The organism is Rhizobium sp. YTUHZ044, assembly GCF_051123975.1.
In the GTDB taxonomy this organism is placed as follows: Bacteria; Pseudomonadota; Alphaproteobacteria; order Rhizobiales; family Rhizobiaceae; genus Rhizobium.
Map to the genome: position 1 here is coordinate 2,539,759 of NZ_CP101426.1, position 113,893 is coordinate 2,653,651.

General features: G+C 61.8%; 106 protein-coding genes, 1 other RNA gene and 2 pseudogenes (2 of these 109 running past the window's edge). 49 read left to right on the top strand and 60 right to left on the bottom strand.

Going from position 1 to position 113,893, the window contains the following annotated elements; all coding sequences use genetic code 11:
* The 4 genes from NL154_RS12735 to NL154_RS12750 form a co-directional block, all read right to left on the bottom strand.
* Positions 1-926: the 5' portion of an ABC transporter ATP-binding protein gene (locus NL154_RS12735; RefSeq protein ID WP_210630774.1), read on the bottom strand. The gene continues 94 nt to the left of window position 1, outside the view; only the first 926 of its 1,020 coding nucleotides appear in the window; the start codon lies at positions 924-926; its stop codon lies off the left edge, out of view.
* Positions 914-2,608: an ABC transporter permease gene (locus NL154_RS12740; protein WP_434732766.1), complete on the bottom strand. Its 1,695-nt coding sequence runs from the start codon at positions 2,606-2,608 to the stop codon at positions 914-916. The genes NL154_RS12735 and NL154_RS12740 overlap by 13 nt, the downstream gene beginning before the upstream one ends.
* Positions 2,609-2,615: 7 nt before the next feature.
* A complete protein-coding gene (locus NL154_RS12745; protein ID WP_434732767.1) occupies positions 2,616-3,593 on the bottom strand; it encodes an ABC transporter substrate-binding protein in 978 nt (325 codons plus the stop codon).
* 123 nt (positions 3,594-3,716) lie between these two features.
* Positions 3,717-4,484: an alpha/beta fold hydrolase gene (locus NL154_RS12750; RefSeq protein WP_210630768.1), complete on the bottom strand. Its 768-nt coding sequence runs from the start codon at positions 4,482-4,484 to the stop codon at positions 3,717-3,719.
* Between the two features lie 193 nt (positions 4,485-4,677).
* On the opposite strand from NL154_RS12750, the gene NL154_RS12755 reads away from it, so the two are divergent.
* The 3 genes and pseudogenes from NL154_RS12755 (at position 4,678) to NL154_RS12765 (ending at position 7,673) form a co-directional block, all read left to right on the top strand.
* A complete protein-coding gene (locus NL154_RS12755; RefSeq protein ID WP_434732768.1) occupies positions 4,678-5,148 on the top strand; it encodes a MarR family winged helix-turn-helix transcriptional regulator in 471 nt (156 codons plus the stop codon).
* Between the two features lie 222 nt (positions 5,149-5,370).
* Complete coding sequence (locus NL154_RS12760; protein WP_221145449.1) at positions 5,371-6,429, top strand: aldo/keto reductase; 1,059 nt, start codon at positions 5,371-5,373, stop codon at positions 6,427-6,429.
* Positions 6,430-6,633: 204 nt separating this feature from the next.
* A pseudogene (locus NL154_RS12765) lies at positions 6,634-7,673 on the top strand (DUF2278 family protein).
* 278 nt (positions 7,674-7,951) lie between these two features.
* Here NL154_RS12765 and NL154_RS12770 read toward each other — a convergent pair.
* The gene (locus NL154_RS12770) at positions 7,952-9,172 is read right to left on the bottom strand and encodes a PLP-dependent aminotransferase family protein (protein WP_434732769.1); all 1,221 of its coding nucleotides are present in this window, start codon (positions 9,170-9,172) and stop codon (positions 7,952-7,954) included.
* A gap of 388 nt (positions 9,173-9,560) precedes the next feature.
* On the opposite strand from NL154_RS12770, the gene NL154_RS12775 reads away from it, so the two are divergent.
* The 9 genes from NL154_RS12775 to NL154_RS12815 all read left to right on the top strand — a co-directional run bounded on the left by NL154_RS12775 (position 9,561) and on the right by NL154_RS12815 (position 15,998).
* The gene (locus NL154_RS12775) at positions 9,561-10,661 is read left to right on the top strand and encodes a branched-chain amino acid aminotransferase (RefSeq protein ID WP_434732770.1); all 1,101 of its coding nucleotides are present in this window, start codon (positions 9,561-9,563) and stop codon (positions 10,659-10,661) included.
* A gap of 310 nt (positions 10,662-10,971) precedes the next feature.
* Positions 10,972-11,223 (top strand): ribbon-helix-helix domain-containing protein, encoded by a 252-nt coding sequence (locus NL154_RS12780; RefSeq protein WP_210630758.1) that lies wholly within the window; start codon positions 10,972-10,974, stop codon positions 11,221-11,223.
* Positions 11,207-11,542 carry a type II toxin-antitoxin system RelE/ParE family toxin gene (locus tag NL154_RS12785; RefSeq protein ID WP_210630756.1) on the top strand — a complete coding sequence of 112 codons (336 nt, stop codon included), beginning with the start codon at positions 11,207-11,209 and terminating at the stop codon, positions 11,540-11,542. Before NL154_RS12780 ends, NL154_RS12785 begins: the two co-directional genes overlap by 17 nt.
* Positions 11,532-12,119, top strand: a complete 588-nt coding sequence (locus NL154_RS12790; RefSeq protein WP_434732771.1) for a class I SAM-dependent DNA methyltransferase — start codon at positions 11,532-11,534, stop codon at positions 12,117-12,119. Before NL154_RS12785 ends, NL154_RS12790 begins: the two co-directional genes overlap by 11 nt.
* A 278-nt stretch (positions 12,120-12,397) precedes the next feature.
* Complete coding sequence (locus NL154_RS12795; protein ID WP_434732772.1) at positions 12,398-12,826, top strand: DUF2231 domain-containing protein; 429 nt, start codon at positions 12,398-12,400, stop codon at positions 12,824-12,826.
* 8 nt (positions 12,827-12,834) lie between these two features.
* Entirely contained in the window at positions 12,835-14,415 is a 1,581-nt protein-coding gene (locus NL154_RS12800; protein ID WP_434732773.1) for a PQQ-dependent sugar dehydrogenase, read from the top strand.
* A 33-nt stretch (positions 14,416-14,448) separates the two neighbouring features.
* Complete coding sequence (locus NL154_RS12805) at positions 14,449-14,772, top strand: hypothetical protein (protein WP_210630749.1); 324 nt, start codon at positions 14,449-14,451, stop codon at positions 14,770-14,772.
* Between the two features lie 274 nt (positions 14,773-15,046).
* Positions 15,047-15,172, top strand: coding sequence for a hypothetical protein (locus NL154_RS12810; RefSeq protein ID WP_434734093.1), 126 nt, complete (start codon positions 15,047-15,049; stop codon positions 15,170-15,172).
* A 25-nt stretch (positions 15,173-15,197) separates the two neighbouring features.
* Positions 15,198-15,998, top strand: coding sequence for a TIGR04290 family methyltransferase (locus NL154_RS12815; protein WP_434732774.1), 801 nt, complete (start codon positions 15,198-15,200; stop codon positions 15,996-15,998).
* Here NL154_RS12815 and NL154_RS12820 read toward each other — a convergent pair.
* Complete coding sequence (locus NL154_RS12820) at positions 15,962-17,713, bottom strand: hypothetical protein (RefSeq protein ID WP_434732775.1); 1,752 nt, start codon at positions 17,711-17,713, stop codon at positions 15,962-15,964. The two genes, NL154_RS12815 and NL154_RS12820, sit on opposite strands and share 37 nt — an antisense overlap.
* 142 nt (positions 17,714-17,855) lie before the next feature.
* Between NL154_RS12820 and NL154_RS12825 the strand changes: the two genes are divergently transcribed.
* From NL154_RS12825 to NL154_RS12835, 3 genes are read left to right on the top strand one after another with little or no spacing between them, the layout of a single operon-like run.
* Entirely contained in the window at positions 17,856-18,959 is a 1,104-nt protein-coding gene (locus NL154_RS12825; protein WP_210630743.1) for an inositol-3-phosphate synthase, read from the top strand.
* On the top strand, positions 18,956-19,555 hold the full coding sequence (locus NL154_RS12830; protein ID WP_210630742.1) for a histidine phosphatase family protein: 600 nt from the start codon (positions 18,956-18,958) through the stop codon (positions 19,553-19,555). The genes NL154_RS12825 and NL154_RS12830 overlap by 4 nt, the downstream gene beginning before the upstream one ends.
* A 32-nt stretch (positions 19,556-19,587) precedes the next feature.
* Entirely contained in the window at positions 19,588-20,562 is a 975-nt protein-coding gene (locus NL154_RS12835) for a beta-xylosidase (RefSeq protein ID WP_210630740.1), read from the top strand.
* On the opposite strand, the gene NL154_RS12840 is transcribed toward NL154_RS12835, so the two are convergent.
* The 4 genes from NL154_RS12840 to NL154_RS12855 all read right to left on the bottom strand — a co-directional run bounded on the left by NL154_RS12840 (position 20,536) and on the right by NL154_RS12855 (position 24,930).
* Positions 20,536-21,837: a Coenzyme F420 hydrogenase/dehydrogenase, beta subunit C-terminal domain gene (locus NL154_RS12840; RefSeq protein ID WP_434732776.1), complete on the bottom strand. Its 1,302-nt coding sequence runs from the start codon at positions 21,835-21,837 to the stop codon at positions 20,536-20,538. The genes NL154_RS12835 and NL154_RS12840 overlap by 27 nt on opposite strands.
* A 115-nt stretch (positions 21,838-21,952) precedes the next feature.
* Positions 21,953-23,014, bottom strand: a complete 1,062-nt coding sequence (locus NL154_RS12845) for a polysaccharide pyruvyl transferase family protein (RefSeq protein ID WP_210630737.1) — start codon at positions 23,012-23,014, stop codon at positions 21,953-21,955.
* 195 nt (positions 23,015-23,209) lie between these two features.
* Positions 23,210-24,229: a ketol-acid reductoisomerase gene (gene ilvC, locus NL154_RS12850; RefSeq protein WP_210630735.1), complete on the bottom strand. Its 1,020-nt coding sequence runs from the start codon at positions 24,227-24,229 to the stop codon at positions 23,210-23,212.
* 50 nt (positions 24,230-24,279) lie between these two features.
* A complete protein-coding gene (locus NL154_RS12855; RefSeq protein ID WP_210630733.1) occupies positions 24,280-24,930 on the bottom strand; it encodes a TetR/AcrR family transcriptional regulator in 651 nt (216 codons plus the stop codon).
* Between the two features lie 188 nt (positions 24,931-25,118).
* On the opposite strand from NL154_RS12855, the gene NL154_RS12860 reads away from it, so the two are divergent.
* Positions 25,119-25,577 (top strand): hypothetical protein, encoded by a 459-nt coding sequence (locus NL154_RS12860; protein ID WP_405047648.1) that lies wholly within the window; start codon positions 25,119-25,121, stop codon positions 25,575-25,577.
* 26 nt (positions 25,578-25,603) lie between these two features.
* On the opposite strand, the gene NL154_RS12865 is transcribed toward NL154_RS12860, so the two are convergent.
* The 6 genes from NL154_RS12865 to NL154_RS12890 all read right to left on the bottom strand — a co-directional run bounded on the left by NL154_RS12865 (position 25,604) and on the right by NL154_RS12890 (position 32,138).
* On the bottom strand, positions 25,604-27,235 hold the full coding sequence (locus NL154_RS12865; RefSeq protein WP_221145469.1) for an FGGY-family carbohydrate kinase: 1,632 nt from the start codon (positions 27,233-27,235) through the stop codon (positions 25,604-25,606).
* 166 nt (positions 27,236-27,401) lie between these two features.
* Positions 27,402-28,118 (bottom strand): HAD family hydrolase, encoded by a 717-nt coding sequence (locus NL154_RS12870; protein WP_434732777.1) that lies wholly within the window; start codon positions 28,116-28,118, stop codon positions 27,402-27,404.
* A 3-nt stretch (positions 28,119-28,121) separates the two neighbouring features.
* Entirely contained in the window at positions 28,122-28,850 is a 729-nt protein-coding gene (locus tag NL154_RS12875; protein ID WP_434732778.1) for a glycerophosphodiester phosphodiesterase family protein, read from the bottom strand.
* A gap of 27 nt (positions 28,851-28,877) precedes the next feature.
* Positions 28,878-29,798: an ABC transporter permease subunit gene (locus NL154_RS12880; protein WP_210630724.1), complete on the bottom strand. Its 921-nt coding sequence runs from the start codon at positions 29,796-29,798 to the stop codon at positions 28,878-28,880.
* A 2-nt stretch (positions 29,799-29,800) separates the two neighbouring features.
* Positions 29,801-30,766, bottom strand: coding sequence for an ABC transporter permease subunit (locus NL154_RS12885; protein WP_434734094.1), 966 nt, complete (start codon positions 30,764-30,766; stop codon positions 29,801-29,803).
* A 13-nt stretch (positions 30,767-30,779) separates the two neighbouring features.
* Positions 30,780-32,138, bottom strand: a complete 1,359-nt coding sequence (locus NL154_RS12890) for an extracellular solute-binding protein (protein WP_210630722.1) — start codon at positions 32,136-32,138, stop codon at positions 30,780-30,782.
* A 150-nt stretch (positions 32,139-32,288) separates the two neighbouring features.
* On the opposite strand from NL154_RS12890, the gene ugpC reads away from it, so the two are divergent.
* Complete coding sequence (gene ugpC, locus NL154_RS12895) at positions 32,289-33,323, top strand: sn-glycerol-3-phosphate ABC transporter ATP-binding protein UgpC (protein WP_221145472.1); 1,035 nt, start codon at positions 32,289-32,291, stop codon at positions 33,321-33,323.
* A gap of 91 nt (positions 33,324-33,414) precedes the next feature.
* On the top strand, positions 33,415-34,419 hold the full coding sequence (locus NL154_RS12900; RefSeq protein WP_210630719.1) for a sugar-binding transcriptional regulator: 1,005 nt from the start codon (positions 33,415-33,417) through the stop codon (positions 34,417-34,419).
* Between the two features lie 31 nt (positions 34,420-34,450).
* On the opposite strand, the gene NL154_RS12905 is transcribed toward NL154_RS12900, so the two are convergent.
* From NL154_RS12905 to NL154_RS12915, 3 genes are all read right to left on the bottom strand, one after another.
* Entirely contained in the window at positions 34,451-36,133 is a 1,683-nt protein-coding gene (locus tag NL154_RS12905; protein ID WP_210630717.1) for a hypothetical protein, read from the bottom strand.
* Positions 36,133-37,191, bottom strand: coding sequence for a glycosyltransferase family 2 protein (locus tag NL154_RS12910; protein WP_434732779.1), 1,059 nt, complete (start codon positions 37,189-37,191; stop codon positions 36,133-36,135). Before NL154_RS12910 ends, NL154_RS12905 begins: the two co-directional genes overlap by 1 nt.
* 100 nt (positions 37,192-37,291) lie before the next feature.
* The gene (locus NL154_RS12915) at positions 37,292-38,200 is read right to left on the bottom strand and encodes an AraC family transcriptional regulator (protein WP_210630714.1); all 909 of its coding nucleotides are present in this window, start codon (positions 38,198-38,200) and stop codon (positions 37,292-37,294) included.
* 202 nt (positions 38,201-38,402) lie between these two features.
* Between NL154_RS12915 and NL154_RS12920 the strand changes: the two genes are divergently transcribed.
* On the top strand, positions 38,403-39,449 hold the full coding sequence (locus tag NL154_RS12920; protein WP_221145476.1) for an NAD(P)-dependent alcohol dehydrogenase: 1,047 nt from the start codon (positions 38,403-38,405) through the stop codon (positions 39,447-39,449).
* A gap of 112 nt (positions 39,450-39,561) precedes the next feature.
* On the opposite strand, the gene NL154_RS12925 is transcribed toward NL154_RS12920, so the two are convergent.
* The 5 genes from NL154_RS12925 to NL154_RS12945 form a co-directional block, all read right to left on the bottom strand.
* Entirely contained in the window at positions 39,562-39,855 is a 294-nt protein-coding gene (locus tag NL154_RS12925; protein WP_282615061.1) for a LysE family translocator, read from the bottom strand.
* Complete coding sequence (locus NL154_RS12930; RefSeq protein WP_311044170.1) at positions 39,738-40,169, bottom strand: LysE family translocator; 432 nt, start codon at positions 40,167-40,169, stop codon at positions 39,738-39,740. The genes NL154_RS12925 and NL154_RS12930 overlap by 118 nt, the downstream gene beginning before the upstream one ends.
* Positions 40,097-41,362: an NAD(P)/FAD-dependent oxidoreductase gene (locus tag NL154_RS12935; RefSeq protein WP_210631593.1), complete on the bottom strand. Its 1,266-nt coding sequence runs from the start codon at positions 41,360-41,362 to the stop codon at positions 40,097-40,099. The genes NL154_RS12930 and NL154_RS12935 overlap by 73 nt, the downstream gene beginning before the upstream one ends.
* Before the next feature lie 178 nt (positions 41,363-41,540).
* The gene (locus tag NL154_RS12940) at positions 41,541-42,080 is read right to left on the bottom strand and encodes a BA14K family protein (protein WP_210630710.1); all 540 of its coding nucleotides are present in this window, start codon (positions 42,078-42,080) and stop codon (positions 41,541-41,543) included.
* A gap of 173 nt (positions 42,081-42,253) precedes the next feature.
* The gene (locus NL154_RS12945; protein ID WP_210630708.1) at positions 42,254-42,718 is read right to left on the bottom strand and encodes an Lrp/AsnC family transcriptional regulator; all 465 of its coding nucleotides are present in this window, start codon (positions 42,716-42,718) and stop codon (positions 42,254-42,256) included.
* A 155-nt stretch (positions 42,719-42,873) separates the two neighbouring features.
* On the opposite strand from NL154_RS12945, the gene NL154_RS12950 reads away from it, so the two are divergent.
* The 4 genes from NL154_RS12950 (at position 42,874) to NL154_RS12965 (ending at position 46,757) form a co-directional block, all read left to right on the top strand.
* On the top strand, positions 42,874-43,593 hold the full coding sequence (locus NL154_RS12950; protein ID WP_221163990.1) for an aspartate/glutamate racemase family protein: 720 nt from the start codon (positions 42,874-42,876) through the stop codon (positions 43,591-43,593).
* Between the two features lie 238 nt (positions 43,594-43,831).
* Positions 43,832-44,749, top strand: coding sequence for a bifunctional helix-turn-helix transcriptional regulator/GNAT family N-acetyltransferase (locus NL154_RS12955; RefSeq protein WP_210630705.1), 918 nt, complete (start codon positions 43,832-43,834; stop codon positions 44,747-44,749).
* A 61-nt stretch (positions 44,750-44,810) separates the two neighbouring features.
* Positions 44,811-45,434 (top strand): TetR/AcrR family transcriptional regulator, encoded by a 624-nt coding sequence (locus NL154_RS12960; RefSeq protein WP_221163991.1) that lies wholly within the window; start codon positions 44,811-44,813, stop codon positions 45,432-45,434.
* A gap of 108 nt (positions 45,435-45,542) precedes the next feature.
* Entirely contained in the window at positions 45,543-46,757 is a 1,215-nt protein-coding gene (locus NL154_RS12965) for an MFS transporter (RefSeq protein ID WP_221145480.1), read from the top strand.
* 99 nt (positions 46,758-46,856) lie between these two features.
* Here the strand turns inward: NL154_RS12965 and NL154_RS12970 are convergent, their stop codons facing one another.
* Positions 46,857-47,273, bottom strand: a complete 417-nt coding sequence (locus tag NL154_RS12970) for a winged helix-turn-helix transcriptional regulator (RefSeq protein ID WP_210630699.1) — start codon at positions 47,271-47,273, stop codon at positions 46,857-46,859.
* 122 nt (positions 47,274-47,395) lie between these two features.
* Here NL154_RS12970 and NL154_RS12975 point away from each other — a divergent pair, with 122 nt between their 5' ends.
* Positions 47,396-48,301 (top strand): SDR family oxidoreductase, encoded by a 906-nt coding sequence (locus NL154_RS12975; RefSeq protein ID WP_221145481.1) that lies wholly within the window; start codon positions 47,396-47,398, stop codon positions 48,299-48,301.
* A gap of 350 nt (positions 48,302-48,651) precedes the next feature.
* On the opposite strand, the gene NL154_RS12980 is transcribed toward NL154_RS12975, so the two are convergent.
* Positions 48,652-49,404 carry a pyridoxine 5'-phosphate synthase gene (locus tag NL154_RS12980; RefSeq protein WP_434732780.1) on the bottom strand — a complete coding sequence of 251 codons (753 nt, stop codon included), beginning with the start codon at positions 49,402-49,404 and terminating at the stop codon, positions 48,652-48,654.
* Between the two features lie 431 nt (positions 49,405-49,835).
* On the opposite strand from NL154_RS12980, the gene NL154_RS12985 reads away from it, so the two are divergent.
* On the top strand, positions 49,836-50,528 hold the full coding sequence (locus NL154_RS12985) for a MerR family transcriptional regulator (RefSeq protein ID WP_221145482.1): 693 nt from the start codon (positions 49,836-49,838) through the stop codon (positions 50,526-50,528).
* Positions 50,529-50,581: 53 nt separating this feature from the next.
* On the opposite strand, the gene NL154_RS12990 is transcribed toward NL154_RS12985, so the two are convergent.
* A complete protein-coding gene (locus NL154_RS12990) occupies positions 50,582-51,709 on the bottom strand; it encodes an ATP-dependent DNA helicase (protein WP_210630692.1) in 1,128 nt (375 codons plus the stop codon).
* 84 nt (positions 51,710-51,793) lie between these two features.
* Positions 51,794-52,720 carry a LysR family transcriptional regulator gene (locus NL154_RS12995; RefSeq protein WP_221145483.1) on the bottom strand — a complete coding sequence of 309 codons (927 nt, stop codon included), beginning with the start codon at positions 52,718-52,720 and terminating at the stop codon, positions 51,794-51,796.
* Positions 52,721-52,851: 131 nt separating this feature from the next.
* On the opposite strand from NL154_RS12995, the gene NL154_RS13000 reads away from it, so the two are divergent.
* The 4 genes from NL154_RS13000 (at position 52,852) to NL154_RS13015 (ending at position 56,213) form a co-directional block, all read left to right on the top strand.
* The gene (locus NL154_RS13000; protein ID WP_085778718.1) at positions 52,852-53,331 is read left to right on the top strand and encodes a carboxymuconolactone decarboxylase family protein; all 480 of its coding nucleotides are present in this window, start codon (positions 52,852-52,854) and stop codon (positions 53,329-53,331) included.
* A 66-nt stretch (positions 53,332-53,397) separates the two neighbouring features.
* Positions 53,398-54,153 (top strand): SDR family oxidoreductase, encoded by a 756-nt coding sequence (locus tag NL154_RS13005; RefSeq protein ID WP_210630687.1) that lies wholly within the window; start codon positions 53,398-53,400, stop codon positions 54,151-54,153.
* Between the two features lie 66 nt (positions 54,154-54,219).
* Positions 54,220-54,636 carry a cupin domain-containing protein gene (locus NL154_RS13010; RefSeq protein ID WP_210630685.1) on the top strand — a complete coding sequence of 139 codons (417 nt, stop codon included), beginning with the start codon at positions 54,220-54,222 and terminating at the stop codon, positions 54,634-54,636.
* A 95-nt stretch (positions 54,637-54,731) separates the two neighbouring features.
* Positions 54,732-56,213, top strand: coding sequence for a cyclic nucleotide-binding domain-containing protein (locus NL154_RS13015; RefSeq protein WP_434732781.1), 1,482 nt, complete (start codon positions 54,732-54,734; stop codon positions 56,211-56,213).
* Here the strand turns inward: NL154_RS13015 and NL154_RS13020 are convergent, their stop codons facing one another.
* Positions 56,214-56,702 carry an RrF2 family transcriptional regulator gene (locus NL154_RS13020; RefSeq protein WP_210630681.1) on the bottom strand — a complete coding sequence of 163 codons (489 nt, stop codon included), beginning with the start codon at positions 56,700-56,702 and terminating at the stop codon, positions 56,214-56,216.
* Between the two features lie 236 nt (positions 56,703-56,938).
* Here NL154_RS13020 and NL154_RS13025 point away from each other — a divergent pair, with 236 nt between their 5' ends.
* From NL154_RS13025 to NL154_RS13035, 3 genes are read left to right on the top strand one after another with little or no spacing between them, the layout of a single operon-like run.
* Positions 56,939-57,319, top strand: coding sequence for a COG4315 family predicted lipoprotein (locus NL154_RS13025; RefSeq protein ID WP_221145485.1), 381 nt, complete (start codon positions 56,939-56,941; stop codon positions 57,317-57,319).
* 31 nt (positions 57,320-57,350) lie between these two features.
* Positions 57,351-57,866, top strand: coding sequence for an RNA polymerase sigma factor (locus NL154_RS13030; RefSeq protein ID WP_434732782.1), 516 nt, complete (start codon positions 57,351-57,353; stop codon positions 57,864-57,866).
* The gene (locus NL154_RS13035) at positions 57,863-58,645 is read left to right on the top strand and encodes an anti-sigma factor family protein (protein ID WP_434732783.1); all 783 of its coding nucleotides are present in this window, start codon (positions 57,863-57,865) and stop codon (positions 58,643-58,645) included. Before NL154_RS13030 ends, NL154_RS13035 begins: the two co-directional genes overlap by 4 nt.
* Before the next feature lie 3 nt (positions 58,646-58,648).
* Here NL154_RS13035 and NL154_RS13040 read toward each other — a convergent pair whose 3' ends face one another.
* Genes NL154_RS13040 through nthA form a run of 3 tightly spaced genes read right to left on the bottom strand, consistent with a single transcriptional unit; the run spans position 58,649 to position 60,310 of the window.
* The gene (locus tag NL154_RS13040; RefSeq protein ID WP_210630674.1) at positions 58,649-59,020 is read right to left on the bottom strand and encodes a nitrile hydratase accessory protein; all 372 of its coding nucleotides are present in this window, start codon (positions 59,018-59,020) and stop codon (positions 58,649-58,651) included.
* Positions 59,007-59,666, bottom strand: a complete 660-nt coding sequence (gene nthB, locus NL154_RS13045) for a nitrile hydratase subunit beta (protein ID WP_210630673.1) — start codon at positions 59,664-59,666, stop codon at positions 59,007-59,009. Before nthB ends, NL154_RS13040 begins: the two co-directional genes overlap by 14 nt.
* Positions 59,663-60,310, bottom strand: coding sequence for a nitrile hydratase subunit alpha (gene nthA, locus NL154_RS13050; protein ID WP_210630672.1), 648 nt, complete (start codon positions 60,308-60,310; stop codon positions 59,663-59,665). Before nthA ends, nthB begins: the two co-directional genes overlap by 4 nt.
* Before the next feature lie 208 nt (positions 60,311-60,518).
* Between nthA and NL154_RS13055 the strand changes: the two genes are divergently transcribed.
* A complete protein-coding gene (locus NL154_RS13055; protein WP_434732784.1) occupies positions 60,519-61,790 on the top strand; it encodes an SDR family oxidoreductase in 1,272 nt (423 codons plus the stop codon).
* Positions 61,790-62,266 (top strand): DUF2269 family protein, encoded by a 477-nt coding sequence (locus NL154_RS13060; protein WP_434732785.1) that lies wholly within the window; start codon positions 61,790-61,792, stop codon positions 62,264-62,266. The genes NL154_RS13055 and NL154_RS13060 overlap by 1 nt, the downstream gene beginning before the upstream one ends.
* Here the strand turns inward: NL154_RS13060 and NL154_RS13065 are convergent.
* A pseudogene (locus NL154_RS13065) lies at positions 62,258-62,840 on the bottom strand (LysE family translocator). The gene NL154_RS13060 and the pseudogene NL154_RS13065 sit on opposite strands and share 9 nt — an antisense overlap.
* A 79-nt stretch (positions 62,841-62,919) precedes the next feature.
* On the opposite strand from NL154_RS13065, the gene NL154_RS13070 reads away from it, so the two are divergent.
* Positions 62,920-63,768, top strand: a complete 849-nt coding sequence (locus tag NL154_RS13070; RefSeq protein WP_210630669.1) for an aldo/keto reductase — start codon at positions 62,920-62,922, stop codon at positions 63,766-63,768.
* A 195-nt stretch (positions 63,769-63,963) separates the two neighbouring features.
* Here NL154_RS13070 and ilvN read toward each other — a convergent pair whose 3' ends face one another.
* Positions 63,964-64,536 carry an acetolactate synthase small subunit gene (ilvN, locus tag NL154_RS13075; protein WP_210630667.1) on the bottom strand — a complete coding sequence of 191 codons (573 nt, stop codon included), beginning with the start codon at positions 64,534-64,536 and terminating at the stop codon, positions 63,964-63,966.
* A gap of 80 nt (positions 64,537-64,616) precedes the next feature.
* The gene (locus NL154_RS13080; RefSeq protein ID WP_434732786.1) at positions 64,617-66,407 is read right to left on the bottom strand and encodes an acetolactate synthase 3 large subunit; all 1,791 of its coding nucleotides are present in this window, start codon (positions 66,405-66,407) and stop codon (positions 64,617-64,619) included.
* 323 nt (positions 66,408-66,730) lie between these two features.
* Here NL154_RS13080 and NL154_RS13085 point away from each other — a divergent pair, with 323 nt between their 5' ends.
* Positions 66,731-68,755, top strand: coding sequence for an ATP-binding protein (locus NL154_RS13085; protein WP_221153432.1), 2,025 nt, complete (start codon positions 66,731-66,733; stop codon positions 68,753-68,755).
* On the opposite strand, the gene NL154_RS13090 is transcribed toward NL154_RS13085, so the two are convergent.
* On the bottom strand, positions 68,740-69,654 hold the full coding sequence (locus NL154_RS13090) for a dihydrodipicolinate synthase family protein (protein WP_221153552.1): 915 nt from the start codon (positions 69,652-69,654) through the stop codon (positions 68,740-68,742). The two genes, NL154_RS13085 and NL154_RS13090, sit on opposite strands and share 16 nt — an antisense overlap.
* A gap of 18 nt (positions 69,655-69,672) precedes the next feature.
* Positions 69,673-70,287, bottom strand: a complete 615-nt coding sequence (locus tag NL154_RS13095; RefSeq protein WP_210630663.1) for a LysE family translocator — start codon at positions 70,285-70,287, stop codon at positions 69,673-69,675.
* 95 nt (positions 70,288-70,382) lie between these two features.
* On the opposite strand from NL154_RS13095, the gene NL154_RS13100 reads away from it, so the two are divergent.
* Positions 70,383-71,861, top strand: coding sequence for a PLP-dependent aminotransferase family protein (locus tag NL154_RS13100; protein WP_210630662.1), 1,479 nt, complete (start codon positions 70,383-70,385; stop codon positions 71,859-71,861).
* 33 nt (positions 71,862-71,894) lie between these two features.
* On the opposite strand, the gene miaA is transcribed toward NL154_RS13100, so the two are convergent.
* A complete protein-coding gene (gene miaA / locus NL154_RS13105; RefSeq protein ID WP_221145504.1) occupies positions 71,895-72,791 on the bottom strand; it encodes a tRNA (adenosine(37)-N6)-dimethylallyltransferase MiaA in 897 nt (298 codons plus the stop codon).
* Here miaA and serB point away from each other — a divergent pair.
* Positions 72,790-73,680 (top strand): phosphoserine phosphatase SerB, encoded by an 891-nt coding sequence (gene serB / locus NL154_RS13110; RefSeq protein ID WP_210630661.1) that lies wholly within the window; start codon positions 72,790-72,792, stop codon positions 73,678-73,680. The genes miaA and serB overlap by 2 nt on opposite strands.
* Before the next feature lie 44 nt (positions 73,681-73,724).
* Here serB and NL154_RS13115 read toward each other — a convergent pair whose 3' ends face one another.
* From NL154_RS13115 to NL154_RS13135, 5 genes are all read right to left on the bottom strand, one after another.
* A complete protein-coding gene (locus NL154_RS13115; protein WP_210630659.1) occupies positions 73,725-75,443 on the bottom strand; it encodes a DegQ family serine endoprotease in 1,719 nt (572 codons plus the stop codon).
* A 200-nt stretch (positions 75,444-75,643) separates the two neighbouring features.
* Positions 75,644-76,603 carry a protease modulator HflC gene (gene hflC, locus NL154_RS13120; protein WP_221145509.1) on the bottom strand — a complete coding sequence of 320 codons (960 nt, stop codon included), beginning with the start codon at positions 76,601-76,603 and terminating at the stop codon, positions 75,644-75,646.
* A 5-nt stretch (positions 76,604-76,608) separates the two neighbouring features.
* Positions 76,609-77,697, bottom strand: coding sequence for an FtsH protease activity modulator HflK (hflK, locus tag NL154_RS13125; protein WP_210630657.1), 1,089 nt, complete (start codon positions 77,695-77,697; stop codon positions 76,609-76,611).
* Positions 77,698-77,846: 149 nt separating this feature from the next.
* Positions 77,847-78,365 carry a dihydrofolate reductase gene (locus tag NL154_RS13130; protein WP_210630655.1) on the bottom strand — a complete coding sequence of 173 codons (519 nt, stop codon included), beginning with the start codon at positions 78,363-78,365 and terminating at the stop codon, positions 77,847-77,849.
* 13 nt (positions 78,366-78,378) lie between these two features.
* Positions 78,379-79,173, bottom strand: a complete 795-nt coding sequence (locus NL154_RS13135) for a thymidylate synthase (RefSeq protein WP_210630654.1) — start codon at positions 79,171-79,173, stop codon at positions 78,379-78,381.
* 111 nt (positions 79,174-79,284) lie between these two features.
* On the opposite strand from NL154_RS13135, the gene ssrA reads away from it, so the two are divergent.
* From ssrA to NL154_RS13155, 4 genes are all read left to right on the top strand, one after another.
* Positions 79,285-79,647: a transfer-messenger RNA gene (gene ssrA, locus NL154_RS13140) on the top strand.
* 127 nt (positions 79,648-79,774) lie between these two features.
* Positions 79,775-80,290: an SspB family protein gene (locus tag NL154_RS13145; protein WP_064803733.1), complete on the top strand. Its 516-nt coding sequence runs from the start codon at positions 79,775-79,777 to the stop codon at positions 80,288-80,290.
* A gap of 50 nt (positions 80,291-80,340) precedes the next feature.
* Positions 80,341-80,535 (top strand): DUF4169 family protein, encoded by a 195-nt coding sequence (locus NL154_RS13150; protein WP_011426047.1) that lies wholly within the window; start codon positions 80,341-80,343, stop codon positions 80,533-80,535.
* 103 nt (positions 80,536-80,638) lie between these two features.
* A complete protein-coding gene (locus tag NL154_RS13155) occupies positions 80,639-80,863 on the top strand; it encodes a ribbon-helix-helix domain-containing protein (RefSeq protein WP_064706123.1) in 225 nt (74 codons plus the stop codon).
* Between the two features lie 56 nt (positions 80,864-80,919).
* On the opposite strand, the gene NL154_RS13160 is transcribed toward NL154_RS13155, so the two are convergent.
* The 3 genes from NL154_RS13160 to NL154_RS13170 all read right to left on the bottom strand — a co-directional run bounded on the left by NL154_RS13160 (position 80,920) and on the right by NL154_RS13170 (position 87,449).
* Entirely contained in the window at positions 80,920-84,630 is a 3,711-nt protein-coding gene (locus NL154_RS13160; protein ID WP_221122670.1) for an AsmA family protein, read from the bottom strand.
* A 113-nt stretch (positions 84,631-84,743) separates the two neighbouring features.
* A complete protein-coding gene (locus NL154_RS13165; RefSeq protein ID WP_434732787.1) occupies positions 84,744-86,156 on the bottom strand; it encodes an FAD-binding oxidoreductase in 1,413 nt (470 codons plus the stop codon).
* Positions 86,157-86,414: 258 nt separating this feature from the next.
* On the bottom strand, positions 86,415-87,449 hold the full coding sequence (locus tag NL154_RS13170; RefSeq protein WP_434732788.1) for an aldo/keto reductase: 1,035 nt from the start codon (positions 87,447-87,449) through the stop codon (positions 86,415-86,417).
* Between the two features lie 92 nt (positions 87,450-87,541).
* Between NL154_RS13170 and NL154_RS13175 the strand changes: the two genes are divergently transcribed.
* Complete coding sequence (locus NL154_RS13175; RefSeq protein ID WP_434732789.1) at positions 87,542-88,444, top strand: LysR family transcriptional regulator; 903 nt, start codon at positions 87,542-87,544, stop codon at positions 88,442-88,444.
* Between the two features lie 213 nt (positions 88,445-88,657).
* The gene (locus NL154_RS13180; RefSeq protein ID WP_434732790.1) at positions 88,658-89,752 is read left to right on the top strand and encodes an AbrB family transcriptional regulator; all 1,095 of its coding nucleotides are present in this window, start codon (positions 88,658-88,660) and stop codon (positions 89,750-89,752) included.
* Here the strand turns inward: NL154_RS13180 and NL154_RS13185 are convergent.
* Positions 89,712-90,626 carry an AraC family transcriptional regulator gene (locus tag NL154_RS13185; protein WP_210630648.1) on the bottom strand — a complete coding sequence of 305 codons (915 nt, stop codon included), beginning with the start codon at positions 90,624-90,626 and terminating at the stop codon, positions 89,712-89,714. The two genes, NL154_RS13180 and NL154_RS13185, sit on opposite strands and share 41 nt — an antisense overlap.
* A 32-nt stretch (positions 90,627-90,658) precedes the next feature.
* Between NL154_RS13185 and NL154_RS13190 the strand changes: the two genes are divergently transcribed.
* Positions 90,659-91,066: a DUF2000 family protein gene (locus NL154_RS13190; RefSeq protein WP_210630647.1), complete on the top strand. Its 408-nt coding sequence runs from the start codon at positions 90,659-90,661 to the stop codon at positions 91,064-91,066.
* Positions 91,067-91,132: 66 nt separating this feature from the next.
* Here NL154_RS13190 and NL154_RS13195 read toward each other — a convergent pair whose 3' ends face one another.
* The 9 genes from NL154_RS13195 to NL154_RS13235 all read right to left on the bottom strand — a co-directional run bounded on the left by NL154_RS13195 (position 91,133) and on the right by NL154_RS13235 (position 104,847).
* On the bottom strand, positions 91,133-91,798 hold the full coding sequence (locus NL154_RS13195) for an OmpA family protein (protein WP_064694663.1): 666 nt from the start codon (positions 91,796-91,798) through the stop codon (positions 91,133-91,135).
* 358 nt (positions 91,799-92,156) lie between these two features.
* A complete protein-coding gene (locus NL154_RS13200) occupies positions 92,157-93,155 on the bottom strand; it encodes a flagellin (protein ID WP_210630646.1) in 999 nt (332 codons plus the stop codon).
* 265 nt (positions 93,156-93,420) lie between these two features.
* Positions 93,421-96,576 carry an efflux RND transporter permease subunit gene (locus NL154_RS13205; protein WP_434732791.1) on the bottom strand — a complete coding sequence of 1,052 codons (3,156 nt, stop codon included), beginning with the start codon at positions 96,574-96,576 and terminating at the stop codon, positions 93,421-93,423.
* Positions 96,573-97,781, bottom strand: a complete 1,209-nt coding sequence (locus tag NL154_RS13210; RefSeq protein ID WP_434732792.1) for an efflux RND transporter periplasmic adaptor subunit — start codon at positions 97,779-97,781, stop codon at positions 96,573-96,575. The genes NL154_RS13205 and NL154_RS13210 overlap by 4 nt, the downstream gene beginning before the upstream one ends.
* 289 nt (positions 97,782-98,070) lie before the next feature.
* The gene (locus NL154_RS13215; protein WP_434732793.1) at positions 98,071-98,982 is read right to left on the bottom strand and encodes an adenylate/guanylate cyclase domain-containing protein; all 912 of its coding nucleotides are present in this window, start codon (positions 98,980-98,982) and stop codon (positions 98,071-98,073) included.
* 208 nt (positions 98,983-99,190) lie between these two features.
* Positions 99,191-100,741, bottom strand: coding sequence for a SpoVR family protein (locus NL154_RS13220; protein WP_210630642.1), 1,551 nt, complete (start codon positions 100,739-100,741; stop codon positions 99,191-99,193).
* Entirely contained in the window at positions 100,738-102,012 is a 1,275-nt protein-coding gene (locus NL154_RS13225) for a YeaH/YhbH family protein (protein ID WP_210630641.1), read from the bottom strand. The genes NL154_RS13220 and NL154_RS13225 overlap by 4 nt, the downstream gene beginning before the upstream one ends.
* A gap of 12 nt (positions 102,013-102,024) precedes the next feature.
* On the bottom strand, positions 102,025-103,968 hold the full coding sequence (locus NL154_RS13230) for a PrkA family serine protein kinase (protein WP_434732794.1): 1,944 nt from the start codon (positions 103,966-103,968) through the stop codon (positions 102,025-102,027).
* A gap of 402 nt (positions 103,969-104,370) precedes the next feature.
* Positions 104,371-104,847 (bottom strand): VOC family protein, encoded by a 477-nt coding sequence (locus NL154_RS13235; protein WP_434732795.1) that lies wholly within the window; start codon positions 104,845-104,847, stop codon positions 104,371-104,373.
* Between the two features lie 190 nt (positions 104,848-105,037).
* On the opposite strand from NL154_RS13235, the gene NL154_RS13240 reads away from it, so the two are divergent.
* Positions 105,038-107,515 (top strand): ATP-dependent helicase, encoded by a 2,478-nt coding sequence (locus NL154_RS13240; RefSeq protein ID WP_434732796.1) that lies wholly within the window; start codon positions 105,038-105,040, stop codon positions 107,513-107,515.
* 27 nt (positions 107,516-107,542) lie between these two features.
* Here NL154_RS13240 and NL154_RS13245 read toward each other — a convergent pair whose 3' ends face one another.
* Positions 107,543-107,890 (bottom strand): hypothetical protein, encoded by a 348-nt coding sequence (locus NL154_RS13245; protein ID WP_097598119.1) that lies wholly within the window; start codon positions 107,888-107,890, stop codon positions 107,543-107,545.
* Positions 107,891-108,270: 380 nt separating this feature from the next.
* On the opposite strand from NL154_RS13245, the gene pncA reads away from it, so the two are divergent.
* Positions 108,271-108,897: a bifunctional nicotinamidase/pyrazinamidase gene (gene pncA / locus NL154_RS13250; RefSeq protein ID WP_210630638.1), complete on the top strand. Its 627-nt coding sequence runs from the start codon at positions 108,271-108,273 to the stop codon at positions 108,895-108,897.
* A gap of 15 nt (positions 108,898-108,912) precedes the next feature.
* Here pncA and NL154_RS13255 read toward each other — a convergent pair whose 3' ends face one another.
* Positions 108,913-110,505, bottom strand: a complete 1,593-nt coding sequence (locus NL154_RS13255) for a hypothetical protein (RefSeq protein WP_434732797.1) — start codon at positions 110,503-110,505, stop codon at positions 108,913-108,915.
* Between the two features lie 82 nt (positions 110,506-110,587).
* On the bottom strand, positions 110,588-110,839 hold the full coding sequence (locus tag NL154_RS13260; RefSeq protein ID WP_210630636.1) for a DUF2164 domain-containing protein: 252 nt from the start codon (positions 110,837-110,839) through the stop codon (positions 110,588-110,590).
* A 131-nt stretch (positions 110,840-110,970) separates the two neighbouring features.
* Between NL154_RS13260 and NL154_RS13265 the strand changes: the two genes are divergently transcribed.
* The gene (locus tag NL154_RS13265) at positions 110,971-111,702 is read left to right on the top strand and encodes an AzlC family ABC transporter permease (RefSeq protein WP_434732798.1); all 732 of its coding nucleotides are present in this window, start codon (positions 110,971-110,973) and stop codon (positions 111,700-111,702) included.
* Positions 111,703-111,705: 3 nt separating this feature from the next.
* Positions 111,706-112,014, top strand: coding sequence for an AzlD family protein (locus tag NL154_RS13270; protein ID WP_210630634.1), 309 nt, complete (start codon positions 111,706-111,708; stop codon positions 112,012-112,014).
* A gap of 66 nt (positions 112,015-112,080) precedes the next feature.
* Here NL154_RS13270 and NL154_RS13275 read toward each other — a convergent pair whose 3' ends face one another.
* Positions 112,081-113,893, bottom strand: partial view of an aminopeptidase P family protein gene (locus tag NL154_RS13275; RefSeq protein ID WP_434732799.1) — the 3' portion only. The gene runs 23 nt beyond the window's last position; 1,813 of the gene's 1,836 nt are visible here — the last part of the coding sequence; the start codon falls outside the window, past its right edge — the gene reads right to left on this strand; the stop codon is at positions 112,081-112,083.

Consider the following 113,893-nt stretch of genomic DNA (forward strand, 5'->3'; position numbering starts at 1 on the left):
AGCGTCAGTTTGACGGCGTAGCGCTCGCCCTCGAAAAGCACGGATTCGACGGTCGCGGGAGCGCCCTCGCCGCCGATGATCACATCCTCCGGCCGCACCAGAATATCGGCGCCATCGATATTGGCCGCCTGCAGCGCATCCTGCAACTCATCCCACTCCAGATGGCGTTCGCCGCCCATCACAGGCAGCGTCAGGATCGCGCCGCGCCCGATCAGCCCGCCGACAATGCGGCCGTCCGGCCGGGCATAGATTTCGGCCGGCGATGCCACCTGCAGCAGCCGGCCCTCCGACATGACGGCGACGTCGGTCGCGAGCGCCATCGCCTCGCTCTGATCGTGGGTGACGTAAATCATCGTCGCGCCCGAGCGCTGGTGGAACTCGCGGAAGGTCTCCTCCATCTCCTGCTTCAGGTGCCGGTCGAGATTGGCGAGCGGCTCATCGAGCAGCACGACGTCAGGCGACGTCACCAGGCAGCGGGCGAGCGCCACGCGCTGGCGCTGGCCGCCGGAGAGATCGGCCGGCCGCCGCCCGGCGTAATCGGCGAGCCGGACGGTGGAGAGCGCGTCCTGTACTTTCGCCCGGTAGGCCTCACCCGAGATGCCGTGCACCTTGAGGGGATAGCCGACATTGTCGGCCACGCTCATATGCGGCCAGAGCGCATAGGATTGGAAGACCATCGCCATATTGCGCTTTTCCGGCGGCAGCGATTGCGCCGCATCGGCAAGCAGCCGCTCCCCGAGGTGGATCGAGCCGTCGGAAGGCGCCTCGAAACCGGCGATCATCCGCAGCACCGTCGTCTTGCCGCAGCCGGAAGGCCCGAGCAGCGCCAGGAAACCGCCCTCGCGCACATCGAGCGAAAAACCGCTGACGGCCGCCCTTCCGGTGCCGAAATCCTTGGCCACCTGATTGAGGGTCAGTTGCGCCATGGGACCACCCCTTTCGGAAGGCGTTTGGTCAGAAGCTCGAGCAGCAGCATCATGACGACGACCATGAGCACGACGAGCACTGAGAGCGCCGAAGCAAGGTCGGAACTGCCGCTGTCATCGAGATTGTAGATCGCGACGCCGAGCGTCTGGGTGCCGGCCGACCAGAGCAGCGCCGAGATCGTCAGCTCGTTGCAGGCGATCAGGAAGACGAGGATGACCGAGGCGCCGACGGCGGGCGCAATCAGCGGCACGATGATATCGAAGAGTCGGCGGACGAAGCCGGCGCCGGAAAGCCGTGCGGCCTCTTCCAGCGCTGGATCGAGCTGGTGGAAGGCGGTGATCAGCGGCTTTAGGCTGACGGCGAAAAAGGAGGAGAAATAGGCGATCAGGATGATCCAGATCGTGCCGTAAAGCGAGATGTTGAGGACCGGGACGGGTGCGGCGAAGACCAGGATGAAGGCGACCGCCAAGACGATGCCGGGCAGCGAATAAGGTATCTCGATCAGGCTGGCGACGATACGCGACGCCAGGTCTCTACGCCGCGTCAGCACATAAGCCGCAAGCACCGTCACGACGAGCAGACCAAGCGCGGTGGCGCCGGCAAGCCACAGCGAATTGACAAAGGCCGTGCGCGTGACCGCCTGCCGGAACAGGATCTCCTGAAAGGCATGCAGCGACATGGTCTTGTGGGTGAGCGGCACGCCATAGGCCGGCACCAGCGCGCCGGCGACGAGCGCGAAGAAGGGTGCGGCCAGGATGAAGAACAGGATCGCCCAGAGAAGCGGCATGGCAAGGAAGCGCCAGGGACCGAGCTGGAAAGCGGCACTTGCCCCCGACAGGCCGATGACACGATAGTCCCAGCCTCTGAGCGCCCGGTCCTGGACCATCAGCCCTGCGACCGAGATCATCGCGATGATGCCCGAGAGCACGGCGACATCGCCGAAGGTGCGGCTGGTGAAGGCTGAGAATTTGGTGAAGATGAGCGTCGGCAGCGTATAGATCGAGGCCGGGATGCCGAGAATGGCGGGAATGCCGAAATTGCCGGTGCAGGAGACGAAGGAGATTGCCGCCCCGGCGATGACGCCGGGCAGCGACAGCGGCAGGATGATGTCGCGGAACACCCTGAGGCTCGAGGCGCCGGAAAGCCGCGCGGCCTCGACACCGTCGCGCGGCAGCGTCATCAGCCCGGCCCTGAGCGCCAGATAGACCAGCGGCGCATGCTGCACGCCATAGAGCAGCGCGATGCCGCCCACCGAATAGAGCGGCTGCGGCGACCCCAGCGGCGGCGCAAGCGAGAGCGCCTTCAACAACGGGCTCGACGGCCCCGACATCTGCACCCAGGCAAGCGCCGTCACCTGCGGCGGGATCATCATCGGCAGCACGAAGAAGAAGCTGAGCGGCCCTTTGCCGGGAAGATCGGTCAGCGTCAGCAGGAAGGCGAAGAGGCAGCCGATGAGAAGCGAGACGATCGTGCCCAAGACCGCGGTGACGATGGTGTAATAGGTGGCCTGCCAGAGCGACGGTTCGCTCAGCACATCGATGACGCCGCCGTTGGCGAAGGCCGCAATGCCGACCATGGCGAGGCGGGCGAGCGGCAGCACGCTGAGGATCAGGACGACAACGACGATAAAGGGAAACAGCCAGGCGGGCTGGCTGTTTCCCGATCTCACATAACCATGCATGGAAGGATCAGTTCGAACCGTAAATGCCCGAGAAGGTCTTCAGATCCTGATCGGTATTTTTCAGAGCTTCCGCCGCCTTGATCGGCAGCACCTTGATGGCGTCGCGCGCCGGGAAACCCTCCGGCAGCTTCATGTCGTTGCGGGCCGGGATATAGCCGAGCTTGAGGAAGCCTTCCTGGCCCTTTTCCGAGAGCACGTAATCGACGAATTTCTTCGCCGCCTCCGCATTCTTGGTGCTGGCGAGAATGCCGACCGGCTCGGTGACGGCGGAAACGCCTTCGCTCGGGAAGACGAACTCGACGGGCGCGCCCTTGGCCTTCTCGCGGATCGGCAGGTAATCGACGACCATGCCGTAAGCCTTTTCGCCCGAGGCGACCGACTTCAGCACGGCGCCGTTGCCGCCGGCGGCAATCGCGCCGTTTGCCTGAAGCGCCTTGTAAAAGTCCCAGCCGAGGCCGGGAACGGCAGCCAGTGTCTGGGCGTGGATGAGCGCCGCACCCGAGGCGAGCGGGCTCGGCATGGTGACGAGGCCCTTGGCCTCCGGCTTGGTCAGGTCCTTCCAGCCCGCGGGCTTCATGCCGGCCGAGGTGTTGTACATGATGCCTGTCGTGATCAGCTTGGTCGAGTAATAGTAGCCGTCGGCGTCGTAGAGACTGGCGTCGTATTGCGCGGCTTCCGGCGACTTGTAGGCGAGCAGCTTGCCGTCTTGCTTCAAGCGCTCCAGCGTCACCATGTCGGCGATGAGCAGAAGGTCGGCGACCGGGTTGCCGGCCTGGATCTCGGCCTGGAGCTTGGCGATGATCTTCGGCGTGCCGTCGCGCACCCAGTCGACCTTGATATCGGGATTGGCGACCATGAAGCCATCGACCGTCGCCTGCGCATCCTCGTTCGGCTGGCTGGTGTAGAGAACGAGGTTTGCGGCCGAGGTCGGAATGGCAAAAAGGCTCGCGGCGAGAAGAGCAGCGGCGGAAACGATCGTCTTCATGGGAGGGGTCCTCGGGATTGCGTCACCCCTCCCTTATTAGGGGTCGTTGACAGGTATGTGACAGGACGCAGCGGCTGCGCTGCGCCCTGTGCTGCTGAATTGCCGTCACCCTTCAGAGAGACGTTACTTCGCGGCCTCTTCGATGAGCTCCGCCACCTTCTGCGGCTGCGAAACCATCACGACGTGGGATGCGCCATCGACCACGACGGTCAGCTTGGACCCTGCCCGCTCGGCCATGAAGCCAAGAGCTGCGGCCGGGATGTTCTTGTCGCTGGTGCCGTAGACAAACCATGACGGCAGTTTCTTCCAGGCAGGCTCGCCGGATTTTTCGGTCAGGGCCGCTTCGGTGATCGGCCGCTGGGCCGCCGCCATCAGGGCAGCCTGTTCAGCCGGCACGTCGCTGGCGAACTGGTCATGGAACTTGGTCTGATCGATGGAAAGATCGACGCCGCCTGCACTGAGCTTCACCGGAACCGCCAGCGCTCCGCTCAGCGTACCGCCGGGAAACTTGCCGGCGAGATCCGCAACCGATTCCCCTGCCTCCGGCGCGAAGGCCGCGACATAGACCAGGGACTTGACGTTGTCATGGCCGTTCGCGGCGGTCGAGATCACCTGCCCTCCATAGGAATGGCCGACCAAGACGACGGGGCCGGCAATGCTGCCGACGACATCGGAAACATAGGCGGCGTCGCCGGAAACGCTACGCAGCGGATTGGCGGCAGCAACGACCGGGAAACCGTCCTTGCGCAGGATCTCGACCACGCCGTTCCAGCTGGATGAATCGGCAAAGGCGCCGTGAACGAGGACGACGGTAGGTTTGGCCGACTGAGCGACGGCAGCACCGGAAAGAAGAGCGCCCGCCAGGGCGACGACTGCAGCAAACTTGAACATGGGTCATTTCCTTTCGTCGGTTGAAGTTCAAAGGAGCCGAACTGGTACGTTCGCGTGCCTTCAAGTTTCCAAATCGGAATATAATTTGTGGACGATTTATTTGTGCGCAATATAAATAACCCTCATCGTTCGCGTCGTCAATAGCTTGCAAACAGATCGTGCGCAAATTATATTGAGCGTAGAGGAGAACGTGATGAAAGACACGCCATCGAATGGTCTTGCCGACGTGCCGAAGATCGATGAATTGCTTTGCTTTTCAATCTATTCGGCAGGCCACGCCTTCAATCAGCTTTACCGCCCCCTGCTCGACGAGTTGGATCTGACCTATCCGCAATTCCTCGTCATGACCGCCTTGTGGGCGCGCGACGACCGCACGGTGAAGGATCTCGGCGAGACGCTTTTCCTCGATTCCAGCACTCTCACCCCGCTCTTGAAGCGACTGGAAAATGTCGATCTCGTCACTCGCAACCGGAATCCCGCCGACGAGCGCCAGGTGCTTGTGCGCCTGACGCAGAAGGGACAATCCCTCAAGAGCCGCGCGACCCACGTGTTCGACTGCATCGGCAAAGCCGTCGGTCTCGACGCCGAGACCGTGAGCAAGATTCGCGATACGATCGCTTCGCTCCGCGACAACATTCACAAGAAGAACAAGGACGAGACCTGACCCGCGGCAGCCCCCCGCTGCGTCGTCTCCACGCCAGAACGATTTCCGTCGACAAGCCGATCACATATTGTACGATCTGCCCGCGCCCCAGCGCCGCGCAATTGATCTTAGCCTCGGGCGCCCGCAATCTCGCCGACCCCTCACGCAGGCGTGAACATGCCGCCATTGTCATGCTATTGCGTTGAGGTACGTCAATCGCGTTTCGATGAAGGAGGAGTTTCAATGGAATATCGTCTGCTCGGCCGTTCCGGCTTGAAGATTTCGACTTTGACCATGGGCACGATGACCTTCGGCGGCGTCGGTTGGGCGAAGATGGTCGGCGATCTCGGCGTCTCCGAGGCGAAGAAGATGATCGACATCTGCATCGATGCCGGCATCAACCTGATCGACACCGCCAACGTCTATTCGTCAGGCGAATGCGAAAATATCATCGGCGAGGCGCTCGCCGGCAAGCGGCCGCAGGGCGTGCTGCTCGCCACCAAAGCCCGCTTCGGCATGGGCGACGGCCCGAACGACCGCGGCCTGTCGCGCTACCACCTGATTCGCGAATGCGAGGCCAGCCTGAAGCGCCTGAAGACCGATGTCATCGACCTCTATCAGGTGCATGAATGGGACGGCCAGACGCCGCTCGAAGAGACGATGGAAGCGCTCGACACGCTGATCCGGCAGGGCAAGGTGCGTTATGTCGGCTGCTCGAACTATTCCGGCTGGCACATCATGAAGGCGCTCGGCATTGCCAACGAACACCGCTACCAACGCTTCGTGAGTCAGCAGATCCATTATACGCTCGAAGCCCGCGACGCCGAATACGAGCTGCTGCCGATTTCGATTGACCAGGGCCTCGGCGTGCTGGTCTGGAGCCCGCTTGCCGGCGGTCTGCTCTCCGGCAAACACCGCCGCAACCAGGCCGCTCCCGAAGGCACGCGCCAGTTCGCCGGCTGGACCGAACCGCCGATCCGCGACGAAAACCGCCTCTGGAACATCGTCGAGACGCTGGTGGCGATCGGCGAGGAACGCGGCGTTTCGGCCGCTCAAGTGGCGCTCGCCTGGCTGGTCGGCCGCAAGGCCGTCACCTCGGTCATCATCGGCGGGCGCACCGAAGCCCAGTTCCGCGACAACATCGCCGCCGCAGAGCTGAAGCTCACCGGAGAGGAGCGCAAGCGTCTCGACGCCGTCAGCCTGCCGCCGGTGATCTATCCCTACTGGCACCAGCTGAACACGGCGAGCGACAGGCTCGGCGAAGCCGACCTCGAGCTTTTTGGCCCACATCTGCAGCAATAGCACCAAGCTGCAAGTCAGCCATTGCACGGCGAAAGACAAGCATGTCGCGCAAAAGTGTGCAGCGGTTTCGCGGGGACGACATGCGTGAAATTAAAAAGCTAAATCGTGGCACCGAATCTGAGGGATCGCGCTGCGATTTAGCCATCACAAAAGATGCGCCTTCGCCGTGTTATCGTGAGGTCCCGCCATTCCCGCGAGGTTCTCATGCTGAAGAATTACAAGGTCTTGAAAGGCACCGCGAGCGCGCTCGCCCTTGATGACGACAACGATCCCCATCTCGAAATCCGCATCGAGGCGAACGGCGTCAGCTACCGCATCGCGCTGAATGTCCGCTCCAAGGAATCGCCGCACGACCTGCTCTATGCCAGCGTCGTCGATTTCAAGCACGGGACGCTGACGGAGGCGCTCGAAGCCCTGCCGATGGGCTTGACCGACATCCGCAGGGATCGTCCGGAGCTTGCGATCGATTATGTCCGTGGCGGCCTGATCGAGCGCGAGGACATGAACGTCGCGCCCTTCCAGCTCTCCGGCCCGAAGAACGATCTTCGCGAGTTCATCGAGCCGATCGTCGACGAAGGCATTGCCGATCCCGACATCCATTTCTATGCCTTCGGCGAAGCCTGGGGGCCCGAGCACAACAAACCCGACCAATATTTCGAATTCGAGCCGGGCAACGGCATCCACGATATCCATATGAACCAGGGAGACAGTGGCGGTTTCAAGGCCACCAACGGGCCGAACCAGGACGGAGCGCTGCTCGTCCATTTCACCGATACCGACGAATGGGCGGCAATCTTCCTCTGCTTCCAGTCGCAGAACTGGAACACCGATGCGGCGACCGGCCATGCGGTTTCGGAAAATCGCGGCGGGGCCGCGGCGAAGGCACCCGCCGGCCGCAGCCGGTCGTCGCCTCATCCCTGCGCATCATCGCCGCGCTGATCAACCCGGTGAACGGCGCAGGCGGCATCGAGAATGAGACGGTGACGATTATCAACCGTTCCGACATATCGGTATCGCTCGATGGCTGGAAGCTGGAGGACGAAAACGGCCGGACGCAGACGCTGTCGGGAGCGCTTGCCGCAGGCGAGATCCGCACCATCGCGCTCGACGCAGCCGCCGGCGGCCCGCAGTTCGCCAACCGGGGCGGCGACATCATCCTGCGCAACACCGACGGAGCGGTCGCCGACCGCGTCGGCTACGGCAAGAGCGAAACGGCGAACGAGGGCTGGACGACGATTTTTTGATTGTTGTTCCGCCTGGCTGGCTTGCCGAAAGCATGGCAATGGAAGGATAAACCGCTTACCCGTTTCCTCTGAGAGAAGAAGGCGGAAGTAGTTCCCTCCCCTCCCTCGTTGCTGTGCTCGTCACAGGAATCCAGCGTGCCCAAGGACTTGGGCACGAGAGAGTCTTTCACGAATAAGAGTCCATCACGGCGCGGACGCGCCGTGGCTGGATTCCTGTGACGAGCACAGGAATGAGGGACGGCGGTGAGTGCCGCGGCGTCTTCTCATCTCTCAAGCAATCACCCACCAAGCTCCTCAGCGATCATCCTACCCAACCGACCAATCCCATCCTCGATCATCTGCTCATTCGCGCAGGAGAAGCTGACGCGGAAGGTGTTGGCGCCGGAGCCGTCGGCGAAGAACGCCTTGCCGGGCACGAAGGCGACCTTGACCGTTTCGAGCGATTTCGCCAGCAGCTTGGCGCCGTCCATGCCTTCCGGCAGCGTGATCCAGATGAACATGCCGCCTTCCGGCTTCGTCCAGCCCGTGCCCTCGGGCATGTACTTCTGGAGCGCTGCCAGCATGCAGTCGCGGCGATGGCTGTAGACCGCTTTGATCTTGGCGACCTGCTTGTTGAAGCCGCGCACGGCGACATCCGATATAGCCATCTGGTTGATCGTCGAGGAATGCAGGTCGGCCGCCTGCTTCATCAGCACCAGCTTGCGGATGACGGGCGCATTGGCGACGATGAAGCCGACGCGAAGGCCGGGCGCGAGGGTCTTGGAGAAGCTGCCGCAATAGATCGTGCGCGTATCGTTGATATGGCCCTTTTCGGCTATTTCGAGCGCCAGGATCGGCGGGATCGGATCGCCATCGTAACGCAGCGACTGATAGGCAGCATCTTCGATGACGGCGACGTCGAGTTCTTCGGCAAGCGCCAACACCTTCTTGCGGCCATCGAGATCGACCGTTTCGCCGGTCGGATTGGAAAAATCCGCCGAGAGATAGGCGAACTTCACCTTGCCGCCGGCAGCGGCCGCGGCAACGCGATAGGATTCGGGTGTCCGGTTGCCGTTCAGCGTCAGTTGGTCGTAGGCCGGTTCATAGGCGTTGAAGGCCTGCAGGGCGCCAAGATAGGTCGGCCAGGTCACGAGCGCGGTATCATTGGGCGACAGGAAGAGCTTGCCGAGATAATCGAGCCCCTGCTGCGAGCCGGAAACGATGAAGACGTTGTCGAGTTCGCAGGGAATGCCGAGCGCCGCCATCTGCCCGGCCAGCCATTCGCGCAGCGGCTTGTATCCTTCGCTGACCGAATATTGCAGCGCCGAGTTGACCGCAGCACCCGAGAAAATATCCGCATAGGCCCGCTGGAATTCGTCGGCTGGAAACAGCGCCGGATCCGGAATGCCGCCAGCAAAGGAAATGATGTCAGGCTGGTCGAGAAGCTTCAGGAGCTCGCGGATTTCGGATGCGCGCATGCGCGACGATCGCGACGCAAACATGGTGTCCCAGTTCAGCATGGAGGTTTCCTCGTATTTTCTATGTCGCCGACAAATCATGCGGCGGAAATTATGTCAATAATGCTGACCTATTTTCTTGTCATGGTGACAAGTCGGAGATCTCATATTCCAAGGCCTTGGTGCAAAATTCGCGAACGTCATTCCCGATAGGAGTGAAATTCCCGAACCGACCGAAGCCTTTCGGGTAATGCTGATGTCGCGGTTTCACTTGATGGTGACGCATCCCTGATCGAAGGCGCTCGGTTCCAAATTTGTTGCTCGACGTCAGCCACCTCAAGCGATTATTCCTCTGATCAAAGCCGAAACCGGCTGCTTCAGACCTTTCCAAAACCGGCTCGGCGGCGGTAGTGTCGCCGCCACCATTTTATTTGCTATCAAGGTGCCAGCAATGACCGTGACGTCGGCCTCTCCTGAAATCAAAATCGAACTCCACAAGTCTCCCGTCTCGGATGCCGACCGGATCCAGGCACTGGAGACGCCCGGCTTCGGGAAGCTCTTCACGGATCACATGGTCCTGGCCCGATGGACGGCCGACAAGGGCTGGCACGACGCGAAGGTTACGCCCAGGCGGCCCTTGGAGCTCGATCCCGCGAGCGCCGTGCTGCACTACGCGCAGGAAATCTTCGAGGGCATGAAAGCCTACAAAGCAGACGATGGCCGGATTCTGCTCTTTCGGCCTGAAGAGAACGCACGCCGCTTCGCGCAGTCGGCGACCCGCATGGCGATGCCTCCTGTGCCCGAAGAACTCTTTTTGAAGGCGGTCGAAGCACTGGTCCGCGTCGACAAGGCCTGGATTCCGTCCGGCGACGCCAGCCTTTACCTCCGCCCCTTCATGTTCGCCAACGAGGCGTTTCTCGGCGTTCGTCCGGCTCAGGAATATGTCTTCTGCATCATCGCCTCTCCGGTCGGCGCCTACTTCAAGGGCGGCGCGAAGGCCGTCTCCCTGTGGGTCGAGACCGAATACACCCGTGCAGCCAACGGCGGCACCGGCGCCGCAAAATGCGGCGGAAATTACGCTGCCAGCCTGGTGGCGCAAGCGGAAGCCGCGAAGAGGGGTTGCGATCAGGTCGTCTTCCTCGATGCCGCGGAGCATCGCTGGGTCGAAGAACTCGGCGGCATGAACGTCTTCTTCGTGATGAATGATGGATCGATGGTGACCCCGCCCCTTGGCGGCACGATCCTGCCGGGCATCACCCGGGCTTCCGTCATCGTACTCGCCGAAGAAAGGGGCTTGCACGTGGAGCAGCGTCCCTACTCCTTCGCGGAATGGCAAGAGGATGCCGCCAGTGGCAGGCTCGTCGAAGCCTTCGCTTGCGGCACTGCCGCAGTCCTGGCGGGCATCGGCCTGGTTCGACATGCCGGCGGCGAGTTTCTGGTCGGAGACGGACAGACCGGCAAGCTGACCAGCGAACTGCGCCAGCAGCTCGTCAGTCTGCAGAAGGGCATAACGAACGATGAGCACGGCTGGACGCGCCTCATCCCGGTCTGAACGTCAGGCTTTCCACGCGAACGGCGGCGCCAACACTGGCATGATAGGCGCCGCTCTCGGCCTCGCCTTCAAAGCAGTCGGGCTGACGCCAATACGATCGTTTACGCGACCACGAGCGCCACGATGCCGACATCCTGACTTGCGACGCCCGTGTCAAGGATCTCGAACGCGCCGTCTACAGCGCTAAGAAGACTGACCATCATGTGACCCAAGCGCTCGACTGCGGGTGCCAACGCTTCTATCAACGGTCGGGAATGGTAACGGGCATCAGGGACGGCTGAACCGGCACGCACGGACGGCAGCGAATTCAATGGCGAAAATGACGATCTCGCTTCCGAATAATCTGGCGGATTACATCTCGCGCTGTGTCGCAAGCGGCAGATACGACAGCGCCGACGCATTCGTGGCGGAGCTGATAGTGAAGGACCAAGACCACCGTAAGCTCGACGACGACGAACTGCGCGAGATCCTGAGGCAGGCCGAGGAGAGCGGTATCAGCGACCGGCGCATTCACGATATCCTGTTGGAAACGAAGGTGAAGCTGCGTGACATCAACCTATAGGCTGACCCGAACGGCCGACGCCGTACTGTCAGGCATTGACGAGTATGCCAATCTGCATTTCGGCGAGGCGCAGGCGGATGCCTACCTTCTCGACTGGGACCGGATTTTCATACTTCTTTCGCGCGTGCCCTCCATGGGCGACGAGTGTGACGCGCTCGGCGCCGGCCTTCGCCGCCTCCTCCACATGCGCCACGTCGCCTTCTACCGGGAAATACCCGACGGCATACTCGTCATCGACATCATCGGCGCCGACCGACTTGCAGAAAGACATCTCCAATCCAACCGACGACCCCGACCGGCCACCCCCCATGCCCCATAACAGCACCTCCGCCTTCTACGACAACAACGCAGAGATATACGCCAACCGCGCGCGCAGCCTACCGAAACAGAAGCTCGACGCCTTTCTTGCCCGACTTGCGCCGGGAGCCGCGATCCTCGAACTTGGCTGCGGCGGCGGCCAGGACAGCGCCTACATGCTCTCTCAAGGCTTTGACGTGACGCCAACCGACGGCTCACCCGAACTCGCAGCACAGGCCGAGGCGCGAATCGGCAGGAAGGTCAAGGTCATGCTGTTTGAGGATCTCAACGCCGAGGTCGCGTTCGACGGCGTCTGGGCCGAAGCGAGTCTCCTTCATGTCCCGAGATCGGCCCTGCCCGACATCTTCGCCCGTATTCACCGCGCGCTCAGAACCGGCGGCATCCTCCACGCAAGCTTCAAGTCGGGAGAAGCCGAAGGGCATGATGGCTTCGGGCGCTATTACAACTATCCATCCGCCGATTGGCTGTCGGCGCTTCTGAGGGCAGGCGGCTGGCGCAACCTCGCCGTCGAGGAAAGCGACGGCGGCGGATATGACGGCAAGCCGACCCGCTGGCTCATCGTGAGTGCGCAACGATAAAGGTCGGCGCTTCGTCCCCGTGTTCGGCGGCAGTCTTGGCACCGTCGCCCTTTCAGGCGAAAACGCTGCCCCTCCTTCATTCCTCCGCCTGTCGCAGGCATGACCGACAGAGGGGCCTCCAAACATTGTCATTCCGGTAGTGCAACGCGAAAGGCGGCCGCCGCAATTCCGCGATTTCGCCGAGGAGGCGATCGACAAACCGGTGCCGCCGCAACGGAACTATCCGCTGCCTCCACGGTTGGATCGCATATCTGCGCTCTTGCCGCTCGGAGCATGCCATGGCTATACTTTCCCCCAACGATCGGGACGCGACCGCCTATCCGATACAGTCGCTCTTCGTCCCGTTCCCTTTCGTCTGCCTCACGCTTGCGCTCGCGACCGATATCGCCTTCTGGCAGAGCAACAACCTCATGTGGCAGAACTTCTCCGCCTGGCTGTTGTGCGCCGGCCTGGTGTTCGGCGCGATTGCGATCCTGGCTGGCTTGATTGACCTTGCGCGGCCCCGCACCCGTCCGCTGCGGTCGGCTTTCCCGTCTGTGCTTCTCTACCTGATCATCCTCGTCCTCGCCTTCCTGAACAGCCTTGTCCATGCCGGCGACGGATGGACTGCCGTGGTTCCCTATGGGCTGACGCTCTCGGCCGTTACATCAGCGCTTTGCCTGGTGGCAGTCGCTGTTTCTGCCCGCAAATATGCCAGATTGGCCTAGAGGATATGATGATGAGGTCCCTCATTCTCGGCCCGTCGGTTCTGTTGCTTTTCTTCGGATTCGGCACGTCGGCGCAGGAGGCCGAATTCGATCTGTCGCAGCAGATCGGCCCGAACCCGGTTCTGCCTGAGCCGTCTTCCTCCCTGATATCTGATCTGAAGGTCGCGGAAGTGGTCGACTGGAAGGAAGGAGAGACGCCTGCCGTTCCCGATGGCTTGAAGGTCACTGCCTATGCGAAGGGCCTTGCCAATCCGCGCACGGTCCATACCCTGCCCAACGGCGACGTGCTCGTCGTCCAGTCCCGCGGCCCGACCGGCGAACCGACCTCGCGGCCGAAGGATCTCATCCGCGGCTGGATCATGTCTATCGCCCACGGCGGCAGCGGTGAACAGAAAGAGAGCAATATCATTACGCTGCTGCGTGACACCAATCGCGACGGCACCGTCGATGAACGCCATGACCTGCTGAAGAAGCTCGATTCTCCCTTCGGCCTTGCCTGGATAAACAATACGCTTTACGTCGCCACGACGAGCGCCATCCTTGCCTACCCTTACGAACTCGGCCGGAACGACATCACCGCGCAGCCGAAAATCCTGACGCCGCTTCCCGGCGGCCCGATCAATCATCATTGGACAAAGGATCTGGCCCTCAGCCCCGACGGCCTGACGCTCTATGTCTCGGTCGGTTCGAATTCCAACATCGTCGAGAACGGGCTGGAGGCAGAGAAAGGCCGTGCAGCGGTCTGGCAGGTCGACCGGCAGACCGGCGCCGCCCGCGTTTTCGCCTCCGGTCTGCGCAATCCGAACGGTCTCACCTTCAATCCCGAAACGGGGGCGCTCTGGGTTGTCGTCAATGAGCGTGACGAACTCGGCCCAAACCTCGTTCCCGACTATATGACCTCTGTGGAGGACGGCGCCTTCTACGGTTGGCCGTGGAGCTACTACGGCAATCACGTCGACGCTCGCGTTCATCCGCCCCGAACCGGTATGATCGAAAAGGCAATCCGACCGGACTACGCCCTGTCCAGCCATGTTGCCGCGCTCGGATTGACCTTCTCGATGAATTCCGCGCTGCCAGCCGCATACGCCAACGGCGCCTTCATCGGCGAGCACGGCAGCTGGAACCGGAATAGCTTTAATGGCTACAAAGTAGTCTTCGTACCGTTTCAGAATGGCAAGCCATCTGGCAAGGCCCAGGACGTCGTCACTGGCTTTATCCAGGGCGATCAGGCAAAGGGGCGGCCGGTCGGAGTGGGGATCGATGGGACGGGAGCGCTGCTTGTTGCAGATGATGCCGGCAACACCGTTTGGCGCGTCGCTTCATCCGACGGCAAAGTCACGCCGCAGCCAATTGGCACCGATCAGCTATCGGGGAATCCACAAGGCTCGACGAATTCGAAAACAGCGCCGACCTTCGCTTCGAACCCCGGCATCGGAACGGAACCGACGAATTCCACCGCCCAAACCCAGGGACACCAGGCCTCGGTCGACGAGCGCTTGACCGGCCAAAAACCACTTTCCGGACTGCCGGACTGCGGCCGGCCCCTAAGGACTTGGTGGAGGCCTAATTCGAAAGAAGGACTGAGATGACATCTGGATAAACTACAAACGGAGGTTTCAGGCATGCCGACCACATCCCGGGAGTTCAAACGACTCCTAAGCGCGCTGTCGCTCGCCGTGGCGATCCTTCCCCTACCGCTCCAGGCGAACGCGCAGGCGCCGCCTGACAAATGCGTCGCCCCGTCACAGCCAAACCAGAGCCGCGGTTCAGCGGATGACCACCAAGATCTCTCCAAGAAACTGGACGAATGCAACGGCGAACTCAGGCCCCCTCCCGTCGGCGACGCCGAGATGGTGGAGCCGGCGCCCGACACCGGTTATTCGCGCATCATCCGTCCGGGAGATATGCCGCCCAACACCAATCCGTCGAACAATTCTGATGATTAGTTTCACCGTCCAGAAATCTTTGTGTGAGCCGACAAGGACAATGTCGCACAGAATTGACGGGTTTTTCTTCTTCAGCGGGAACCGAAAACCATCAAGAGGGTTCGACCACATCTGAAGAAGCCGGCTAAAGCTGAACATGCCGCAGGTATCTCAAAAGCGGACGAAGATTGGAGGGGGAGATACCGAAGATCCCTTATTGACCACCTGTCTCGCTGGATGGATCGCCCGTTCGCTCGGCAGAAGCGGAATTCACCGAATGAGCCAATTGGCAGATATGAAGAACGCTGAACTCCTCCAACTCCCGGGGATCGGCCCCCGGTCCGTCGAGCAGATACGGTCGGCGATCAGAAAATTCAAACGTAACCGAACACACATCTCGGCGGCACAGTCGAAGCAATGATCGACGCTGCGGATCGGAGCACGGAATGAACGAGAAGGCTCGACTGGAAAGCGACATCGCAGCCCTGAGGCCATGGTTTCACAACCTGCGAATTAACGGCGTTCAGACAGCACCTGATCATTTCCTTGGTGACTACCCCTCCTTCAAATGGGCCCACTTTCAGCAGGTTGTGCCTGAAGATCTCAGGGGGTGCAGCGTTCTCGACATCGGCTGCAACGCCGGGTTCTATTCACTTGAAATGAAAAGAAGAAATGCCGGACGGGTCGTCGGAATCGATTCCGACCCGCATTACCTCAGGCAAGCCGAGTTCGCAGCCAGACAGACAGGTGAGGATATCGAGTTCAAGCTGATGTCGGTGTACGAGGTGGAAAAACTGAAGGAGAGATTTGACCTGGTCCTTTTCATGGGTGTCCTTTATCACCTGCGGCATCCGCTGCTGGCGCTCGACCTTCTGCATGAGCATGTTGTCGGCGGCCAGATGCTGTTTCAATGCATGCAGCGCGGTGAAGAGGAAGTCGCGGCACTCAGCGAAAACTACGACTTCTTCAACACGACAATATTTGAGCAGCGCGGCTTTCCCAAAGTGTATTTCGTGGAACAACGTTACGCTGGCGACCCGACCAATTGGTTCATTCCGAACAAGGCGGCGGTCGAAGCGATGCTGAGAAGCGCCGGGTTTGTCATTCGTGCCAATCCGGAACGTGAAGTTTATCTGGTGGAACATGGAACTCGCCACCCGATGGCGGAACCGCCTCCGTCATTTGCTGATAAACTGCCAGATCGCCGCAGTCATGGTCCAATCATTGGCGGCAGGCGGTCCAGGTAACGTTTGATGGTATTTTCAATGCGCTCTGCCTCCGCGCCATCGACGCTGGCCCTGGCCTGCGACCACAGGCCTATCTGAAAACCGAGATAGCAGGGCTCAAAAAACCTGAGCACGTCGTCGCTGAGATCGCAGTCCGCTTCCCGACCGACGAGATCGACAAGACGATCACGCTCCTTGCTCGAGAGTTCGAATTCCACGCAGGCACCCACGACGTCCCAGGCAATGTCCTGGCACCCGATCAGATCGTGGGCCGCATTGTGATCGAGCGCATCCGTCTTCACGATGCGCCGCCCGGCGGTGGTCGTCAGCCATTCCCAGGGGTGAAGCCGGTTGTCCGTGTCGACCGGCCGCAATCGTCCGGCTAGCCGCCCGGGCGTGCCTGTCAGGCACCTCAAATTTTCTGCCGTGTCCGATCCTGCCGCTTCCGCAATATTGTGAGTGGCCATCTCATACAGTTTCTGGATCGAGGCGCCGCCGCTTCGTGCCGGGAGGTGACGGGCACGAAAACCGAGATAACGTCCGAGGTGATCCACGATGTCGCGCCTGCTGACGCCGCTATGGTCGAGGGGCGTTCCATCCAGCCACTCGTCGATGAGAAATCCGTAACAGGTGCCGGCAATCTTCGGGATAAAGCCGGCTTCGCTCAGCAAAGAGCCTCTTCTGGCCTTGTCGACGTCGCTCCCGCAGAGTCCGGCAAACTTGACATGCCAGGCCCGTCCTTCGGCCTCCATCAGGAATTTGCGTTTTTCCATCTGCATGTAGCTCGGCGGCCAATGTGAAGGATCGCGATACCGAACCCCGCGCCAAGCGCCACCGGACAGGTCCCGCCACGATGAACGCGCAACTCCGACAACATCGGCCGCCCATGTCTGCAGACGGTGTTTCGGATCTTGGGGCTTGAGGACAAGATCGTCGAAGCTGACGACATGGCGTGGCCGATCTCGCCAACGGGTCCGATGGGGCTCGCTTGCATGCGGGCCCGGTTCACCCGTGTGGCTCGGGAAAAAATGAAGCCGGCCAGACGCCACGCCGTTCTCCTGCAACCAGTCCGCAACGCAACCGAACGAGCTCCCCGATAGCCCCGGCCCCTCATCGACGATGGCAAAATCGGTTTCAGGGTCGGCAAGAATGCGCTTCGATAGAGCCGGTGCGACACGTACACGCCGCTCGAAGGGGTGGCCAGTCGGGCGCAACGAATAAGCCGGCTCGGCACCCAAGGCTGCAGAAACCAGGGCCGCGAGTCCGGTTCCTATGCTTCGTATCCCGATGACGACTGTCTTAGGCGTCAAATTGGAGATCGAAGCCGACTCGATATAGCTCTCGGGATACACAGCATAAAAAGCGTAGCCCTCTGCGCGTTTCGTCCGCACCGGATCGGCACTGGCAAGACAATCGAGTTTGGCTCGCCAATCCTCTGGAAAGGACAGACTGCCGGCAAAACCGTTTCGCCACGATCGCATGATCGCCCGTGCCTGCATGCGCAGAAGTTTCGCGCCTGCGTCCTGAGACACGGACATATCGTCCGCGCCCTTTCTCCCGAATTCCTGATCGGCCAGTCCCTGAACCAGTTCCCCAGTCAGGATGAATGCACGAACCAGGGCTTCGTGGCGCTGCCGGCTCGGCTGCATGTCGATGCACGCCATCATCATTTTGGAAATCGATGCGCGTACTGCAGCTGCGTTCTCGATGTGCTCGACATCGCCATAGACCAGCATCCGGTCCTCCTCTTTGCGGCAATGCCTGCCCGAACTCGACGACCGCCAGACGTGATTGAAATAATCGGGAGGGCCGGGAACCGTGGCGGCTCCCGCTTGTTAGCTTTGTAGATGCCTCGGCAAGCAGCCCCTGGAGGGAACCATGCGTTCGAAATCCATTCGCGTTGGATTGGTGGGAGTTGGCAATTGCGCCTCGTCATTGGTTCAAGGACTTACCTACTATGATAACGCCCGGGAAAACGAGCCGGTTCCAGGCCTCATGCACATTGATCTCGGTGGATATCACGTGCACGATATTGAGATATCCGCAGCCTTCGATGTCGCGGCTTCAAAGGTAGGGCGCGATGTCGCGGAAGCGATCTACGCCGAGCCAAACAACACGCAACGTTTCGCAGATGTCGCTCCGCTCGGGGTCGAGGTGAATCGCGGCAGAACGATGGATGGGATAGGGAGATATCTTAAGGATCGGATCGAGGAATCGACGGAGCCTTCAGCGGACGTGGCGGAAATCCTCAGGCAAACCCGCACGGACGTGCTGGTTTCGTATCTTCCCGTTGGCTCGGAAGAAGCAACGAAGTGGTACGCCGAACAGGCGCTCGCGGCAGGTTGCGCCTTTATCAATTGCATTCCGGTCTTCATAGCCTCCAAACCGGAATGGCAGCAGAAGTTCGCCGCCCGAAAGCTGCCGATCATCGGCGACGACATCAAAAGCCAGGTGGGGGCGACCATCGTCCACAGAATGCTCGTCAATCTCTTCCGCGAACGGGGCGTCCGTGTAGATCGGACCTACCAGCTCAATTTCGGCGGAAACACCGATTTTCTCAATATGCTCGAGCGCGAGCGGCTGGAATCAAAGAAAATCTCCAAGACCCAGTCGGTCACCAGCCAATTGGACATTCCGCTTCCTGCAGACGATGTACATGTCGGGCCGAGTGACCATGTTCCGTGGCTCACCGATAGGAAATGGGCCTATATTCGGCTCGAGGGTACCACTTTCGGGGGCGTGCCGCTCAATGCAGAGCTCAAGCTTGAGGTGTGGGACTCGCCCAATTCCGCCGGCGTGGTCATCGATGCAATACGCTGCGCCAAACTGGCCCTCGACCGAGGCCTAGGCGGAGCTCTGACAGGGCCGTCGAGCTATTTCATGAAATCGCCGCCGCAGCAGTTCACCGATTACGAGGCCCGCCGCCGAACGCAGAATTTCATCGATGACCAGGAGGATGTTCTGCGCGGAGCCGCGGAATGACGGCAACGTTCTTCCTGGTGCGTCACGCCGCGCACGACAATGTCGGGAATTTCCTGGCGGGCCGTACAGCCGGTATTTCGCTTGGCGAAGCCGGCCGCTCGCAAGTTCAGCGTCTCGGGCAGAGGCTGCGGCGCGAGGACATCAATGAGATCTACACCAGCCCGCGCGAACGAACACGGGAGACGGCAGAAGGTATCGCATCGGCCTGTGGCCTGTCTCTACCGCAAACGGACGATGCTTTGGACGAGGTGAATTTCGGCAATTGGTCCGGAAAGACGTTCGACGTTCTCAACGACGATCCCCTGTGGCGCCGCTGGAATACCACACGCAGCCTCACCCGCACGCCCGGAGGCGAGACCATGCTGGACATCCAGGCTCGGATTTTCAGCCTCATGGAGAGCCTTACCAGCTGCGGGAATGGGAAGCGAATAGCTCTGGTGTCTCATGCCGATGTGATCAAGGCGGCGGTCTGTCATGTTCTGGGACTGCCGCTCGATGCTTGGCCGAGATTTGATATCGCGCCCGCCTCCGTCACGACGGTTGTGATCGGCGACTGGGGTGCAAAAGTGATGACGCTCAACGAAGTGACCTTATAACCCGTTCGTTAAATCCTGCCCGGGGAAGTCAAATGATCGAAGCTGCAATGATCTGGAACGAGCCGAACAACAAATCGCACTGGGATCCTGAGATCGATCCCGAATGGAGCCTGTTTGCGCAAATGGCAATCCTGGCGGCCGATGCTATCGCAGCCAAGAATCCGGAACTGACGAAGGTGCTCGGCGGAATATCTCCGATAGACCCCTTCTTCATCAGCCGCATGAAGAATTACGGTGTGCTCGATCACCTTGATGCCGTCGCGCTGCATGGTTTCCCGCTCGACTGGAACCTCTGGCAGATTCATGACTGGCCGGAGAAAATCAACGAAATACGCGCCGTCACCGATCTGCCGATCTGGGTCAGCGAAGTGGGCGTCTCGACCTTCGGCGCGGAGGAAGTGCAGTTGTGGGGTCTCCAACGAACTGCCGAGTTGCTCAAGGGCAAAGTCGAGCGCTGCCAATGGTACAGCCTCTACGACCTCCCACGATCATGGGAGGCAACAACGCGTCATCGCGAAGCCGAAGGCTCCTCCTACTATCGACACTACTATATGGGCATTTTGCGCGAAGACGGAACGCCGAAACCGGCGCTTGAGGAGTTTGCCAAACACACGCCGGATTTCGGACTGGTGCAATGGTTCCATTTCGAAGATCCGCGGCTGGATGAGGCCGCTGCCTGGATGAGGCGGCTGGGCGTGAAATCTGTGCGTACCGGGCTTTCCTGGGCAGACCGATTCCGGCCCAATGCCCTCGATTGGTTCGACCGACAGATGCGGGCCCTCGAAGATTTTGACGTAACGGTGACATTCTGCTTCACTCCGGAGCATCGAGGTATCGCGCCGCACCATACCAGTGCACCCCTGGTGCCCGAAGAATTCGCCGGCTTCTGCGAAGAAATGGTCGACCGTTACGCGCCGCACAGGGATAGCGGATATGTGTCGCGCGTTGCCAAGTCGGCAGCCCGACTGCTGGGGCTTGAATCACGTGCGTCCCTCGGAGCCGGCTAAACCCAGGCTCTGGGCTATCCTGCCGATCGGTCCCCGGGAATAAGCGACGCCCTGATAGCATGCCAGGGCAGCACGAGCCCACAGAATGTAAAGTCCGGGGCTATGCAGGAAAACGGCGATCGAAAAGACGCGATGACTCCAGAAACTGATCCCATAGCGCATGATGTAGACCGCCATGCGCTGCCGAGACAGGTTCGGGCTGCCGGCACGGACGCGTTTACGCGGGCGCATACCCATGCGAGGCCAGGTCAAGCGGAATGCGAGGCCCTCGCGACGCTGGCGGAATCCGGCGGCCTGGGTGGCGATAACGAAGTCGGAATCCACTGAAGACAGTACGATCCTCTTGTCAGCGATCCCCGCATCTATCGCATCCAGAAGTGCTGTTGAGCGGACGATCATCACGTTCGTTCCTCTTCCATCAGAGGAATAGGGCTCCTTCCAGGCATCCCCGAAAGCGATATCGGCCGTTTCCGCAACGACGTCGTCGCAGAAATTGCAGGCGGAATTCTGAAAAAAGCCCGCGCCCCAGTCCCCATCGGCCAGATGCCACCAGTCTTGGGCGCACGTCTCTCCGTTTTCGAGGGTCAACTCAGCCCGATACCAATTCGCAGGCCGATCCTGGGCCTTCTTCCTGTAGTCGAGCCGTTTAACCCTGCTGATGTCCTGCCCCATCTGCCATGCGAAGCTCTCGGCCATGCGCGCGCTTTTCATATGGCCGCAAAACAGCCCAAGCGTGAAGGCAATTCGCTCCTTCAATATCGGGTCATTGGCACAGGCCAGTCGCACCGCCTTGATGAAACAGGGAATGCCAACCACGGCGTACCGGCCGGGCGCCTCGCGAATGGACTGAAGCACGCCGGAAAGCTCGACGGGATAATATCGGGATTTAGCGCCGGCCTGAAGTTCCTGCAGATTACGTGACAGCGAATAATGAAACAGGCGCCCTTCCGATTGCGGATCATCGCTCGCCTTGACGTGAGCAACACCGTCGACAAGCCCCAGGCGCAGCAATTCCGCCGCCACCCAGGTGACCATGCCGCCGGAACTGCCACTCGAACGATATTCCCCTTCCTCGACATGGCCGACAAAGGCAGCCTCGAAACGGCCCAGCAGAGGGTCTCGGTTTCTCGCACCGGCAAAATATTCGGCTACCAATTCGTCCTCGTCCCGGGCCACCGGCGAAAACGGGCAAATTCGCGCAAATTCTTCATCACGGCCCCGCAACCAAGTCGTCGGGCCTGTCGGCTTCATCTGCCCGTACCGGTCGAGTTCCATGCGCACATCAGGTCGCGCTGACCTTGCGGCACAGGAGCCGCAGCCGATGCAGAAGCCGGCGCCTGCAATATCCTTGGGAGCGATGCCCGGCGTGAGCCGATTCTGTCGAGCGGAGCTATTGCAAGGCATGGCTGAGATAGACGTTGGATGTATCGCGCAGCGAAGATATGCGCTGCGAAATGCCCATAGGAAGTGGGTTACCGAGGATAACATCCAGATGCGAGGGCGTCGTATCTTCGGTCAGCACATGATGTTCGGCTCGGACGAGCCGCGTTAGATCGCGAAGCTTGTTGGAGCGGTAATCGGAGAGCACACATGCAAATGGCTTGTCGTTGACGAGCGAGAACACGCATCCATGAAAGAAGTTCGTTACGACAGCCTTTGCTTTGGAAATGAAGCTGGCGAAGTCCTCCGGGCCGGCATCAATCCATTGTTCGTCGGCCCAATCGTTCCGATAGCCGATGCTGACAAGCGGATGACCCCGGTCTCGTGCCCATCGGCGCACTGCATCCTGAAACCACACGGGAAAACTGTGCCCGTAGACGGCTATATACGCTGCCGCCTCCCCGTCATCCCCGCTCGCCTTCATCGTCTGCGGAAATTGCAGGCACGGGTCGAGAACGAGTTCGGGCTCCAGTCCCAATGTCTCGCGGATGATCCGGTCCGAATGGAGGTCCCGAACCGAAATATGAGAGAACTTACGCAGCTTTTCCGCCCAACCCTCCAGCCGCTCCGACGACGCCAGACTTCCAAACGTCGCGGCATAGGAGACAAGACGCCCGCATCGCAGGCCCTCTCCATAAAACAGCGGATACCCGCCATACCAGGGATGGCGAAGGTTCCACACCTCGTCGCTGCCGACGACGATGAGCGAATAGTCGTCCATCGCCGCTGGGTTCTCCAAGGGAAAAGGCGATGAAAGAGGTAGGCTGGCAAACGAGTGAAAGAATTTCCGGATCTTCGCTTTGTAGAGCGGGTAGTCTTCCTTTGGCGTTGCGGCAGGAAGCAGCGGTTGCAGCGCGCATCGCCATTCCGCGCGGTTCACGCGATCGGACACATGTTCCAGAAGAACGGCTTCCACTCCCATGGACGCAAGGCCTTCGGCCAGACAGCGTGCCTGCCAATAGGAGCCGTAATTTATGCAGCGATGAAAGGTAAGAATTCCGGCCTTAGGCATCTGGTCCCTGAAGCAGATCGAATAGATTCCACTAACCGACCAACTCCAGTTCCGTTCCCAACAAACCGCAGCTCGCTCCTGGTTCGGGAGCAGCTTTCTTCAGCATGTCGCAATGAATCAGATAACCCCCAGCTCAGCCGGGGGTTATCAGCAGTTTGCAGGCTGAAGCTTTCACTCCGGCCTTGCTGAAACAGCTTAGTTGACCGACTTGTCGACCAGCTTGTTCTTGCCGATCCAGGGCATCATGCCGCGCAGCTTGGCGCCGACTTCCTCGATCTGATGGCTGTCGTTGTTGCGGCGGATGCCCTTGAAGCGGGCGGCGCCCGACCGGTATTCCTGCATCCACTCGGAGGTGAACTTGCCGGTCTGGATGTCCTTGAGCACGCGCTTCATCTCAGCCTTGGTTTCTTCGGTGATGATGCGCGGACCGGTGACGTATTCGCCCCACTCGGCCGTGTTGGAGATCGAGTAGTTCATGTTGGCGATGCCGCCTTCATAGATCAGGTCGACGATCAGCTTCACTTCATGCAGGCACTCGAAATAGGCCATTTCAGGCGCGTAACCGGCTTCAACCAGCGTTTCGAAACCGGCGCGGATGAGCTCGACGAGACCGCCGCAGAGAACGACCTGTTCGCCGAAGAGGTCGGTTTCACACTCTTCGCGGAAGTTGGTTTCGATGATGCCGGAACGGCCGCCGCCGACGCCGCAGGCGTAGGAGAGAGCGAGTTCAAGAGCGTTGCCGGAGGCGTTCTGATGAACGGCGACGAGGCAGGGAACGCCGCCGCCCTTCTGGTATTCGCCGCGAACCGTGTGGCCCGGGCCCTTCGGGGCGATCATGACGACGTCGACCGAAGCCTTCGGCTCGATCAGGCCGAAGTGAACGTTGAGGCCGTGGGCGAAAGCGATGGCGGCGCCGTCGCGGATGTTCGGCGCGATGTCCGACTTGTAGATGTCGGCCTGCAGTTCGTCCGGCGTTGCCATCATCATCAGGTCGGCCCAGCCGGCGGCTTCTGCGACGGTCATGACCTTGAAGCCATCGGCCTCGGCCTTCTTGACCGTGGGCGAACCGGCCTTCAGCGCGATGGCGAGGTTCTGGGCGCCGCTGTCCTTGAGGTTCAGCGCATGGGCGCGGCCCTGCGAGCCGTAGCCGATGACGGCGACCTTCTTGGCCTTGATGAGGTTGAGATCGGCATCACGATCGTAATAGACGCGCATTTGAAGTTCCTTCCCTTGTGCTTGTCCTGTTGACTGTCATTAAGGCGAAATCAGCCGAGAGCCGGCATCTCCGCCAGAACCTTGTCCGTGCCGTAGAGCCGGAGGAAGGCGGTGACCGCCCTCTCCGCCTGGCGCGCGGTATCCTTGAGGCCGGGTTCGCCGAGCAGCATGCGCACATGCAGGTCGGAAACGACAAGGCCGTAAAGCGTATGATAGGCTTCGTCCGCATCGGAAAACCGCAGCAGCCCTGCCCTCTTTCCGGCGTCGATCAGCGCCATGGCGCGCCGGTCGATCTGGCGGCGGCCGCGTTCGAGCAAAAGCTTGCCGAGTTTCGAGCCGTCGCGGTGCGACTGGCCAATGGCAAGCCGGTTCAGCGCCAGCGAGACGTCGCCGGCGAGCACCTCCAGCAGGTCCCGCGCGAAGATGACGACATGATCGTGCAGGCTCGTCGCCGTCAGCCGTTCGCCGTTGCGCTCGAAGGTGCGCACCTTGCTCGCCTGATAGGCGATCATCGCCGACAAGAGGCCGTCGCGATCGCCGAACCACTTGTAGAGGCTTTCCTTGGAGCAATTGGCGGCGCGCGCAACACCGGAGGTCGTCAGCGCCTTCTCGCCGCCATCAACGAGCAGCCGCAGCGCCTGCTCCAGAACGGCGTTCTGGCGCGACGAAAATTCGTTCGGCTCTGCAGTATCGACGGACACGGTCAAGGCTCCCCTATACGTACCGTACGGTACGGTTCGCGAGCTTTATGCGACAATCCGATCGGGCCGTCAAGCAGGTCCAGGCAGATTTTTATACGGGAAAGGCCGGCGCTGCACCAGAATTGGATAGGCGGACACCGGATGCAGATTGCATAATGCCGCGCAAAATCATTTGCCGGGAGTCTTCCATGTTGCGTCCATCTGCCGCCCTTCTCCTGACGGGAGCGATGCTCCTGGCAACGACGTCCTTCACCGGCCGCGCCGCCGCGCAGTCGGATAGTGAGGTCTATAACCGCATCGAGGAATTGCACGGCGATGCCGCCGGGTTCGACCGGCCGCTGCGCCAACTCGTCCAGGCGATGCGCGCCGGCGATGCAGAAACCATCGCAGGCCTTGCCGAATATCCGCTGAGCGTAAAGGCAGATGGCGAAACCTATGATGTCGAAAACGCCGAGGATTTCATCGAGAATTTCGACGATCTGGTGACCCAGGAGACCCGCCGCGCTGTCGGCCGCCAGCAGTATGAGGATCTCTTCGTCAGCAGCGAAGGAGTGATGCTCGCAAATGGCGCCGTCTGGATGGGTGCAGTCTGCGACGACAACGCCTGCGAGGAGAGCCATTGGGCGATCATCGCCATCAATAATTAGCCCGCGGCATTTGTCGCACAGCGATGTCAGCCATCGCTGCGAAGCTTGCGCGCCAACGTCTGAAGCTCCTTGAACGCCTGGTAACGCTTGCGGTGGAGATTGGAAATTTCGCCCCCCGATGGCTGAAACCGTGTTTCCGCCCGGGTGAGTTCGCTCATCGCTGCTCGGACATCCGCAAACTGCCGGCCGGCGACGGCGCCGAGAATGGCCGCTCCCAGCAATACCGGCTCCTCGGCCTTCGTCGCCACCACCGGCTTGCCGCTCGCATCGGCGAGCAATTGGCGGACGAAATCGTGCTGGCCGGCCCCGCCGCTGATGACGATGTTCTCGATGGTCACCCCCGCCTCGCCCTGCGTTTCGATGATCTGCCTGAGGCCGTAGCCAATGCCGCAAAGCCCCGCGATATAAAGCGCGACCAGGTTGTCGACATCCCGCTCCATGCCGAGACCGACAATGACCGCGCGGGCATGCGGATCAGCAAAGGGCGCACGGTTGCCGAGGAATTCGGGTACGACGTGCAGCCCGGCCACCAGCTTGACGGCGCCGGAAGAACGCCCCGCCTTGCGGGTGGCCATGTCGGCAAGCAAGACCGGCAGAGCAATACCGGCGCTCTTTGCAAGCTCCTTCGCCTCGCCGGCCGCCGGGTGGAAGGAGAGGAGGTGGTCTATCGCCGCGCCGGCGGCACTCTGGCCGCCTTCGTTCAGCCACAGGCCCGGCACCATCGCCGAATAGTAAGGTCCCCAGACACCGGGCACGAAAGACGGTTCTGCCGTCGACGTCATCGTGCAGGAAGAGGTCCCGAAAACATAAGCAAGATTTGCTTCCGGATCGGCACCGACGGTTCCGACACCGCCGGCATGGGCATCGATCAGCCCGGCTGCTACGGCCGTGCCCGGCGTCAGGCCGAGCTCCTTCGCCGCTGCCGCAGTCAGTCCTTGGCCGAGTGCCGAACCGGGCTCGACAATGACTTTTCCGATGCGGGCAAACCCTTCGTCTGCCAGCACGCCGAGACCGATCTGATGAAAATAACCGCTGTCCCACCGCTTTTCATGAGCGAGATAGGTCCATTTGCAGGTGACTGTACAGGTCGAGCGCGACAGATCGCCAGTCGCCCGCCAGGTAAGGAAATCCGCAAGATCGAAAAACTGCCAGGCAGCATCAAAGACGCCAGGGCGGTTTTCCCTGAGCCAGAGAAGTTTGGGTGTTTCCATTTCGGGCGAAATACGACCGCCGACATAACGCAGCACCTCATGCCCAAACGCATTGATGCGCTCCGCCTGCGAGACGGCGCGATGGTCCATCCAGACGATGATGTCCCGGTCCGGATCTTCCGAAGGCCCGATGGGAAGCGACTTGCCGCCTTCGCCGAGGACGACGAGCGAGCAGGTGGCGTCGAATCCGAGCCCGACCACGGAAGCCGGGTCGACGCCGGCTGCGGCAACCGCCTCTCGCACGGCCGCGCAAACGGCGCTCCAGATTTCGCTGCTCGATTGTTCGACGATGGAACCGGCTTCATGAAACAGGCTGATATTTCGCTTGGCGGAGGCAAGCATGCGGCCGGCCATATCGAACAGGCCGGCTCGAGCGCTGCCGGTGCCGACATCGACGCCGATGACATATTTAGCGCCGGCTTCCGCTGTATGAGATGTGTCGCTCATGGTCTCTCGTTTCAGATCGCCAAGGATCGGGTTGATTAGCGGCTGGGGTCGAATTTCGAAGTCTGTTGTCTGGAAAGAGTCCCGCCTCCAGGGAGGCTGACATTACGCGGTCACGGCGACATGGCAAGGAGGCTGGGCACCGAGCGCGCCCACCGCCCGGGGCGCCTCACAGCCTCCCTCCGACATTTTCCAGAATGGCGGTAAGCTCCCCTGCCCCTGTCGCAACGGCGGTGGCTCCGGCGGCATCGAGCACGGCGCGGCGGCCGGGCCTCGGATCGGCCGGATCGACGAATCCGATGGCCGTCATGCCTGCGGCGATTGCCGCCGTCACACCATGAACGCTGTCGTCGATCATGATGCATCTCGCCGGCCGGGCCCGAAAACGCTCGGCGCAATATAGCAGCAGATCGGGCGCCGGCTTCGGCCGGGAGACGAATTCGGCGCTGAACACGTCTTCGCCGAAGGCGCTCCAGAGATCGAGTTTGCCCAGGCTGTTGCGCAACCGCCGCATCGTGCTGTTCGATGCGACGCATTTAGGGCGGTCGAGACTGTTGACGACCTCGGCGATGCCGGCAATGGGCGTCAGCGAGCGCGCGAATTCCTCGAACAGGTGAAGATGCCATTTCTCGAACAGCGCGGCGACGTCGATGATCCCGTATTCACGCCGGCACATCTCGGCGATGATGCTTTCCGAATTTCCGGTGAATTTGACATGCGCCTCGGCTGCGGTGATCGCAATGCCTGCGCCCTGGAGCGTATCTGCCAGTGTGCGGCTGGCGATCGGCTCGCTGTCGATCAGCACGCCGTCGCAATCGAAGATCACGAGGTCGATGCTGTCCACGGCGCCTAGGATGCCGGGATAATCGATGCGGCTATTGAGCATGTCTCAACCCCGCGCCTGCAAGGCGAGATCCGGACGGTCCGTCGTGATCTGCCGGATCGGTTTGGCAAGCCAATAGTCGAGATCGCTCATTTCGTTCGGAACCCAGGCGCCGAGGCGGTCCAGCGGCACAATTTGGGTGATCTCGTCCCACTTCGCCTGCAGGAGAGATTTTTCGACGGCGATGATATCCGAGCATCGCTTCATCAGGCTGAGGCCGCTCGCAAGGCCGAGGCGTTCGGCGGACTTGGTGTCGAAGGACGACAAGATGCGAATTCCAGGAGCGACCTTGCGAATATCGGCAAGCACATCGGGATGAAAGCTCGTCAGGATCGAGCGCTCCACAAGACCAAGCCGCTCGACGGCGGCAAATGCCATGGCGGCGAGCCCCTCGTAAGGCGTCCCATCGGCCTGGGTCTTCAGCTCGATATGAAGCTCGAAGGGCGTGTTCTTGAAGACGGCGAGGACCTCTTCCAGCGCCGGGATCGTTTCCCCATCGCTTTGCTTGAGACGGATTTCGCGATGTTGTCGGGGGCCGAGATCGGCGACCATGCCCTGCGCATCGGTCGTGCGATCGAGCGTCGGATCATGAATGACCAGCATTTCTCCCGATCGTGTCAGGTGGATGTCGAATTCCACGCCATCCACCGGCATTTGCGCAAGTTTACGGAAGCCCGAGAGGCTGTTCTCGGGCCAGAGATTGCGGCCACCGCGGTGGCCGATGATATGCACCATCGTCTGAATATCCTTGAGATTCGGCGTTTACTTCCCGGAGTCCACCAGCCCCTTGGTGAACCAGCGTTGCATGAAGAGAATGACGGCTGCCGGCGGAAGCATGACGAGCAGCGCAGCACTCATCGCAATGTTCCAGGCGGGTGCGGAGTCGGAGACCGGAACGAGTTGCTTCAGCCCGAGCACCGCTGTTCCCATCTCTTTGTCCGTGGTGAAGAGCAGCGGCCACAAATACTGGTTCCAGCCATAGAGGAACAGGATGATCGACAAGGCCGCGATGTTGGCGCTCGACAGCGGAAGAAGGATATCCTTGAAAAATTTCAGCGGACCGGCGCCGTCGAGCTTGGCCGCCTCGCAAAGTTCATCCGGAACTGTCAGGAAGAACTGTCGGAACAGGAATGTTGCGGAGGCGGAGGCAATCAGCGGCAGGATCAGGCCGGCATAGCTGTTGACCATGTTCCATTTCAACGAGGCTTCGATGCTGTATCCTGTCAGCCGTTCCACGACGCCGGAAAGCCCGACGGTCCCGACCAGCCAGCGGATCGGGCCGGCGGCATCGGCGACCGCCTCGTAGGTCGGAATGATGCGGACCTCGACCGGAAGCATCAGCGACACGAAGATGAGCCAGAAGGCCGTCATGCGAAATGGGAAGCGGAAATAGGTCACGCCGAATGCGGCGATCAGCGAGATCGCCAGCTTGCCGATGACGATGCCGGCGGTGACGATGATCGAATTCAGGAACAGCTGGGAGAATTCGCCCTGTTGCCAGGCCGCTGCCAGGTTTTCAAAGAAATGCCTGCCCGGCACCACCGGGAACGGCGCCTGCTGAACCTCCTGCAAGGTGAGCGACCCGGCGACGAAGGCAAAATAAAGAGGCAGGCAGACGAAAACCGCGCCGACGAGCAAGATCGCGTGGCAGAAGATCGACAGACCGAGATGACGTTCGGGCATGACTACACCTGGTAATTGACCTTGCGCTCGAGGGCGCGGAATTGAACGATGGTGAACAGGACGGCGATCAGCATCAAAAGCACCGACTGGGCGGCCGACGCGCCGAGATCCAGTTGCACGAAGCCGTCCTGATAGACCTTGTAGACCAGGCTGTTCGTCGCCCCCGCTGGGCCGCCGCGCGTGACGGCATCGATGATGCCGAAGGTTTCAAACAAGCCGTAGACGAAGTTCATCACCACGAGGAAGAAGATCGTCGGCGAGATCAGCGGAAGCGAAATCGTGAAAAAGCGCCGGACGGGTCTTGCGCCGTCGAGCTTTGCCGCTTCCAGAATCGAGACCGGCACGGCGAGCAATGCGGCGACGAGAAAGATGTAGTCGTAGCAGACATTCTTCCAGACGGAAGCGATGGTCACCAGAAGCTGCGCATCGAAAGGCCGCCGGTTCGGATCCCATTCGAAGCCGAACCCGTGCAGAAGCTGCGCGATCGGCCCCACCGCCGGATTGAACAGGAAGGCCCAGATCACGCCCGATATGACAGGCGCGATCGCATAGGGAAGCAGGATGATGCTCTTGTAGATCCCCCTACCTCTGATCACGAAATCGGTCGCGAAGGCAAAGAGCCCGGCAAGCAGAAGCGTTGCGGCGTTCTGTGCAACGGTGAACCACAGCGTGAACAGCGCACTGCTGCGATACTCCGGGCTTGCAAACAGATTGTAGAAATTGGTGAGCCCGACGAAAATCTGCGTGCCGCCGAAGGGATCGACCTGAACGAAGGCCAGCGACAGCGCCTTGTAGGATGGGATGAAAAAGAAGAACAGCAGGATCACCAGTTGCGGCGCAACCAGGCCGAAGGCGAGCCACGGCTTGCTGAAGTGGGCGGACTTCAACCCGGCCTCCGACGGCTGCGCAACCGAGCGGCCCGTCGACGGAAGATCGGGGATACGAAGGCGCCGGGCGGCGCCTTCCATCTTTCCCAGGGTTCTACTTTGCTGCATGAAGCTGCTCATACTGGCGGAGGATCTGGTTTCCGCGGGCCGCCGCGGCATCCAGCGCCTGCTGTGGTGTCTTCTGGCCGGTCCACACACCCTGAATCTCTTCCACCAGAAGCGCCATCGCCTGATTATGATTGCCGAAGCGGAAGCCGCGCGAATTATCGGTCGGGGTGCCGCGCGTGAGCTGGAGAATGGCGATCTCGCGGGTCGGGTGGTCCTTGAAGTAGCCCTCGGACTTGGCCTGCTCATAGGCGGCATTCGTAACCGGGACGTAGCCTGTCTGCTTGCTCCACCAGACCTGCGTCTTCGGCGAGGCGACGAAATTCAGGAAGGCGGCCGCGCCGGCGTATTCTTCCTCGGTCTTGCCTTTGAGAACCCAGAGCGCACCGCCGCCAATGGTGCTGTTTTTCGGCTCGACGCCTTCCTCATGCGGCAGGAACGTTGCGCTCCAATTGAATTTCGCGCCGCTCTCGACGGCGGCATGCGCCGCGGTGGAGGCCACATAGGTCGAGCAGGTTCCAGAGGTGAACAGTTGGTCTGGCGAGAGGCCCTGCCCCGCGATCTGCAGAATGCCGGCGTCCATCCACGTCTTGAGGCGCGTCACCTGACCCACCAGCAAGGGGCTCTTGTTGAAGATGAATTCGGTGTCGAGGCCGCCGAAACCATTCGCCTTGGTGCCGTAAGGCTGATCCTGGATCGCGGCATAGTTCTCGATCAGGCTCCAGTAGAAGTCGTTCGCAAGCGCCATCTGGCATTTTGAAACGCCTTTGTCCTTGATGGCGCGCAGCTGCTTGTCGAGCTCCTGCCAGGTCTCGCCCGGCTTGTCGAACCCGGCTGCCTTGAAGTGATCGGCATTGTACCAGAAGATCGGCGTCGAGCTGTTGAAGGGCATTGCCGCCGGCTTGCCGTCGACGAGATAAAAACCGGCGACCGGAGCGACGAAATCGTTCCAGTCGATCTTGTAGTCTTCCTTCTCCATCAGCTCCGGCACCGGAATGATCGCGCCGGAATTGTACATGGTCAGAAAGCCGCGCTCGGCCGCCTGGATCAGCACCGGTTGCTGATGGACGCGGTAGGCTGCCACCATTGCCGCCATGGTCTCTTCATAATTGCCTTTGCCGATGCCGACGACCTCGTATTTGTCCTGCGAGGCGTTGAAGTCCTTAATCAACTGATTGGTGATTTCAGCCAGGCGGCCGCCTGCCGCATTCCACCATTCGATCTTGACGCGATCGGCTGCGCTGGCGTCGCCCGCATTTGCCAATCCGAGCGTCATCAGTGCAGCGCCCGCCGCGAATGACCGGATCGTCAGCCCCATGCGGGACCTTATCGAAGACATTGCCGTCATTTGGTTTTCCTCTCCATTGCCTTGTTCGCCGACCGGGCGTCGAGCGTCGGTCAACCCCTCCCAGAGTGGCGATAAAACAAGGTTGGGGTCACTTGTTACAAATGTCAATAGCATGTTACAAATGTATGACGATCCAGGAGGAAGGATGCCATGGCCGCTATCGAACTGATCGACCTGAGGAAGAATTACGGACCGGTTCCCGCGGTAAAAGGGATCAATCTGACCGTCGCGGACGGCGAAATGATCGTATTGGTCGGGCCATCAGGATGTGGGAAATCGACCTTGCTGCGGATGATCGCGGGGCTCGAAGCCATAAGCTCCGGGCACCTCAGGATATCAGGCAACGACGTTGGCCGTGTCGATCCGGCCGACCGCAACATTGCGATGGTCTTCCAGAACTACGCGCTCTATCCTCATATGACCGTTCGGCAGAATCTCGAATATGGACTCAAGAACCGCCGCGTTCCTCGCCCCGAGATCGACCGGCGGATCGCTGACGCCGCCGACATTCTGGAAATCGGCGAATTCCTCGAGCGCCGCCCTCGTCAGCTCTCAGGCGGACAGCGCCAACGCGTTGCCATGGGCCGCGCCATCGTCCGCGATCCAGCCGCCTTCCTCTTTGACGAACCGTTGTCCAATCTGGATGCGAAGCTTCGCGTGCAAATGCGCGTCGAAATCCGCAGGTTGCAGCGGCAGCTCGAGACGACCAGCCTCTATGTGACGCACGACCAACTCGAGGCGATGACCCTCGCCGACAGGCTCGTCGTCATGAACGGCGGCCGAATCGAGCAGATCGGGACACCGATCGAGGTGTATCGCCGTCCCGAAACCGTCTTCGTTGCCGGCTTCATCGGTTCGCCGCCGATGAATCTGATCGAACTGGATGAACTCGGCCTCAGCGACATCGCGCTTCCGAAAGACACCGATCTCGTCGGCGTCAGACCTGGTTCGATCAACCTCGGGGTCGGATCGGCGCATGATCTCCGGTTCGACGCCTATGTCGAATTGATCGAAACCGTTGGCGATGAGAACAACGTGCATCTGCGCATCGACGACAGCCGGAAGCACATCGTCGCGAGCGTGCCTAGCGATCGGCGTCTGCAGGAACACGACCGCATTTCGTGCCATGTACGCATGGAAGGTTTGCATCCCTTCAACAAGTCGACCGGCCGGCGAACCGACTGACCGCGGTGAAGCGGCCGACGACGGGCCCCTGCGATTGACAAGCGCCGGGGATTTGAGATCCATGGCGTCGAACGGAGGCGCAGATTATTGCATGTCACAGAACAGAAGTGCTTCTTCCGCGCCCGTTGCGCTGCCGGACGAGCAGATGCAGGTGCGCGTCGTCTGGCTCTATTACATGGAGGGACGCACCCAGGGTGAAATCGCCGAAGCGCTTTCGACCAACAGGCTTCGCGTCAACAAGATCATCGCCGAGGCGCGCCGATCCGGCCTTGTGACGATCACCCTCAATTCCCGGCTGACCTCCTGTATCGCCCTGGAGCAGCAGCTGGCGGCAGAATTCAACCTCAATCGGGCAATTATCGTACCGACGCCGGAGGATGCGGAACTGATCCCCGTCCTGCTCGGCCAGGCGGCCGCCGATTATCTCGTGCAGTTGCTGAACGGCGGCAATATCCGCGGCGTTGGCGTCGGGTGGGGAGCGACGCTCCGCGAGATGGTGCGTCATATGCCCTCCCTCAAACGGCCTGATATCTGCGTCAATTCGGTCATGGGCGGGCTGACGCACGGCATCGAAATCAATACCTTTGACATTGCGAGCGACCTTGCTCGCCAGCTCAATGCCGAATGCTCCTATCTTGCTGCGCCGATCTACGCCGGCAGCCCGGAATCGCGGACGGCAATCATCCAACAGGATGTTTTTGAATCGGCCTTTCGACAGATCGAGACCAATGACGTCATCGTGCTCAGCATCGGCGACATGACCGAGCGTTCGCTGTTGATGCGCTACGGCTTGCCGCGCAACATCAACATTGAGGAATTGCTCGCAGCCGGTGCCTGTGGTGACGTGCTCGGCCAGTTCGTCGATAAGATCGGGCGGCCGATCGACCATGCGATAAACAGGTGCGCGATCGCTCCCGAGTTGGAAGCTCTGCGCTCCATTCCCAATGTCGTCTTCGCGTCAGGCGGCTGGAACAAGGCGCAGGCTATCGCAGCCGTGCTGCTGTCCGGCCTCGGCAACGTGTTGATTTGCGATGAAGACACTGCACGACAGGCACAACAGCTTGCTGGCGAGCTCAGGACGAGCGGCAGTTCGTAGAGCCGGACATGCACGGCATCGGCAGCTAAGTCTAAGACGCCCTGGCGCAACCGGCCGGGAGCGAGAGAGGCTCCGCCGGCGTTACCTTGTCGATCGCATAAAGCTTGGCGAAACCGGCATCCTCGATAAGCGTCAGCCCCGCCGGCATTGAGTTGCCGACGTAGCGGTCAGGGATATCGGCATTGGCGACGAGGATGAAATCGAAACGCCTGCGCCAATCCGAAAGATAGGGCGTAAAGCCCTCATACTCCCGCATCATTGCCGGGCATGAAAGTACGCCGATCGACACCAGATTGCCCTCGGGAACCGCGATATGAGACCATGGCGGCAGGACGGAAAGCGGCTGCTTGCCTTTTGCCGTGAAGAGCGTCGGCACGAAAGCATGCGAGAACGGCACGGCGAGCGTCGGCAGATGCCGGAAGGTATCCAATCCCCAGGCGAAGTGCCGATTGGAATGGGCAAGGCTGCTGGCGGTCTCCGGTTCATGCCCCAGGGGCAGCACGGCCGCGCCGGCAGGCATCTTTCTCAGCGCAGTCTCGACAGCCGCGACATCTTTCTGCGCCAGCCACCAATTCCAGCCGATCCAGGCGGCTCGGCCGAAGACCGCAAGGTTGATGATCAGCGCCAGCGACAGCGCCTGCCGGCGCGTCAAATTGGCAAACGGGCACACCATCGCCATGGCCACGAGTGCTGTCATGATCGGAAAGCGCCAGCTGATCCAGCCGGTGCCGAGAGCGTGTCGCGGCGAAATACAGGAAAGAAGCAACAATCCGCAGGCGGTGACCGCGAGCCCTGCATGCACCTGAATGTCGCCCGTCCGTGCGGCCCGCGTGCAGATGAGGATCAGTGGCAGAATCAGCACGACGTCAACCAACGGAAGATAAGTCGTGATGGCGGAGACAATGTTTATCAGGATCAGGATGACGCCATCGTTCCAGGCAAGTCCAAGGCCGCTCCCGCCGGCATCCGGTAAAGCAGCAGTACGGAGGTACAAAGCGAGCGGCGGTAGGGCGCAGACACTGACCACGAGCGCCAAGCGGCCGGCAAGCCTTGCCAATCCCACCCTCGATCGCAATATGTCGATGCGCCAGGAAAATTCGAGGCCGCAGACGATGGCGATATAGAACCCGAGCGAGAAGATGTGCATCACTGTCAGCAGCAATGCGGCGGCGAGGCGCCAGGCAAAAATCCAGACCGGATTTCCGCCCTGCAGCCGCAGATCGATGCACGAGAAGAACAAGGCCATGCCGAGGCCGATCTGAAAATTGATGAAGCCGCCGATCATCGTGGCGCACCAGCTAAACGAGAGCATGGCGATCTGCCAGTAGTGCCGGCCGCCGAACAGCGCGCGGTGCAGCCCGATCGCACCAAGCGGCGGCAACACGATCGCCAGAAAAAGCAATGCCCGCGCCAGCCTGTCGGCGCCGACGAGCGGCCCCAGCCAGACGGCGACAAGATCGATTCCGACATTGGTGAAGGTGCGGTTCCAATCGATCGCATAGATCTCAGGGAACGGCTGTTCGCCGATGCCGCCCGAAAGCAGCCAGATCCGGGCGTAGTGATTGGCGTAGTCGAGAACCGGCGGGAAGTGAAACAGGCCGACCAATGCAGCCGCAAGCGTGACGAACACGGCGATCGCTATGGTGGAGTCTTGCCGGGCGATCAAATCCTCCGGCCCGGCCGCGGCATGAATAGGCGCAGCAATTCGATTCATTATTTGGTCCGGTTGCTCCTTTGCGGCCGCGGCGGCTCTGTCGGCGCGAAGGCCGAATCCAGCGCCGCGCGCCGGTCGCCGGCGCTCATTTCCGAAAAAGCCGTCGGCAGTTCGGCATGGTAGCTGCCCCGCAGGATCGTCTCGACGATGAACATCGGCCGCCGCTTGCTCTCCTGGACGAGACGACCAAGATACTCGCCGATGATGCCGATGCAGATCAGCTGGATGGCGCTGAATACGCTGACGGCGGCCATGATCGACGACCAGCCGGTGACGGTCTCGCCCTGCAGCCAGCGAACAAGGGCATAGACGAGCAGCGCCACCGCCACACCGGCGCTGATCATGCCGAGCCATGTGGCGATGCGCAGCGGCGTCGTTGAAAAGCTGGTGATCGCATCGAGCGCGAAATTGATCATCTTGCGCAGTGGATATTTCGTCGTGCCGGCAAAACGGGCGTCCCGCTCGTAAGGCAGAGCCACCTGCCGGCCGCCGATCCAGCTGACCATGCCGCGGATGAAACGATCGCGCTCCGGCATCGCCAGCAGGATATCGACGACGCGCCGGCGCATCAACCGGAAATCGCCGGTGTCACGCGGAATGGTCACGGAAGCGAGTCTCGAGAGCGTGCGATAGAAGAGCGACGCGGAGGCGAGCTTGAACCAGGTTTCGCCCTCGCGACGCGTGCGCTGGCCGTAAACGACATCGGCGCCGCGCTCCATGATCGGCATCATCATCAACAGCAGTTCGGGCGGGTCCTGAAGATCGGCGTCGATCAAAAGCACGCGCTCGCCCCGCGACGCCGAAAGGCCGGCCGTCGATGCCAGCTGATGGCCGTGATTGCGCAGGAGACGGACGCCGAGCACCTGCGGCACTTTTGCCGCCAGATCCGAAATGATCTCCCAGGTGCCGTCCGACGAGCCGTCATCGACCAAAATGAGCTCGAAGGCGTCGCCGGCGACGCTCTGCGCAGCGGCGGCGGCGCGGCGGCAGAATTCGCGCAGGCCGTCTTCCTCGTTATGACAAGGCGCGACGATGGAAAGTAACGGTGCTTGCGTCATGCGGACGGCGGTGCCTGCTTGTTTGATGGCGCCAGCCTAGCCGGGAAAGGTCAAACATCCTTTAATGGCTGGCCGGCAGCCGCGCCGACGCCCCTCAGCGCTATTCCGCCGCGATGATCTCGCGCACGCCGTCGACATCGCGGGCCGGCGACGCGCCATAGAGGCGGCTATATTCGCGGCTGAATTGCGACGGGCTCTGATAACCGACGCGGTGGCCAGCCGTGCCCGCGTCGAGCCGCTCGACGAGCATCAGCCGGCGCGCCTCGTGCAGACGAAGCTGCTTCTGATACTGGACGGGCGTCATCGCCGTCACCGACTTGAAATGGTGATGGAAGGACGACACGCTCATATTGACGCGCTCGGCAAGGTCTTCGATGCGCAGCGGCCGCGCGAAATTCTCTTTCAGCCAGGCAACGGCGCGCGCAATCCGGTTGCTGTGGCTGTCTGCCGTGGCGATGTTGATCAGCCGCGCGCCGTGCGGCCCGGTCAGCACCCGGTAAAGGATTTCCTGCTCGATCAGCGGCGCCATGGCCGGAATGTCACCTGGACGATCGAGCAAGCGCAGCAGGCGGACGGCGGCATCCATCAGCTCCGGCGGCGCGACGTTCACCACCATCCCGCGCTGCCCATCGGTATGGGCGGCCGGGCGCGGAACGTCGATGCGGCTGAGCAACTCCAGCAGCTTCTCGGAATCGATTGCCAGCCCAAGACAGAGATGCGGCACCTCGGGGCTCGCCTCCGTGACCCGCCAAGCGACCGGCAGGTCGAGCGAGGTCAGGAGATAATCGCCGGTCCCGTAGCTGATCTGCTCCGTCCCAAGCTGCAGGCTCTTGGCGCCCTGCAGCACGAAGGCGAAACAGGGCCGATAACTGCTGTGCAAGGGATCGCTCGGCTTGGACCGGCGACTGACATGAAGATTGCCGATGGCAGTCGAGAACTCGCCGTCGCTGGGCGCAAAGCGCATCGCGATGTCGACGATTTCCTGATAGGGGCTGAAGGGCAAAGTCATGCGGCAACTCTTTCTGTCAACTGTCTGAGCCGGCGATACCGTCTCTATCTAGAGTGCCACGGCCGTTTCGCAAACAGATAGGCGCCTCACTTTTGCAGGATCGTGCAAAAAGCTGAGAGGATCGCTCTAACCCTCTCCCGTCGTTCCGGGCAATAGTCCGCCATCCCATTCAACCCCTCCCAAAACGAAAAGGAAGGTTCCCATGCCGATTGCAAGAGGCTACGCCGCCACCGACGCTTCCAAGCCGCTGACTCCTTTCACCTTCGAGCGCCGCGACCCCAGACCAGATGATGTCGTCATCGACATCAAGTTTGCCGGTATCTGCCATTCAGACATCCACACCGTCCGCAACGAATGGAAGAACGCCGTCTATCCGATCGTGCCCGGCCATGAGATCGCCGGCATCGTCACGGCCGTCGGCTCCGCTGTCACCAAGTTCAAGGTCGGCGACCGCGTCGGCGTCGGCTGCTTCGTCGATTCCTGCATCGGCTGCGCCGAGCGCGACCTCGATCGCGAACAGTACATGCCGGGTCTCAGCGGCACCTACAATGACTTCGAAGCCGACGGCAAGACGCGCACCCAGGGCGGTTACTCCGACTCGATCGTCGTCAAGGAGGGCTATGTCATGTCCATCCCCGACAACCTGCCGCTCGACGCCTCCGCGCCGCTGCTCTGCGCCGGCATCACCCTCTATTCGCCGCTGCGCCACTGGAATGCCGGCCCCGGCAAGAAGGTCGCGATCGTCGGCATGGGCGGCCTCGGCCATATGGGCGTAAAACTGGGTTCGGCCATGGGCGCCGATATCACCGTTCTCTCCCAGAGCCTTTCCAAGAAGGAAGACGGGCTGAAGCTCGGCGCCAAGGAATATTACGCCACCAACGACCCGGAAACCTTCAAGAAGCTTGCCGGCACGTTCGATCTGATCATCTGCACCGTCAGCGCCGAGATCGACTGGAACGCCTATCTCGGCCTTCTCAAGGTGGACGGCTCCTTCGTGGTCGTCGGGGCGCCGGAGAATCCGATCCCGGTGCACGCCTTCTCGATTATCCCCGGCCGCAAGAGTATCTCCGGCTCGATGATCGGCTCGATCAAGGAGACCCAGGAAATGCTGGATTTCTGCGGCAAGCACAACATCGTCTCCGAGATCGAGAAGATCGACATCGACCAGGTCAACGAAGCCTATGAACGCGTCCTGAAGAGCGACGTCCGCTACCGCTTCGTCATCGACATCGCCTCGCTGGCGGCCTGAAGATAGGGGGAGGCGGCTGCTCCGACAGCCGCGCCAATGTGACATGCCGGCAGCCGCCGAAGTCGGAAAGCTCGACTTCGGCGGCGGTCTTCGTGTCTGCTGAAGATGACGGCTATCGGGCAACTCGGGCATCCCCTGAAAAGGCGAGCCGGAGGCCGAGGAGGACCATCATGATACCGGCGAACCTCTCCTGCCATACGATCGGCATCGGACGGCGCGAGAGCCAGCCGCCGAGCGTGCTCGCGCCGAATGCGACGGAACTGAGGATGACGAAATTTGAAAGTTTCGTCACCGCCCCGAAAACAAGAAGCTGAACCGCCACCGGCCAGGAACTCTCAGGATTGACGAATTGCGGAAGGAAGGCAAAGAGAAAGACGAGCGCCTTCGGATTGGTGAGATTGTTGATCGTACCCTCGCGAAGCGCTGCCGCAGTCGAGACGGACCGCGCCGCCGCCCTTGCGCCGGCGCCGTGTCGGCCTGCTCCGCAATAAGGTTGGCGCCCAGCCAGGCCAAATAGGCGGCTCCCGCCCAGCGCAGAATGTCGAAAGCAAGCGGCGAGGCTTGAAGCAGCGAGGCAACGCCCAGGATCAGCAACGAGACCTGGATGGCCCCGGCAAGGACGGTTGTGACTTGCCCCAAGAAGCAGCCTACCCCTCCTCCCGCATCGTCTCCCGCTGAGTGATCAGCCGGGCGCTGTGCTGGCCGCTCAGATAAATCCACAGCCAGCTCCAGGCGACGGAGAAGCGCGAGCGGGTGCCGATCAGGAAGTAGATATGGGCAAGGCCCCAGATCCACCAGGCAATCCAGCCTTTGAGCTTGATCCGGCCGAAATCGATGATCGCGGCACTCTTGCCGATCGTCGCCAGACTGCCCTGGTGCCAGTATTTGAAGGGCGCCGGTGCCGGCTTGCCCGAAAGACGCGCGCGGATGACCTTGGCGACATAAGCGCCCTGCTGCTTGGCGGCGGGTGCGATACCCGGCACCGGTTTGCCGTCCTCGCGCATCACGGAGGCCGTGTCGCCGATGACGAAGACATCGGGCAGGCCGGGCGCGCTCAGATCCTTTTCGACAACCACACGCCCCGCCCGGTCGGCCGGCACGTCAAGCCACCGGGCGGCCGGCGAAGCCGTAACGCCGGCGGCCCAGACGATCGTCCGGCTAGGGATGAAGGTCTCCCCGATCTGCACGCCGTCGGCGCCGCACTCCGTCACCGGCTTGCCGAGGAGGACCTCGACCCCGAGTTTCTCCAGCGCCTTTTGTGCATAAGCCGAAAGCTCCTGGGCGAAGGTCGGCAGCACCCGCGGGCCGGCCTCGACCAGCACGACGCGGGTCTTGCGCGTATCGATGTTGCGGAATTCGTCCGGCAGCGTGAAATGCGCGAGCTCGGCGATAATGCCGGCAAGCTCGACCCCGGTTGGCCCGGCGCCGACGATGGTGAAGGTCAGCAGCGCATCGCGTATCGCCGGATCGGCCTCCATCTCCGCCTTCTCGAAGGCGAGCAGCACCCGCCGGCGGATCGTCGTCGCGTCCTCCAGCGTCTTGAGGCCGGGCGCCACCGGCTCCCATTCGTCATGGCCGAAATAGGCATGTGTCGCCCCGGTCGCCAGCACCAGCGTGTCGTAACCCAGAGTCATGCCGCTGCGTAACGAGACCGTCTTTGCGCCACTGTCGACATCGGTGACTTCGCCGAGCAGCACCGTCACGTCGGGCCGATCGGCATAGAGGCGGCGAATCGGCCAGGCGATTTCCGAGGTGGATAGAATGGTCGTCGCCACCTGATAGAGCAGCGGCTGGAAGAGATGGTGGTTGCGCCGGTCGACGAGCGTGATCTTCACGCCTGCGTCTCTCAACCCGTTGACGAGCTGCAGCCCGCCGAATCCGCCGCCGACAACGACGACGTGATGATCGCCCATGACCTGCCCCTTTTGCGCCATTTCGCTGAAAGCCAATGTGGGCCTCGGCGCAAAGCTTGCCAACCGCCGTTTCGGCATGTCTCCCCTGCGCCGATCGCAGCCGAAAAGGCCGCCCGACGGATCCGAAGAAGTTGGGCGGCCTGAAACCAGTTCATAACGCAGATGGCGTCAGTGCCGATCAATAGGGACCGATGCACTGACGACGGGGGCCAGAATAGGGCTGGAAGGTATTGTCATACGCTCTGTACGAACGATACCGGGCATAGCACCAGCTCTCGTGGCTGCCGCCCCCTCCGTAGTAGGCAGACGACGCATAGGCCCGATAGGGCCGGCCATAATAGCCGCCGTAATACCCGAAAGGCCGGCGGTAGTAGCCGTAGGGCGAGCCATAATAGCGGTAAGGCGAACCGTAATAGCCGTAGGGTGAACCGTAGTACGAGCCGTAATAGGGCTGCGCCAACGCGCCGCCAATGATGGTGCCAACGGCTAGACCGCCCAAGGCCCAGCCCCAGCCCGATCCATTGTGGTGATGATGGCCGTGATACCCGCCTCCATGATAACCGCCACCCCAATGACCGCCGTGGCCACGCCACTGCACTTGCTCGATTTGCTGCTGTGCTTCGATCCTGGGTGGGTTGATAGCCGGAAACGCCTGAGCCGGCGTGACGCCGGGGGCACCCACGATCAAGGCCAACGTGACGATTGCCAGCTTTCTCATGACTGTTCTCCTCTTCCTCCAAGAGGAGGAATATCCTCCCCTCCTCCTGAACCAAAGGTGAACATAATATAACGAAAAACGTTCCGTATCGAGACAAATTAATCGCTGCCGATGGCACTGAGGATTATCGGCTCCTCCTGCATTCCGACCTTATTTTTTCCGCATGGCACGGTTCACCGGGCGTAACCCACGGGTATCGCCATTCCATGTTTCAATTCTTCCATGGAGATCGACGCCGAGACGTCGAAGAGTTCCAGCTTGCGCACGATCTGCTTGTAGATCACGTCGTAGTGCTCGACGCGCGGCAGGACGATCTTCAGGATGTAATCGTGATTGCCGGTCAACCGGTGGGCCTCGACGATCTCGGGAATGTCGCTGATGATCCGGCGGAAGCTTTCCGTCCATTCATCGGAATGATGCGCCGTCTTCACCAGCGCGAAGACCGTCGTCGGAACGCCCATCCTTTCGCGGTCGAGCACGACGATGCGCCGGGCGATATGGCCGCTTTCCTCCAGCCGCTGGATGCGCCGCGAGCAGGCCGACACCGAAAGCGCTACGCGCTCGGCAAGGTTGGTTACGGAGATGCCCGCATCCTTCTGCAGCATATCGAGAATACGTCTGTCGCGATCATCCAGCATGTGTGAGAAGTGAACCCTCCGCCTTAATTTTGCGCCACCCCTCCAAACCGCGCAAAATAATAGCACACATTAGACGCGCAGGACAAACAACGCAAACACGTCGCGCCGGCATTGCGGCATCATTTCCGAAAGTTGAAGCATGGGAGCATGAAGAGATGGAAACGATCGGCCTGATCGGCGGCATGAGTTTCGAAAGTTCGGCGGTCTATTACCGGCTGGTCAACGAGATGGTGCGCACCCGCAAGGGCGGCCTCGCCTCGGCCGAGGTCATAATGCATTCCGTCAATTTTGAAGAGATCGTCGCGCTTCAGAAGGCCGGCAACTGGGATGGAGCCGCCCGCCGCCTCGCCGACGTGGCCTTGCGCCTGCAGATCGCCGGGGCCAATTGCGTCCTCATCTGCACCAATACCATGCACCTGATCGCCGAGGAAGTCGCGGCAAGGATTTCCGTGCCGCTGATCCACATCATCGACGAAACGGCGAAATCGCTGCATGCGGCCGGCCGCAAGCGCCCGTTGCTGCTTGCCACCCGCTACACGATGGAGCACGGCTTCTACGCCGACCGCATGAAGAACCTTGGCATCGACATCATGGTGCCCAACGCCGCCGACCGCACCACTGTGCACGACATCATCTTCAACGAACTGTGCGCCGGCAAGGTGCATGACCGCTCGCGCGAGAAGCTCATCGATATCATCGACCGCGCCGTGGAAAACGGCGCCGACAGTATCATCCTCGGCTGCACCGAGATTTGTCTGATCCTCGATCCCGACCGTCTGCCGCTGCCGGGCTTCGACACCACGGCGATCCATGCACGGGCTGCGGTCGAATTCGTCCTTGGCGCAGAGGAAGATGTGGAAGAGGAAGCCGCTTGATGCGCGTCTACATGTAGTTGACTCAGTCAACTAAATGCATGACAATAGTCTTCATACGGAGACTATTGTCAGTGTGTTGACTCAGTCGGCCAACCCTTCTTTCGACATGCTCGGGCTTGTCCCGAGCGTCTGCTTCCGGTCGATAGGGTAGCAGATCCTCGGCACAAGGCCGAGGATGACGGCGAGCGAGGAGCGGGCCTTGTCAGCAGTCTGGCGAGATCTCCCCCTGGAGATCACCATGTCCGACATCGCCCTCATCGAAACCGCCCGCGACTTCAACCGCTTTTACACGAATTTCCTCGGCCTCCTGAACAAGGCCTATCTCGACTCGCCCTACACACTGACGGATGCCCGCATCCTTTTCGAGATCGGCTCGCATGCGGGCGTCAGCGCCACCGCACTCGCCCGCGACCTGCATCTCGATCCGGCCTATCTCAGCCGCATCCTCAAGCGTTTCCGCGCCGAAGGGCTGATCGATAACAGCGCCGATCCAGCCGATCTGCGCAGCCAGATCATCACTATCACCGACCGGGGACGCAAAGAGTTCGAAGAACTCGGCCGACGCGCCAATGCGCAGATCGCCGCCCGTTTCGACACGCTTGCAGCCAGCGAGCCGCAGGCGGTCGTCTCGGCCATGAACACGATCCGCGCCCTGCTCGACCCGGCGGCAAAGCCCGTGCCGGCGATCATCCGTGCCCATCGCGCCGGCGATATCGGCTGGATCGTCGAGAGCCAGAGCCGCTTCTATACCGACGAATATGGCTGGGACCTGCGCTTCGAGGCGCTGATCGCCGAGGTCGCCGGCAAATTCCTCGCCAATTTCGATCCCGAGAAGGAATATTGCTGGATCGCCGAGCGCGGCGGCGTCAATATCGGCTCGGTCCTCGTCACCAATGGCGGCGACGGCATCGCCAAGCTGCGCCTGCTCTATGTCGACAAATCCGCCCGCGGGCTCGGGCTCGGCAAGCTACTGGTCGAGGAATGCATCCGATTCGCCAGACACAAGGGCTATCGCCAGCTTTCGCTCTGGACGAACGACATGCTGGATACGGCCCGCGCGATCTACGTCAAGGCCGGCTTCCGACTTGTCTCCGAGGAGAGACATCGGATGTTCGGCCCGGAAGCGAACGGGCAGACATGGGTACTCGATCTCTGAATTTGCTGCATAGCAGAAAATTCCGCTTGATTTGGAAATGATCGTTCCCTAATTAGGGGCCATGACCATCGCCGACCTCACATCAGATCAAAGAACCCGCAGCCGTGGCCGTCCGCGGGAGTTCGATATGGACGCGGCCCTGGATGCGGCCCTGCGGGTCTTTTCCGAACGCGGCTATCACGCCACCTCCATCAGCGATCTGGCCGAGGGGATGGGCCTTGCCTCGGGCAGCATCTACAAGGCGTTCAAGGACAAGCGCGGTATCTTTGTCGCCGCTTTTTCCCGTTATCGCCAACTCGGCCGGCGGCGCCTGGAAGCCATGATCGCGTCTGCGGAAACAGGCCGCGAAAAGGTCTTCCAGATGGTGATGTATTATACGGAGCTCTCCCATGGCGAGGCCGGCCGCAAAGGCTGCCTCGTCGTCGGCGGTGCCAATGACTTCGCCCTGCTCGACGATGAAACGGCCGCCCATGTCGCCACTGCCTTTGCCGCTGACGAGAAGCTGATGGCCGATCTCATCCGCATCGGCCAGGCCGACCACACCATCCCGCAGACGGTGGACCCTGATGCCGCCGCCCTCGCCTTTCTCTGCTTTACCAAGGGCTTGCGCGTCATCGGCAAAACAGGACGCAGCAGGCAGGAGATGGTTGCCGCAGCCGAAGCGGCGATGAAGCTCGTGACCTGAACGGGTACGTCCAGACGATCGAAATAGTGGCATCCGCTCAAGGATCGGGTGGCCGCAGCCAGCATTTTTGCATTCAACTTTCACGATCTTTGAATACCGGAGTTTCTGATGAGCATTTCAGCCACTACGCCGGATAAAGCCATTCCACGCGCACTATCCCCCTGGCTCACCTTCCTTTTCGCCGCCGCCTGCGGGCTGGTCGCCGCCAATCTCTATTACGGCCAGCCGCTTGCCGGCCCGATCAGTGCCGATCTCGGCTTCTCCCCTGCCGCAACCGGCCTGATCGTCACGCTGACGCAGATCGGCTACGGCCTCGGCCTGCTGCTGATCGTGCCACTCGGCGACCTCACGGAAAACCGCCGGCTGGTGCTGCTGCTGATCGCCGTCTCTGCCGTGGCACTGATCGGCGCCGCCCTGTCGACGACGCCTGCGATGTTTCTCACCGCCTCGCTCTCCATTGGCCTCGCCTCCGTCGCCGTCCAGGTGCTCGTACCCTTTGCCGCGAACATGGCGCCGGATGCCACACGCGGCCAGGTCGTCGGCAATGTCATGAGCGGCCTGCTCTGCGGCATCATGTTGGCGCGGCCCTTCGCGAGCTTCGTCGCCGAGGCCTCCTCGTGGCACATGGTCTATTACGTCACGGCAGCGTTGATGCTCGTGCTCGCCATCGTGCTGCGCGCCAACCTGCCGGTCCGTGTGCCGAAGACGAGGCTCGGCTATGGCGAACTGCTGGCCTCCATGGCCCGTCTGGCCCTGACCTCGCGGGTGCTGCAGCGCCGCGCCCTTTACCAGGCCGGCATGTTCGGCGCCTTCAGCCTGTTCTGGACGACGACGCCGCTGCTGCTCGCGAGCCCGGCTTTTGGCTTGACGCAGAACGGCATCGCCCTCTTTGCGCTTGCCGGTGCCGCCGGCGCCGTCGCCTCGCCAATCGCCGGCCGCCTTGCCGACCGCGGCATGACCAGAATCGCCTCGACGATCGCCATGCTGCTCGGCATGGCCTCCTTCCTGATCAGCCACTTCGCAAGCGACGGTTCGCTCGCCGCCCTGATCCTTCTCACCGTTGCCGCGATCATGCTCGATTTCGGCGTCACGACCAATCTCGTCTGCGGCCAGCGCGCCATTTACGGCCTTAACCCGGAACATCGCAGCCGACTGAACGGCCTCTTCATGGCCACCTTCTTTGGCGGCGGCGCGCTCGGCTCGGCGCTCGGCGGCTGGGCCTATGCGACCGGCGGCTGGACGATGACGTCGTGGATCGGCTTCGCCTTCCCTGCGCTGGCCTTCCTGCTGTTCCTGACGGAAGGGCGTGGCAACAAAGCCTAGAGCATGTCTCGCAAAAGCGTGCAGCGGTTTTGCGATTAAGACATGCGGAAAAAGAAAGACCTAAAGCATGATAGCGAATCTGAAAGATCGCGACATGCTTTAGCTCTCTGCAGAATCGAAGCGCAAGCGAGCGTCACGAACCGCTTCGTGGTTCGCTTCCGCCCAATTCAAGAGCTGCGACAGCGGCTGGTAGAGCGAACGGCCGAGATCGGTCATCGAATATTCGACGCTCGGCGGCTTGGTGGGGAAGACTTCGCGATTGACATAACCGTCCCTCTGCAGGTCGCGCAGCGTCTGCGTCAGCATGCGCTGTGAGATATCGGGGAGCATCCGCCGCAACTCGCCAAACCGGCAAGGCCGAGCCGCCAATATCTCAAGCAGCAACGTCGACCATTTGCCGCCGATATGCTGCATCATGTCCCTGACTGGGCAGTTGGAAAAATCGAGACCAGCGAGATCGATCTCGCGCCGCATCTCCGGCATCCTGTTCTTCAAACTGAGGACCTCGCCGCTCATCTGCTGGTTCCCTTTTGGTAACGTAGAGCCGAAAAACTGCCTGCTTTACACCGCCAAGTCAATTCCTATTCTAGTGTTAGTCTCTTTTTGAGACTGTCATCAAACGCAGAAGGAAATGACGTATGAGCGAAACCATCCTGGTCACCGGCGCCGCCGGACAGCTCGGCCAGCGTGTCATCCATCACCTCATCGACACCTACAAGGTCGCCCCAGGCAGGATCGTCGCGGCAACGCGCAGCCCGGAAAAGCTCGTTGAGCTGGCGAACAAGGGCGTCGCCACCCGCAAGGCCGATTTCGATGATGCGGCCAGCCTGGAGAAGGCCTTCGCCGGCGTCGACCGGCTGCTGATCATCAGCACCGACGCGCTCGATACCCCCGGCAAGCGCCTCACCCAGCACAAGGCTGCCGTCGCTGCCGCCGCCAAGGCAGGCGTCAAACACATTGCCTATACTTCGATGCCTTCCCCGGACAATTCGCTCGTCATCTTCGCACCCGACCACCTCGGCACCGAAAACGCTATCAAGGCGAGCGGCATCGCCTATACGATCTTCCGCAACGCCTGGTATCACGACAATTACCTGCACGGCATGCCGCACAACCTGCAAGGCGGCAAATGGTACAGCGCCACGGGCGACGGCAAGATCTCGACTATTGCACGCGACGACTGCGCCCTGGCGATCGCCGCAGCGCTTGCCTCCGGCACCTCCGAAAGCGCCACCTATACCCTGACCGGCACTGAACTGCTGACCAACCGGCAGGTCGCCGCCACCGTCTCCGGGGCCGCCGGCAAGCCGCTCGACGTGGTCGACGTCAATGACGAGCAGCTCGGCCAGGGCATCCGCGGCGCCGGCCTCCCCGGCTTCATCGCCGACATGCTGGTCTCCGCCGACGCCAACATCCGCGCCGGCAAGTTCGAGATCATGACCGAAGACTTCATCAAGCTGACGGGTAAACAGCCGCAGCCGCTGAAGGATTTCTTCGTGGCGCATAAGGCTGCGTTGACGGCTGCTGGCGCCGATGCCCATTGAACATTCCGCTCATCCCTGCGCGTGTCGCAGGGATGAGCGGTCAGGTTTTGAATGAGAAAACCTCGTTACTGCAAACGAGTCATTCACGGCGCGGACGCGCCGTGGCTGGATTCCTGTGACAAGCACAGGAATGAGGGGCGGAAAGGTAACGCTTCCCGTTACCTGCTGTCTCAATGGCGACCGGAAATTCTGGCAACAGCGCTTATTTTGATCTCCCTCATTCCTGTGCTTGTCGCAGGAATCCAGTGCGCCCAAGTCCTTGGGCGCTGACGACCCAATACGCCCACTGCGCCTGCCGCCAGAAACGTCATGACTCGATTCCGGTCAAAACACAGAGGCAACGGCCTTCCTCAAACCTTCTGCCCGCATGCCCTGCAAAAACGCCTCACCGTTTCCGCCATGCCATATTCCAGCGCATCGGCAGTCAGTCCATGGCCAATGGAAACCTCGGCAAGCGCTGGAATGCGCTTCACCAGATCAGGCAGGTTTGCGACCGTCAGATCGTGCCCGGCATTGACGCCAAGGCCGATCGCCAGCGCCGCGTCTGCAGTCTTTCCCAGCGCTTCGAGGATGGGAGCCGCCCGTTCGGGCGCGTCGTAGCAGCCGCCATAGGGGCCGGTATAGAGTTCGATTCGGTCGGCGCCGACCGCCTTGGCGATCTTGACCGCTTCCGCATCGCCGTCGCCGTCGGCAAAGAGCGAGACCCGGCATCCCATCTTCTTCAGCCGGGCGACGACATCGGTGAGGAACGCCTGATGTTTGCGGAAATCCCAGCCGTGATCGGAGGTCGCCTGGGAGGGATCGTCGGGCACCAACGTCACCTGCTCGGGTGCAGCGCCGGCGCAGATTTTGAGGAATTCGTCAGTCGGGTATCCCTCGATGTTGAACTCGGCCTTGGGGAATTCATCGTCGATCAGGTTGCGGATAACGGGCAGGTCGGAAAAACGGATATGCCGCTGATCGGGGCGCGGATGCACCGTCAGGCCGCTGGCGCCTGATGCAAGGGCTATGCGCCCCAGGACTTCGACACTCGGCCAGGGCAGATCACGCCGGTTGCGCAGCATGGCAATAGCGTTGAGGTTCACGGAGAGCTTGGCTGGCATGGCGGGATTATCCATCGGTCTCGGAAACGGGTGGCCCCGCTTTTAAGCCAAGTGTCCGGCGATGGCCAACGAGAATCGCAGATGAATGCGACGCCGATCATTGATGGATCGGCATTACAACAGTGAGGAGCTACCAGGAATAGCAGTTCCCGCCGCTGCGAAGATGCGGCGGGTGCGGCGCGTGTTTTGCCAGAACCATCGCGCAAAGCCTGCAAAGCACGCCGTCGCGTTGCTATCCCATTTAAAAGAGATTATTTTTAGCACTTCTAAAAAAGATCGTTCACGCATAACGTGGACATTGTGTCGCGTAAACGTAGGCCGCGTACTGCTTCTTTCCCCATGTAAGACGCTCAGAGGAAACCCCACTCGCCGCGACCGGGAAGCAACTGGCAAATCCGCATGAGGTGCAACAAGATGCCCTAGGAGGGTTCATGCCAGACGGTTCCAAACGCCTGTTTGCTGCCGCCGGTATCGTTTCGGAGGCCCGGTCGAAATACCGGTTCCTGCCTTCGGCCGCGCTGCCGCCGGATCTACCGGGAGGTCCGGTGCCTATCGCCGATATGGCCAACGCATTCGGCGTTACGCACAGGACATTGCATTTCTACGAAGAAAAGGGACTGATCTCGGCCAATCGCATCGGCCTGATGCGGGTCTATGGCCAGGACGACGTGATGCGCATGGCCGTCATCACAGTCTGCCGCGAGACAGGCATGCCGATCGCGGTTATCCAGGAGTTGATGGACGAGCTTCGCAAGGCCGATTCGCAGGAAACAGCCGAGGCGATGTTTCGCGAGGCCTTGCAGGTGCGCAAGCGCGAACTGACGGCCGAAATGTCGACGCTGCACCGCCAGCTCCAACAGGTCGGCGATCTCCTGGATTTCGACGACGGCATGGAGACGCCGCCGCTCAACGACAATCAGGACAGTTCCAGCCTGACCGCGCAGGAACTGCGTTGCCTGGAACTGATGGCAGAGGGCTATTCCACCCAGCGCATCGCCCGGGCGCTCGACCTGAAGCATGACGAGACCCGCGATCTCGAAGCCGGCATCATCCTGAAATTCCGTGCCAACAATCGCTTCCAGGCAATCGCCAAGGCGGTCCTGCTCGGCATCGTGCAAGCTTAGCCCGGGTCGTGCCCGGACGTTCGCCACCGTCCCCTTCCCCCGGCCGAGCGTTGTCAGCGAACGATCGTCAGCGTCTCCGCCGCGCGCGTGATCGCGGTATAGAGCCAGCGTTCCCGCGTATCGCGAAAAGCCCAGCTCTCATCGAAGAGCACGACGTCATTCCATTGCGAGCCCTGCGCCTTGTGGACGGTCAGGGCATAACCGTAGTCGAACTCGTCATAGCGCTTGCGGGTGTTCCAAGGAATCTCGCCTTCGACATCCTCGAAGGCTTGTTTCAGCAGCTTGATCTTGGCCGCCCCGCGATCCATGTCGTCGTCCTCGGGACGGACGAGCAGATTGATGCCGGGCTTCGTCGTTTCCTTCGACGAGGTCATCACCTGCCAGAGCGAGCCGTTGAGCAGGCCCTTGGCCGGATCGTTCCGGAGGCAGACGAGCTTGTCGCCGGTCTGCGGATAATCGGCGGAAAAACCCTTCAATTCGCGCAGCCGCTGATTATAGCGCCGCCGCGTGCGGTTGGTACCGACGAGCACCTGGTCGGCATCGAGCACGAGCTGCTGCGTCACCTCATTCTTCGAAATCACCTTGGCGGTGCCGTAGTCGCCATACATGATCTCATTGCCTTCGCGCACCTGCATGGCGAGCTTGATGATCGGATTGTCGCGCGCCTGCCGGTGGATATCGGTCAGAAGATAATCCGGGTCCTGGTTGGTGAAGTAGCCGCCGCCGCTGACGGGCGGCAGCTGGCCGGGATCGCCAAGCACCAGGATCGGCGTGCCGAAGCTCATCAGGTCCTTGCCGAGCGCCTCGTCCACCATCGAGCATTCGTCGACGATGATCAGTGCCGCTTTCGCCACCGGGCTCTGCCGGTTGATCGCAAACATCGGCGCAATCGAAGTCTTGCCGGTTTCCTCGTCCTCCACCGCCTCCTCGCCACGCGGGCGATAGATCAGCGAATGAATGGTCTTGGCGTTGGAGGCGCCGCGCGAACGCAGCACCTGCGCGGCCTTGCCCGTAAAGGCGGCAAACAGCACGTCGCCGTCGACATTCTCGGCAAAATGCCGGGCAAGCGTCGTCTTGCCCGTTCCGGCATAGCCGAACAGGCGAAAGAGCGGCGAGCGCCCTTCGTTCAGCCATTTCGAAACAGCCTTCAGGGCTTCGTCTTGTTGCGGCGCAAATTGCATGATCGGACGACTTGGCAGGATTCGCCGCTATTAGGCAAGGCGGAAACTGACACCGCATGGCCGATGGCGGCAGATCCTGCCAAATCACCCGTCCCAGCCCCGGTCCACGCCGCCTGCGCACATCGACGGGTCCTGCGCCATCGCATCCATCAGAAAATCCAGAACAGTCTTGACGCGCAGCGGCATGTTGCGTCGCGAGGGATAGACGACGGTAACCGGCAGCCGGCTCGGCTGAAAATCCTTCATCACCGGGATCAGCCGCCCGGCGGCAATGTCGGGCATGGCGATGACGTGGGAGAGCACCGCAAGCCCCGCGCCGGCAAGGACCGCCCTGTGAATGGCGACGGCGTTACAGGCCGTCAGCCGCGGCGATATCCTGACGGATATGTCCTCCGAGCCATTCGAGAAGGACCATATGTTGGCCTCGCCTGCCCTGCTGTAGCACAGGCATTCATGGTCCTTGATGTCCTTCGGGGCGCGCGGCGCCGCCCTGCGTGCGAGATAGGCGGGAGAAGCGACGAGGAAAGCCGTCGTCCAGCCGATCCGCCGGCAGACGAGGCTGCTGTCGGCGACCGGGCCAAGGCGCACTTCGAGATCCAGGCGCTCCTCGATCATATCCGAGCTCTGCTCCCTGAAAAGCAGCTCGACCAACAGCTTCGGATGGGCCGCGAGAAGATCGCCCAGCCGCTCGCTGAGATAGAGGCCGAGCGGTGCCGGAACGCTCAGCCGGACCTTGCCCGAAGCGACCACTCCATCCGATCCGGCGGCATCGCCGAGCTCCTCCACCGCTTCGAGAATCCTGAGCGCCATCGGCAGCATCCGTTCCCCTTCCGCCGTCAGTGACAGGCCGCTCGTCGTGCGATGCAGGAGGCGCGTGTTGAAATGACCTTCGAGTGCGGCAACCTGCCGCGAGACCGCTGGCTGGGTCACGTCGAGATCGTGTGCTGCCGCTGAAAACGAGCCCGTCTCCACGACGCGTTGAAAGCTCCGCAATGCCGAAACGATATCCATGACAGCCCCCTCATACTTTTGCGCATAGGCTTTATGCCGCCAGACTAGGCGAGAATGGCTTTACAGTCCAGCAATTAAGGATATCGTTTATCCATAAGGATGCAAAATATCCTTAATTAGAGGAAAAAGACATGACCCAGCGATTGAACTACGCCCAGCAGTCCCCCGAACTTTTCAAGAAATTCATGGAATTCAGCATGGCGCTCCGCAGCAGCGTGATCGACGAGAAGCTGCAGGCCCTGGTCGAGATCCGCGCTTCGCAAATCAACGGATGCGGCTTCTGCCTCGACATGCATGTGAAGCAGGCCAAAATCCTCGGCGAGAGCGAGCTGCGGATCTATCACGTCGCCATCTGGCGGGAATCGAACCTGTTCATTCCCCGCGAGCGCGCAGCGCTGGCCTGGACCGAAGCGCTGACGAAACTTCCCGAGGGCGGCGTGCCCGACGAGATCTATGAGCGGGTTCGCGGCCAGCTTTCCGAAAAGGAAATCTCCGACCTGACCTTCGTTGTCATGGCCATCAATGCCTGGAACCGCGTCAATGTCGGCTTCAAGACCGTGCCCGGCACGGCCGACAAAGCCTATGGCCTCGATAAGGCAGGCCTGAACTAAGCCTCGCAATTCATAGAAGATTCAATTTTGACGCTGCCGCGCCGCGGCAGCGAAAGGAGATCCCTTATGAAAATCGTCGTCATCGGCGGGACCGGCCTCATCGGTTCGAAGACTGTCGAGCGCCTGCGCAAACGCGGGCATGAGGTGATTGCCGCCTCGCCGAACTCAGGCGTCAACACGATCTCCGGAGAAGGGCTGGCGGAAGCGCTTGCGGGCGCCCAGGTCGTGCTCGACCTTGCAAATTCACCCTCCTTCGAGGACCAGGCCGTGCTCGAATTCTTTGAGACCTCGGGACGCAATCTTCTCGCCGCCGAAAAGGCCGCAGGCGTCAAGCACCATATCGCCCTTTCGGTCGTGGGCACCGAGCGCCTGCAGGAAAGCGGCTATTTCCGCGGCAAGCTCGCCCAGGAAAAGCTGATCGAGTCCTCGGGCATTCCCTATACCATTGTGCATTCGACGCAGTTCATGGAATTCCTGAACGGCATCGCCCAATCCGGCACGGTCGGCCAGACGGTTCGGCTGTCGCCCGCCTATGTGCAGCCGATCGCGTCCGATGATGTTGCCGACGCCATGACCGATGTGGCGCTTTCAGCCCCGGCCAATGCGACGGTCGAGATCGCAGGTCCCGAGCGCGCCCGCCTCAGCGAGCTCGTCGCCCGCTACCTGACGGCGGTGAAAGACCCGAGGACCGTCGAGGCCGATGCAGAGGCGCGATATTTCGGCGCAAGGCTGAACGATCAGTCGCTCGTCTCCGATGATAATCCGCGGCTCGGCACGATCACCTTCGAAGAGTGGTTCGCCAAATCAGCCCGGTCGAAGTGATTGGCCTGCCTCAGGACGCGGCCGCTCGGACGCGTCCTCTCCACCTCAGCAACAAAGGAGATTCCCATGATCAGAGCATCAATCATCGCCGCCGCGCTCGCCTTTCTCGCCGCGACCGGTGCCGCCGCCCACGACAGCAGCAAATCCGCGAAGGTGACGCTCGTCTATGAGCACGAACTGCCGAACGTGCCGGGCAAGAGCATCAAGGGCGTGCTGGTCGAATACGGCCCGGGCGGCTTTTCCGAAGGCCATACCCACCCGGATTCGGCCTTCATCTACGCCACCGTGCTCGAAGGATCGATCCGCAGCCAGGTCAATGACGGCCCGGCCAAGGTCTATCAGGCCGGGGAGAGCTTTTCCGAAATGCCGGGCGACCGCCATGGCGTCAGCGCCAACGGCAGCGAGACCGAGCCCGCCCGCCTGCTCGCCGTCTTCGTCGTCGACACCAACCAGAAGGAATTGACCTTCCCGCTGCAGAACTGACGACCCGCCATTGGCTATCCGCGCAAATCCCGCGCTTGCGCGGGTGGCCGACATGCTGAATCAGGTGCCGCCGCCCCTTCCGGAGACAGACAGAGATGATCTACGACGCGCTCTTCGGCAAGCCGCTGATATCCCTGATCGTGGTCGGCTTTGCCGGTATCCTCGTCTGGTACTTCCTCTCCAGCCAGCGGCCGACGACGCGGCTGGTGGTGCAGATCCTCTTTTTTGCGGTGATGACGCTGATCCTCGTCGGCAGCGGCATCGAACCACACCGTTTCCAGGGATATCAGTCCGAAGACCCGCAGGCCCTGCTCGTCATCGTCGCCAAATCGCTCTGGTGGGTCCACCTGGCATGGGCCGTCATCGGTTTCATCAGGCTTTATCTGGTGCTGGAGGGCAGTCCGCGGGAGGCCCGGCTGCTTCAGGATCTCGTCATCGGCGTCGTCTATATCGGCATGGCGCTCTCGATCCTCGCCTTCGTCTTCGGCGTGCCGATCGGCACCCTCGTCGCGACGTCGGGCGTGGTCGCCATCATTCTCGGTCTGGCGCTCCAGAACACGCTCGCCGACGTCTTTTCCGGCATCGCGCTCACGCTCGGACGGCCCTATGTCATCGGCGACTGGATCCTTTTGAGCGACGGCACGGAAGGGCGCGTCGCCGAAAGCAACTGGCGCGCGACGCACATTCTGACCGGCGCAAACAATGTCGTCGTCCTGCCGAACAGCTTTCTCGCGAAACTCGGCCTGACCAATGTGAGTCGGCCGGACGAGACCCATCTCCTGATCCTCACCATCCGCATCGCCCCGACACGGATGCCGGCATCGGTCCGCCAGGTCATGCTCTCCGCGCTCACGAGCTGCAATACGATCGTGCGCGAGCCGCCGCCGGTCGTCGCGTTGAAGGGGCTGGATGCCACCGCGCTCGAAGTCGAGCTGCAGTTCCGGGTGACGAGCCCCAGCCAGCGCGTGCCGGCGCGAAACGAGGTGCTCGATCTCGTCTATCGCTATTGCAAATCCGCCGGCCTGCTTCTCGCCGTCCCACCCGCGGCCAATGTCCTCGCGGCCGACCTGCCCACGGAAGAAAACGCCAAGCCGCCGAGCGTCACACCGCTTGCGCTGATCGAAGCCATTCCGGTCTTTGCGACGCTGACATCAAATGAAAAGCAGAAACTCGCCGAAACCACCGCTGTCCGGCAGTTCCGCAGGGGCGATGTGATCGTGCGGGAGGGCGAGATGCTGCCCGCGCTGATGATGGTGCGCGCCGGCATCATCGTGGCGCGGCGCGAAGGCGAAGAGCGCGGGCGGTTTGCGCCGGGCGATTTCTTCGGCGAGACCGGCCTGCTCGCCGGCATGCTGGAGATCTGCGCCTTGGAGGCCCTGACCCCGGTGACGGTCTATGAAATCGACCAAGAGACCTTCGCGCCGCTGCTCACCGAACGCCCCGCTTTGGCCGAAGAGATCGCCGAAGCCCTCGCCGGCCGCGCCGAACGCTTCCGCGACGGCGCCGCCCTGCCTCCGGAACAGGTCCGCAACGCGCATGCCATCCTGAACACCATCAGAACCATTTTCAGGGCATGATCAGCCGGCGCGCTGGAGGACCCATTGAAACGTATTCTGCCAGATGTCCGCCGGCACCTCCTCGGATAAGGTGCCGACGAGATCGGAAAGCCGGACGGCTCTCAGCGTATTTCGCCAGGCCTCGTCGGCTTCCCACATGATGCGCGCGACCGCGCAAGGCTTGCTGTCGCAGTAGCCGGCGGGCCGGCACGGATTGTTCTCCCGGATATTCGTGCAGGTGAAGCTGCGCGCCTTTCCCTCGACCGCTTCGACGATGTCGAGGAAATTGATCTCGGACGGGGATCTCGCAAGCCTGTAGCCGCCGCTCGGGCCAAGCGTGGTATTGACGAGCGAGGCTTGCGAAAGGCTTTGCAGCGCCTTGGAGAGATATTCCTTCGGCAGACCATGAAGCTCGGCGAGCGCCTTGGTGGAGAGATACCTGCCCTCGGGCAGGCCCGCGAGAATGGCGCAGCAATGCAGCGCCCACTCGACCTGGCTTTTCAGGATCATTCAGCAACTCGCAATGGCTGGTTCCGCGAACCAAATTAAGGACATAGAATATCCGCAAGAGGGCATGATGTAAATGACCGGCGATGATAGTGAAGACATCCACCTTCGCCGAGCAGATCGTCCCGCAACCGCCATTTTCCGCGAAAAACTTTCGCTCAGCCGGGAATAAATTTGCGTCGTCCCGTGTCTCATCTCAGGTATCGCAGCATTGCGAGCCCAACCTGAGGAGAGACATCATGACATCCGTGAAATTCCTGTCCGTCGCGGCGGCAGCCGCCCTTGCCGCGAGTGCTGCTTTCGCCGCCCCTCCTGTCAAGGAAGTCGAATCCACCAAGGGCAAGGTGCTTGCCGGCGAAAACGGCATGACCCTCTACACCTTCAAGAAGGACGCCAAGGGCGTTTCCAACTGCTACGACGATTGCGCCAAGAACTGGCCTCCGCTGATGGCGGCTTCCGATGCCAAGGCCGATGGTCCATATTCGATCATCGAACGCAAGGACGGCACAAAGCAATGGGCCAAGGACGGGATGCCGCTCTATTACTGGGTCAAGGACAAGAAGGCCGGCGACATCACCGGCGACGGCGTCGGCGGCAACTGGGATCTCGCCAAACCTTGATCGTAGAGGCCCTGATCACAAGAGAACCGGCGTGAAGACACCCGCACCCGAAACATTCGAGGGCCAGATCCTGGCCCTCCTCCCCTCGCTCAGGCGCTATTCGCGCAGCCTGACGCGCTCGGATGCCGATGGCGAGGACCTGCTTCAGGATTGCGTCGAGAAGATTCTGACGCGCCGCGGCCAATGGCGCGGCCTCAATCTGCGCGGCTGGGTCCTGACCATCATGACCAATCTCTACCGCAACGGCCGGCGCGGCAAGGCACGCGCCGGCATGGTCGAGCTTGATGCCGCGGAGGATATGGCAGCGCCCGAACCGCCGGCCGATCCGCTGGAGCGCGCCCGGCTCAACGATGCGCTGAACAGCCTTTCGGAGGAGCACCGCGCCGTGCTGATGCTCGTCGTCATCGAGGGATATAGCTACAACGAGATCGCCGCCGCCCTCGATATCCCGATCGGCACCGTCATGTCGCGCCTATCGCGCGCCCGCCGGCGCGTCGCCGAGCACCTGAAGGCCGACAACGTCATTACGCTTCGGAGGCCGAAATGAACGAGACCAACCCGATCGTCACCGAAGCCGATCTCCACGCCTATGCCGACGGGCAACTGCCTGAAATGGCCCGCGCGCGCATCGAAGCCTACCTCGCCGACAATTCGGACGAAGCGGCGATGGTCGCCGAATGGCAGGCGCAGAATGCCGGCATCCGCTCGCTGTTTTCAGGCTACGAGAAGGCCAGGAAGACCGATCCTCTGCTGGTCGCGCTCCCGCGCGCAGTCTCGCCCACGCGAAATCGCTGGGCACTCGCCGCCGCAACCCTCGTCGTCTTCGTCCTCGGCGCCGTCAGCGGCCATTACGGCCCGGGCCTTCTGGAAAAGCCGGATCTGCAGCTTACCGGCTCCGTAACCTTTCCGAAACAGGCCGAGACCGCCTTTACCGTCTATGCCGCCGAGGTCCGCCATCCCGTCGAGGTCTTCGCCGACGAGGAGGCTCATCTCGCCACCTGGCTCGGCAAGCGCCTGGCGATCGAAAACCTCAAGATCCCGAACCTGCAGCCGCTCGGCTTCAAGCTGGTCGGCGGCCGCCTGCTGCCGGTCGACGGCAAGCCGGGGGCGATGTTCATGTACGAGAACCAGGCCGGCGAGCGCCTGACCGTCATGGTCGGGCGCCATCGGGAAAACCGCACGACCAGCTTCCGCTTCGCCTCGTCAGGTAATCTCGAAACCTTTTACTGGATCGACGGAGAGCTCGGCTATGCGGTCACCGGCGAAATCTCGCGCGAAGCGCTGCGCGCGGTGGCCGAGGAGTGCTACCGGCAGTTTCCGTCGTGACGCTCAGCGCAGCGGATCGTTGCCAAGCTCGATCGGCTTGCCATGCGGCGTCGCTTCCGCCGCCCGCTGCCAGCTCTTTTGCAGATCAAGGATGGCGGAGGCATCCACCACGCCACGACTGACCAGCATGCCCGAAAGCGCCGCCACCCAGCAGTCGAAATAGTCGCTGCCGTCCTCGGCCCGGCCGGGCTGATGCAATTCGTTTGAGAGAGCCGCCGCCCACTCGCTCCAGGAAAACAGCCCCTTCTCATGCAGATGCACGGTCATGGCGAAAGCTTCGGCCGCCCAGGGTTCGGGGAAGACGGGATCACCCTCCGGCGACTTCGGCAGGCCCGGAGATTGCGAGAGCTGAGAGGGGTTTTCACACGCGCTCAAGATAGCTCTCCCACGCATCGATCGAGACCGTGAGCGACGGGTCGGCGCCCTCGCCCCAGACCTCAGTGCCGTCGAAGACGACGGTATAAAGCCATTGCGGGTTCTCGCCCCTGCCATGCGCATTGTCGTCGGGAAAGACGAAGGAACCCTGCACCGCTTCGACGATACCGGTCTTGGCCCTGGCATAACGCGGCAGGCGCGTATGGGTCGCCGGATTGAAATTCCTCGTCCGCACCGTCTCGCCGACCGCAAAGATCGGCGCGGCCTCGACAGGACGATCGCATGGCCCGCCTTTCGCGAGAACTGCCGGCACCATCTCTGCCTTCAGCACCCGTTTGGGCGCCGCCCCATCCTGCAGCCGATGCCCGGACAACAGCTCCTCGCGCGTCACAAAACCGTGCCGTTCGAGCAGGGTCTCGACGCCTCGTATCCAGATCTCGTAATAGCTCGCCGCGAGATAATCGGCCGGCGGAATGTTTTCGCGCGCATGCCGGCTTTCATCGATCGTCCAGGCCCCGAAAGCGCCGCAGGAAAGCGTGATGCCGAGCGCCCGCTTTTCCCATTCCATATGGAAATAAGGCTCGTCCTTTTCAGGCGCGACCGGCCCGAAACCCATCTGCCCGCCGAGATCGTGCGGTCCGTTCATGACAGAGCCTCCGGGCTGCCTGCAACAGCCGTCCCGATCATCGCATCGCGGCTGACGAGACCAGCCAACGCGGCCTCGTCCATGCCCTCCGTACCTTTGGGTCGCTCGGGGATGACGAGATAACGCAGCTCCGCCGTCGAATCCCAGACGCGGATCTTTTTCCCCTCAGGCAGCGTCAGCCCGAACTCGGCCAGCACGCCGCGCGGATCGATGACGGCGCGCGAGCGATAGGCCGGCGCCTTGTACCAGACCGGCGGCAGGCCGAGCACCGACCAGGGATAACAGGAGCAGAGCGTGCAGACGATGAGGTTATGGGTGTCGGGCGTATTGAAGACGGCGCGCATATGCTCGCCCTGCCGGCCGGTAAACCCAAGGCTCGCAATCGCCGCCGTCGCATCGCGCTTCAGCCAGTCCGCGAATTCCGGATCGCTCCAGGCCTTGGCGACGACACGCGCACCATTTCGCGGCCCCACCTTCGTCTCATAAGTCTCGACAATCGCATCGATCGCCGCCGGATCGATCAACCCCTTCTCCGTCAGCAGCGTCTCCAGCGCTTTGACGCGCGCCTGCATGTCGGAATAGTGATTGTCTCCGTCATGCCCATGGGCATGACGATGGAGATCGTCGTGGTCATGGTCGTGCAAGGCAATGTCCTCCCAGAACGGAGCGTCCGTTTCTTATCTCCGCGGTAGCCCGGACACCCCTTCCACCCAGCGGGGAGAAGGGGACTCGCGGCAAGGCCCGGCCCTTCCTCAAAGCATTCTCGCATAAACATCTCTTCTCTTTCTATCACACCCCAAAACCCCGCCAAGCCCTCCTATCCCCCTCGAACTTTTCCGCTAATCTCCTGCCATGAACATCCTGATTCTCGACGCAACCGGCTTCATAGGCTCCGTCGTCGCGGCCCGGCTTGCGGCTGATGGGGATGCCGTGACCGGGCTCGGCCGCAATCCCGCACGAGCGCGCTTGAAGCAGCCGGCGATAAACTGGCGGCGGGCTGATCTCTCGCGCATGACGAAGGCTGAGGATTGGGAGGATATTCTTAAGGACCAGCATGTCGTCGTCAATTGCGCCGGCGCGCTGCAGGACGGCCTATCGGACGATCTGGCGGCCACTCAGGCAGAGGCGATGCTGGCGCTTTATGCCGCCGCGAAAGGCTCCCATCCTCTGATCGTGCAGATATCGGCAAGGACGGCCGGCGCGGCCGGCGAACTGCCTTTCCTCGCCACCAAGCGGCAGGCCGACGAGGCGCTGGCGGCAAGCGGCCTGCCTCACCTCATCCTGCGCCCTGCCCTCGTTCTCGGCCGCAACGCCCATGGCGGCTCGTCGCTCATCCGGGCGCTTGCCGCCTTTCCCCTGGCGCTGCCGCTCACCCATGCGCAAAGCCCGGTCGAAACGCTTTCCGTGGATGACGTGGCGGAGGCCGTGTCGCGGGCGGTCGCAGGCGATCTGCGCGGGGATATCGTTCTTGCCGCCGACGAGGTGCTGACGCTCGCCGATCTCGTGCGCCTTCACCGGCAATGGCTGGGCCTGCCGCCCGCCCGCGTGATTTCCCTTGGCGCCTGGCTTGCGCGGCCCGTGACCTGGCTCGCCGATGCCGCGGGCCTGCTCGGCTGGCGTTCGCCGCTGCGCTCGACAGCGACGACAGTCATGTCCGAAGGCATCAAAAGCGCGAAGGCGGAGAGCGGCCTTGCCGCGACATCAGCCGTGGCAACGCTTTCGGCCAATCCCTCCGGCGTGCAGGATCTCTGGTTCGCCAGGCTCTATCTCCTGAAGCCGCTGGTCATAGCAGGCCTGTCGGTCTTCTGGCTGCTCTCCGGCCTGATTCCGCTGCTGGCGGTGCAGAAGGCCTCCGCGCATTTCCTGCCCTTCATGCCCGAAGCGGCGGCGACGGTGCTGACGCTTGTCACTTGCCTCATCGATATCGCGCTCGGCGCCGCCGTCCTTGTCCGCCCGCTCGCCGGACGCGCCCTCCTCGGCATGCTCGCCGTCTCACTGGCCTATCTCACAGGCGGCACACTTCTCGAACCCGCCCTCTGGCTCGATCCGCTCGGCCCGCTCGTCAAGGTGCTGCCGTCCATCCTGCTGACGCTCACGGCGCTTGCCACCCTGGATGAACGCTGATGCTCGAGCAATGGCTACTGCTTGCCCATGTCATCGGCGCGACCGTGCTCTTCGGCACCGGCGCCGGCATCGCCTTTTTCATGGTGATGGCGCACCGCACGCGCGATCCCGTGCTGATCGCCCATGTCGCGGCAACCGTCGTCATCGCCGACACCGTCTTCACGGCGACCGCTGCCCTTCTCCAGCCGGTGAGCGGCTATCTCCTGGCGCGGTCGATCGGCTGGGACCTGTCGGAGGGCTGGATTGCGCTGTCGCTGCTGCTTTATGTCGTGACCGGCCTGTTCTGGCTGCCGGTCGTCTGGATTCAGATCCAACTGCGCGACCTCGCCCGCGCCGCGGCAAGCTCGGGAAGCGCTCTGCCGCCGAGCTATGACAGCCTCTACCGCATCTGGTTCGCCTTCGGCTTTCCGGCCTTCACGGCCGTCCTCAGCATATTCTGGCTGATGCTGACGAAACCCTCGATCGCTCTATTTTAGCATCGGCCAGAGGCTCGTCACCAGAAGCACCGCCATGCTGACATTGAACCATTTCAGCCGCACCGGATCGGACAGCCATTCCCGGAGCGCCGAACCGAAACCTGCCCAGGTCGAGACACTCGGCACGTTGACCACCGCGAAAGCCAGGCCGACGATCAGCACGCTCAAGAGGTAGAGCTCGGGATTGGTATAGGTCGCCATCGCGGTCACCGCCATCACCCAGGCTTTCGGATTGACCAATTGGAAGGCTGCCGCCGGGACAAAGGACATTGGCGCAGCGCCACTCTTACCCTCGCTGAGCGAGCGCGACGAGGCGATCTTCCAGGCAATCCAGACGAGATAGGCGCCGCCGGCGAACTTCAGCGCCGTATAGACCACGGGCATCGTGTGCAGCAGCGCCCCGATCCCGAAACCAACGCCGATCAGCAGCGAGAAGAAACCGGCGCCAATGCCGAACATATGCGGGATCGTTCGGCGGAGGCCGAAAATTCACGCCCGAGGCGAAGAGCATCATATTGTTCGGCCCCGGCGTGATCGAAGTGGTGAAGGCGAAGAGAACGAGGGCATCGCCGATGCCATCGCATCATTGTCATGGTGACAGGATTACTTGAAAGATAGCGGCGCAGCCCAATCTCTTCCCCAGGATCAAGACCATGCAGGACGACCCTATCCCATCGATCACATTCCCGAACGGCACGGAAGTGCCGGCGCTCGGCCAGGGAACCTGGGCCATGGGCGAGGATGCCGGCCATGCGAGCGCCGAGATCGAGAGCCTCAGAGCCGGCATCGATCTCGGCATGACGCTGATCGACACCGCCGAAATGTATGGCGACGGCGGCGCCGAAGAGATCGTTGGCGAGGCGATCAAGGGACGGCGCGACGAGGTCTTCATCGTCAGCAAGGTCTATCCCTGGAACGCCAGCCTGAAAGGCACGATCGAAGCCTGCGAACACAGTCTCGAACGCCTCGGCACCGACCGCATCGATCTCTATCTCCTGCACTGGCGCGGCAACTATCCGCTTGCCGAGACCGTCGCCGCCTTCGAGATGCTGAAGGCCTCCGGCAAGATCGGCGCCTGGGGCGTCTCCAACTTTGATACCGACGACATGGAGGAACTGCTTGGCGTGCCCGACGGCGCCAATGTCGCCGCTAACCAGGTGCTGTACAACCTCACCCGCCGCGGCGTCGAGTTCGACCTTTTGCCCTGGTGCCGGAGCCGCGGCATCCCCGTTATGGCCTATTCGCCAATCGAGCAGGGGCACGTCCTCCATCATCCGGAACTAATTCACATCGCAAAGGCCTACCAGGCGACACCAGCCCAACTGGCGCTCGCCTTCCTCCTGAAACGCGACGGCGTCATCGCCATCCCGAAGACCTCGAATGCCGAACGCGTTCGCGAAAACCGCGACTGTATCTCGCTTGATATCACCGACGAGGATTGGCAAGCGCTCGACGCCGCCTTCCCGCCACCGGCCAGGAAAAAGCCGCTGGAGATGCTGTGATCGACAGCGGCTACCCAGCTAAGAGCCCCTCATCCGGCTGCCGCCACCTTCTCCCCGCTTGCGGGGCGAAGGGGATATGCCGCACCGGCTTCATCCACCTCGACGTTGTATTTGGCACGTCGCCTCGCCCCGTTTACGGGGAAGGGTTAGGGTGAGGGGCAGCTTATCGGCACGGACCTGACAGCGGTAGCAGGCTCACATCCCCTGCGCGCCGCGGTTCATTGCCGCGATGCCGGTGCGGCAGACCTCGATCAGGCCCAGCGGCTTCATGATCGCGATGAACTGGTCGATCTTCGACGACTTGCCCGTTATCTCCAGGATAAAGTGGTCGATCGTCGCATCCACCACCTTGGCATGGAAGGCATCGGCAAGGCGCAGTGTCTCGGCGCGCATGTCGCCCTCGCCGATCACCTTGACCAGCGCCACTTCACGCTCGATCGGCCGATCCTGGCCGAGTTCACGGGCTCGTACCGTGAGATCGACGACGCGGTGCACCGGCACGATGCGCTCGAGCTGCGCCTTGATCTGCTCCAGCACGTGCGGCGTCCCGCGGGTGACGATGGTGATGCGGGAAAGATGTGCCTGGTGCTCGGTCTCGGAGACGGTGAGGCTCTCGATATTGTAGCCGCGGCCGGAGAACAGGCCGATGACGCGGGCAAGGACGCCGGGCTCGTTGTCGACGAGAACCGAGAGCGTGTGGCTCTCGACCGCGGTCGTTTCCGGAGAGATGAAATAGGCAGAGCCCGTGGGCTGAAGGTGTGCGTTCATGGTCCTGGGTTTCCTCTCGCCGCATAACCCCGAAAAATCGGCCACGATTTTCGGAAAGGATTATGCGCAATTATTAAGTCTTAGACGAGCTGGCGGCCCTTGGCGTCGATCGCGTTGGCAACCGCTTCGTCGGTAGCTTCGTCGGGCAGCAGCATCTCGTTATGCGCCTTGCCCGAGGGGATCATCGGGAAGCAGTTGGCGAGATTGGCGACGCGGCAATCGAAAATGACCGGCTTCTTGACTTCGATCATCTCGACGATGGCATCGTCGAGCTCGTCCGGCTTGTCGCAGCGCAGGCCGACCGCGCCATAGGCTTCCGCCAGTTTGACGAAATCGGGCATCGCTTCCGTATAGGAATGCGACAGGCGGTTGCCGTGCAGCAGCTGCTGCCACTGGCGCACCATGCCCATATACTGGTTGTTCATGATGAAGATCTTGATCGGCGCATCGTACTGAATCGCCGTCGACATTTCCTGGATGCACATCTGGATCGAGGCGTCGCCGGCAATGTCGATGACGAGGCTGCCGGGATGAGCGATCTGGACGCCGAGGGCGGCCGGCAAGCCGTAGCCCATCGTGCCGAGGCCGCCCGAGGTCATCCAGCGGTTCGGCTGCTCGAAACCGAAGAACTGTGCTGCCCACATCTGATGCTGGCCGACTTCGGTCGTGATGTAGGTGTCGCGGTCCTTGGTATGCGCAAAGAGCCGCTCTAGCGCATATTGCGGCATGATGACGTCGTTATTCTTCGTATAGGCGAAGGAGTTTCGCGCGCGCCAGCGGGCGATATCGCTCCACCAGCCTTCGAGGCGATTCTTCTCCGGCTTCTTCGGCAGCGCCCGCCACAGGCGGACCATGTCTTCGAGGACATGGCCGACATCGCCGCGGATGCCGATGTCGACGCGGACGTTCTTGTTGATCGAGGACGGATCGATATCGATATGGATCTTCTTCGAGTTCGGCGAGAAGGCGTTGAGGCGGCCGGTGATGCGGTCGTCGAAGCGGGCGCCGATGCAGACCATGACGTCGCAATCATGCATCGCCATGTTGGCTTCGTAGGAGCCGTGCATGCCGAGCATCTTCAGCCAGTTCTTGCCCGAGGCGGGATAAGCGCCGAGACCCATCAGCGTCGAGGTGATCGGGAAATCGGTGAGCTCGACCAGCTCGCGCAGCAGCTTGGAGGCTTCGGGGCCGGAATTGACGACGCCGCCGCCGGAATAGATGATCGGACGGCGCGCATTCGCCATCATCTCGATCGCAGCATGAATCTGGTTGAGGTCGCCCTGGATCTTCGGCTGGTAGCTCTTCTGGATCGCGTAATCGGCGGGCGGCGTGTAGGTGCCGGTCGCAAACTGCACGTCTTTCGGAATGTCGACGACGACGGGGCCCGGACGGCCGGACTGGGCGATGCGGAAGGCCTCATGAATGATGGCGGCGAGCTGATTGACGTCCTTGACCAGCCAGTTGTGCTTGGTGCAGGGCCGGGTGATGCCGACCGTGTCGCATTCCTGGAAGGCGTCGGAGCCGATCAGTGGGGTCGGAACCTGACCGGTCAGGCAGACGAGCGGGACCGAATCCATCAGTGCATCCTGCAGCGGCGTGACCGCATTGGTAGCGCCCGGACCCGAGGTCACCAGCATGACGCCGACCTTGCCGGTGGAGCGGGCGTAGCCTTCGGCCGCATGGCCGGCACCCTGCTCGTGGCGGACGAGAATGTGCTTGATCTCGTCCTGCTGGAAGATCTCGTCATAGATCGGCAGAACCGCGCCGCCGGGATAGCCGAAGATATGTTCGACGCCATTATCCTTCAGCGCCTTGAGAACGATCTCCGCCCCCGTCATCCGATTGCCTGCCGCCTGATTGTCCGTGCTCATCTGTGTCTGTTCCGTTTGATGCTGGGATTTGCGTTTGTGGCCGGGAGCCCGATTTCGGGCACAAAAAAAGGCCCCGGAGGACCTGTCATCTAGCGCATGGGTGGCAATCGCCGGATGGTTACACCATCCTGCCCATGCGCCTTCCCACCACGATAAGAGCCGTTGCGATTTTCATGGCGGGAAGTGATAGACAGAAAATTTCGCAGCGTCAACGCATGCCGCAACAAAAACTGCCTCGCGCCTCCGCACCCCCGAAATCGGTAGGATGAAGGATTTGTTAAAGGATCGACTTTATCCTTTAACGCTACCGTAGGGAGTAGCCTTTGCTCAACAACGACTTGCGCATGTCTGGCAAGGCAGGCGAGCACGATCGACGAGACGGCCACGCGCCGGGAAATCGCTTTCTCGGCCGCGTCGTTGCATGCAGCGGCTCCAGGGCGACGATTGCCGCGGTCGCCGAACAGGGCGGCACCGATCTTACCGAACTCTGGTCCGTCGGCCGACTGATTTCGATCAGCGTCGGCCGCAACCGCGTCGTCGCTCTCGTCTATTCGATGAATACCGGCAGCCATGCCTGGGGCGAAGGCGAGGACAATTATTTCAAGATCGAGACGGAGCTTCTCGGCGAAGTCCGCGTCGACGAAGACGGGCGCGAGGAATTCTCGACCGGCATCTCGCGTTACCCCTATCTCGGCGCCATCGCTCATCGCATCCGCGCCGCCGACCTGATGCGCATCTATGATGCCGGAACGGGCACGACGGCCGTCATCGGCAAACTGACCCAGGACGAAAGCATCGATGCGGCAATCCACATCCCCTCGATGCTCTCCAAGCATTTCGCCGTCGTCGGCTCGACTGGCGTCGGCAAATCGACCGCCGTATCGCTGCTGCTGCACAAGGCGATCGCCGCCGATCCGAAGCTGCGCGTGCTGATCCTCGATCCGCACAACGAATTCGCCGCCGCCTTTCCCCAGCACGCTGTCACCATCGATACCGATACGCTCGACCTGCCCTTCTGGCTGATGCGGCTCGAAGAGTTTGCCGAAGTCGTCTTCCGCGGCCGCCCGCCGGTGCCCGAAGAGCTCGACCTGCTGCGCGACATCATGCCGGAGGCCAAGCGCGCCTTCCGCGGCAGCGACAATTCGCTGGTGCGCCGCACCACGGAAAAAAGTTCGATCACCGCCGACACACCCGTTCCCTACCGAATGGCCGATCTCCTGGCGCTGATCGACGAACGCATCGGCCGTCTGGAAGGCCGTGCGGAAAAGCCCTCCCTGCGTTCGCTGAAGATGCGACTCATCGCCGCGATAAACGATCCGCGCTATCACTTCATGTTCTCCAACAACACGATCAGCGACACGATCACCGATACCATCGCTCAGATCTTCCGCATCCCGGGCGATAGCAGGCCGATCTGCACCTTCCAGCTCGCAGGCATCCCCTCCGAGGTCGTCAACTCGGTTGCGTCAGTGCTCTGCCGCATGGCTTTCGAAGTGGCGCTGTGGAGCGACGGCGCCATCCACATGCTCGTCGTCTGCGAGGAAGCCCACCGCTACATCCCCTCCGATCCGACACTGGGCTTCGTGCCGACGCGCCAGGCGATCGCCCGCATCGCCAAGGAAGGCCGCAAATACGGCGTCTCGCTCGGCATCATCACCCAGCGGCCGGGCGAGCTCGACCAGACCATCCTGTCGCAGTGCTCGACGCTGTTTGCGATGCGCCTTGCCAATGACCGCGACCAGGAAATCATCCGCTCGGCGATCCCGAATTCGTCGATCTCGACGACAAGCTTCATCTCCTCGATCGGCAATGGCGAGGCGATTGCCTTCGGCGAGGCGATCAGCGTGCCGATGCGCATGCGCTTCTCCCGTGTCGACGAGAACCTGCTGCCGAAGGCCGCCAGCGCCAACAACAAACATAGCGAGGAAGATCCCGACACCGTCGATCTGCGCAAGATCGTCACCCGCATGAGGGCGGTGACCGTCGGGCCCGATATTTCGAATTTCCAGCAGAGCGTTGCGGCATCCATGCCAGGTTTCGACGAGGCGCTGGAAGCCGCCGAGGTTTTCGACACAACACCCGTCCCCCCGCCCCCGCCGCCTTCGGCGCCACTCGAATCCTACCGGCGCGAATTGCTGCCGCAGGCGCCGCGGCTGGACCCGGCCGAGCCGACCCCGACCGATCCGCGGCTGGACGCGCTGCGCCGCGAACTGCGTCGCGAGGAGCCGGTCTTTCCCCGGCCGGTGCCGCCGACAGACCAGTCGCCGATCACCCGCCGGGAACCCGGCACGTCACTGCGCGAAAGCATCCTGAAAAAGCCGCTGAGCAGCCTTTACAACAAGGATTGATGCTCCAGCGCGATCAACGGCCGGGCAGTATCGAGCACATGTTGGAGATCCGCCGACCCAAGCGGCAGGAGCGGCCGCGGGAGCTCCGTACGGACATCATGGAGATGCTCGGCCAGCATATAGACCACGCGGATGCTTCCATGCGCCTTGAACACCGCCCAGAGCGGCTGCAGAAGACCATCGAGCCGACGCGCCTCGCCGTCATTGCCAACCATGGCGGCCTTGGTCAAAGCAAGCGCCGTGCGCGGGAGCAGCCCGCCGATGACGCTGTACCACGCGTCTGCACCTGCAAGCAGCGCCTCCGCCGCACCCCAGTCACCGCTGTAGCCGATCGCGAGATCGGTCTTTTTCCGTAATGTCGCAAGCTCCCCTCGCAAGTCGCCGTCAACAGGCAGCGGCATTTTCACCGCCTTGATCGTATCGATATCGGAGAGGCGCTGCAGAAGCTCGCGGCTGAACGTGAAGTGTGTCGTGCCGGGGTTGTTGTAGATGCAAAGCGGCAACTTGGTCGCCTTCGCCACAGCGAGGAAGTGCTGATAGACCTCTTCCTGGGTCAGCGGCGTATACGACACAGGCGCAAGCAGAAGCGCATCGGCGCCGGCAGCCTCGGCATCCCTGGCAAGATCGACGGCATGATCCGTCCTCAGTGCGCCGGCGCCGACAACCAGCGGAACACGGCCCTTGACGCATTCGACCGCCGCCTTGACGGCCCGCAGCCGCTCCTCACGGGTGAGATAGACGTAAATCCCGGTACTGCCGAGAAGACCGATGGAGGCCACACCTGCCTCGCAAAGGCGTTCCAGCAAGCGGCCGATGGCCTCGGCGTCGACCCGGCCATCCGGACCGGCAGGCGTCGGCGGAAAGGCCGAGAGGCCATGAAACGGTGAAGAAGACATGATGCAATCCTCAAAAAGCGGTCAATGGAAGAACAGCAGGCGCGAACCCGCGCCGGCGAAGAAAACGGCAAGGCTTGCTTCGATCCAGCGGCGCGCCCGCGCGTAGCCGCGCACCAGTGGCGCCGTCGAGAAGAGCACGGCATAACCGGAAAATATCGAGACCCCGAGAAGCACGCAGCCGCCGAAAGCCAGGAGGGCCATTTCAGGCGAAGCGCCGGGCTTGAGGCCGAGAGACATGATCGCCACCCAGGCCAACACCGCCTTCGGGTTTCCAAGATGCATCAGGATTCCACGCCGATACAGCGCGCCGAGCGCGGTGGCAGGCCGGGGGACCTCGCCTGTCGGTGCCTCCACGGCAACGGCCGAGCGAGCGGCCTTCCAGGCGAGCCAGAGCAGGTAGAGCCCGCCCGCGAGCTTGAGGAGGATGAGGGCATGAGCATAGCGGACCAGCAATGTGGAAATGCCGGTGACCGCGATCAGGCCCCAGCAGGTCGACATCGTGATTACCCCGGCGGCAAGCGCCAGCGCCGGCTGGCGCCCCTGGCTCATGGCCACGTTCATGATGGCCATGTTGCTTGGCCCGGGGCTGCCTGCGGCGATGACATAGGCGATATAGACGACGAGAAGATCTTGCATGTCCCTTTTCCGGAAGCTGTTGATGCGCTTCCTTCTCCCAGGAAATTGGTTCACCATGAAGCGCCATTTTCAAGAATCTTCATGGGCCACTCTCAATGTCGAAGCGGCGCAGCAGCATCGCAATCCCATCGCTCAATGTGCTCGACAGGACGGCGAATATCGGCCGCCAGCTTGCCCAGGCGCTAAGGAGCGCGATCGCCCGCGGCGAGTTGAGACCGGGCGAGCGCCTGCCTTCGACGCGCACGCTTGCGGCATCCCTAAAGATCGCCCGCGGCACCGTCGTCGAGGTTTTCGATCAGTTGACCGCCGAGGGTTATCTCGAAGCGAGAGTGGGAGCCGGAACCCGTGTTGCCGCGGCTCTGACGGACGCGTCTCCAGCCATCCCGCCGGCACCGGCCGAACCGGCCGCCGACGATGCGATCGACCTGCCCGCCCCAGCGGCCCGGCTGATATCAATCGCCCGCGCGCTCACCTCTCACCCGCCCGTTCCCTTCGCCATATCAGTCCCGGCAGCCGGTATTGCGCCTGACGATAATTGGCGCCGTCTCGGCAATCGGGTGCGTGCTTCGAAGCAGGCTGCCCCGTCAGGCTATCAGGATCCGATGGGCCTGCTCGAGCTGCGCCTCGCCATTGCCGAACACGTCCGCCGTGCGCGAGCCGTCCATTGCGAACCGGAACAGGTGATCGTCACATCAGGCACCCAGCAGGGTCTCTACATGGCCGGCCGGGTCCTGCTGTCGCGCCACGACCCCGTCTGGGCCGAGGATCCCGCCTATCCCGGACTCACCGCCGTGCTCGACGATCTCGGCCTGCGGACGCATCGCCTGCCGGTCGATGCACAGGGAATGAACGTCGAACGCGGGCTCGAGTTATGTCCAGAAGCGCGCGCCGCCTTCGTGACGGCGTCACACCAATATCCGATCGGCATGCCGCTCAGCATGACGCGGCGCAACGCCCTGATCGCGTGGGCCGACAGGAACCGCGCCTGGATCGTGGAGGACGATTACGACAGTGAACTGCGTTATGCCGGACACCCTTTTCCTTCGATGCAGGGGCTGCGTCCGTCGCGTGTCATCTATCTCGGCACCTTCAGCAAGGTCCTCTTTCCTTCGCTGCGCCTCGGTTACGCCATCGTCCCGCCGCCGCTCGCAGAAGCCTTCGCCGGAGCACGCGCCATTCTGGACCGGCATTCTCCGATAGCCGAACAGCACGTTCTGGCGGCCTACATGAGGGAAGGTTATTTCGAAGCGCATATCAGGCGCATCCGAAGTCTCTATGCCGAACGCCGCGCTATTCTGCTCGCGGCGCTCGAGCGGGCTTTGCCGCAGGGGTGCCAGGTTCAGCCGAGCGATCAGGGCATGCACGTTCTTCTGTGGCTGCCAGAGGAGATGGATGACGTGCGACTTGCGGCGCGCGCCCTCTCGGCCGGCCTCGCGGTGCGGGCGATCTCTCCGATGTATGCCGCGCAGCCTGCGCGCGCTGGCCTGATGCTGGGTTTCGGCGGCTTCCCACAGGCGCAACTGGAGGCGGCGGTAGGCGAGCTCTCCAGACTTCTGCAAGCGCTTATCGCGTAAACTGGAGCGGGAGGTCCGCAACGGGGATGACAACTAGACGGTCAGCCTTTGCCAGCTCTCGTCCATCTGGTTGCGGAACCAGGTCATTTGCCGCTTGGCATATTGCCGTGTCGCCGCAGCCCCCTTCTCCAGCATCTCATCGCGCGTCATCTCGCCCTTCAGCATCGCCGCGATCTGCGACACGCCAATGGCCTTCATGACAGGCGCTTCGGCCGGCAGGCCGAGCGCAAGCAGCGCCTTCACCTCGTCTTCCGCACCCTGTTGCAGCATCTTTTCGAAACGGCCGTTGATGCGGGCATGCAGCACCGCCCGGTCCGGCAGAACGACGATCTTGAGGGCCTCGTCGGCATCGATCACCACAGGCCCGGACCGGCCCTGGAAATCGGCGATCGAGCGTCCCGTCGCCTTGATCACCTCCAGCGCCCGGACGATGCGCTGGCCGTCCTGGCGGTTGAGGCTTGCCGCCATGACGGGATCGACGTCGGACAGCTCGGCGTAAAGCGCGTCCGGCCCTTCTTCTACGAGTCGCGTGCGTAATTCTTCCCGCAGTGCCTCGGGGATATCCGGCATGTCGGAGAGACCACCGGTCAGCGCCTTGAAGTAAAGCCCCGTGCCGCCGACGAAGACCGGCAGCTGCCCGGCGGCCCTGAGCGCCGGCAAAAGCGCCGAGACATTACGCAGCCACGCGCCTGTGGAATAGCCGGCCCCCGCCGGCACGTGGCCGTAAAGATGATGCGGCACGCCTTGCATCTCCTCTGCCGACGGACGCGCGGTCAGCACCCGCAATGTATCGTAGACCTGCATGCTGTCGGCATTGATAACGGCGCCGTCATGGCGTTTGGCCAATTCGACGGCGAGCGCGGACTTGCCGCTGGCGGTCGGCCCGGTTATCAGGATCGCGTTCTTTACGCTCAGAAGGTTTTCCATCATGGCCCTCGTTGCCACGCTTGTTGCCAATCCGTCAAATCCCGTTCTGACCGCCGACGTCGCCGAACAGGCGGCTGAGGCCGTCACGGCTTCCGGCCTCTACTGGCTGGCCGACGGCATTGCCTGTGACATCGCGCTGCGCGACGGCACGGATGCGCAAGCCGCCGAGGCCAATATCCTGGCGGTCATCGCCAGTGCGCCAATCGACCTCGTCATCCAGGAGCAGGACAGCCGCCGCAAGAAGCTGCTGATCGCCGACATGGACTCGACTATGATCGGCCAGGAATGCATCGACGAACTTGCCGCCGAAGTCGGGCTGAAGGAAAAAGTCGCCGCGATCACTGCGCGCGCCATGAACGGTGAGATCGCCTTTGAGCCCGCCCTGCGTGAGCGGGTCGCTCTGTTGAAGGGCCTGCCACTATCGGTCGTCGACGAGGTCATCGCCCGGCGTATCACGCTCACTCCGGGTGGTCCGGAACTGATTGCCACGATGAAGTCGAAAGGCCATTACACCGCCCTTGTCTCCGGCGGCTTCACGGTCTTCACTAGCCGCATCGCCGCCAGCCTCGGCTTTGATGAGAACCGCGCCAACACGTTGCTCGAAGAGGGCGGCATCCTTTCCGGCTTTGTCGCCGAGCCGATCCTCGGCAAGCAGGCGAAGGTGGATGCGCTGAACGAAATTTCGACAAGCCTCGGCATTTCGCCACAAGAGGCAATTGCCGTCGGCGACGGCGCCAACGACCTCGGCATGCTGCAACTCGCCGGCTCCGGCGTCGCCCTTCACGCTAAGCCCACCGTTGCCGCCCAGGCACAAATGCGCATCAATCACGCCGACCTGACGGCACTTCTTTACATCCAGGGTTACCGGAAGACGGATTTTGTGACGGGTTGAAGGCGAGAACAGGAAAGCTGCGCCTAGTCGCCGCCGTAGCTCGCTCACTCCATCGGCACCGCCACGAACCGCAGATCGCCATTGGCCGATGCGATCATCAGCTGGGCGTTGCGCCGGCCTTCCTGTTTCAGCGATTTCACCTTTGCGGCAACCGCGTCCGGGGACTTCATGAACTCCTGCGCCACCTCGACGATAACGTCCCCTGGCTTCAACCCCTTTTCGGCCGAGGCGGAGCCGGGCTCCACCTCCGTCACGACGACGCCGTCGACGCTCTCGGCGATGCCGAAAGCCTTGCGTGTTTCGGGACTGAGGAGCGACAGCGACAAGCCGAGCACGTTCTTCGGCGTGGCCGCATCCGGCGATACCTGGCCCTGTTGGTGCTGATCCGGCGCCGGTGCGCCCGGTACGGGCGCTGCCTGGTCGCCGGTATCCGGCTGGTCCATATCGTCGTTCTCGTCGGGATCAGGGGTGATCACGCCGTCCTGCGAGCCATCGGGCGCCGCATCGCCGGATGCAGCCTGATCGCTGTCTTCGAGCCGTCCGAGCTTCACCTTGACGGTCTGCTCCTTGCCGTCGCGCAGCACCACGACGTCGACCTCTTTTCCGACCGTGCTTTCGGCCACGACGCGCGGCAGGTCGCGCATCTCATTGACCGTCTTGCCGTCAAATTTCAAAATGACGTCGCCCGCCTTGATCGAGCCGTCGTCGACGGGACCGCCCTTGATGACGCCGGCGACCAGCGCGCCCTTGGCGGTGTCGAGTCCGAGGCTGTCGGCGATGTCGTCGGTCACCGGCTGGATGCGCACGCCGAGCCAGCCGCGCCGCGTCTCGCCATACTGGCGCAACTGCTCGACGACGCCGGAAGCAAGTTCGGACGGTACCGAGAAGCCGATGCCGATCGAGCCGCCGCTCGGCGAGATGATCGCCGTGTTGATGCCGATCACTTCACCCTTCATGTTGAAGAGCGGCCCCCCGGAGTTGCCCTTGTTGATCGCCGCATCCGTCTGGATGAAGTTGTCGTAGGGGCCGGCATTGATGTTGCGGCCGCGCCCGGAAATGATGCCGACCGTCACCGAACCGCCGAAGCCGAACGGATTGCCGATCGCCATGACCCAGTCGCCGATGCGCATCTCGCTGGAATCGCCGAATTTCACCGATTTCAGCGGCGTCTTCGGCTCGACCTTCAGCACCGAGAGGTCGGTCTTCGTATCCGTTCCGATCAGCTTCGCCTTGAGCTTCGAGCCGTCGGCGAAATTGACCTCGATGTCGTCGGCCCCCTCGATCACGTGGTTGTTGGTGACGATATAACCGGCCGGATCGATGACGAAACCGGACCCAAGCGAGCTGACATTATGGTTGGGGCCTTTGTTGCCCTGCTGTTTGTTGAAGAAATCGTTGAAGAATTCCTGGAATGGCGACCCGTCAGGCGCACGCGGCGCCGGGCCGACCCCCTCGTCATCCTTCACATTCTGCGAGGTCGAGATATTGACCACCGCATCGAGCAACCCTTCGGCGAGATCGGCAACGGAAGCGGGACCGTTGGACGGCACGGTGGTCTGAACCGGTGGGGTCTGCTGCGGTTCGGCCGGTGCGGACGGCGCCGGAGCGGGTGCAGCCGGAACGGGCGCGGCAACCCCGGGCGCTGCTGTTTCAGGCGTGGTTTGCGCAAAAGCAATCCCGCTCATGCCGGCTTGCGCCAAGATGGCGGCGCTGGCCAGAAGCGCGAGCGTTCGTCTGAAGGGCGAGCGAATCGTGGTGGCCATCAAGCTTCCTCATAAGCGGTAAATGCGCACATTGAGCACCAGCATAAGGCGGAATGATGGAGGGTGAAATCACCTTTTCGCGAAATCCCCGTGCAATCTGACGGACCATCACAAAAGTCCGGCCTTGGCTCTTGAAACCGAAAAGGGTCGGCGCTGGGCCGACCCATTCTCGATGTTGGCGGGAAGCAGATCCCGTGTTTTCAGTTTGCCGGCGGGGCTGGCGCCGCCGGAGCGGTTGCTCCGGGTGTTGCGGGAGCCGGCGCGCCCGGGCTGGCCGCCGCGGGGCCGGCGGCCTTGTTGAAATAGCGGAAGAATTCCGAATCCGGCGACAGGACCAGCGTTGTGTCCTGCGACGAAAGCGCTGCTGAATAGGCTGCCATCGAGCGATAGAACTCGAAGAAGCCCGGGTCTCTCGAGAATGCATCGGCGAAGACGCGGTTGCGTTCGGCGTCGCCCTGGCCACGCAGGATCTCGGAGTCGCGCTGTGCGCCGGCAGTCAGCTCAACGACCTGGCGGTCGGCAATGGCGCGGCGGCGCTGACCTTCCTCGTTGCCCTGCGCGCGCAGAAGCTCAGCTTCTGCCAGTCGCTCAGCCCGCATGCGGTTATAGGTGCGCTCGGAAACATCCTGTGTCAGGTCGGTCCGGCTGATGCGCACGTCGTCGAGCGTGATTCCGAGCGTCTCCGCATCGGCTTGCAGCTCGTTGCGAACCTCGAGCATCATCGCCACGCGCTCCCGGGAGAGCGCGGCTTCGATGCTGCGCACGCCGTAGACCCTGCGCAAGGCGGAATCGAGACGCGTGCGAAGCCGCGCTTCCGCCGCCTCCCTGTCGCCCGAGACCGTTTCGCGGAAACGGCGCGCGTCGTTGATGCGGTAGATGAGGAAGGCGTTCACCTCATAGAAGGCTCCGCCGGAAACCTGGACACGTATGTTGTCAAGATCGAAGCGCAGTTCCTGCTTCGGCACGTATTGCACCCTGTCGGCATCGGCAAAGGCGAAAGGCAGTTTGAAATAGATGCCTGGGTCAGTCTTGACCGACTGGATTTCACCAAAGCGAACGACGATAGCCTGTTCGCGGGCGGTCACGACGAAGACCGAGGAATAGATCCCGACCAGCATGACCGCCAGAAGGACCAGAATTACGGGAAGTCTGTTCGACATGGGTCTCAGCCTCCCTGCTGCTGTTGTTGCTGCGTCGGCTTGCCGACCTCATTGAGAGGCAGATAGGGCACGGCGCCCGCCTTTTGGTCTATGATCACTTTCTTGGAACCCTTCAGGACCTGTTCCATCGTCTCCAGGAACAGCCGCTCCCGCGTCACGTCAGGAGCCTTGGAATATTCGTCGTAGATCGAAACGAAGCGTTGCGCTTCACCTTCAGCCTCCTTGACGATCCGGTCCTTGTAGGCGGCTGCGGCTTCGCGGATGCGGGCCGCGTCACCGCGGGCCTGGCCGAGCTTCTGGTTGGCGTATTGGTTCGCCTCCTCCACGAGACGCTGCTTGTCCTGATCGGCACGCTGCACTTCCTCGAAGGCATCGGCCACGTCACGCGGCGGTGCGACGTCCTCGATCGTCACGCGGTTGATCGCAATGCCGGCGCCGTAGCGATCCATCGTATCCTGGATGATGTTGCGCACTTCGGTTTCGATCGGCCCGCGATTATCGCGGAAGGCATCCTGTGCCGGGCGCCGGCCGACGATTTCGCGCATGGCGCTTTCGGAAACCTGCTGCAGCGTTTCAGCCGGATTTTCGAGACGGAAAAGATAGGATTTCGGGTCGTTGATTGTGTAGAGCACGGAGAACTGCACGTTGACGATGTTCTGGTCGCCGGAGAGCATCAGTCCAGCCGTCGAATTGCTGTTGTTGCGTCCGCCAATATTCTGTTGCTGCTCGGTCACCTTCACGATCTCGACCGCGTCCATCGGCCAGATGCGGAAATGCAGGCCGGGCATGGAAATTTCCTCTCGCGGCTTGCCGAAGCGCAGTTCGACGCCGCGTTCGTCCGGCTGGACGGTGTAGACGCACTGGATCAGCCAGAAAACGGCGACGATCGCCACGACGATCGCCGCCACCCCACCATTGAAACCGCCGGGAACGATATTGCGCAACTGATCCTGGCCGCGCCGGATGATGTCTTCCAGATCGGGCGGTCCGCCCTTGCCGCCACGCGGGCGGTTCGGCCCCTGGCCCCATGGTCCCTGATTGTTACCGCCGCCGCCCCAAGGGCCGCCGCCGCCATTCTGATTGCTCCAGGGCATCAAAACCTCGTTGTTCGTTAAGTCTTCCCCGCATCCGGGACCGTGGGGGCTGACCGGCCGATGCGTTGGTGACCGTTATAAGTATCGCCGCACCGGCTTTCAACGCAGCGTGAGAAACTTGGTCAATTTAATTGGAAAATAGTTCGTTTTCAGGCGTGACGGCGTTCATAGACGACGTAGCGAGTGGGATAGCTGTCCCTTTCGCCGGCCGGCACCACGATCGTCTCCGCCGCCTGCCAGAGATCGGGATCGATCGCCGGAAACGACGCGTCGCCGTCGAGGTCGGCCTCGACATGGGTGATGCACATTCGGTCGGCAAGATTGATCGCCTGCGCGTAGATCTGGCCGCCGCCGATGATGCAGATCTCGTCGGCGCCGGTTTCGCGCGCCAGCCTTCCAGCCGCGTCCATTGCCTCAGGCAGTGAATGCGCCATACTGACATCGGGATGATCGATCGCCGCTTGCCGCGAGATCACCACGTTCGGCCGTCCCGGCAGCGGCTTGCCGATCGAATCATAGGTCTTGCGGCCCATCACCACAGGCTTGCCCAGCGTCAGCGCCTTGAAGCGCTTGAGATCGCTCGACAGGCGCCACGGCATGTCGCCGTCGCGGCCGATTGTACCGTTGTGGGCAACGGCGGCGATGATGGTCCTGCGAAAGTCGGCCATGAAATGTCCCGGATCAGACGGCGATCGGCGCCTTGATGCTGGCATCGGCCTCGTAGCCGATCAGCTCGAAATCATCGAAGGTGAAGCCGAAGATGTCTTTCACATCGGGGTTGATGCGCATGAAGGGCAGCGGCTTCGGCCGGCGTGTCATCTGCAGCTTCGCCTGGTCGAAATGGTTATGATAGAGATGCGCATCGCCGAGCGTGTGGACGAAATCGCCGGGTTTGAGCCCGGTCACCTGAGCCACCATCATCGTCAGCAGCGCATAGGAAGCGATATTGAAGGGCACGCCGAGAAAGATGTCGGCGGAGCGCTGGTAAAGCTGGCAGGAGAGCCTGCCGTCGGCAACATAGAACTGGAACAGGCAATGACAGGGCGGCAGCGCCATGTTGTCCACTTCGGCCGGATTCCACGCCGAGACGATGTGACGGCGCGAATTCCGATTGTTGACGATGCCTTTGACCAGATTGGCGATCTGGTCGATATGGCCGCCGTCCGGTGCCGGCCAGGAGCGCCATTGGGCGCCATAGACCGGCCCGAGGTCGCCGTTCTCATCGGCCCACTCATCCCAGATCGAGACGCCGTTCTCCCTGAGATAGCGGATATTCGTTTCGCCCTTCAGGAACCACAAAAGCTCGTGGATAATCGAGCGCAGATGCAGCTTCTTCGTGGTCAGCACGGGAAAGCCTTCTTCTAGGTCGAATCGCATCTGATAGCCGAAAACCGAGCGGGTGCCGGTGCCCGTGCGGTCGCCCCGGTCGGAGCCCTTTTCCATCACATGCTTCAGAAGATCAAGATATTGCTGCATGGCGCGCTGATTCCGTTTTCCCCAGTTTAAGCCTTCGCCTTCACGAAACCAATCGCCGGCAGGCATTTTCCCGTTCTTTCTGCCGCCGGAGATAAAGCTTTTATGACGTTTGCCCTTTCCTTGGGCAAAGGAAATCACTATATGAAACCTGCCGGCTTTCGGGCCGGCTATGGCAATAAATGAGCGGTGTAATAAACCTATTGGACCCGGGGGCGGTACCCGGCGCCTCCACCAAAAACCGGCGGCATCAAAGGCCGGCTTTTGATGGGGGCGAAACAGGATCGACAAGGGTGTAAAGATCGACTTTTTGCTCGGCATTGTACCGCCGTTATCGGGCTAAAATTGTAGTTGCAAACGACAACTATGCGGAAGCTCGTCTCGCTGCTTAATCGCGGTGTGACACTTCAATCAAAGTCCTAGTGGTTCGCACCTCTAGGCGGGGTCCGAAGGCGCCTGGCAACAGAAGCCTTCACCTTCTCCCTGCTGACGAAATCATGTATGCTGATCTCTAGCGTGACTCGGCTCCGGACTTTCCCAAGGCGCCTGAACGTGCCATATACCTTGTGAAAAGACTTCAGAACCGACGAAAGACAGGAAAAGCATGGGGCAGGATCATATCCGCTACGACATTCTGGCGCAGGATGCACTTCGCGGCGTCATCCGCAAGGTTTTGGCGGAGGTGGCAACGACGGGCCGCCTGCCCGGCGACCATCACTTCTTCATCACCTTCCTCACGGGCGCCGCCGGCGTGCGCATCTCGCAGCACCTGAAGTCCAAATATCCCGAGCAGATGACCATCGTCATCCAGCATCAGTTCTGGGATCTCAAGATCACCGAGACGCATTTCGAAATAGGCCTCTCCTTCTCCGACGTTCCTGAAAAACTGGTCATTCCGTTCAATGCGATCCGCGGCTTCTATGATCCCTCCGTCAATTTCGAGCTCGAATTCGACGTGCCGCTCGCTGACGGCGAGGAGCTGCCGTCCGGTGAGATCACCGCCTATCCCGTCGACGCGGCAGGAAAGCCTGACGAAGCCGCCGGCGCAAAACCGGCCGACGGCGAAGAGAAGAAACCGGGCTCCGTCGTCTCGCTCGACTCCTTCCGCAAGAAGCAGTGATTTCAAAGGGAGGCTCAGCCTCCCTTTTTCATAAGGATCAAGTCTCGCGCATGAGCGCCGAAATCATCAATCTGCGTCAGTTCCGCAAGAAGCAGGCCCGCTCCGAAAAGGAGAAGCAGGCCGAGCAGAACCGCATTTCCTTCGGCCGCACCAAGGCCGAAAAGCAGCTTACCCGCAGCCTGAATGAGAAGGCCGACAAGGCTCACCGCGACGGCCGGATCGAGACGGATGACGACGGCGCATGAAGCTTCACGCAAAGCTTGAAGAGCAGGAAACGACTCTGCGATCAGCCACTTGCGCGATTTCTTTGAATCGATCCTCCAAGCCGATTGCGATGTGAACCGGCTGATGATCCGCAAACACTCGGCGACACTGCATGGCCATCGCACCAGCTTTTCGCTGGAAGATGAATTCTGGGCCGAGCTGAAGACGATTGCGGCAAGCCGTTCGATGTCGCTTGCCGCCCTGATTTCCGAGATCGACGACCACCGCCCGCCGGACAGTAACTTGTCCTCGGCGCTGCGGCTCCATGTGCTTTCGTGGGCGAAGGCCGGCTGTGGCCGCCAGCCGTGACGCCGGGAATTCAAATAAAAACCTAAGATCTCAGGGGAGGCAAACCCCAAGTGTCTTCATTGAGCCTGAATGCCAGGCAGCTGGTCGAAATCGAGCTGACCCGGCTGCGTCTGCCCAGAGCGCCGGGCCGCTTCCGCCTCGGCGGCCGCCCTCGCCTGCGCATCGGCCTTGGCTTTTGCCTCCGCTGCACGTGCGGCCTCCGCCTCCGCGGCGGCCTTCTGCGCAGCCGCCTCCTGCGCCAGTCTGCGCAGCCGCTCTTCTTCCGCCTGCCGTTGCCGTTCGATTTCGGCCGCTCTGACGCGCTCGGCGTCGTTGAACCGATAGAGCGCCACTTCGCGGCGCAGCCGCTGCTTTTCGAGCACGATCGCCTGCAGCCGCTCGACGCGCCGCCGCTCGCGCTCGAAGGCGCGCAGCGACAGATAGCTGGTGATATCGGTCACGTCCATCGTCTTGCCGGGTGACGGCAGCATGCCGGAAAAGTTCAGCCTCAGCGCCGGCTCGACACCCGGAAGCGCCTCCGCGCCTGGATTGAGGCCGATGCCGACCGTCGCGCTGATCCGCTTCTCCGGCAAGGCGATCTGTGCGTCAGCGGTAACCCGGGCCAGATCGTTGGCCACGGTCACATTCTGCACCCTGAGCGTTCCGTCGGTGACGTTGAAGGGAATTCCGAGCGGCGGCAGCTTCGCCTCGCCGTTGTTGAGCAACGTCTCGACGATCGGATGCACCTTGCCGGCATTGATCTGTTCCTGCATCGGGTCGGTGGCGGCAAGCAGCGGCGGAAGGATGGCAAGGTTCAGTCCGCGTATGCTCGTGTCGCCGAGTCTCAGCTCCCCCGAACCATTGAGCGAGCTGGCGATCTCGCCAATCGTCTTTCCCGAGGCCTCCATCGACAGCGACAGGCCGAACTTGCCGTTGGCGATCGGTGCGCCATCGCGCAGCCAGATGACGCCCGCAAGATCGGAATCGGCAAGCGCCAGCTTCGTCTGCAGGAAACCGGTGCCGTCGGCATTGGTGAAGAGAAGATTACCGGAGAGCTTGCCGCCATCCCAGTTGCCGGCCATGTCGTTGAGCTGCAACTCGTCGCCCTTATAGGCGACGTTGCTGATGAAATCGGACACTGGCGTTTCCGGCAGGCCAGGCCAGAATTCCTTGGCCGACAGCTTCACCCTGACGTCCAGATCCTTGAAGGTGGGCAAGCCCAGCGGCGCCTTCGACAGCGTGCCGCTGGCGGGATCAACGATCTGGCCGAACACCGCCTCGCCGAGCCAGCCGGCATCTGCCTTGGCGAGCGTCAGCTCGCCGCTCGCCGTCGTCTTCGCAGCCTTGCGGTCGAAGGTCAGCGCACCGGAAAACGCATTGTCGGCCGCATGTCCCTTGAGATCGGACAAAACGATCTTGTCACGATCGACGGCGGCGTTGACCTGCAGGCCGAACGGCAACCCCGTTCCGGTCTGCGGCAGGGCTATGCCGTTCATGATGAGATAGGGGTCGATATCGGCGCTGTCGAGCGAGACGACGATCTGACCGTTCATGAAGCTCTCCGGCCGCACGTCAACCTTGCCCTTCGCGGTAAACGAGGTCCGGTCGGTCGCAAAGGTCAGCGCCGCATCGGCAGGATCGTTGCCAGACGCCTTCACCTTGAGCGTCAGGCGGCCATTCGCGCCGACATCGACCGGCAGCGGGTCGAGTCCGGCCTGGCCGAACAAGATTGACGGCACGGCGTTTTCGAGCGTCGCCTCGAGGCTCGTCGTGCCGTTGCCGGTCAGCGCCAGAAGATCGGACATGCGGTAATCGAGGTTGACCCGGCTGCCGTTCGAGACGCCGGCCAGTGTCACTGTCAGCGCATCACCCTCATCGCCACCGAGCGTCAGCGCGCCGCGCAACGCCGTATTGCCGTACCAGCCGGCATTGCGCACCAGCCGGTCGAGCACGGGGTGGTGTGGAAGATGCTCGCGCAGCATGGTGAAGAAGCCGCCGGGATCGGCCGATTTGAAGGTGATTTCGCCCGCACCCTTGTAGTCGAGCAGCGAGCCTTCGGCGCGGCCGGTCGCCGTCAACTCGGCGCCTGCGAGATTCTTGACCGACAGCCGGTCGACCGCAAGCGCCCCGTCCGCGATCGTGAAGGTGGTCTCGACATTCTCGGCGTCGACCCCGAAGGCGGTGAACCTGTCGGCCTTGAGCTGTGCGGCGATCTTATGGTCGAGGACATTGTCGCCGCTCTCCTGCCCGGTCGCAAGCCCGGCCAGCGCCTGCAGCGCGTCAAGATCGAGCGTATCGCCATTCAGAGCCACCGACAGGGTCGGCGTCTGGCCGGAGATCGCCTGCCGCTCCAGGCGGCCCTTCAGCGTCGCCGATCCGACGGCGATTTCGAGGTTCTCGAAACGCTGCAATTCATGAGTCAGGCTGACATTGGCGGAAAACCCCGCCTGCCGCAATTGACGGATGGCCGGGTCGACCGAGCCGGCCAGCCAGGAGGCTAGGCCCGTTGGCTGGTTAGAGGCCACCACGATCTGGCCGTTGAAAGACGGGTCTCCCTGAAGCAGGAGCTTGCCCTTGCCCTCGACCTGGGTCCGCCCCGGCAGCGTGCCGACGGCGCTATCGATCATCCAGCCCGTACCGGCCGGCTCCAGCTCCAGTTGAACATCGCGTAGCGTCGTGTCGCCGGCGACGATCGCCGGCAGCTTGACGCTTGCCTTCCCCGGCACCTGCGGGATCGGCACCTGCGCAACAATATCGATCAGAGAATTCAACCGCTGGCGCGCCGAAACCGCGGCATCCCGCGTCGTCTTGCCAGCCGCGCCCTGATTGCCGATGCGGTTCACGTCTATCTGCTGCCCGTCGGCGGTCAACAGGAATTCCGGCGCGTTGCCGGTATCGAGCGTCGCCTCCCCGGTTATCACATAGGGATCGTCCGTCGGACCGATCTCCATCCGGTATTCGGGAATGCGGATACGTTCGTTGGTAAGCTCGAAGCGCCCCTTGAGCCTCGGCGGCTGCTCGTTCTTGTTGGCCGACTTGGCGCTGTTGCCGCTTTCGATCGCCGCCGAAAGCTGGCCCTGATAGTTCGGCTTGCGGTCGACCAGCTTCAGTTCGCCGTCGAGATCGATACTGACCGGATGTTTGTCCGGCGACAGCTTCGTGCGCATGCGCAGCACGCCCCTCTCGTCCGGCTGGCTGCTCGAAATCGAGAAATTGCCATGTTCGCCGTCGAGGACCGCATCGCCCTCGACGCGCCAGGGGCCGGCGAGCGATTTGGCCGACATCTCCGCATTCAGGCCGGTGATGCGGCGCGCCCGGCCCGACTGGTCGTCGAGGAAGTCGACTTCGCCACCGCTGACATGCACATTTTCGAGAACGACTGTTTTGGCCGGTATTTCGGCGCGGCTGCCGCGCATCCAGTCGAGTGTGCCGTCCTTGAGCAATCTGAGGCGCACCTTCGGATTGACGACGCGCATATCGAAGATCAGCGCCTCGCCCGACAGGAATGGCGCAAGCTCGGCATCCATGGAAAATTGTTCGACCTTGACGATCGGCGTGCCGTCGGCCTCCTGACCGACACGCACGTCATGCAGCGTGACCGACGGAAACGGCAGCAGACGGGCATCCACCGTGCCATGGACGGTGACTTTCTTGCCAATGATGCGGCTTGCCTGATCCTCGAAGTTCTTGCGGAAATCGGTCCAGTCGATGAACAGCGGCGCAAGCAGCGCCACAAACAGCACTACGACGATCACTCCCCCCAGAAAGACGAGGAACCGGCCTACCAATGCGAGGATTCTCCATTCGGGATTGTGTTGCCGACACTGTTCAGGGTTCTGTTGTCGACACTAGCGCTATTCATGGGATGGGCAAGGCCCAAGTTCATGAGAATATTCCGTTTTCAGCCTTGGTGAAAAATCTTGCCGGGGTTGAAGATACCATCCGGATCGAGCGCCTGCTTCACCTGTCGCATCAGATCCACCGAGCCTCCGAGCTCCTGCTCTAGAAAGGCCATCTTGCCTTGTCCGATCCCGTGCTCGCCGGTGCATGTTCCGTCCATATCGAGTGCCCGGCGGTTGAGCCGCTCAACGAAGCTCTCGGCCCTGGCGATGTCTCCGGCGCTTTTGTCGTCGAACAGCAGCAGCACATGGAAGTTCCCGTCGCCGGCATGGCCGACGATAGGGCCGAGCAGCCCATGTTCCTCGATATCCGCCTGCGTTTCGGAAACGCAGTCGGCAAGCCTCGATATCGGAACACAAACATCGGTCGAAAGTGCGGCAAGCCCCGGCGCCAGCGCCCTCGCGGACCAATAGGCGTCATGACGCGCCTTCCAGAGCTTTGTCCGCTCCTCGGCATTGGCGGTCCAAAAAAACTCGGCCCCGCCGCATTCAGCCGCGATCTCAGCGAAGGCTGCCGATTGCAGCGGCACGGTCTCGTCGGTGCCGTGGAATTCGAGGAAAAGTGTCGGGCTTTCGGCATAAGACAGGCCGGAATAGGCGTTGCACGCCCGCATCTGCACAGCATCGAGCAGCTCGATGCGCGCCACCGGAATGCCCATCTGGATCGTCATGATGACGGCATCGCAAGCTGCCTTGATGCTCGGAAAGGCGCAGACGCCGCCGGCTATCTTCTGCGGGATAGCCTGCAGGCGCAGCGTCACCGAGGTCAATATGCCAAGCGTGCCTTCGGCGCCGACAAAGAGCCGCGTCAGGTCATAGCCGGCCGACGACTTGCGGGCACGCCGCGCCGTGCGGATCTCCTCACCATTGGCGGTGACTGCCGTAACGGCAAGGACATTGTCCTTCATCGTGCCGTAGCGCACGGCATTGGTGCCGGAAGCCCGCGTCGACGCCATGCCGCCGATCGAGGCATTGGCTCCGGGATCGATCGGGAAGAACAGGCCGGTATCACGCAGATGGATGTTCAGGGCCTCGCGGGTGATACCGGGTTCGACCGTGCAGTCGAGATCCTCCGGATTGACCTCAAGGACCCGGTTCATGCGGCTGAAATCGATTGAAATACCGCCGCTGACGGCATTGACCTGACCTTCCAGCGAGGAGCCGGTGCCGAAGCCGATCACTGGAGCCTTGTGCGCCGCACAGGCCCTGACCGCCATCTTCACATCGTCGGCGCTTTCGGCAAACAGAACGCCGTCGGGCAGTTGCGGCGGGATATAGGTGGTCGTATGGGCGTGTTGTTCACGGAAGGACTGGCCCGTCTGGAAGCGCTCGCCGAAGCTCTGTTTGAGAATACCGAGGACGGCGGATATCCCCGCCTCATTGCGTGTTCCAGCCCTTGCGTCCTTCAGCGCCATCCCTTTGATCTCCCTGCCATTCCGCGTAGACGAGACCGCGTCCCGGAAACTACAGCGCCGTGCGCCTGCTCAGACGCACAAGGACGCTGTACAACTTTAAAATTGCTGCGTAATTCGTCTCACATCGATTCCGAGTTTAAGGAGATATGCAGCAGGCTGGGTATGGGGCAAGTCAACGCGGCTGTCCAGTTCAGATTGGGAAAAGATTTCACTCCTCTTTTGTTGGAGACCAGGGGCTATGGACAGGCCCCGGCCGCCTCAGACGATCGGTGGATTGAGGAGCGCAAAGCCCTGCTGCCGTCGATAGGGGAAATAAGGATAAGGTGCAGTCACCGCGCTGACCTCGTCGAGTCTTTCAATCTGATTCTTCGACAGGCTCCAGCCGGCCGCGGCAAGGTTCTGCCTGAGCTGATCTTCGTTCCGGGCGCCAATGATGACGCTCGATACTGTCGGCCGGCCGAGCAGCCAGTTTATCGCGATCTGCGGTACTGTCTTGCCGGTCTCCGCTGCGATCGAATCGAGCACCGCGATGATGTCGAACAGCCTCTCATCATCGACAGGTGGGCCGTATTGAGCCGTCTCGTGCAGGCGGCTTGCGGCCGGCAGCGGCTCGCCACGGCGGATCTTGCCGGTAAGCCGCCCCCAGGCGAGCGGGCTCCAGACGAGAGCGCCGACGCCCTGGTCCGCGCCGAGCGGCATCAGTTCCCATTCATAGTCGCGGCCCGCCAACGAATAATAGACCTGATGGGCGATATAACGCGGATAGCCTTGACGCTCGGCCGCGGCCAGCGACTTCATCAACTCCCAGCCGGAAAAGTTCGAGACGCCGACATAACGGATCTTGCCTGCGGCGACGAGGCCGTCGAGCGTCGACAGCACCTCCTCGATCGGCGTCGAGGCATCGAAGGCGTGAAGCTGCAAGAGGTCGATATAGTCGGTGCCAAGCCGGCGCAGCGCATCCTCGGTCGCCCGGATCAGCCGTGCCCGCGAGGTGCCCCAGTCCTGCCGCCCCTCGCCCATCGGCAGCGCGGTCTTGGTCGAGATCAGCACGGCGTCCCGCCGGCCGCGGATCGCCTGGCCGAGCACTTCCTCGGAAGCGCCGACCGAATAGACGTCAGCCGTGTCGAAAAGATTGACGCCGGCTTCGAGGCAGATGTCGACGAGCCGCCGGGCCTCTTCGGCACCGGTATTGCCCCAGGCGCCGAACAGTGGGCCGCTGCCGCCGAACGTACCTGCGCCGAAGCTCAAAACCGGCACCCTGAGCCCGGAGGGCCCGAGTTTTCTGTACTCCATCGATCTGTCTCCTTTGTTTCCTCTGAGATAGACCCAGCCTCTCCATTGATATAGATTGCCTGATAGAACATCATCTGTGACTTGAATTCATCATGAGCCGTCAGGACATCAACCGCTCCGGCGAGATGGAAGTCTTCGTCAGCGTTGTCGAGCGCGGCGGCTTTTCAGCAGCCGCCACCGCGCGGCGCATGACGCCGTCGGCCGTGAGCAAGCTCGTCGCCCGGCTGGAGGCGCGCCTCGGCGCCCGCCTCGTTAACCGCTCGACCCGCAAGCTGCAACTGACGCCTGAGGGCTGCGCCTTCTATGAGCGCAGCATCGCCATTCTTGCCGATATCGCCGAGGCCGAACGCCAGGCTTCCTCAGGCGAACAGGCCTCGGGCCGCATCCGCATCAACACCAGCGGCTCCTTCGGCAATCATGTGCTGGCCCCGCTCGTGCCCGCCTTCCTGGCGCTTCATCCCGTCGTGACGCTCGATATCGCCCACACCGATAAGGTGGTCGATCTGATGGAAGAACGCGCCGATGTTGCGATCCGCACCGGCCCCTTGAAGAACTCCAGCCTGATCGCCCGCAAGCTCGGCGCCACCGGCAAGCTCATCGTCGCTTCACCCGATTATCTCAGGCGGCATGGCGAACCGCGCAGCGTCGCCGATCTCAGCCGTCATTGCCGGATCGGATTTTCCTACGCCCGCGCCGTAGAGGGCTGGCCGCTGCGCGAGGACAGCGAAACCGTGTCGGTGCCGATCACGCCCGGCGTGCAGGTCGCCGACGGCGAAGCCATGCGCCATCTGGCACTTGCCGGCGCAGGCCTTGCACGACTGGCCGCGTTCACGGTGCGCGCCGATATCGAAGCCGGCCGGCTGGTGCCGGTGCTGGAAGCGGCCAATCTCGGCGATATCGAGGAATTCTATGCCGTCTATATGGGCCAGGGCGGGCCGCTGCCGGCGCGCGTGCGCGCGCTGCTCGATTTCCTCGTCGAACATGTGCGTCTCTGATGAGATAACAAGGACTTGATGCGGCGGCTTGAGTCAAGTTCGCATGGCAGATCGGCCGGAAGCCAGATTTCGTAATTGACCGCACTCGAGGCAGCCGCCTATACCGAGGCCGCGCCGACCGGCCCTTCAGCCGGCCTCTCTTCGTCATGCCGGAGCTTCCTCCCATCTTCAGCCCTCAGGACTTGGCACCGGCCGGGAAACATACGGGGATTCATGCCACTCAGCCACGCACGCCGCCTGATGCGGGATGCCGGCCTGCCGAAATGGGCGCTGCTGCTCACGCTTTCCACGGCCTTCACCGTCTTTCTCGAACTCTTCGCCCTGCCCGCCTCGCTGCTGATCGGACCGATGGTTGCCGCCATCGTGCTGGCGCTGACCGTCGGCAAGGGAAAGCTTCGCGTGCCGCTTCAGCCGCTGCAGTTCGGTCAGGTCCTCGTCGGTCTGATGATGGCGCGCACCATCACCCCTGATATTCTCGGCGCCATGGCGAAGGAAGCGCCGCTCTTCCTGCTGTTCGTCTTCTCGGTGATCGCCATCGCCACCGGTCTCGGCTGGCTGTTGACGCGCTGGCAGGTGCTGCCGGGCACAACGGCCGTCTGGGGCTCGTCGCCGGGCGCTGCCTCCGCCATGGTCATCATGTCGGAAGCCTATGGCGCCGATGCCCGCCTCGTCGCCTTCATGCAGTATCTGCGCGTCGTCTTCGTCGCCGTCGGCGCTTCGGCGATTTCGCGCCTCTGGGTGGCGGCCGACGGTGGCGAGCCGCCGCCGCTCGTCCTCTTTCCCGCAGTCGACTGGCCGGCCCTTGCGGCGACGCTCGCCTTTGCCGGCTTTTGCACCTATGCCGTACGCCGCCTGCGCATCCAGGGCGGCATGATCATCGTTCCGCTCTTTCTCGGCGCCTTCCTGCAAGGCATCGGCCTGCTGAAGATCGAGCTGCCGATGTGGCTGCTCGCCACGGCCTATGCGTTCGTCGGCTGGAGCATCGGCCTGCGTTTCACCCGCTCGATCATCAGCCACGTGGCGCGCGCCCTGCCGCGGGTCGCCGCCTGCATCGTGCTGCTGATGGCGCTCTGCGGCTGCATGGCAGCGGCACTGCACGTCTTCGCCGGCATCGATCCGCTGACCGCCTATCTCGCCACCAGCCCCGGCGGAGCCGATTCCGTCGCCATTATCGCCGCATCAAGCGATGTCGACGTGCCCTTCGTGATGGCGATGCAGACCGGCCGTTTCTTGGTCATTCTGCTGATCGGGCCGGCGCTCGCCCGCTTCATCGCGCGCCGTTCCGGCCTTGCGGAAAATCCCGTCTGAGACTGACCCACTGGCCGGGAGTGACGCCGTACGCCTTCTTGAAATGGCGATTGAAATGCGCCTGGTCGGCAAAACCCGTCGCGGCCGCCACATCGGCAAAACCCTCGCCGGCACCCATCAGCGCCCTCGCCTGCTGCAGGCGCCGCATCAGCAAGTAACGGTGCGGGCTGGTGGCAAAGGCCGTGCGGAAATGCCGTGACAGCGTGAAGCGGTCGAGGCCGGTAATCTTCTCCAGTTCGTCCGAGCGCACCGGCCTGAGCGCATGTGCCTCCAGATAATCGCGTGCTGCCCGCACCTGCCGCCAGGCGACCGTGCCCAGTGGCCGGCGGCGCACCTGCGAATGCCGTAACAAGCCACCGGCGACGCGGCTGACGAAATCGTCGACGAAAAGCTCGTCCAGCTCCCGATCGAGTGCGCCGAGCGCTCCCAGAAGCACCTTCGCCAGCGCACTATCGGCAGTCACGGGCTGCTCGACGAAGGGAAGCCCGACCTTCTCCACCTCAAGGCATTCCATCAGCAGCGAAGGCTCCAGGTAGAGCATGCGGTAATGCAGCCCGGCCTCGGTCGCCGCGCCGCCGTCATGCTCCTCGTCGGGATGCAGCACGATCACCTGCCCCGGCAGGCTGAAGCGCCGCTCGCCGCGATATGTGAAAGTCTGAACGCCGTGCAGCGTGACACCAAGCGCATAGGTATCATGCCGATGCGGCTCGAAGACGTTGCCGGAAAACTGCGCCTCGATACGCTCGATGCCGGGAAAGGCGGGCGCAGTCAGGATGCCGCTGCCGGCGGGCACGGCCAGCATGCCGCTGCCCACCTGCGGCTCGCACAAACGTTCAAGACCCTCGAAGACCTGCGGCGTTAGATCCTGGCTCAACGCGTTTCGATACCCTGATGAGAGAGACTGGAATGTTTGATACCAAAATTGCGATCGTCCTGCGAAACAATCTTGCTGGCTGGCAGAAGCTGAACGTCACAGCCTTCCTGTCGACAGGCATCGTCGGACAATATCCTGAGATCATCGGCGAGCCCTACAAGGACCGCGCCGGCAATCTGTACAATCCGCTATCGATCCAGCCAATCATCGTGCTTTCCGCCGACGAAGCGACGATATCGACCATCCACCGCCGCGCGCTGGAACGTGAGGTAACCTCCTCCATCTTCATCGAGGAGATGTTTGCCACCGGCCACGACGCCGCCAACCGCGCCGTCTTTGCCGAGTTTGCCCCTGACGACGCCAATGTCGTCGGCATCGCGATCAGAGCCGACAAGAAGATCGTCGACAAGATCACCAAAGGCGCGACGATGCAGCATTGATGCGATCAGCGGAAACGAAAGAGGCCGAGCGCGAGCTCGGCCTCTGTTGTCTGAAAGAGCGCCTGCTCAGCCCTGCGTGATCGGCGCGATCTGGATTTCGACGCGGCGGTTCTGGGCACGTCCAGCTTCGCTCGCGTTGGAGGCGACGGGTTGGGACGGGCCGAAACCGACGGCGGAGACGCGGCGCTGGTCGATACCTTGGCCGCCGAGATAATCGGCAACCGAAAGCGCGCGGCGCTGCGACAGGTCCTGGTTATGCTGCAAGCTGCCGGTCGAATCCGTATGGCCGTTGACGTCAATCAGCGTGCGGTTGAACTTGCGCAGCACGATCGCCACCGAATTCAGCGTCGGATAGAAGCCCGGTTTCACGGCATCCTGGTCGACGTCGAAAGTGATGTTCGAGGGCATGTTGAGGATGATGTTGTCGCCCTGGCGGGTGACGGAGATGCCGGTACCTTCGAGCTGGGCGCGAAGCTCGGCTTCCTGCTGGTCCATGTAGTTGCCGATCGCGCCGCCGGCCAGCGCGCCGATACCGGCGCCGATCAGCGCTGCGTTGCGCTTGCCATGTCCGCCGCCGCCGACGGCCACACCGACGAGAGCGCCACCGAGCGCGCCGAGCGCAGCACCGCCCGCGGTATTGGAAACTTTCTGCTCACCAGTATAGGGATCGGTCGTCGTGCAGGCGCTGAGATAGCTTGCTGCGACAGCCAGAAGTATGAATTTCTTGATCATGGACAGGACGGTCTCCGTTCAAAACTGATGCGAGCAAATGGCAAGGATTACGGCAAGAAAATGAAGATGTTCCCTTGATAGGGGAATTTCAGGCGCCGAAACAGCAGCCATGTTGCAGCAATGCGCTGATATCACCAGTTTTTATCAATAGGTGGGGCGCTAGGCTGCATCTGATATCGCGCGGAACGCCAGTGGCCGGCCCCGCCCTTCGAGGCCCCTGTGAGGCACCTCAGGATGAGGTCGGAGTCGCGGCTTGCCAACGCAAGACGCAGTGAAGAGCACAACAATTAGCCCTCATGGTGCGGAGGCCCAAGGGGCCGCCTCGAACCACGAGAGCGGTTAGCTGGATGATCAACCTTTAGAAATTCTGGAACAGCTGCCTGACCGTATCGTAGGTCGCATTAGCGATGTTCAGCGATTGCAGACCGAGCTGCTGCTGCGTCTGCAGCGCCCTGAGCCTGCTCGACTCCTCCTCCATATCGGCATCGACGAGCCGGCCGATTCCGGCGGTGACGTTGTCGTGCAGCTGCGTGGCGAAGTCGTTCTGCAGCTCAATGCGTTTTTCCAGCGCGCCGAAGGCAGATCCGACCGTCGTCAACTGCGTCAGCGCGGCATCGACGACGCTGATCATTTCGTCGACCTGCCCTTTCGTCGTGTTTGCCGATAGCGAAATGACGACCTGCCCTGCTGTGGTCCCGTTTTTGCTGGTTATCAGCACGTAGTTCTGCGCGGTCCCGAGCTCGGTGGCGAAATAGGCCGAGGTCAGCACGCCGTATTCGCCCGAACCGGTGGCCCGGTCGTCGATCAGGTAGCGCGCATCCTTTGAGGTTGTGGCCCCGACAGGCGTATTGTCGATATGGTAGCTCAGCATGCCCACAGAGACCGTGCCGTCGGCATTGCGAATGAAGGACGCCGGAATCTGGCGCGGCTGCGTGGGCGTCGCATCATTATTGAGGATCACCCAGTTATCGCTGTTGAAGGTTGCCGATTCCGAAACGCTGCGCAGCTGCTCCTGCAACTGTTTGAGTTCTTCGTTGATCTTGTTCTTGTCGACCCCGTTCTCGGTGGCGGCGACAAGCTTGGCCTTGATCTCGGAGACGACGTCGATGACATTCTGCACACCGGTATAGGCCGTGCCCATCGTCGCAGCCGCCATACCGAGCGCGTCCTGGATCGCCGAAACGGCCTTGTTGTCGGTGCGTGCGGTGGTGGCGATCGACCAGTAGACGGCGTTGTCGGCCGCTTTGGCGACACGCATGCCTGTCGTGATGTGGTTCTGCGTGACCGTCATACTGCGATTGATATCACGCAGCACAGAGAGCGCCGCATCAACGGAAACGCGCTGATAAATACTCACGGAACTAGACTCCAAAAACACAACAGAACGCAACTGAACAGGGATGAACCTTCCACGCAGACACTCATGTCCGGGGTCGCTGGGTCTCCAGCGCATTGCCTTCAAGAAACGAAGAAGGCCACGGTTCCTGGCCACGATCATTGCCGCTTATGCTTAAAAAACGGCTAATCTTCAGAGGAAATTTATCTTATTCCGCAAGACTTCATACACCATAAGAAACGCCGCCGAAGGCAATCCGGCGGCGTGTTCAATGCGGATGGAAGGCTTATTCGGCGGCCTGCAGCTGCTCCTCGCCGGGTGCCGCAAGCGGCCTTGTCGCGACCGACATCTCCTCGTGCAGGCGCGCCTCCTCATGCGCATGCGGTTTGGCGAAGCGGGCAAGCAGGAGATAGGCGACCGGTGTGATGAACAGCGTCACCAACGTGGCGAAACCGAGGCCGCCGACGATCACCCAGCCGAGCGCCACGCGCGCTTCCGCACCCGCGCCATGGGCAAAGACCAGCGGCACGCCGCCGAGAATGGTGGCGATCATCGTCATCATCACCGGGCGAAGGCGCAGCGCGCAGGCCTTTTCGATCGAGGAGCGCACGTCCTCGCCCCTGTCGCGCAGCTGATTGGCGAATTCGACGATCAGGATGCCGTTCTTCGCCATCACGCCGACGAGCAGCACCAGGCCGATCTGGCTGTAGATATTCAGGCTGGAGCCGGTGATGATCAAAGCGAAGACGGCGCAGGCAAGGCCGAGCGGCACGGTCGACATGATGATCACCGAGGAGAGCACGCTTTCGAACTGGGCGGCGAGAACCAGGAAGATGATGACGATGGCAAAGCCGAAGGTCAGCGCCATGCCGCTCGAATTCTCTTCCAGCGTCGCGGCTTCCGCAAGCGGCAGTAGACGCGCGCCGGGCGGCAGCAGGGGTTCCGCAAGTTCCGTCACCTGTCTGACTGCATCGCCGAGCGACATGCCGTTCCTGAGGCCGGCGGTGATCGCGACCGAGGCGAGCTGCTGCTCGCGGTTCAGCTGCGGCGCGACCGAACCTTCCTTCATCGTGCCAATGACGGACATCGGCACGATCTTGCCGTCGCTGGTTTTCAGGAACACGTTTTCGAGATCCGTGGGATCATCGATCGGCCGCGTCGTCGAAGTCAAAAGCACGGGATAGGATTCGCCGTCGACGAAGACGTCGACCACCGAGCGCCCTTCGAGCAGCGACTGGATCGCCGTCGAAAGCCCTGATATGTCGATGCCGAGATCGGACGCGCGCTCGCGGTCGATCGCCACCGATACCTGCGCCTGGCTGGGCTCGTTGGTCAGCCGCGGCGTATCGTATTGGCCGGTGGCATCGAGCGCCTGCACCAGCTTGGCGGCCGCCGCCGTCAGCGCCTCGTGATCGTTACCAACAAGCGCCATTTGCACGCCGCTGCCGGCGCCGCGGATGCGCAGGCTGTTGGAGGAAATGGCGTTGCCGCGCAGCGCCGGCACCTTCGCCGCCGCCTGGTTGATGTCGCCGACGATCTCCGCCTGCGTCCTCTGCCGCTCTCCCCAAGGGGCAAGCGTCAGCACCATGAAGCCGCTGTTCAGCGAGCCGCCCTGACCGGAGATCGAGAAGACATTGCGAATGTCACCGCTGTCGACCAGCGGCTGCAGATATTCCTCGACGAGCTGCATCTTGTCTCGGGTATACTCCAGGCTCGATCCCTGCGGCGTCGTCAGCCGCATCATCACCAGCGACCGGTCCTCTTCCGGGGTCAGTTCACTCTTGACCGTCGAGAAGGCGATGAGTGCCGCGCCGGCAAAAATCATCGAGACCAGGATAACGACGAAGGGCGCATTGAGGCATCCGTGCAGCGCCCATTTATAGCAACGAGCGAGCGCGCCGCCGAAACGGCCGACGGCGCCGTGATCTTCAATCATCGGCTTCGTCAACATGCGCGAGGCAAGCATCGGGCACAATGTCAGCGCCACGATCGACGACAGTCCGACCGAGAAGGCGAGCACGAAGCCGAATTCGCGGAAGAGACCGCCGACCTGCCCTGGCAGGAAGGAGAGCGGGATGAAGACGGCCGCGAGCGTCGCCGTCGTGGCGATAACGGCGAAGAATACCTCGCGCGTGCCGAGCACGGCGGCCGCACGCGGCCCCATGCCCTCGGCGCGCCGGCGCACGATGTTTTCGAGCACCACGATCGCGTCGTCGACGACGAGGCCGGTGGCGAGCACGATGGCGAGCAGCGTCAGGATGTTGATCGAGAATCCGACCATGTAGATCGCGGCCAGAGTCCCGATCAGCGCCACCGGCATGCTGACGGCCGGGATCAGCGTCGCCCGCCAGTCGCGCAGGAAGAGATAGATGACGGCGGTGACAATGACGGCGGCGAGCACCAGCGCCAGCACCACCTCATGGATTGCGCCCTGGATGAAGACGGCGTCGTCGCTAGTGATAGCGATCGTCGTTCCCTCAGGCAGCGTCTTCGACAGCTGCTCGACGGCAGCCTTGATGCCGGTCGAGATATTCAGCGTATTCGACTGCGCCTGGCGGATGATGCCAAGGCCGATGCCCGCCTTGCCGTTTGAACGCAGCGCCGTATCGCCGTCGCGGGGCCCGAGCGTCACGGTCGCCACGTCGCCCAACCGGACGCGGTCCTGCAGCATAACCTTGGAAAAATCCGCCGGCGTCTGCAGGTTGGCGGTAGCGCGCACGACGATATCCTGCGTCGTGCTCTTCAGCGAGCCGGCGGGAACGTCGAGCGCGGCATTGTCCAGCGCCTTCGTCATGTCGCCGATCGTCAGCCCGCGGCTGGCAAGCGCTCCCTGATCGACATCGACGCGGAATACCTTTTCCTGTTCGCCATATTCCTCGACATCGGCGACGCCGTCGACGGAGGCGAGGCGATCGATCACCTCGTTCTCGACCAGTTGCGTCAGGTCGTCCATGTTGAGCTTGGTCGAGGTGACGGCAAGGCGCATGATCGCCGAGGAATCTGAATCCGCCTTGACGATCTGCGGCGCATCCGCCTCGTCGGGCAGGTTCTGGGTGATGCGGCCGATTGCATCGCGCACGTCGTTGGCGGCGACCGCGAGATCGATCGCATCGGAGAATTCGAGCGTTACCCGGCTCTGGCCGAACGAAGAAGTAGACGAGATCGATTTCAGGCCGCTGACGCGGGCGGCGGCGCCTTCGATCACCTTGGTCAGTTCCTGGTCAATCGTCTGCGGCGAAGCGCCGTCGAAGGTGGTGCGTACCGTGACAACGGGACGGTCGACATCCGGCAGCTCTCGCACTTCGACGCCGACATAGGCTGCAAGGCCGGCGACGACCATTAGCGTGTTGAACACCAGCGCCAGGATCGGCCGGCGAACGAAAAGCGCGGTGAAGCTCTGCTTGCCCGACGCTCGGTCCTGAGGCATCTCGGTCACGCTCATTGGGTCGCGACCTCCCCGCTCGCGGCGATATCGGCGGAAACACGGACCGCGCCGCCCTCACGCACGCGCTGCAGGCCCTGCGTCACGATCTTATCGCCGTCCTTGAGATCGGCCTTGACGAGAATGAAGTCGGGATTGCGCTGCACGATTCTCACCCGCACCTTGTGCGACTTGTCGTCCGTCACCTGCCACACGAAAGATCCTTGCGAATCCCACTGCACGGATTGCGGATCGACCGCCGGGTATTTGTCGCCGGGAAATTTCATGCTGACGCTGAAGGACATGCCGGCGCGCAGCTCGTCGGAAGAGTTGTCGATCCGGGCGCGCAGGCGCAGCGTGCGGCTTGCCGCGTCGATACGGTTGTCGATCGCCTCTATCACGCCCGAAAACACCTGCCCAGGCTTTGCCACCGACATCGCCTCCACCGGCTGGCCGACTGCAACCGTATTGGAAAAACGCTCCGGCACCCAAAAGTCGACGAGGATTTCCGATCGGTCGTCCAATGTGACGATCGGCGTTGATGTCGTGACATTATCGCCGATATTGACCGGCACGATGCCGACGATGCCGTCAATCGGCGCCGTGATGTTGCGCCGGGCGAGATTGAGCTCGGCGGCCTGCAGCTGCAGCCGCGCGCCCTGCTCGGCGATCTCGGAATCGAAGACGTCCATGCGCGACACGCTGGATTTGATGTTGTGGTAGAGATTGGACTTCTCGACGGCGGCTTTCACCGCCACATCCGCCTGGCCACGGGCGATCACCTGCTCCTCGCTGTCCAGCTTGGCGAGAACCTGCCCCGCCTTCACCCTGTCGCCCGACTTGATGAGTATTTCGCGGATCGTGCCCGTGGCCTGCGGCGTCACCGCGACCGAGCGGATCGCATCCCCCGTGCCGATGGCGTTCAGCCGGTCGTTGACGACGCCTTGAACGACGGCCTGCGTCGCGACGAGAATGGCGCTGTTGCGCCCGCCGCCGCTGCGGTGGTTCTGTCCCTGTCCCGGCCCTTGGCCCCGTTGCCCCTGCCCCCCGCCGGAAGCACCGGCATCAGCTGTTTCAGGAGCTTTAGGCGCGATCATGGAAACGAGGCTATCCGGAATGCCTGCATCGCGCATCTTGTCGCCGGCGCCGGGCGCAAGGAAAACCCACGCGGCAAAACCGGCAATGATGACGATGAGCGAAAGTACAAACTGCTTCCAATAGGCCATTCACGTCTCCGGAGGGACTCGAGGTTGGACCAGGGTCGGTCGAAAGAGGCGCTGCGCGATCGGCATCCCGGAGATCTAATCCCCAGGGATCGAGATTCCCGGCTGGTGCGACAATATCGCGCTTTTGCAGCTTAACGGCAAGCATAAGCACCCGGCATTACCGATTTGTAATATCAGCAAAGATTGGAAATAATCCGGCCGCTCACTTTTGCTTGAACGAAGCTCGCAAACGTCTTCTCGCAGGCTCTGTCGGTACGGGATATCCAGCAAAACCAGTGAAGAGCAATGTCTATCGGCGCATCGACCACCGCAGGCCGATCGTCGCTGCGATCCCCAGTATCGGCCACACCGCCCAGAAGGTCCCGCTCCAGGTGAAGAGGTTGATGCCGATGATGCCGAGCGCGACGATCGCGAGCGTGGCAAACTTGCGATCGAACCAGGTCTGGCCGCGATTCCAGGCAAGCGCCGCCACCACGGCAAGCGCCAGCACGGGAAACCGCGCCCAGAAAACGCCCTCCCACGACAGGAGATTGATGGCGATCAGCATGACGGCGATGACGCCGAGCACGGCAAACAGCTTCCGTCCGCCAGGCGCCGGCCTTGCCTCGGTCATGACGGCGGCCGCTGGCTGCGGCCGGGCGGCGACGGGTCGTTCGGCAGGCGGGGCCTCGTCGCTTCCGTCGCCGATTCTCACCGCATAGCTCGGCACGCCCTCTTCGACGTTCTTCACCATCAGCGGCCCGAGAAACTCGAAACCGACCGCCACCTTGTTGCGCACCTGGTCGTAGACGGTGCTCGATATCACGATGCCGCCGGGGGCGGCCGAGGCCTGCAGCCGCGCGGCGATATTGACACCGTCGCCATAGATGTCATCGCCCTCGACGATCACGTCGCCGAGATTGATGCCGATGCGGAAGAGCATGCGCCCGTCGCTTGGGCGGCGGGCATTGAAGCCGGCAAGTTCGTTCTGCGTATCGACGGCGGCGCGCACCGCCTCGACCACGCTCGGAAACTCGGCGATCAACCCGTCGCCCCAGGTGTTGACGACACGGCCGCCATGGCTTTCGATGAGGTGTGCCATCGCCTCGCGGCAGCGCTTCAGCGTCGCGAGCGTCCCCTCCTCGTCGGCTCCCATCAGCCGCGTATAGTCCTGCACGTCAGCACAGAAGATCGTCGTCAGCTTCCGCCGGGTTTCGCTCATGGTCACTCGCCTTTGCGCTATCGGCCCCGAAAGGTCGCTGCAAGGTGGAATTGGGTTGAGTGGAGACCAATATGAACGATTGCAGCGGCGGTAAATTACGCAGCCTTTGTGTTTGTTGCCATCGATAATTGCAGATCGCCGCCGGATGCGGACGAATGGATGGACGCGCACGACGCGCGTTAGCCCGGCGCGCCGCAAGAAACCCAGATCATTGAACGATCTTGCGCGGACTCGCCGTATGTTCTTTCGCCACGGTGCTCGAACCGTCGATTTCCTGAAGCAACACATCGTAGCCCCAGAGATCGGCGAGATGTTGAAGAACGAGCTTCGTGTCACCTTCCTGCAGATAGCAGCCGTTCATGACGATATGCTGCAGCAGCAGTCGCCGGTCGCCGGCGAGATCGACATCGACGATATCGATTGCCGGATCGGTCCAGCCGATATCGTATTCGCGGGAGAGCTGGCGGCGGATGCGCAGATAGCCACGCTCATTGTGAATTGCCGAGACCAGCACACCTTCGGTCTGTTCCGGGTCGTCGTAGAGATGGAACAGCCGCAACCGCCGGATCAGGTTCGGGCTCAGGAACTGACTGATGAAACTTTCGTCCCGATAATTTGCCCAAACGTCGCGCAGGACCCCCATCGCGTCGCCTCGTCCCGCAATATCGGGAAACCATGCCCGGTCCTCTTCCGTCGGCTTCGTGACGACCCTCTCGATGTCCTGCATCATCGCAAAACCAAGCGCATAGGGATTGAAGCCCGAGAACCGCCGATCGTCGTAGTTTGGCTGGAAGACGACATTGGCGTGGGACTTCAGGAATTCGAGGAAGTTCCCGTCGCTGATCTGCCCCCGCTCGTGAAGCCGGTTCATGATCTGGTAATGGACAAAGGTGGCGGTTCCCTCATTCATCACCTTAGTCTGCCGCTGGGGGTGGAAATATTGCGCGACGTGGCGGACGATGCGAAGGATCTCGCGCTGCCACGGCTGCAGCCGGGGCGCGGATTTCTCAAGAAAATAGAGGATGTTATCCTGCGGGAGACCGAGCGCGGCACGGCGCTTCTCCAAGCCGATGTCACCCGCCTTCTTCGCCTTGCCGACGGGAACCGTGCGCCACAGGTCGTTGAACATCTGCTCTTCGTGGGCGCGACGCTCCTGCTGCCGCTTCTCCTCCTGGCGAAGGTCGATTGTGGTCTTGCCGGCATATCGATGCACCCCATGCGACATCAGCGCATGCGCCGCATCGAGCGTTCTTTCGACGGCCGTCTCGCCGTAACGCTCTTCGCAGCGGGTGATATAACCCTTGGCGAAATCAAGGTAATCGAGAATTCCCTCGGCATCGGTCCAGAGCTTGAAGAGATAATTGTTCTTGAAGAAGTGATTGTGGCCGAAGGCCGCATGGGCGATGACGAGCGTCTGCATCGTCGCCGTGTTTTCCTCCATCAGATATGAGATGCAGGGAGAACTGTTGATGACGATCTCATAGGCAAGGTCGCGCATCCCGCGGCGGTAGAAGGTTTCATGATGCGCAAAGTGTTTTCCGAAGGACCAATGGCGGTAAAACAGCGGCATGCCGGTCGAGGAATAGGCATCCAGCATCTGCTCCGAGGTGATGACTTCGATCTGGTTCGGATAGACATCGAGACCGAGCTCGCCGAGCGCGATCTCCTCGCACGCATCATGGATGCGCTGCAGCGTTGCAAAGTCCCAGTCGGCTCCCTCGAATAAGAGCCGCTCTCTTGGCCTCACCGTCATGGTCATGGCGTCACCTTCGACTGTGCCTCACGTTTCTGGAAGAGATCGTGGAAAACAGGGAATATTTCGCTTCGCCGGCAGACCTTGCGCATCGAAAGCGGCAGCGGTTCGGAACGGATCCCGTCATAGAGCATCCAGAGGGGCGACCGCGACACTGAAGAATCGCCGCCTTCCTCGCCGACTTCGATATAGGCGAAATACTGGCACAGCGGCAAAATCTCGCGCAGCAGCTGCCCGGTCAGATTTCCGTCCGAATGGGCGTTGTCGCCGTCCGAGGCTTGGGCGCCATAGATATTCCACTCCGCCGGATCGAAACGCGCCGCGATGATCGCCCGCATGGCGGCAAGCGCGCTCGACACCAGCGTGCCGCCCGTCGCAGGACCGTAGAAGAAGGTTTCTTCGTCGACCTCCTCTGCCCTGTCAGTATGGCGGATGAAGACGATTTCCACTTTCTTGTAGCGTTTCGACAGGAAAAGGTAGAGCAGCAGGTAGAACCGCTTGGCAAGGTCCTTCATGTGCTCCGACATGGAGCCCGAGACGTCCATCAGGCAGAACATCACCGCTTTGGCGACAGGCTTCGGCTCGTTTTCGAAGCGGCGATAACGCACGTCGAGCGGATCGATATAGGGAATGCGCCGGCTTTTTTCCGTCAGGGATTTGAGTTTTGCCTCAAGCGTCACGCGGGTCTCGTCGTCCTCGCATTCCTCGATCTGCCGCTGCAGGGCTTCGATTTCTTCGCGGCGCGGGCGGCCAAGCGCAACGCGGCGCATCATCGCCAGCTTCGTGGTGCGACCGACGGCAATGTTGGCGGGGGATCCCGATACGGAATAACCGGCCCGAAACGGAGTTTCTTCCTCCGTTTCGGCTAGACGCCGCTTGGCAAGGTCTGGCAATTCAAGATCATCGAGGAACACATCGAGGAATTCCTCCCGCGTCAGCACGAAGCGGAAGCCGTCCTCACCGTCGCCTTCGCCTGCATCTTTTGGTTTTCCGCCCTTTCCACCCGGCGGCCGCGGAATGATGTCCCCTTCGACGAAAGCCCGGTTCCCGGGCAGGATGTGATCGGCGATGCCGCCTTCGCCCCGTCGAAAGCTTGGTTCGGCCATTCCATCGATCGGCAGGCTGATCTCCCCACCGTCGAGCACGTCTCGAATGTTTCGATTTTGCAGCGAACGTTTCACCGCCTGCTGCACGGCTCCCTTCATGCGTCGAAGGAACCGCTGACGATTTTCCAGACTTTTACCGCGCGGATTTAGCCGCCGGTCGACAATGTGCATAATGGCTCCGCATTAACTTGCCTGTTTGACGCGCATGTACCATTCGACGAGGCGCCGAACCTGCCGTTCCGTGTAACCTCGCGCGGCCATGCGCGAGACGAATTCGCTATGCTTCTTTTCTGTTTCCGAATCCTTCTTCGATCCGAAGGAAATGACCGGCAAGAGATCTTCGACCTGCGAGAACATACGCTTCTCGATGACTTCCCGGATTTTCTCGTAGCTCGTCCATGACGGATTTTTTCCGCCGTTGGCTGCCCGCGATCTCAGAGAGAACTTGACAATTTCGTTGCGGAAGTCCTTTGGATTGGCGATCCCCGCCGGCTTTTCGATCTTCGTTAGCTCCTGGTTGAGGAGCTCGCGGTCGAGAAGCTGACCGGTATCGGGATCCTTGAAGTCCACATCTTCGATCCAGGCATCGGCATAATCTACATAGCGGTCGAACAGATTCTGTCCGTAGTCCGCATAGGATTCAAGATAAGCCTTCTGAATCTCGTTGCCAATGAACTCTGCGTAGCGTGGCGCAAGATCGGCCTTGATGAATTCCAGATAACGCTTCTCGACATCGTCGGGAAACTGCTCGCGACGGATCGCCTGTTCCAGCACATACATCAGATGGACGGGATCGGCGCCGATATCCGTGGTGTCGTGATTGAAGGTGGAGGCGAGCACTTTGAAGGCGAAACGGGTCGATATCCCGTCCATGCCTTCGTCGATCCCGGCAGCATCCCGGTATTCCTGGACGCTGCGGGCGCGTGGATCGCTTTCCTTCAGGCTCTCCCCGTCATAGGTGCGCATCTTCGAGAAGAAGGTCGAATTCTCGTGCTTGCGCAGGCGCGAAAGGACGGAGAACCGCGCCAGCATTTCGAGCGTTGCCGGGGCGCATGGTGCATCCACCAGTTCCGATCCCTCGATCAGCTTTTCGTAGATCTTCTGTTCCTCTGTAACCCTGAGACAATAGGGCACTTTGATCACGCAGATGCGGTCGATGAAGGCCTCATTGTTCTTGTTGGCCTTGAAGGTCTGCCATTCCGCCTCGTTCGAATGCGCAAGGACGATGCCGGAGAAAGGTATGGCGCCGATATTCTCGGAGCCGATATAATTGCCCTCCTGCGTTGCCGTCAGCAGCGGGTGCAGCATCTTGATCGGCGCCTTGAACATCTCGACGAATTCGAGCACGCCCTGATTGGCACGGTTCAGTCCGCCCGAATAGCTGTAGGCATCCGGATCGTTCTGAGAATAGGTTTCCAGTTTGCGGATATCCACCTTGCCGACCAAAGAGGAGATGTCCTGGTTGTTCTCGTCTCCAGGCTCGGTCTTGGCAATCGCGATCTGGCGCAATCGCGAGGGTTGTATCCTGACGACGCGGAATCGGGAGATATCGCCGCCGAAGTCGTCGAGCCGCTTCAGGCACCACGGGCTCATCAATCCGTTCAGGCGCCGCTGCGGGATCCCGTACTGCTCCTGCAGGAGCGAGCCCATCGTCTCGGGATCGAAGAGATTGAGCGGGCTTTCGAACACAGGGCTGATCTCGTCACCGGCCTTCAGCACGTAGATCGGATACACCTCCATCAACTGCTTCAGCCGCTCCGCCAGCGACGACTTGCCGCCGCCGACCGGACCGAGCAGATAAAGAATCTGCTTGCGCTCCTCGAGCCCCTGCGCCGCATGCCGAAAAAAGGAGACGATGCGTTCGATTGTCTCTTCCATGCCGTGAAAGCCGGCAAAGGCCGGATAAACCCGGATGGTCCTGTTCATGAAGATCCTGCCGAGGCGCGCGTCCTTGGCGGTGTCCACCATCTGTGGTTCGCCTATGGCAGCGAGCAGACGCTCGGTCGCGTTGGCATAGGCGATCGGGTCGGTTTTGCAGAGATCGAGATATTCCGACACCGACATGTCGCTTTCGCGGCGCGCTTCATAACTGCGTGTGAACGCATCGAATACGGATTCACTCAGCATGGGACCTCCATTAAGGTAATGCCGCAGGCTCTAAGCCGTATAACCATCGAGATGGCCACGGCGTTCCTAAGAATCAATAGTTTCGTAGGTATATTCCACGCTGACCGGCCGTTTGTGGCAATGCACAAAATCGTGCATGCACCGGTATTTTTTTACTCCACGAAACTGTTTCTTATTGTAGTTGAGAAAAGGCTTGTCGCGATATCAGCACATTTAGCGACGTGACATGGAAGTAAAAAAGGTATGCAATAGCGCCCGTGATTCGAGCCGTAAATAATCGGCGATTGCCCGCCGGTGAGACCAGTCGGCTCCGACAGCGGGCAGCGAGTTCGCCGCCCGCAGAATGAAACCGGGCGAACGTCACATCCGACCGGCATATCCTACTCATGCGCCTCCTGGCTCTCAGCCGTTGAACGCCTTTTCCAGCGCAGCCACATCGATCTTGACCATGCCGAGCATGACTTCGGTGACGCGCCTTGCCCGCTCGCGATCTTCGTCGGCGATCATCTCGGAGAGCGCGCGCGGGACGATCTGCCAGGAAAGGCCCCAGCGGTCCTTCAGCCAGCCGCAGGCCTCCGGCGTGCCGCCATTGGCGAGGAAGGCATCCCATATCCGATCGATCTCCGCCTGGCTTTCCAGAAGGATCGCTACCGAAAAGGAATGGTTGAAGCTGTCGAGCGGACCGGCCTTCATCGCCAGGAAGGCTTGGTCGCCAAGCGTGAACTCGATCAGCTCGACGCTGCCGGGAGGGCCGCTCGGGATTTCCGCCGGAAGTATGGTGGTTCGGCCGATCCTGGAATCCGGAATGATCGACACGTAGAATTCTACGGCTTCGCGTGCCTGCTCCGCGAACCAGAGATTTGAAATGACCTTGGGCATGGACAGCCTCCTTGTTGGCGAGTATCCCGGACTTCTGTCCGATGCTTCGAGGACGTCTGGTCGGCACCGGTTCCGACAGGCCGCGATCGGATTTTTTTGGCCGCCCACACCCCCGCAATAGCGGTGGCTCGGGAATGAAAGCAGAACATCTTTTCTGGTCTTTCCTTCCCGAATCACTACATTACGCGCCATGAGCAATAGTTTCGACGATATTCCCTTCTTCGACGAGGAGCCGGGCGAAGTGGCGCGTAAGCCGCAGCCGTCTGTCGCAACCGCCGGAAGGCCGGCCGCCGGCGGCGGCATCGCCGCCCGCGCCATGGCGGCCCGTGACGGCGGCAAACGGCCGGACTATCTCGCCGGATTGAACCCGGAACAGACCGAAGCCGTCGAAACGCTGGAAGGCCCCGTCCTCGTGCTCGCCGGCGCCGGCACCGGAAAGACGCGCGTGCTGACGACCCGCATCGCCCACATCCTCAATACCGGCCGCGCCTTCCCGTCACAGATCCTCGCCGTCACCTTTACCAACAAGGCCGCGCGCGAGATGAAGGAGCGCATCGCCCTGCTCGTCGGCGGCGCCGTCGAAGGCATGCCGTGGCTCGGTACCTTCCACTCGATCGGCGTCAAGCTCCTGCGCCGCCATGGCGAGCTCGTCGGCCTGAGCTCCGGTTTCACCATTCTCGACACCGACGACGTCGTGCGCCTGATCAAGCAGCTGATCCAGGCCGAAGGCCTCGACGACAAGCGCTGGCCGGCAAAGCAGTTCGCCGGCATGATCGACACCTGGAAGAACAAGGGCCTCGGACCGGCCGATATTCCCGAAGGCGACGCCCGCGCCTTTGCCAATGGCCGCGGCCGCGATCTCTACTTCGCCTATCAGGCGCGCCTGTCGACGCTCAACGCCTGCGATTTCGGCGACCTGCTGATGCATCCGATCGCGATCTTCCGCAAGAATCCGGATCTTCTGAAGGAATATCACGGCCGCTTCCGCTATATCCTTGTCGATGAGTACCAGGACACCAACACTGCTCAGTACATGTGGCTGAGGCTTCTTGCCCAGCGCGCCAAGGGTGAGCCGCAGAATGTCTGCTGCGTCGGTGACGACGACCAGTCGATCTATGGCTGGCGCGGCGCGGAGGTCGACAATATCCTGCGCTTCGAGAAGGATTTCCCCGGCGCCAAGGTGATCAAGCTCGAGCGCAATTACCGATCGACCGAACATATCCTTGGCGCCGCCGCCCATCTGATCGCCCATAATGAAGGCCGCTTGGGCAAGACGTTGTTCACCGATCGCGCCGACCCGGATGACGTCAAGGTCCAGGTTCACGCCTCCTGGGACTCGGAGGAGGAAGCCCGCGCCATTGGCGAGGAGATCGAGCAACTCCAGCGCAACAAGCATCTGCTGAACGACATGGCGATCCTCGTGCGCGCCTCCTTCCAGATGCGCGAATTCGAAGATCGCTTCGTCACCCTTGGCCTCAACTACCGCGTCATTGGTGGCCCGCGCTTCTATGAGCGCCTCGAAATCCGCGATGCCCTGGCCTATTTCCGCCTGGTGGCGCAGCCGGCCGACGACCTCGCCTTCGAACGTATCATCAACACGCCGAAGCGCGGCCTCGGCGATACGACGGTGCGCGCGCTGCACGATTATGCACGCGCCCGCGACATCCCGATGCTGGCGGCCGCCGCCGACATCATCGAGACGGACGAGCTGAAGCCGAAGGCGCGAAAAGCCCTCTTCGACGTGATTCAATCTTTCCGCCGATGGCAGGAACTGCTTGAAAACACGCCACATACCGAACTTGCCGAGCAGATCCTCGAAGAGTCCGGCTATACCGACATGTGGAAGAACGACAAGAGCGCGGAAGCCCCGGGCCGCCTGGAAAACCTGAAGGAACTGATCCGCTCGATGGAAAGCTTCGAGTCAATGCGCGGCTTTCTCGAACACGTCTCCCTTGTGATGGATGCCGAGACCAACGAGAACCTCGACGCCGTCTCGATCATGACGCTGCATTCGGCCAAGGGCCTGGAATTCGACACCGTTTTCCTGCCCGGCTGGGAGGAAGGCCTTTTTCCGCACCAGCGCTCGCTCGATGAAAGCGGCCGTGCCGGCCTGGAGGAGGAACGCCGCCTCGCCTATGTCGGCATCACCCGCGCCAAACGTCGCTGCCACATCTGGTTCGTCTCCAACCGCCGCATCCACGGTCTCTGGCAATCGACCCTGCCCTCGCGTTTCCTGGACGAATTGCCGGAGACCCATGTCGAGGTCGCCGAGATGGAACAGAGCTACGGCGGTTACGGCCGCGGCGGTTACGGCCAGTCCCGCTTCGACAAAGCCGAACCCTTCGCCAACTCCTATTCGACCCCCGGCTGGAAGCGCGCCCAGGCCAACAGGACCGACGCCACCCGCGACAATTGGGGCACCCGCTCCGGCCACGCCGTCGAACGCATCGGTTATGGCGAAAGCGGCCCGAAGGGACGCACGATCGACGGGGAACTGGTGGCGAAGTCCACGTCCTCTGAATCATCGCGCTTCACCCTCGGCGACCGCGTCTTCCACCTGAAATTCGGCAATGGCAACATCACTGGCATCGAAGGCAACAAGCTGACGATCGATTTCGATCGCGCCGGACAGAAGCGGGTGCTGGACGGGTTCGTCGAGCGCGTGTGATTTTGCGGTTATACCGCGTGGAAACCGTTATCCGAACATCCGCATACTGCTGAGCCCGAGAATATCGTTCAGCAGGGCGATGCCCATTCCGACGGCGACGATCGACAGCCCGATCAGGAACAGTCGCCGAGCCCGGTCATATTTTGCGGCGAGCAGGGAGTCGCGCGCGAGCAGATCCGCAAACACCTTCACCTGAATGGCGATACCGACGGTCAGAAATGACATCGGCAGCAGATCGACGCGGCTCCAGTCATTGGGATTGGACACCCAAAGACTGATGAAATTGAGGGAGAAACCAAGAATGATCCCGGTCGCCGTCAGCGACCCGTTGCGGAAGGTGGCGTCGATCTTTTCATCTGCTTGAGGCTCGGACATGGCTTCAATCTTGACTTGCTGATGAGCTCAGAAAGACAGAAATCGCGGCGGCCGGCAAGATCGAGCGGACGTCGCCGTCGAAGAAGGCGCTGCAGCACCTCAGCCGGCAGACCGATGAAGGCTGACACCGGAAAATGAGGCTCTGCCGGGGAGATCCGCAGTGTAAAACCTTCGCCTTCCCGCCGTTTCGAGAGGAGAGTTACTGCGATCACATATCAATGGTTGCATTAGCGTGTGCTTTTTCGACTAGCCACTACCGGAGGTACCAGAATTAACACTTGCGCGCCCGCGCTGGGAAATCCACTACTGGTGTGTTGGTGTGTTGGTGTGTTCGGTGCATTTGGCATTTGCATTGCAATAACGCGAAGGGATTGGCCTTGATGAAAGCGCTGCTGCTCGTCGATATCCAGAACGGCTTCTGTCCGGGCGGCAATCTGCCGGTGCCAGACGGCGACAAGGTGGTCCCCGTCGCAAACCGGCTGATCGACAGTGGCAGATATGATCTGATCGTCGCCTCCCAGGATTGGCATCCGCCCGGCCACGGCAGCTTCGCCTCTGCCCATCCGGGTGCCACCCCCTTCGAGATGGGCGAATTGTCCGGCAAGCCACAAATGATGTGGCCCGACCACTGTATCCAGGGTACGCTCGACGCCGAATTACATCCGGAACTGAGATCCGAAGAGATCGACCTGATCCAGCAGAAGGGCGAGGATCCCAGGATCGACAGCTATTCGGCATTCCGCGACAATGACCGCGATGCTTCGACCGGTCTTTCCAATTTTCTCCAGGAACAGGGTGTCACCGATCTCGACGTCTGCGGGCTGGCGACCGATTACTGTGTCAAGTTCTCGGCGCTCGACGCGCTCGAGATGATGCCTGGGGTGCGCGTCCGCTTCATCGAGGACGCAAGCCGCGGCATCACCCCCGAAGGTGTTGCCGCCGCCATCGACGAAATGCGGGCGCACGGCATCACTGTGATAAAAAGCGCAGATGCCTTGCGCCAATGAGCTTGCGATCGCCGGCTATTTCAACAAATAGGCATCGAATGTCTCATCGCTGCCGGCAACGGGGCCGAAGCGCTTGACCAGGGTCATCTCGCTCCGGAGTGCGGAAATGTCCTCTGGCGTCAGGGACAGCAGCCAACTGTAACTTTCGCGCAATGACACCGGCGCGGCAATTCGATCAAGCCGTTGTGAGAGAAGAACGACGACAGGAGCATGCTCGCTCTGCTGCAACTGCCGCGCCGTCTGCAGAATGTCGGCAAGGCTGAGAGAAAGCCGCGCATTGCGGGTATAGTGCACAATGGCACCGAACCGCTCCTCTCTTAGGAGATAGGTGCGATTGGAAACATAATAGGGCAAGGCTTCCACGAGATAGTCGGGATCCGCCATGATGATCGCATCCTTGAGATCAGGACGGGATTGAATGAACGAGCCGAGATCCTGGGCTCGGCTGAGCGGCATGTCGGTGAAAAGGAATTGATGGACCCTCTCGATGCCGGAAGCGACCTGCAGCGCGAGCAATATCATGAAGCACAGGCGCCCGATCTTCACGATGCCGCCGGCAGCTTCGGTGCCGGCAACATCGGCGAGGCCGGCCCGAGGCGGCAGGGTCAAAGCGGTGATTGCGATCATGAAGACCAGCCACAGCGCCTGATGCCTGTAGCTACCTGGGTAAACCAGCGTAAAAAGCAGAGAAAGCCCGAGGAGAACCAGTGCTGCTGCGAACATCGCCGGTCGCCGGTTCGCCAGCCCCAACAGACTGCCATAGATGAGCACAGCCATGAGCGACGCGAATATCCGGGCGAACAATGGATCAGCCAAGACCAGTGCAAGGATCCGGTCGGGGTAGAACGCCATGAAATAGGAACTGGGGGCGACAAGCGCCGAAAGGACAAGCAAAGCGAAATTCTTGCCCGCAAGATCGTTCTGCCCCGCATCGTTGAAGGTCGGATAGACCGTCATGACGCAGAGAACAATGCCGACGGCGGCAATGGCAGCGGCTGTCAAAAAGGCCCGATATGCGCTCAAAGGGGGTCTTGGCCGCGCCAGAACCAGATCGAAAAACCAATGGGCGAGGAAACCGCCGACGAGGACCACCGAATGGACGTTGGTATTGGCCAGCAAGGCGAACAGCAGGCCGAGCAATATTCCGTTGCGTCGGCCTTTCCCCCAGTTCAGGACGATAAGGAAGACCACCAGCATGCTGATGCCGTAATTTCGCGACATCGCCGCGTAATCGAAGATCGAAAAGCTGCTGAACAGCGACAGCAGCATGATGGGAAGGGGCAGTATCAACCGGAAAACAAGAAGGTAGGCGGCGGCGGCCGCAATAGTCAGTGCGACGATTTTCAAGACGACGGGCGAGCCGATCATGACATGGGCGGCGCGCAGCAGGATATACCACAGGGCAGGATGCCCCTCGCCACGCAGCTGGCGAAGCATGGCGGCGAAATTGTCTCCCTGAAGGGCCAGTGACAATGCGCGAACTTCGTCACGCCATACCGTTTCGGACCAGCAAAGCGCAGACGCCAGCGCAAGCCAGGCGAGAAAGAGCATCGCCTTGGCGAGCCTGGCGGATCGAGGTTCATCAATAACAGAGACAATCAGGGCCAAATGACACCAACCTGGTGAAGGAAAGCGCCGACCGTATCGCCGCAGCCATAATTTGGCGTTAAGCGGGCCCGCCGCCCGATTTTCAGGCGCTGGATTTCTGCTCTCTCTCAAGAAGATGAATATCTTCGGCCACGTCTTCCATTCTCTTCAGTAGGGCAGCCTGGGCATCTCTCAGCCCTCGATTGTAGAAGTACGGGCCAATCTCCTCGGTAAAAAAATCGAGCAGGAATTCGGCCGGCAGCATGCCGATGGGATCAAGTTCGCGGTCGAAATAAGCGCGGATGCGTGCAACGATCTCAGTCTTTTCTTCCCTGGAAAATTCGATCTTCTGCACGTCTGCCTCTCCGACAAATGCAATCACCACGTTGATGCTTCAGCGAAATCGATTGGTCAATCAACGAAATTCAATTGTCGCGGAAGACCATAGCTCATAAGGGAAACCTGAATTTCCAACAGGACACTCACATGAATCGCGCCGACTTTGTTGAAGGTTTGCGGGGCGGCTCGGCCGTTGCGCTGGCATCGGCGCCCTTTGGCGCGCTGTTCGGAGCGCTGGCGGTTGAAAACGGCATGTCGCTTTCCGAGGCCGCCTTCATGAGCGCCACGGTCTATGCAGGCGCCAGCCAGATGGTCGGCATCGAACTCTTCGGCCACAATGTCCATGCCTGGCTGATCGTGCTGTCGATCCTTGCCGTCAATTTCCGCCACGTGCTCTATTCCGCGGCCTTAGCGCGCTACATCGGCCATTTCAGCTCGGTGCAGAAATTCTTCACCTTCTTCCTGCTCGTCGATCCGCAATTTGCTGCGGCGGTCAAGCGCGGCGAAGCCGGCAAGCCGCTCACCTTCGCCTGGTATCTCGGCTTCGGCGTCATCATCTACATCCCCTGGGTGCTGATCAGCATCGCCGGCGGCATGCTCGGCGGCTTCATCGGCGATCCCAAGGCGATCGGCCTCGATATCCTGTTGCCAGCCTATTTTCTCGGCATTGTCGTTGGTTTCCGCAAGCGCGACAATTTCCTGCCGGTGGCGCTCGTCAGCGCGGTGGCATCAGTGCTCGCCTACCGTTACGTCGGCTCGCCCTGGCATGTCAGCCTGGGTGCGGCCGCCGGCATCGTGCTGGCTGCCCTGCTGCCGCTGCCGCGCGAGGTGCCGGATCTCGAAGCCGACGCCCTTCAATCCGAAGTGCACGAGGTCTGAGCCATGGAATTCGATCTCCACATGGCGCTCGTCATCCTCGCCGCTGCAGTCGCCACCTTCGCCACCCGGATCGGCGGCTATATCCTCATCACCCGAATGAAGAGCATTCCCCCGCGCGTGGAAGCGGCGCTGAATGCCGTGCCGGCCGCCGTGCTGACGACTCTTGTCGCACCTGCCTTCTTCATCGGCGGCTGGGAATCGAAACTGGCGCTGATCGTTGCCCTTATCGTGGGCCTGCGCATTGCTCATACATGGATGCTGGTTGCCGCCTGGGTTGTCGTGATGGCATGGCGCTACACGATCGGCGCCTGAGCCCTGCCTTGCGCCTGAAAGATGCGCGACCTTGCAGCCCGAAAGCAGTGCTCCGCCACCTCTTGCCTAATATTCGAGCGGCAGCGTCGCGTTTTCGAGCCAAGCCCTGACGTCGTGATCGTGGATCAGCGGCATCAGCGCCTCGCATGTGCGGCGGTGATAGTCGTTGAACCAATGCAGCTCATCATGGGTCAGAAGCTCGGGAATGACGAGGCTGCGGTCGATCGGGCAGAAGGTCAGCGTCTCGAAGCCGAGCATCGGCATGTCGCCGCCGTCAATCTCCTCGGCGCCGCGCACATAGATCAGGTTCTCGATGCGGATGCCGAAGCTGCCCGGCCGATAATAACCGGGTTCGTTCGAAAGGATCATGCCGGGCAGCAGCTCCTGCGTCGAGAGCCTGGAGATGCGCTGCGGTCCCTCATGCACAGAGAGATAGGAGCCGACTCCGTGGCCTGTGCCATGGGCAAAATCGGCGCCTGCCCGCCACAGTGCGATGCGCGCCAGCGGATCGAGGTCGCAGCCGCGTGTACCCTTCGGGAAACGTGCCGTGCTGATCTGGATCATTCCCTTGAGCACCATCGTGAAGAAACGGCGATGCTCCTCTGAAACCGAGCCGATTCCGACCGTGCGGGTAATATCGGTCGTGCCGTTGATATATTGCGCACCGGAATCGATGAGGAAGAGTTCGCCTGCCTCGATCATCCGGTTGGTCTCGGTGGTGACGCGATAATGCATGATCGCTGCATGTTCGCCGGCGCCCGAGATCGTATCGAAGGAAATGTCCTTCAGCGGGTTCTGCATGCTTTGGCCGACACGGGCGCGCACCGCCTCCAGATGTTCGGCGGCGGCGATCTCGCTTACGCTGCCTGGTTTCTCCTGCGACAGCCAATAAAGGAATTCCACCATCGCTGCTCCATCCTGCAGATGTGCAGCGGCCGAGCCGTTGATTTCGACGTCGTTTTTCACAGCACGCGGCAGCTTGGCGGGATCGGCGCCCTCCACCACTTCACCGCCAGCCCGGCGGATGATCTCCGCCAGCGCATGAGAGGCGATATCAGCGTCGATCAGCACGCGGCCGCCGTCCCTGGAAACGGCAGCGAGCCTCTCTTCGAGCGCCGAAGGCGGCAGCTGCGTGCAGATCTGCCCGAGATAGGCTTCGGGCTCAATGCCTGTCTTGCGCTTGTCGAGGAAGAGTTCGGCCCGTCCGTCGGCATGAATGATAGCGCGCGCCAGCGGATGCGGCGTGTGCGGCACGTCGGCGCCGCGGATATTGAAGATCCAGGCAACCGACGAGGGATCGGCGATCAGCACCGCAGCAAGGTTTTTCTTCGAAAGATCGGCAGCTATCGTCGCAATCTTGTCGCTCGCCAGCACGCCGGCCTGGGCAACATTCTGGATGGTGACGGCGCCGAGCGGCTCGGCGGGCCGGTCGTGCCAGAGCCTGTCGAGCGGATTGTACGGCAGGAAGACCAACGTCCCGCCGATCTGCGCCAGTGCTTTTTCCAGGCGCCGTACCTCCGCGCCCGCGTGCAGCCAGGGATCGATGCCGAGCCTCAGCCCCTTGCTTCCGTTTGCGGCAAGCCAGACATGCGGCGGCTCGTTGACGAGATCACCACCCGAGAACACCGAGCCGTCGACCTGTTCGGCCAGTTGCGTCACATAGCGCCCGTCGACGAAGACGATCGCTTGGGTCCGCAGGATCAGCGCAATGCCCGCCGAGCCGGTGAAGCCCGTCAGCCATGCCAGGCGCTCGGAGCAGGCCGGAACATATTCGCCGTTGAATTCGTCGGCGCGCGGCACGAGGAAGGCATCTATGCCGAGCGCATCGAATCCGGCACGCAACGCCGAAACCCGATCCTTGCCGAACTGCGGCGTGGAG

Bases quoted from the DNA above. Each gene is read 5' to 3' on its own strand.
- NL154_RS12740 (WP_434732766.1), bottom strand. From the start codon at position 2,608: ATGCATGGTTATGTGAGATCGGGAAACAGCCAGCCCGCCTGGCTGTTT.
- NL154_RS12745 (WP_434732767.1), bottom strand. From the start codon at position 3,593: ATGAAGACGATCGTTTCCGCCGCTGCTCTTCTCGCCGCGAGCCTTTTT.
- NL154_RS12750 (WP_210630768.1), bottom strand. From the start codon at position 4,484: ATGTTCAAGTTTGCTGCAGTCGTCGCCCTGGCGGGCGCTCTTCTTTCC.
- NL154_RS12755 (WP_434732768.1), top strand. From the start codon at position 4,678: ATGAAAGACACGCCATCGAATGGTCTTGCCGACGTGCCGAAGATCGAT.
- NL154_RS12760 (WP_221145449.1), top strand. From the start codon at position 5,371: ATGGAATATCGTCTGCTCGGCCGTTCCGGCTTGAAGATTTCGACTTTG.
- NL154_RS12770 (WP_434732769.1), bottom strand. From the start codon at position 9,172: ATGCTGAACTGGGACACCATGTTTGCGTCGCGATCGTCGCGCATGCGC.
- NL154_RS12775 (WP_434732770.1), top strand. From the start codon at position 9,561: ATGACCGTGACGTCGGCCTCTCCTGAAATCAAAATCGAACTCCACAAG.
- NL154_RS12780 (WP_210630758.1), top strand. From the start codon at position 10,972: ATGGCGAAAATGACGATCTCGCTTCCGAATAATCTGGCGGATTACATC.
- NL154_RS12790 (WP_434732771.1), top strand. From the start codon at position 11,532: ATGCCCCATAACAGCACCTCCGCCTTCTACGACAACAACGCAGAGATA.
- NL154_RS12795 (WP_434732772.1), top strand. From the start codon at position 12,398: ATGGCTATACTTTCCCCCAACGATCGGGACGCGACCGCCTATCCGATA.
- NL154_RS12800 (WP_434732773.1), top strand. From the start codon at position 12,835: ATGATGAGGTCCCTCATTCTCGGCCCGTCGGTTCTGTTGCTTTTCTTC.
- NL154_RS12805 (WP_210630749.1), top strand. From the start codon at position 14,449: ATGCCGACCACATCCCGGGAGTTCAAACGACTCCTAAGCGCGCTGTCG.
- NL154_RS12810 (WP_434734093.1), top strand. From the start codon at position 15,047: ATGAAGAACGCTGAACTCCTCCAACTCCCGGGGATCGGCCCCCGGTCC.
- NL154_RS12815 (WP_434732774.1), top strand. From the start codon at position 15,198: ATGAACGAGAAGGCTCGACTGGAAAGCGACATCGCAGCCCTGAGGCCA.
- NL154_RS12820 (WP_434732775.1), bottom strand. From the start codon at position 17,713: ATGCTGGTCTATGGCGATGTCGAGCACATCGAGAACGCAGCTGCAGTA.
- NL154_RS12825 (WP_210630743.1), top strand. From the start codon at position 17,856: ATGCGTTCGAAATCCATTCGCGTTGGATTGGTGGGAGTTGGCAATTGC.
- NL154_RS12830 (WP_210630742.1), top strand. From the start codon at position 18,956: ATGACGGCAACGTTCTTCCTGGTGCGTCACGCCGCGCACGACAATGTC.
- NL154_RS12835 (WP_210630740.1), top strand. From the start codon at position 19,588: ATGATCGAAGCTGCAATGATCTGGAACGAGCCGAACAACAAATCGCAC.
- NL154_RS12840 (WP_434732776.1), bottom strand. From the start codon at position 21,837: ATGGAACTCGACCGGTACGGGCAGATGAAGCCGACAGGCCCGACGACT.
- NL154_RS12845 (WP_210630737.1), bottom strand. From the start codon at position 23,014: ATGCCTAAGGCCGGAATTCTTACCTTTCATCGCTGCATAAATTACGGC.
- ilvC (WP_210630735.1), bottom strand. From the start codon at position 24,229: ATGCGCGTCTATTACGATCGTGATGCCGATCTCAACCTCATCAAGGCC.
- NL154_RS12860 (WP_405047648.1), top strand. From the start codon at position 25,119: ATGTTGCGTCCATCTGCCGCCCTTCTCCTGACGGGAGCGATGCTCCTG.
- NL154_RS12865 (WP_221145469.1), bottom strand. From the start codon at position 27,235: ATGAGCGACACATCTCATACAGCGGAAGCCGGCGCTAAATATGTCATC.
- NL154_RS12870 (WP_434732777.1), bottom strand. From the start codon at position 28,118: ATGCTCAATAGCCGCATCGATTATCCCGGCATCCTAGGCGCCGTGGAC.
- NL154_RS12875 (WP_434732778.1), bottom strand. From the start codon at position 28,850: ATGGTGCATATCATCGGCCACCGCGGTGGCCGCAATCTCTGGCCCGAG.
- NL154_RS12880 (WP_210630724.1), bottom strand. From the start codon at position 29,798: ATGCCCGAACGTCATCTCGGTCTGTCGATCTTCTGCCACGCGATCTTG.
- NL154_RS12885 (WP_434734094.1), bottom strand. From the start codon at position 30,766: ATGGAAGGCGCCGCCCGGCGCCTTCGTATCCCCGATCTTCCGTCGACG.
- NL154_RS12890 (WP_210630722.1), bottom strand. From the start codon at position 32,138: ATGACGGCAATGTCTTCGATAAGGTCCCGCATGGGGCTGACGATCCGG.
- ugpC (WP_221145472.1), top strand. From the start codon at position 32,289: ATGGCCGCTATCGAACTGATCGACCTGAGGAAGAATTACGGACCGGTT.
- NL154_RS12900 (WP_210630719.1), top strand. From the start codon at position 33,415: ATGTCACAGAACAGAAGTGCTTCTTCCGCGCCCGTTGCGCTGCCGGAC.
- NL154_RS12905 (WP_210630717.1), bottom strand. From the start codon at position 36,133: ATGAATCGAATTGCTGCGCCTATTCATGCCGCGGCCGGGCCGGAGGAT.
- NL154_RS12910 (WP_434732779.1), bottom strand. From the start codon at position 37,191: ATGACGCAAGCACCGTTACTTTCCATCGTCGCGCCTTGTCATAACGAG.
- NL154_RS12915 (WP_210630714.1), bottom strand. From the start codon at position 38,200: ATGACTTTGCCCTTCAGCCCCTATCAGGAAATCGTCGACATCGCGATG.
- NL154_RS12920 (WP_221145476.1), top strand. From the start codon at position 38,403: ATGCCGATTGCAAGAGGCTACGCCGCCACCGACGCTTCCAAGCCGCTG.
- NL154_RS12935 (WP_210631593.1), bottom strand. From the start codon at position 41,362: ATGGGCGATCATCACGTCGTCGTTGTCGGCGGCGGATTCGGCGGGCTG.
- NL154_RS12940 (WP_210630710.1), bottom strand. From the start codon at position 42,080: ATGAGAAAGCTGGCAATCGTCACGTTGGCCTTGATCGTGGGTGCCCCC.
- NL154_RS12945 (WP_210630708.1), bottom strand. From the start codon at position 42,718: ATGCTGGATGATCGCGACAGACGTATTCTCGATATGCTGCAGAAGGAT.
- NL154_RS12950 (WP_221163990.1), top strand. From the start codon at position 42,874: ATGGAAACGATCGGCCTGATCGGCGGCATGAGTTTCGAAAGTTCGGCG.
- NL154_RS12955 (WP_210630705.1), top strand. From the start codon at position 43,832: ATGTCCGACATCGCCCTCATCGAAACCGCCCGCGACTTCAACCGCTTT.
- NL154_RS12960 (WP_221163991.1), top strand. From the start codon at position 44,811: ATGACCATCGCCGACCTCACATCAGATCAAAGAACCCGCAGCCGTGGC.
- NL154_RS12965 (WP_221145480.1), top strand. From the start codon at position 45,543: ATGAGCATTTCAGCCACTACGCCGGATAAAGCCATTCCACGCGCACTA.
- NL154_RS12970 (WP_210630699.1), bottom strand. From the start codon at position 47,273: ATGAGCGGCGAGGTCCTCAGTTTGAAGAACAGGATGCCGGAGATGCGG.
- NL154_RS12975 (WP_221145481.1), top strand. From the start codon at position 47,396: ATGAGCGAAACCATCCTGGTCACCGGCGCCGCCGGACAGCTCGGCCAG.
- NL154_RS12980 (WP_434732780.1), bottom strand. From the start codon at position 49,404: ATGCCAGCCAAGCTCTCCGTGAACCTCAACGCTATTGCCATGCTGCGC.
- NL154_RS12985 (WP_221145482.1), top strand. From the start codon at position 49,836: ATGCCAGACGGTTCCAAACGCCTGTTTGCTGCCGCCGGTATCGTTTCG.
- NL154_RS12990 (WP_210630692.1), bottom strand. From the start codon at position 51,709: ATGCAATTTGCGCCGCAACAAGACGAAGCCCTGAAGGCTGTTTCGAAA.
- NL154_RS12995 (WP_221145483.1), bottom strand. From the start codon at position 52,720: ATGGATATCGTTTCGGCATTGCGGAGCTTTCAACGCGTCGTGGAGACG.
- NL154_RS13000 (WP_085778718.1), top strand. From the start codon at position 52,852: ATGACCCAGCGATTGAACTACGCCCAGCAGTCCCCCGAACTTTTCAAG.
- NL154_RS13005 (WP_210630687.1), top strand. From the start codon at position 53,398: ATGAAAATCGTCGTCATCGGCGGGACCGGCCTCATCGGTTCGAAGACT.
- NL154_RS13010 (WP_210630685.1), top strand. From the start codon at position 54,220: ATGATCAGAGCATCAATCATCGCCGCCGCGCTCGCCTTTCTCGCCGCG.
- NL154_RS13015 (WP_434732781.1), top strand. From the start codon at position 54,732: ATGATCTACGACGCGCTCTTCGGCAAGCCGCTGATATCCCTGATCGTG.
- NL154_RS13020 (WP_210630681.1), bottom strand. From the start codon at position 56,702: ATGATCCTGAAAAGCCAGGTCGAGTGGGCGCTGCATTGCTGCGCCATT.
- NL154_RS13025 (WP_221145485.1), top strand. From the start codon at position 56,939: ATGACATCCGTGAAATTCCTGTCCGTCGCGGCGGCAGCCGCCCTTGCC.
- NL154_RS13035 (WP_434732783.1), top strand. From the start codon at position 57,863: ATGAACGAGACCAACCCGATCGTCACCGAAGCCGATCTCCACGCCTAT.
- nthB (WP_210630673.1), bottom strand. From the start codon at position 59,666: ATGAACGGACCGCACGATCTCGGCGGGCAGATGGGTTTCGGGCCGGTC.
- NL154_RS13055 (WP_434732784.1), top strand. From the start codon at position 60,519: ATGAACATCCTGATTCTCGACGCAACCGGCTTCATAGGCTCCGTCGTC.
- NL154_RS13060 (WP_434732785.1), top strand. From the start codon at position 61,790: ATGCTCGAGCAATGGCTACTGCTTGCCCATGTCATCGGCGCGACCGTG.
- NL154_RS13070 (WP_210630669.1), top strand. From the start codon at position 62,920: ATGCAGGACGACCCTATCCCATCGATCACATTCCCGAACGGCACGGAA.
- ilvN (WP_210630667.1), bottom strand. From the start codon at position 64,536: ATGAACGCACACCTTCAGCCCACGGGCTCTGCCTATTTCATCTCTCCG.
- NL154_RS13080 (WP_434732786.1), bottom strand. From the start codon at position 66,407: ATGAGCACGGACAATCAGGCGGCAGGCAATCGGATGACGGGGGCGGAG.
- NL154_RS13095 (WP_210630663.1), bottom strand. From the start codon at position 70,287: ATGCAAGATCTTCTCGTCGTCTATATCGCCTATGTCATCGCCGCAGGC.
- NL154_RS13100 (WP_210630662.1), top strand. From the start codon at position 70,383: ATGTCGAAGCGGCGCAGCAGCATCGCAATCCCATCGCTCAATGTGCTC.
- serB (WP_210630661.1), top strand. From the start codon at position 72,790: ATGGCCCTCGTTGCCACGCTTGTTGCCAATCCGTCAAATCCCGTTCTG.
- miaA (WP_221145504.1), bottom strand. From the start codon at position 72,791: ATGATGGAAAACCTTCTGAGCGTAAAGAACGCGATCCTGATAACCGGG.
- NL154_RS13115 (WP_210630659.1), bottom strand. From the start codon at position 75,443: ATGGCCACCACGATTCGCTCGCCCTTCAGACGAACGCTCGCGCTTCTG.
- hflC (WP_221145509.1), bottom strand. From the start codon at position 76,603: ATGTCGAACAGACTTCCCGTAATTCTGGTCCTTCTGGCGGTCATGCTG.
- hflK (WP_210630657.1), bottom strand. From the start codon at position 77,697: ATGCCCTGGAGCAATCAGAATGGCGGCGGCGGCCCTTGGGGCGGCGGC.
- NL154_RS13130 (WP_210630655.1), bottom strand. From the start codon at position 78,365: ATGGCCGACTTTCGCAGGACCATCATCGCCGCCGTTGCCCACAACGGT.
- NL154_RS13135 (WP_210630654.1), bottom strand. From the start codon at position 79,173: ATGCAGCAATATCTTGATCTTCTGAAGCATGTGATGGAAAAGGGCTCC.
- NL154_RS13145 (WP_064803733.1), top strand. From the start codon at position 79,775: ATGGGGCAGGATCATATCCGCTACGACATTCTGGCGCAGGATGCACTT.
- NL154_RS13150 (WP_011426047.1), top strand. From the start codon at position 80,341: ATGAGCGCCGAAATCATCAATCTGCGTCAGTTCCGCAAGAAGCAGGCC.
- NL154_RS13155 (WP_064706123.1), top strand. From the start codon at position 80,639: ATGATCCGCAAACACTCGGCGACACTGCATGGCCATCGCACCAGCTTT.
- NL154_RS13165 (WP_434732787.1), bottom strand. From the start codon at position 86,156: ATGGCGCTGAAGGACGCAAGGGCTGGAACACGCAATGAGGCGGGGATA.
- NL154_RS13170 (WP_434732788.1), bottom strand. From the start codon at position 87,449: ATGGAGTACAGAAAACTCGGGCCCTCCGGGCTCAGGGTGCCGGTTTTG.
- NL154_RS13175 (WP_434732789.1), top strand. From the start codon at position 87,542: ATGAGCCGTCAGGACATCAACCGCTCCGGCGAGATGGAAGTCTTCGTC.
- NL154_RS13180 (WP_434732790.1), top strand. From the start codon at position 88,658: ATGCCACTCAGCCACGCACGCCGCCTGATGCGGGATGCCGGCCTGCCG.
- NL154_RS13190 (WP_210630647.1), top strand. From the start codon at position 90,659: ATGTTTGATACCAAAATTGCGATCGTCCTGCGAAACAATCTTGCTGGC.
- NL154_RS13195 (WP_064694663.1), bottom strand. From the start codon at position 91,798: ATGATCAAGAAATTCATACTTCTGGCTGTCGCAGCAAGCTATCTCAGC.
- NL154_RS13205 (WP_434732791.1), bottom strand. From the start codon at position 96,576: ATGAGCGTGACCGAGATGCCTCAGGACCGAGCGTCGGGCAAGCAGAGC.
- NL154_RS13210 (WP_434732792.1), bottom strand. From the start codon at position 97,781: ATGGCCTATTGGAAGCAGTTTGTACTTTCGCTCATCGTCATCATTGCC.
- NL154_RS13215 (WP_434732793.1), bottom strand. From the start codon at position 98,982: ATGAGCGAAACCCGGCGGAAGCTGACGACGATCTTCTGTGCTGACGTG.
- NL154_RS13220 (WP_210630642.1), bottom strand. From the start codon at position 100,741: ATGACCATGACGGTGAGGCCAAGAGAGCGGCTCTTATTCGAGGGAGCC.
- NL154_RS13225 (WP_210630641.1), bottom strand. From the start codon at position 102,012: ATGCACATTGTCGACCGGCGGCTAAATCCGCGCGGTAAAAGTCTGGAA.
- NL154_RS13230 (WP_434732794.1), bottom strand. From the start codon at position 103,968: ATGCTGAGTGAATCCGTATTCGATGCGTTCACACGCAGTTATGAAGCG.
- NL154_RS13235 (WP_434732795.1), bottom strand. From the start codon at position 104,847: ATGCCCAAGGTCATTTCAAATCTCTGGTTCGCGGAGCAGGCACGCGAA.
- NL154_RS13240 (WP_434732796.1), top strand. From the start codon at position 105,038: ATGAGCAATAGTTTCGACGATATTCCCTTCTTCGACGAGGAGCCGGGC.
- NL154_RS13245 (WP_097598119.1), bottom strand. From the start codon at position 107,890: ATGTCCGAGCCTCAAGCAGATGAAAAGATCGACGCCACCTTCCGCAAC.
- pncA (WP_210630638.1), top strand. From the start codon at position 108,271: ATGAAAGCGCTGCTGCTCGTCGATATCCAGAACGGCTTCTGTCCGGGC.
- NL154_RS13265 (WP_434732798.1), top strand. From the start codon at position 110,971: ATGAATCGCGCCGACTTTGTTGAAGGTTTGCGGGGCGGCTCGGCCGTT.
- NL154_RS13270 (WP_210630634.1), top strand. From the start codon at position 111,706: ATGGAATTCGATCTCCACATGGCGCTCGTCATCCTCGCCGCTGCAGTC.